This is a genomic window from Sulfitobacter sp. PR48, assembly GCF_028807335.1.
In the GTDB taxonomy this organism is placed as follows: domain Bacteria; phylum Pseudomonadota; class Alphaproteobacteria; order Rhodobacterales; family Rhodobacteraceae; genus Sulfitobacter.
Genome location: NZ_JARAMM010000002.1, coordinates 227,644 through 341,369 on the forward strand (window position 1 = coordinate 227,644; position 113,726 = coordinate 341,369).

General features: G+C 61.5%; 107 protein-coding genes and 2 tRNA genes (2 of these 109 only partly in view). 60 read left to right on the forward strand and 49 right to left on the reverse strand.

Going from position 1 to position 113,726, the window contains the following annotated elements:
* Both dmdD and PVW51_RS03820 read right to left on the reverse strand, forming a co-directional pair.
* Window positions 1–242: the start of a methylthioacryloyl-CoA hydratase gene (gene dmdD / locus PVW51_RS03815; protein WP_274573666.1), read on the reverse strand. The gene continues 568 nt to the left of window position 1, outside the view; only the first 242 of its 810 coding nucleotides appear in the window; it begins with the start codon at window positions 240–242; its stop codon lies beyond the left edge, outside the window.
* Between the two features lie 21 nt (window positions 243–263).
* Entirely contained in the window at window positions 264–2,027 is a 1,764-nt protein-coding gene (locus PVW51_RS03820) for an acyl-CoA dehydrogenase (protein WP_274573667.1), read from the reverse strand.
* A gap of 113 nt (window positions 2,028–2,140) precedes the next feature.
* Between PVW51_RS03820 and PVW51_RS03825 the strand changes: the two genes are divergently transcribed.
* Window positions 2,141–3,154 (forward strand): AraC family transcriptional regulator, encoded by a 1,014-nt coding sequence (locus PVW51_RS03825; protein ID WP_274573668.1) that lies wholly within the window; start codon window positions 2,141–2,143, stop codon window positions 3,152–3,154.
* Between the two features lie 200 nt (window positions 3,155–3,354).
* Here PVW51_RS03825 and PVW51_RS03830 read toward each other — a convergent pair whose 3' ends face one another.
* From PVW51_RS03830 to PVW51_RS03840, 3 genes are read right to left on the reverse strand one after another with little or no spacing between them, the layout of a single operon-like run.
* Entirely contained in the window at window positions 3,355–6,720 is a 3,366-nt protein-coding gene (locus PVW51_RS03830; protein WP_274573669.1) for an error-prone DNA polymerase, read from the reverse strand.
* Window positions 6,717–8,195: a Y-family DNA polymerase gene (locus PVW51_RS03835; RefSeq protein ID WP_274573670.1), complete on the reverse strand. Its 1,479-nt coding sequence runs from the start codon at window positions 8,193–8,195 to the stop codon at window positions 6,717–6,719. The genes PVW51_RS03830 and PVW51_RS03835 overlap by 4 nt, the downstream gene beginning before the upstream one ends.
* The gene (locus tag PVW51_RS03840) at window positions 8,110–8,688 is read right to left on the reverse strand and encodes an ImuA family protein (RefSeq protein WP_274573671.1); all 579 of its coding nucleotides are present in this window, start codon (window positions 8,686–8,688) and stop codon (window positions 8,110–8,112) included. The genes PVW51_RS03835 and PVW51_RS03840 overlap by 86 nt, the downstream gene beginning before the upstream one ends.
* A gap of 356 nt (window positions 8,689–9,044) precedes the next feature.
* Here PVW51_RS03840 and PVW51_RS03845 point away from each other — a divergent pair, with 356 nt between their 5' ends.
* The 6 genes from PVW51_RS03845 (at window position 9,045) to PVW51_RS03870 (ending at window position 16,790) form a co-directional block, all read left to right on the forward strand.
* Window positions 9,045–10,262 (forward strand): ABC transporter substrate-binding protein, encoded by a 1,218-nt coding sequence (locus PVW51_RS03845; protein WP_274573672.1) that lies wholly within the window; start codon window positions 9,045–9,047, stop codon window positions 10,260–10,262.
* Window positions 10,263–10,340: 78 nt separating this feature from the next.
* The gene (locus tag PVW51_RS03850; RefSeq protein WP_269362636.1) at window positions 10,341–11,225 is read left to right on the forward strand and encodes a carbohydrate ABC transporter permease; all 885 of its coding nucleotides are present in this window, start codon (window positions 10,341–10,343) and stop codon (window positions 11,223–11,225) included.
* A gap of 2 nt (window positions 11,226–11,227) precedes the next feature.
* Window positions 11,228–12,091, forward strand: coding sequence for a carbohydrate ABC transporter permease (locus PVW51_RS03855; protein ID WP_274573673.1), 864 nt, complete (start codon window positions 11,228–11,230; stop codon window positions 12,089–12,091).
* Window positions 12,092–12,094: 3 nt separating this feature from the next.
* The gene (locus PVW51_RS03860; RefSeq protein ID WP_274573675.1) at window positions 12,095–13,186 is read left to right on the forward strand and encodes an ABC transporter ATP-binding protein; all 1,092 of its coding nucleotides are present in this window, start codon (window positions 12,095–12,097) and stop codon (window positions 13,184–13,186) included.
* 29 nt (window positions 13,187–13,215) lie between these two features.
* A complete protein-coding gene (locus tag PVW51_RS03865) occupies window positions 13,216–15,681 on the forward strand; it encodes a beta-glucosidase (RefSeq protein ID WP_274573676.1) in 2,466 nt (821 codons plus the stop codon).
* 191 nt (window positions 15,682–15,872) lie between these two features.
* Entirely contained in the window at window positions 15,873–16,790 is a 918-nt protein-coding gene (locus PVW51_RS03870) for a LysR family transcriptional regulator (RefSeq protein WP_274573677.1), read from the forward strand.
* Between the two features lie 177 nt (window positions 16,791–16,967).
* Here the strand turns inward: PVW51_RS03870 and PVW51_RS03875 are convergent, their stop codons facing one another.
* From PVW51_RS03875 to PVW51_RS03900, 6 genes are all read right to left on the reverse strand, one after another.
* Window positions 16,968–18,215 carry a glycosyltransferase family 4 protein gene (locus PVW51_RS03875; RefSeq protein ID WP_274573678.1) on the reverse strand — a complete coding sequence of 416 codons (1,248 nt, stop codon included), beginning with the start codon at window positions 18,213–18,215 and terminating at the stop codon, window positions 16,968–16,970.
* Complete coding sequence (locus tag PVW51_RS03880; protein ID WP_274573679.1) at window positions 18,212–18,922, reverse strand: hypothetical protein; 711 nt, start codon at window positions 18,920–18,922, stop codon at window positions 18,212–18,214. The genes PVW51_RS03875 and PVW51_RS03880 overlap by 4 nt, the downstream gene beginning before the upstream one ends.
* A gap of 163 nt (window positions 18,923–19,085) precedes the next feature.
* Window positions 19,086–20,300: a type II secretion system F family protein gene (locus PVW51_RS03885; RefSeq protein ID WP_269362648.1), complete on the reverse strand. Its 1,215-nt coding sequence runs from the start codon at window positions 20,298–20,300 to the stop codon at window positions 19,086–19,088.
* Window positions 20,297–21,781: a GspE/PulE family protein gene (locus PVW51_RS03890; protein ID WP_269362650.1), complete on the reverse strand. Its 1,485-nt coding sequence runs from the start codon at window positions 21,779–21,781 to the stop codon at window positions 20,297–20,299. Before PVW51_RS03890 ends, PVW51_RS03885 begins: the two co-directional genes overlap by 4 nt.
* Entirely contained in the window at window positions 21,774–23,753 is a 1,980-nt protein-coding gene (gene gspD / locus PVW51_RS03895; protein WP_274573680.1) for a type II secretion system secretin GspD, read from the reverse strand. The genes PVW51_RS03890 and gspD overlap by 8 nt, the downstream gene beginning before the upstream one ends.
* Window positions 23,754–23,906: 153 nt before the next feature.
* The gene (locus PVW51_RS03900) at window positions 23,907–24,383 is read right to left on the reverse strand and encodes a type II secretion system protein N (protein ID WP_274573681.1); all 477 of its coding nucleotides are present in this window, start codon (window positions 24,381–24,383) and stop codon (window positions 23,907–23,909) included.
* Between the two features lie 121 nt (window positions 24,384–24,504).
* Between PVW51_RS03900 and PVW51_RS03905 the strand changes: the two genes are divergently transcribed.
* Entirely contained in the window at window positions 24,505–25,023 is a 519-nt protein-coding gene (locus PVW51_RS03905) for a hypothetical protein (protein WP_274573682.1), read from the forward strand.
* Window positions 25,024–25,026: 3 nt separating this feature from the next.
* On the opposite strand, the gene gspM is transcribed toward PVW51_RS03905, so the two are convergent.
* The 7 genes from gspM to gspG form a co-directional block, all read right to left on the reverse strand.
* On the reverse strand, window positions 25,027–25,518 hold the full coding sequence (gene gspM / locus PVW51_RS03910; protein ID WP_274573683.1) for a type II secretion system protein GspM: 492 nt from the start codon (window positions 25,516–25,518) through the stop codon (window positions 25,027–25,029).
* Window positions 25,515–26,696, reverse strand: a complete 1,182-nt coding sequence (gene gspL / locus PVW51_RS03915) for a type II secretion system protein GspL (RefSeq protein WP_274573684.1) — start codon at window positions 26,694–26,696, stop codon at window positions 25,515–25,517. Before gspL ends, gspM begins: the two co-directional genes overlap by 4 nt.
* An 84-nt stretch (window positions 26,697–26,780) precedes the next feature.
* Window positions 26,781–27,695, reverse strand: coding sequence for a type II secretion system minor pseudopilin GspK (gspK, locus tag PVW51_RS03920; protein WP_269362662.1), 915 nt, complete (start codon window positions 27,693–27,695; stop codon window positions 26,781–26,783).
* Window positions 27,692–28,363: a type II secretion system protein GspJ gene (locus tag PVW51_RS03925; RefSeq protein ID WP_274573685.1), complete on the reverse strand. Its 672-nt coding sequence runs from the start codon at window positions 28,361–28,363 to the stop codon at window positions 27,692–27,694. Before PVW51_RS03925 ends, gspK begins: the two co-directional genes overlap by 4 nt.
* Window positions 28,360–28,731, reverse strand: coding sequence for a type IV pilus modification PilV family protein (locus PVW51_RS03930; protein ID WP_274573686.1), 372 nt, complete (start codon window positions 28,729–28,731; stop codon window positions 28,360–28,362). Before PVW51_RS03930 ends, PVW51_RS03925 begins: the two co-directional genes overlap by 4 nt.
* The gene (locus PVW51_RS03935; protein WP_274573687.1) at window positions 28,716–29,189 is read right to left on the reverse strand and encodes a type II secretion system protein; all 474 of its coding nucleotides are present in this window, start codon (window positions 29,187–29,189) and stop codon (window positions 28,716–28,718) included. The genes PVW51_RS03930 and PVW51_RS03935 overlap by 16 nt, the downstream gene beginning before the upstream one ends.
* Window positions 29,174–29,647, reverse strand: a complete 474-nt coding sequence (gene gspG, locus PVW51_RS03940; protein ID WP_269362670.1) for a type II secretion system major pseudopilin GspG — start codon at window positions 29,645–29,647, stop codon at window positions 29,174–29,176. Before gspG ends, PVW51_RS03935 begins: the two co-directional genes overlap by 16 nt.
* A gap of 92 nt (window positions 29,648–29,739) precedes the next feature.
* On the opposite strand from gspG, the gene PVW51_RS03945 reads away from it, so the two are divergent.
* The 7 genes from PVW51_RS03945 (at window position 29,740) to PVW51_RS03975 (ending at window position 40,017) form a co-directional block, all read left to right on the forward strand.
* A complete protein-coding gene (locus PVW51_RS03945; protein ID WP_274573688.1) occupies window positions 29,740–30,510 on the forward strand; it encodes a prepilin peptidase in 771 nt (256 codons plus the stop codon).
* 165 nt (window positions 30,511–30,675) lie between these two features.
* On the forward strand, window positions 30,676–32,241 hold the full coding sequence (locus tag PVW51_RS03950) for an SEL1-like repeat protein (protein WP_274573689.1): 1,566 nt from the start codon (window positions 30,676–30,678) through the stop codon (window positions 32,239–32,241).
* A gap of 35 nt (window positions 32,242–32,276) precedes the next feature.
* Window positions 32,277–33,428, forward strand: coding sequence for a tetratricopeptide repeat protein (locus PVW51_RS03955; RefSeq protein WP_274573690.1), 1,152 nt, complete (start codon window positions 32,277–32,279; stop codon window positions 33,426–33,428).
* A 306-nt stretch (window positions 33,429–33,734) separates the two neighbouring features.
* The gene (locus tag PVW51_RS03960) at window positions 33,735–34,925 is read left to right on the forward strand and encodes a hypothetical protein (protein ID WP_274573691.1); all 1,191 of its coding nucleotides are present in this window, start codon (window positions 33,735–33,737) and stop codon (window positions 34,923–34,925) included.
* A 193-nt stretch (window positions 34,926–35,118) separates the two neighbouring features.
* Window positions 35,119–36,009 carry a glycosyltransferase family A protein gene (locus PVW51_RS03965; RefSeq protein WP_274573692.1) on the forward strand — a complete coding sequence of 297 codons (891 nt, stop codon included), beginning with the start codon at window positions 35,119–35,121 and terminating at the stop codon, window positions 36,007–36,009.
* Entirely contained in the window at window positions 36,006–36,875 is an 870-nt protein-coding gene (locus tag PVW51_RS03970) for a sulfotransferase (RefSeq protein ID WP_274573693.1), read from the forward strand. The genes PVW51_RS03965 and PVW51_RS03970 overlap by 4 nt, the downstream gene beginning before the upstream one ends.
* Before the next feature lie 43 nt (window positions 36,876–36,918).
* The gene (locus PVW51_RS03975) at window positions 36,919–40,017 is read left to right on the forward strand and encodes an FG-GAP-like repeat-containing protein (RefSeq protein ID WP_274573694.1); all 3,099 of its coding nucleotides are present in this window, start codon (window positions 36,919–36,921) and stop codon (window positions 40,015–40,017) included.
* On the opposite strand, the gene PVW51_RS03980 is transcribed toward PVW51_RS03975, so the two are convergent.
* The 9 genes from PVW51_RS03980 to PVW51_RS04020 form a co-directional block, all read right to left on the reverse strand.
* Window positions 40,014–40,784 carry a LamB/YcsF family protein gene (locus PVW51_RS03980; RefSeq protein ID WP_274573695.1) on the reverse strand — a complete coding sequence of 257 codons (771 nt, stop codon included), beginning with the start codon at window positions 40,782–40,784 and terminating at the stop codon, window positions 40,014–40,016. The two genes, PVW51_RS03975 and PVW51_RS03980, sit on opposite strands and share 4 nt — an antisense overlap.
* A 1-nt stretch (window position 40,785) precedes the next feature.
* The gene (locus PVW51_RS03985; protein ID WP_274573696.1) at window positions 40,786–41,811 is read right to left on the reverse strand and encodes a biotin-dependent carboxyltransferase family protein; all 1,026 of its coding nucleotides are present in this window, start codon (window positions 41,809–41,811) and stop codon (window positions 40,786–40,788) included.
* Window positions 41,808–42,545, reverse strand: coding sequence for a 5-oxoprolinase subunit B family protein (locus PVW51_RS03990; RefSeq protein WP_274573697.1), 738 nt, complete (start codon window positions 42,543–42,545; stop codon window positions 41,808–41,810). The genes PVW51_RS03985 and PVW51_RS03990 overlap by 4 nt, the downstream gene beginning before the upstream one ends.
* A complete protein-coding gene (locus tag PVW51_RS03995; RefSeq protein WP_274573698.1) occupies window positions 42,538–43,473 on the reverse strand; it encodes a hypothetical protein in 936 nt (311 codons plus the stop codon). The genes PVW51_RS03990 and PVW51_RS03995 overlap by 8 nt, the downstream gene beginning before the upstream one ends.
* 9 nt (window positions 43,474–43,482) lie before the next feature.
* Window positions 43,483–44,793 carry a TRAP transporter large permease gene (locus PVW51_RS04000; protein ID WP_269362689.1) on the reverse strand — a complete coding sequence of 437 codons (1,311 nt, stop codon included), beginning with the start codon at window positions 44,791–44,793 and terminating at the stop codon, window positions 43,483–43,485.
* Window positions 44,794–44,797: 4 nt separating this feature from the next.
* The gene (locus tag PVW51_RS04005) at window positions 44,798–45,322 is read right to left on the reverse strand and encodes a TRAP transporter small permease (RefSeq protein WP_269362691.1); all 525 of its coding nucleotides are present in this window, start codon (window positions 45,320–45,322) and stop codon (window positions 44,798–44,800) included.
* A gap of 64 nt (window positions 45,323–45,386) precedes the next feature.
* Window positions 45,387–46,376: a TRAP transporter substrate-binding protein gene (locus PVW51_RS04010; RefSeq protein WP_274573699.1), complete on the reverse strand. Its 990-nt coding sequence runs from the start codon at window positions 46,374–46,376 to the stop codon at window positions 45,387–45,389.
* Window positions 46,377–46,407: 31 nt separating this feature from the next.
* Window positions 46,408–47,646, reverse strand: coding sequence for an NAD(P)/FAD-dependent oxidoreductase (locus tag PVW51_RS04015; protein WP_269362693.1), 1,239 nt, complete (start codon window positions 47,644–47,646; stop codon window positions 46,408–46,410).
* Window positions 47,647–47,818: 172 nt separating this feature from the next.
* Window positions 47,819–49,420, reverse strand: a complete 1,602-nt coding sequence (locus PVW51_RS04020; protein WP_274573700.1) for a GMC family oxidoreductase — start codon at window positions 49,418–49,420, stop codon at window positions 47,819–47,821.
* 118 nt (window positions 49,421–49,538) lie between these two features.
* On the opposite strand from PVW51_RS04020, the gene PVW51_RS04025 reads away from it, so the two are divergent.
* The 4 genes from PVW51_RS04025 (at window position 49,539) to PVW51_RS04040 (ending at window position 53,792) form a co-directional block, all read left to right on the forward strand.
* On the forward strand, window positions 49,539–50,771 hold the full coding sequence (locus tag PVW51_RS04025; protein WP_274573701.1) for a TRAP transporter substrate-binding protein: 1,233 nt from the start codon (window positions 49,539–49,541) through the stop codon (window positions 50,769–50,771).
* 104 nt (window positions 50,772–50,875) lie between these two features.
* Window positions 50,876–51,574, forward strand: coding sequence for a TRAP transporter small permease (locus tag PVW51_RS04030; RefSeq protein ID WP_274573703.1), 699 nt, complete (start codon window positions 50,876–50,878; stop codon window positions 51,572–51,574).
* Window positions 51,574–52,983, forward strand: coding sequence for a TRAP transporter large permease (locus PVW51_RS04035; protein ID WP_274573704.1), 1,410 nt, complete (start codon window positions 51,574–51,576; stop codon window positions 52,981–52,983). The genes PVW51_RS04030 and PVW51_RS04035 overlap by 1 nt, the downstream gene beginning before the upstream one ends.
* 35 nt (window positions 52,984–53,018) lie before the next feature.
* Window positions 53,019–53,792 (forward strand): IclR family transcriptional regulator, encoded by a 774-nt coding sequence (locus tag PVW51_RS04040; protein WP_269362703.1) that lies wholly within the window; start codon window positions 53,019–53,021, stop codon window positions 53,790–53,792.
* Here the strand turns inward: PVW51_RS04040 and PVW51_RS04045 are convergent.
* Both PVW51_RS04045 and PVW51_RS04050 read right to left on the reverse strand, forming a co-directional pair.
* Window positions 53,772–54,998 carry a winged helix-turn-helix domain-containing protein gene (locus tag PVW51_RS04045; RefSeq protein WP_274573778.1) on the reverse strand — a complete coding sequence of 409 codons (1,227 nt, stop codon included), beginning with the start codon at window positions 54,996–54,998 and terminating at the stop codon, window positions 53,772–53,774. The genes PVW51_RS04040 and PVW51_RS04045 overlap by 21 nt on opposite strands.
* The gene (locus PVW51_RS04050) at window positions 54,995–56,029 is read right to left on the reverse strand and encodes a LacI family DNA-binding transcriptional regulator (RefSeq protein ID WP_114273807.1); all 1,035 of its coding nucleotides are present in this window, start codon (window positions 56,027–56,029) and stop codon (window positions 54,995–54,997) included. Before PVW51_RS04050 ends, PVW51_RS04045 begins: the two co-directional genes overlap by 4 nt.
* 122 nt (window positions 56,030–56,151) lie before the next feature.
* Here PVW51_RS04050 and PVW51_RS04055 point away from each other — a divergent pair.
* Window positions 56,152–56,228, forward strand: a tRNA-Arg gene (locus PVW51_RS04055).
* A gap of 104 nt (window positions 56,229–56,332) precedes the next feature.
* Here PVW51_RS04055 and PVW51_RS04060 read toward each other — a convergent pair.
* The gene (locus PVW51_RS04060; protein WP_274573705.1) at window positions 56,333–57,817 is read right to left on the reverse strand and encodes a TadE/TadG family type IV pilus assembly protein; all 1,485 of its coding nucleotides are present in this window, start codon (window positions 57,815–57,817) and stop codon (window positions 56,333–56,335) included.
* A 439-nt stretch (window positions 57,818–58,256) separates the two neighbouring features.
* Here PVW51_RS04060 and PVW51_RS04065 point away from each other — a divergent pair, with 439 nt between their 5' ends.
* Both PVW51_RS04065 and PVW51_RS04070 read left to right on the forward strand, forming a co-directional pair.
* Window positions 58,257–59,330, forward strand: a complete 1,074-nt coding sequence (locus PVW51_RS04065; protein ID WP_274573706.1) for a bifunctional transcriptional activator/DNA repair enzyme AdaA — start codon at window positions 58,257–58,259, stop codon at window positions 59,328–59,330.
* On the forward strand, window positions 59,261–60,088 hold the full coding sequence (locus PVW51_RS04070; protein ID WP_274573707.1) for an isocitrate lyase/PEP mutase family protein: 828 nt from the start codon (window positions 59,261–59,263) through the stop codon (window positions 60,086–60,088). Before PVW51_RS04065 ends, PVW51_RS04070 begins: the two co-directional genes overlap by 70 nt.
* Before the next feature lie 62 nt (window positions 60,089–60,150).
* Here PVW51_RS04070 and PVW51_RS04075 read toward each other — a convergent pair.
* The 8 genes from PVW51_RS04075 to leuC form a co-directional block, all read right to left on the reverse strand.
* Window positions 60,151–60,227: transfer RNA gene (locus PVW51_RS04075), tRNA-Pro, on the reverse strand.
* Window positions 60,228–60,247: 20 nt separating this feature from the next.
* Window positions 60,248–61,273 (reverse strand): DMT family transporter, encoded by a 1,026-nt coding sequence (locus tag PVW51_RS04080; RefSeq protein WP_274573708.1) that lies wholly within the window; start codon window positions 61,271–61,273, stop codon window positions 60,248–60,250.
* Window positions 61,274–61,391: 118 nt separating this feature from the next.
* A complete protein-coding gene (leuB, locus tag PVW51_RS04085; protein ID WP_274573709.1) occupies window positions 61,392–62,498 on the reverse strand; it encodes a 3-isopropylmalate dehydrogenase in 1,107 nt (368 codons plus the stop codon).
* 83 nt (window positions 62,499–62,581) lie between these two features.
* Window positions 62,582–63,571, reverse strand: coding sequence for an endonuclease/exonuclease/phosphatase family protein (locus PVW51_RS04090; protein ID WP_443287501.1), 990 nt, complete (start codon window positions 63,569–63,571; stop codon window positions 62,582–62,584).
* The gene (locus PVW51_RS04095; protein WP_274573710.1) at window positions 63,571–64,395 is read right to left on the reverse strand and encodes a hypothetical protein; all 825 of its coding nucleotides are present in this window, start codon (window positions 64,393–64,395) and stop codon (window positions 63,571–63,573) included. The genes PVW51_RS04090 and PVW51_RS04095 overlap by 1 nt, the downstream gene beginning before the upstream one ends.
* Before the next feature lie 303 nt (window positions 64,396–64,698).
* On the reverse strand, window positions 64,699–65,304 hold the full coding sequence (leuD, locus tag PVW51_RS04100) for a 3-isopropylmalate dehydratase small subunit (RefSeq protein WP_114273800.1): 606 nt from the start codon (window positions 65,302–65,304) through the stop codon (window positions 64,699–64,701).
* A gap of 87 nt (window positions 65,305–65,391) precedes the next feature.
* The gene (locus PVW51_RS04105; RefSeq protein WP_269366128.1) at window positions 65,392–65,913 is read right to left on the reverse strand and encodes an HdeD family acid-resistance protein; all 522 of its coding nucleotides are present in this window, start codon (window positions 65,911–65,913) and stop codon (window positions 65,392–65,394) included.
* 56 nt (window positions 65,914–65,969) lie between these two features.
* Window positions 65,970–67,376 (reverse strand): 3-isopropylmalate dehydratase large subunit, encoded by a 1,407-nt coding sequence (leuC, locus tag PVW51_RS04110; RefSeq protein ID WP_269366126.1) that lies wholly within the window; start codon window positions 67,374–67,376, stop codon window positions 65,970–65,972.
* A 290-nt stretch (window positions 67,377–67,666) separates the two neighbouring features.
* On the opposite strand from leuC, the gene PVW51_RS04115 reads away from it, so the two are divergent.
* The 4 genes from PVW51_RS04115 (at window position 67,667) to rlmH (ending at window position 70,959) form a co-directional block, all read left to right on the forward strand.
* Window positions 67,667–69,019 carry a mechanosensitive ion channel family protein gene (locus PVW51_RS04115; RefSeq protein ID WP_274573711.1) on the forward strand — a complete coding sequence of 451 codons (1,353 nt, stop codon included), beginning with the start codon at window positions 67,667–67,669 and terminating at the stop codon, window positions 69,017–69,019.
* Window positions 69,020–69,081: 62 nt separating this feature from the next.
* A complete protein-coding gene (locus tag PVW51_RS04120; protein WP_274573712.1) occupies window positions 69,082–69,867 on the forward strand; it encodes a hypothetical protein in 786 nt (261 codons plus the stop codon).
* A gap of 237 nt (window positions 69,868–70,104) precedes the next feature.
* Window positions 70,105–70,470 carry a ribosome silencing factor gene (gene rsfS, locus PVW51_RS04125; RefSeq protein WP_114274410.1) on the forward strand — a complete coding sequence of 122 codons (366 nt, stop codon included), beginning with the start codon at window positions 70,105–70,107 and terminating at the stop codon, window positions 70,468–70,470.
* A gap of 18 nt (window positions 70,471–70,488) precedes the next feature.
* Window positions 70,489–70,959, forward strand: a complete 471-nt coding sequence (gene rlmH / locus PVW51_RS04130) for a 23S rRNA (pseudouridine(1915)-N(3))-methyltransferase RlmH (RefSeq protein ID WP_269366120.1) — start codon at window positions 70,489–70,491, stop codon at window positions 70,957–70,959.
* A gap of 36 nt (window positions 70,960–70,995) precedes the next feature.
* On the opposite strand, the gene PVW51_RS04135 is transcribed toward rlmH, so the two are convergent.
* Window positions 70,996–71,349 carry a hypothetical protein gene (locus PVW51_RS04135; RefSeq protein WP_114273795.1) on the reverse strand — a complete coding sequence of 118 codons (354 nt, stop codon included), beginning with the start codon at window positions 71,347–71,349 and terminating at the stop codon, window positions 70,996–70,998.
* A gap of 43 nt (window positions 71,350–71,392) precedes the next feature.
* The gene (locus tag PVW51_RS04140; RefSeq protein WP_269366118.1) at window positions 71,393–72,085 is read right to left on the reverse strand and encodes a DUF599 domain-containing protein; all 693 of its coding nucleotides are present in this window, start codon (window positions 72,083–72,085) and stop codon (window positions 71,393–71,395) included.
* 79 nt (window positions 72,086–72,164) lie between these two features.
* On the opposite strand from PVW51_RS04140, the gene PVW51_RS04145 reads away from it, so the two are divergent.
* From PVW51_RS04145 to PVW51_RS04170, 6 genes are all read left to right on the forward strand, one after another.
* Window positions 72,165–73,613: an FAD-linked oxidase C-terminal domain-containing protein gene (locus tag PVW51_RS04145; protein ID WP_274573713.1), complete on the forward strand. Its 1,449-nt coding sequence runs from the start codon at window positions 72,165–72,167 to the stop codon at window positions 73,611–73,613.
* 76 nt (window positions 73,614–73,689) lie between these two features.
* A complete protein-coding gene (locus tag PVW51_RS04150) occupies window positions 73,690–74,799 on the forward strand; it encodes an FAD-binding protein (RefSeq protein WP_274573714.1) in 1,110 nt (369 codons plus the stop codon).
* Window positions 74,796–75,164 carry a hypothetical protein gene (locus PVW51_RS04155; protein WP_274573715.1) on the forward strand — a complete coding sequence of 123 codons (369 nt, stop codon included), beginning with the start codon at window positions 74,796–74,798 and terminating at the stop codon, window positions 75,162–75,164. Before PVW51_RS04150 ends, PVW51_RS04155 begins: the two co-directional genes overlap by 4 nt.
* Before the next feature lie 33 nt (window positions 75,165–75,197).
* Entirely contained in the window at window positions 75,198–76,592 is a 1,395-nt protein-coding gene (gene glcF, locus PVW51_RS04160) for a glycolate oxidase subunit GlcF (protein WP_274573716.1), read from the forward strand.
* 96 nt (window positions 76,593–76,688) lie between these two features.
* Entirely contained in the window at window positions 76,689–77,477 is a 789-nt protein-coding gene (locus PVW51_RS04165; RefSeq protein WP_274573780.1) for a trypsin-like serine peptidase, read from the forward strand.
* A gap of 144 nt (window positions 77,478–77,621) precedes the next feature.
* On the forward strand, window positions 77,622–78,092 hold the full coding sequence (locus PVW51_RS04170; protein ID WP_269366109.1) for an Hsp20 family protein: 471 nt from the start codon (window positions 77,622–77,624) through the stop codon (window positions 78,090–78,092).
* A 246-nt stretch (window positions 78,093–78,338) separates the two neighbouring features.
* Here the strand turns inward: PVW51_RS04170 and PVW51_RS04175 are convergent, their stop codons facing one another.
* Window positions 78,339–78,788, reverse strand: coding sequence for a hypothetical protein (locus PVW51_RS04175; protein ID WP_274573717.1), 450 nt, complete (start codon window positions 78,786–78,788; stop codon window positions 78,339–78,341).
* A gap of 275 nt (window positions 78,789–79,063) precedes the next feature.
* Between PVW51_RS04175 and PVW51_RS04180 the strand changes: the two genes are divergently transcribed.
* Window positions 79,064–79,825: a hypothetical protein gene (locus PVW51_RS04180; protein WP_274573718.1), complete on the forward strand. Its 762-nt coding sequence runs from the start codon at window positions 79,064–79,066 to the stop codon at window positions 79,823–79,825.
* Between the two features lie 74 nt (window positions 79,826–79,899).
* Here PVW51_RS04180 and PVW51_RS04185 read toward each other — a convergent pair whose 3' ends face one another.
* Entirely contained in the window at window positions 79,900–81,375 is a 1,476-nt protein-coding gene (locus PVW51_RS04185; protein ID WP_274573719.1) for an NAD-dependent succinate-semialdehyde dehydrogenase, read from the reverse strand.
* Window positions 81,376–81,472: 97 nt separating this feature from the next.
* Between PVW51_RS04185 and PVW51_RS04190 the strand changes: the two genes are divergently transcribed.
* From PVW51_RS04190 to PVW51_RS04235, 10 genes are all read left to right on the forward strand, one after another.
* Window positions 81,473–82,264, forward strand: a complete 792-nt coding sequence (locus tag PVW51_RS04190) for an alpha/beta hydrolase (RefSeq protein WP_269366103.1) — start codon at window positions 81,473–81,475, stop codon at window positions 82,262–82,264.
* 181 nt (window positions 82,265–82,445) lie between these two features.
* Complete coding sequence (locus PVW51_RS04195) at window positions 82,446–83,537, forward strand: histidine kinase dimerization/phosphoacceptor domain -containing protein (protein WP_269366101.1); 1,092 nt, start codon at window positions 82,446–82,448, stop codon at window positions 83,535–83,537.
* Window positions 83,538–83,662: 125 nt separating this feature from the next.
* Window positions 83,663–84,739 (forward strand): hypothetical protein, encoded by a 1,077-nt coding sequence (locus PVW51_RS04200; protein ID WP_269366099.1) that lies wholly within the window; start codon window positions 83,663–83,665, stop codon window positions 84,737–84,739.
* Window positions 84,714–84,974 carry a hypothetical protein gene (locus PVW51_RS04205; protein ID WP_269366097.1) on the forward strand — a complete coding sequence of 87 codons (261 nt, stop codon included), beginning with the start codon at window positions 84,714–84,716 and terminating at the stop codon, window positions 84,972–84,974. Before PVW51_RS04200 ends, PVW51_RS04205 begins: the two co-directional genes overlap by 26 nt.
* Window positions 84,967–86,094: a hypothetical protein gene (locus tag PVW51_RS04210; RefSeq protein ID WP_274573720.1), complete on the forward strand. Its 1,128-nt coding sequence runs from the start codon at window positions 84,967–84,969 to the stop codon at window positions 86,092–86,094. Before PVW51_RS04205 ends, PVW51_RS04210 begins: the two co-directional genes overlap by 8 nt.
* Before the next feature lie 53 nt (window positions 86,095–86,147).
* Window positions 86,148–88,088: an ATP-binding protein gene (locus PVW51_RS04215; RefSeq protein ID WP_274573721.1), complete on the forward strand. Its 1,941-nt coding sequence runs from the start codon at window positions 86,148–86,150 to the stop codon at window positions 88,086–88,088.
* 8 nt (window positions 88,089–88,096) lie between these two features.
* On the forward strand, window positions 88,097–88,720 hold the full coding sequence (locus tag PVW51_RS04220) for a hypothetical protein (RefSeq protein ID WP_269366091.1): 624 nt from the start codon (window positions 88,097–88,099) through the stop codon (window positions 88,718–88,720).
* Between the two features lie 66 nt (window positions 88,721–88,786).
* Window positions 88,787–90,142, forward strand: a complete 1,356-nt coding sequence (locus PVW51_RS04225) for a DUF6638 family protein (RefSeq protein WP_274573722.1) — start codon at window positions 88,787–88,789, stop codon at window positions 90,140–90,142.
* Window positions 90,143–90,409: a hypothetical protein gene (locus PVW51_RS04230; protein WP_274573723.1), complete on the forward strand. Its 267-nt coding sequence runs from the start codon at window positions 90,143–90,145 to the stop codon at window positions 90,407–90,409.
* A gap of 11 nt (window positions 90,410–90,420) precedes the next feature.
* Window positions 90,421–91,050: a DUF1523 family protein gene (locus PVW51_RS04235; RefSeq protein WP_114273776.1), complete on the forward strand. Its 630-nt coding sequence runs from the start codon at window positions 90,421–90,423 to the stop codon at window positions 91,048–91,050.
* Window positions 91,051–91,145: 95 nt separating this feature from the next.
* Here PVW51_RS04235 and PVW51_RS04240 read toward each other — a convergent pair whose 3' ends face one another.
* Window positions 91,146–92,723: a DUF5928 domain-containing protein gene (locus tag PVW51_RS04240; RefSeq protein WP_274573724.1), complete on the reverse strand. Its 1,578-nt coding sequence runs from the start codon at window positions 92,721–92,723 to the stop codon at window positions 91,146–91,148.
* Window positions 92,724–92,872: 149 nt separating this feature from the next.
* On the opposite strand from PVW51_RS04240, the gene PVW51_RS04245 reads away from it, so the two are divergent.
* The 6 genes from PVW51_RS04245 (at window position 92,873) to PVW51_RS04270 (ending at window position 97,805) form a co-directional block, all read left to right on the forward strand.
* Window positions 92,873–93,691, forward strand: a complete 819-nt coding sequence (locus tag PVW51_RS04245) for a sulfotransferase family protein (RefSeq protein ID WP_269366085.1) — start codon at window positions 92,873–92,875, stop codon at window positions 93,689–93,691.
* 34 nt (window positions 93,692–93,725) lie between these two features.
* Complete coding sequence (locus PVW51_RS04250; protein WP_274573725.1) at window positions 93,726–94,292, forward strand: DedA family protein; 567 nt, start codon at window positions 93,726–93,728, stop codon at window positions 94,290–94,292.
* 259 nt (window positions 94,293–94,551) lie between these two features.
* Entirely contained in the window at window positions 94,552–95,040 is a 489-nt protein-coding gene (smpB, locus tag PVW51_RS04255) for an SsrA-binding protein SmpB (protein ID WP_269366140.1), read from the forward strand.
* Window positions 95,033–95,680, forward strand: coding sequence for a glutathione S-transferase family protein (locus PVW51_RS04260; protein ID WP_274573726.1), 648 nt, complete (start codon window positions 95,033–95,035; stop codon window positions 95,678–95,680). Before smpB ends, PVW51_RS04260 begins: the two co-directional genes overlap by 8 nt.
* A gap of 84 nt (window positions 95,681–95,764) precedes the next feature.
* Window positions 95,765–96,619 carry a 3-mercaptopyruvate sulfurtransferase gene (sseA, locus tag PVW51_RS04265; protein ID WP_114273771.1) on the forward strand — a complete coding sequence of 285 codons (855 nt, stop codon included), beginning with the start codon at window positions 95,765–95,767 and terminating at the stop codon, window positions 96,617–96,619.
* 1 nt (window position 96,620) lies between these two features.
* Entirely contained in the window at window positions 96,621–97,805 is a 1,185-nt protein-coding gene (locus PVW51_RS04270; RefSeq protein WP_274573727.1) for an amino acid aminotransferase, read from the forward strand.
* A gap of 75 nt (window positions 97,806–97,880) precedes the next feature.
* Here PVW51_RS04270 and PVW51_RS04275 read toward each other — a convergent pair whose 3' ends face one another.
* The 3 genes from PVW51_RS04275 to PVW51_RS04285 form a co-directional block, all read right to left on the reverse strand.
* Window positions 97,881–98,063, reverse strand: coding sequence for a CsbD family protein (locus PVW51_RS04275; protein ID WP_269366078.1), 183 nt, complete (start codon window positions 98,061–98,063; stop codon window positions 97,881–97,883).
* Between the two features lie 215 nt (window positions 98,064–98,278).
* Window positions 98,279–99,586: an ammonium transporter gene (locus PVW51_RS04280; RefSeq protein ID WP_114273769.1), complete on the reverse strand. Its 1,308-nt coding sequence runs from the start codon at window positions 99,584–99,586 to the stop codon at window positions 98,279–98,281.
* A 29-nt stretch (window positions 99,587–99,615) separates the two neighbouring features.
* Window positions 99,616–99,954 (reverse strand): P-II family nitrogen regulator, encoded by a 339-nt coding sequence (locus PVW51_RS04285; protein WP_114273768.1) that lies wholly within the window; start codon window positions 99,952–99,954, stop codon window positions 99,616–99,618.
* A gap of 257 nt (window positions 99,955–100,211) precedes the next feature.
* Here PVW51_RS04285 and PVW51_RS04290 point away from each other — a divergent pair, with 257 nt between their 5' ends.
* The 8 genes from PVW51_RS04290 (at window position 100,212) to PVW51_RS04325 (ending at window position 109,463) form a co-directional block, all read left to right on the forward strand.
* A complete protein-coding gene (locus PVW51_RS04290) occupies window positions 100,212–102,455 on the forward strand; it encodes a transglycosylase domain-containing protein (protein WP_274573728.1) in 2,244 nt (747 codons plus the stop codon).
* A gap of 268 nt (window positions 102,456–102,723) precedes the next feature.
* The gene (locus PVW51_RS04295; RefSeq protein WP_274573729.1) at window positions 102,724–104,460 is read left to right on the forward strand and encodes a type I secretion system permease/ATPase; all 1,737 of its coding nucleotides are present in this window, start codon (window positions 102,724–102,726) and stop codon (window positions 104,458–104,460) included.
* The gene (locus tag PVW51_RS04300) at window positions 104,457–105,767 is read left to right on the forward strand and encodes an HlyD family type I secretion periplasmic adaptor subunit (protein WP_114273765.1); all 1,311 of its coding nucleotides are present in this window, start codon (window positions 104,457–104,459) and stop codon (window positions 105,765–105,767) included. The genes PVW51_RS04295 and PVW51_RS04300 overlap by 4 nt, the downstream gene beginning before the upstream one ends.
* A gap of 70 nt (window positions 105,768–105,837) precedes the next feature.
* Window positions 105,838–106,296, forward strand: coding sequence for a RidA family protein (locus PVW51_RS04305; protein WP_114273764.1), 459 nt, complete (start codon window positions 105,838–105,840; stop codon window positions 106,294–106,296).
* Window positions 106,293–107,054: a glycerophosphodiester phosphodiesterase family protein gene (locus PVW51_RS04310; RefSeq protein WP_274573730.1), complete on the forward strand. Its 762-nt coding sequence runs from the start codon at window positions 106,293–106,295 to the stop codon at window positions 107,052–107,054. The genes PVW51_RS04305 and PVW51_RS04310 overlap by 4 nt, the downstream gene beginning before the upstream one ends.
* A 47-nt stretch (window positions 107,055–107,101) precedes the next feature.
* Window positions 107,102–108,289 carry a GNAT family N-acetyltransferase gene (locus PVW51_RS04315; RefSeq protein WP_274573731.1) on the forward strand — a complete coding sequence of 396 codons (1,188 nt, stop codon included), beginning with the start codon at window positions 107,102–107,104 and terminating at the stop codon, window positions 108,287–108,289.
* A complete protein-coding gene (locus PVW51_RS04320) occupies window positions 108,286–108,609 on the forward strand; it encodes a 4a-hydroxytetrahydrobiopterin dehydratase (RefSeq protein WP_269366066.1) in 324 nt (107 codons plus the stop codon). Before PVW51_RS04315 ends, PVW51_RS04320 begins: the two co-directional genes overlap by 4 nt.
* On the forward strand, window positions 108,609–109,463 hold the full coding sequence (locus PVW51_RS04325; RefSeq protein WP_274573732.1) for a mechanosensitive ion channel family protein: 855 nt from the start codon (window positions 108,609–108,611) through the stop codon (window positions 109,461–109,463). The genes PVW51_RS04320 and PVW51_RS04325 overlap by 1 nt, the downstream gene beginning before the upstream one ends.
* A 78-nt stretch (window positions 109,464–109,541) precedes the next feature.
* Here PVW51_RS04325 and PVW51_RS04330 read toward each other — a convergent pair whose 3' ends face one another.
* Complete coding sequence (locus PVW51_RS04330; RefSeq protein WP_274573733.1) at window positions 109,542–110,030, reverse strand: peroxiredoxin; 489 nt, start codon at window positions 110,028–110,030, stop codon at window positions 109,542–109,544.
* 90 nt (window positions 110,031–110,120) lie between these two features.
* Between PVW51_RS04330 and PVW51_RS04335 the strand changes: the two genes are divergently transcribed.
* Both PVW51_RS04335 and rsmD read left to right on the forward strand, forming a co-directional pair.
* Window positions 110,121–111,329: an NAD(P)/FAD-dependent oxidoreductase gene (locus PVW51_RS04335; protein WP_274573734.1), complete on the forward strand. Its 1,209-nt coding sequence runs from the start codon at window positions 110,121–110,123 to the stop codon at window positions 111,327–111,329.
* The gene (rsmD, locus tag PVW51_RS04340; protein WP_274573735.1) at window positions 111,326–111,880 is read left to right on the forward strand and encodes a 16S rRNA (guanine(966)-N(2))-methyltransferase RsmD; all 555 of its coding nucleotides are present in this window, start codon (window positions 111,326–111,328) and stop codon (window positions 111,878–111,880) included. Before PVW51_RS04335 ends, rsmD begins: the two co-directional genes overlap by 4 nt.
* Before the next feature lie 2 nt (window positions 111,881–111,882).
* Here rsmD and PVW51_RS04345 read toward each other — a convergent pair whose 3' ends face one another.
* Entirely contained in the window at window positions 111,883–113,091 is a 1,209-nt protein-coding gene (locus PVW51_RS04345; RefSeq protein WP_274573736.1) for an aminotransferase-like domain-containing protein, read from the reverse strand.
* A gap of 253 nt (window positions 113,092–113,344) precedes the next feature.
* Between PVW51_RS04345 and PVW51_RS04350 the strand changes: the two genes are divergently transcribed.
* Window positions 113,345–113,524, forward strand: coding sequence for a hypothetical protein (locus tag PVW51_RS04350; protein WP_274573737.1), 180 nt, complete (start codon window positions 113,345–113,347; stop codon window positions 113,522–113,524).
* Here PVW51_RS04350 and map read toward each other — a convergent pair.
* Window positions 113,521–113,726 carry the final stretch of a type I methionyl aminopeptidase gene (map, locus tag PVW51_RS04355; protein ID WP_269366055.1) on the reverse strand. The gene runs 622 nt beyond the window's last position, so only the last 206 of its 828 coding nucleotides appear in the window; its start codon lies off the right edge, out of view; the stop codon is at window positions 113,521–113,523. The genes PVW51_RS04350 and map overlap by 4 nt on opposite strands.

A 113,726-nucleotide genomic window follows, 5' to 3' on the forward strand; every position in this document is an offset into this window, starting at 1 on the left:
TCGGCCTTCCAATGTTCGACCAGATCGAGACCGGCGCAGAAGTGATCGCCCTCTCCGGCCAGCAATACGGCCCTGACGCCCGCCATCCGCGCGCCGCTGAAGAAGCGGATCAGTTCCTCGATCGTGGCCACGTCCAGAGCGTTGCGTTTGGAAGGGCGGTTCAGCGTCACGACATACAAGCCGTTGTCACGCGCGGAAATGGCGAGGCGTTCGTAGGTATCGGGGTTCACGACATCATTCATCGGTTGGTTCCTTTTGTGGGATTAATAAGGGAAAGTCGCGTCCAGCAGGCTGGGCGCGCCCAGCAGGATGCGGGTTTGTTCGGTGGTGCATTCGGGCAGAATGTGCCGGGCAAAGAACAGGGCAGTCGCGATCTTCCGGGTCATGAACGCGCTGTCCTGTCCGGCGGCGCGCGCGGCATGCGCCGCAAGGGCGCCCTTGCCAAGCATCCAGCCCGCCGCCAATGTGCCCGACAGCATCAGGAAGGGGACAGAGCCGGCAAAGGCCCTGTCGATGTTCTTGCGGCTGTTTTCCAGCATCCAGTCCAACGCGGTTTCATATGCACTGCGCGCCTGTGCGAGGCTTGTGCCGATCGCCCGAGCCGAGGCGTCACCGCCGGCAAGCTGCGCTTCGGTTCGCGCAATCCGGCTGGCGAAAAGACGGGCTGTCGCCCCCCCGTCCCGCATCACCTTGCGCCCCAGAAGGTCATTGGCCTGAATGGCCGTGGTGCCCTCGTAAATCGGCAGAATGCGGGCGTCGCGGTAGTGCTGCGCGGCCCCTGTTTCCTCGATGAATCCCATGCCGCCGTGGATTTGCACACCCAGGGACGCGACCTCGACCGCGCGTTCCGAACAAAAGCCCTTGATCAGCGGGACCATGAATTCGGCCAGGGCGCGTGCCTCGGGGTCATCCCCATGATGCGCGACATCCAGCAGCCCCGCAGTCGCGGCCGCCATCGCCCGTCCGCCTTCGGTCAGGCTGCGCATCCGCAGGAGCATGCGGCGCACGTCCGGGTGGTCGATGATCGGGACGGCGTCTTTGCCCAGACCGTTCACCGGGCGGCTTTGTACCCGGCCCCGCGCATAGGCCAGCGCGCGCTGATAGGCCCGGTCGGAAATCGCAACGCCCTGCACCCCCACCGAAAACCGCGCCGCGTTCATCATGATGAACATGTGCTCCAGCCCGCAGTTTTCCTGGCCGATCAGAAACCCGGTGGCGTCATCGTAATCCAGCACGGCCGTCGGGCTGGCATGCACGCCCAGTTTATGTTCGATGCTCACACAGCTGACTGCGTTCTCGGCCCCCGGTGTTCCGTCCGTTTCCACCAGTTTCTGCGGCACGATGAACAGGCTCAGCCCCTTGGGCCCGGCTGGTGCATCCGGTATGCGCGCCAGCACGAGGTGAATGATGTTCTCGGTCAGATCATGGGCGCCATAGGTGATGAAAATCTTGGTGCCGGTGATGCCAAAGCTGCCATCTGCGCGCCGTACCGCCTTTGTCGTTACCCGGCCCAGATCGCTGCCTGCCTGCGGTTCGGTCAGGTTCATCGTGCCGGACCAGCGCCCTGCGATCAGCGGCCCGAGGTAGGTGGCTTTCTGTTCGTCCGAGCCGGTCAGCAACAGGGCCTCGATCGCCCCGTCGGTCAGGAGCGGGCAGAGGCCAAAGCTCATGTCGGCGGCATTCAGCATCTCGACCGCTGCCGCGCCAACCACGCGCGGCAGCCCGACGCCGCCATGTTCCACCGGGTGGATCAGCGCCTGCCAGCCCATCTCGACAAACTGCGCATAGGCCCGGGCGTGGCCTTCGGGCATGGTCACACGGCCCTTGTCAAACCGGGCGCCCAGCCTGTCCCCGACCTGGGACAAGGGCGCGACCTGTTCGGTGCAGAACCGGGCATAGCCGTCCAGCGCGGCGCCGATATCGGACAGTTCGCAATCGGAATATACATCCAGCGCGGACAGGTTTTCCCAGTGGGACAGATGTTCGATGCAAAACATCAAATCCTGCAGGGGCGGCTGATAGGGCATGACTGGCTCTCCGGCAGCGACTATGGTTTCCCGTCATCTAACCGCTGCTTTCCTTGCCAATAAGCTCATCTTTTGCCAAGTTCTTATCCGATCACGCCATTCAGGACCTCTACATGAGCAGTCATGACCCCATCTCCCTGACGACCGTTTCAGCGGGTTTCATCCAGGACTGGCTCGATGCGCTGAACGCCCGATGCACGCCGGACGCAATGACCTCCCTGCTCCAGCGCTCAGGTCTGCAAACCGGCCCGATGGCGCCCGCGCAGCGCGTTACGCTGGAAGAAATCGCCCGGCTCTATCAGCTTGCCGCGCCGGAGACCGGGGATGAAATGATGGGGCTCTGGAGCCGTCCGATCCGCCCCCGCGCCCTGCAGCATCTGTTGACCGTACAGCGTGAGGCGAGCAGCCTGGTTTCGGCTTTGTTTCGGTTCACGACGTTCTGGAACCTGCTTTTGGATGATTTCCGCCTGGAATTGCGGAGCAACCCGGAGGAGGTGGAACTGGCATTGGTCCCTTACCTGCGTGAAACTGCCCCGCAGCGATTTGGTCACATGCTGATCCTGAAACTGGCGCATGGGCTCCTGTCCTGGCTCAGTGGGTCGGAAACGGGTGTGAAAGAGGTGCGATTTGCCTTTTCCCGTCCGGATTTTGCCGCCGATTACGCGGTTGTCTTCCCCTGTCCGGTCGCGTTTGAGGCAGCGCAGACCAGCATCCTGTTCGATCCGCGCCAATTCGCGAGCCCGATCGCCCGCAGTCCCGCCGAGGCATCCGTGTTTCTTGAACGTGCGCCGCTTGACTGGATCTTCACCGGCTCGCGCGCGCATACGAACAGCCTGCGTGTCCGCGCCTTCCTTTACGGCGCGGCATGGCAGAGCTGTCAGCTTCCGGATGCGGCCCAGGCCCTGAAGATGACGCCCCGGACGCTGAACCGCCGCCTGAAAGAGGAAGGAACATCCTTTCAGAATATAAAGGACGCATTGCGCCGCGACATCGCCATCCGCGCGCTTCAGCAAGGCACGGAGAGCATCGAACAAATCGCCTTTGACACCGGCTTTTCCGCCCCTGCGAATTTCCATCGCGCCTTTCGCAAATGGACCAGCCGGACGCCCGGATCATACCGGTTGTAGGGTCGGGTCGATCTTGCGGAGGCCTAAAGCGCCCGATCTTTTATCTGAATCATCGTGACACGAATGTCCCGAGAACGCCGCAGGCGTGGCAGGGTATTCGTGTCTCAGGTTTAAGGTCGGACGCTATATCGAGACTGCGCGCTCGATAGAGAACGCCTCCATGCCGAATGTTTCTTCAATCGGGTCGAATGCTTCCGCGGTTAATGAAAGTCCCGGCTCGGGAACAGCCGCTTGGCCTGATCCCTCGGGTGCGTTGCACGTGGGGGTGGCAGGGGGCGTGGGGCGGTATCTGTTTTGGAGGTTGTCTGGCCGATGGCGCTGTCCATCGGGTGGCCGAGATCGGACAGGCGGGGCGAGAGGTCTTCGATCTGCTGGGCGATCAGATGTACGACGATGCCTTCGCGTTGCAGGTAGCCTGTCACGCGCAGCAGGCGCCCGCCCATGACGATGCGGCGGAACTGCTCATAGACCTTTGGCCAGACCACCACATTCGAGACCCCGGTTTCATCTTCGAGCGTCAGGAAAATAACGCCTGATGCCGTGCCGGGGCGCTGACGGGTGATGACAAGGCCGCAGACGCTGTAACGCCCCAGCGGCACGTTATGCAGGCTGTCATGTGTGACCAGCCCGGGAATGGTGGGGCGCAGCAATTCCATGGGATGGGCGCGCAAGGTCAGACGCATAGAGACGTAATCTTCGACAACCTCTTCACCCAGCTGCATTTGCGGCAGCACAATCGTGGGTTCGTGAATGCTCTCGCCGTCAAGGGGATCGTTGAACAAGGGCAACGGGGCCTGCCCGCGAATGGCCCGCACCTGCCAGAGTGCATCGCGTCGGGTCAGTCCCATATCGGTAAAGGCATCGGCCTCGGCCAGCCGTTCCAACACCACGGGGGCCACTCCGGCGCGCAACCAGACCGATTCAGGATCGCGGTAGCCATTGCCCCGGGCGGCCACGATCCAGCCGGCATCCTCCTCTTTGAAGCCCTTGATCTGCCGAAAACCCAGCCGCAGGGCCAGTGCCCCGTCGGCGCGGCGTTCCAGCCTGTTGTCCCAATGGCTGGCATTGACGCAGATCGGGCGGACCTCGACCCGGTGTTCGCGGACGTCGCGCACGATCTGGGCAGGCGCGTAGAAGCCCATCGGCTGTGAATTCAGCAAAGCACAGGCAAAGATCGCCGGGTAATGGCATTTCAGCCAGGCCGAGACATAGGCGAGCATCGCAAAGGCCGCCGCGTGGCTTTCGGGAAAACCGTAATCGGCAAAGCCCTCGATCTGGCCGAAACAGCGTTCGGCGATTTCGGGGCTGTAGCCGTTGGCCAGCATGCCCTTGATGAATTTATCCCGGTGTGTGCCAATCGTGCCCATCCGCTTGAACGAGGCCAGCGAGCGGCGCAGATGGTCGGCCTCTTCCGGGCTATAGCCCGCGCCGACCACGGCGATCTGCAATGCCTGCTCCTGAAACAGCGGCACGCCGAGGGTGCGGCGCGTCACGGCCTCCAGCGCGGGGCCGAAAGGCTCGGCCTTTTCAAGCCCCTGTCGCCGTTTGATATAGGGTTGCACCATGCCGCCCTGGATGGGGCCCGGGCGGACGATGGCGACCTCGATCACCAGATCATAAAAGGTCCGTGGCCGCATCCGGGGCAGGAAATTCATCTGGGCGCGGCTTTCCACCTGAAACACCCCCACCGCATCGGCCAGGCAAAGCATGTCATAGGTGGCGGTATCCTCTTGCGGAACAGCGTCGATGTTCAGGTCATGCCCCTCGTGGTCGCGCATCAGGTCGAAGGCCTTGCGGATGCAGGACAGCATCCCCAACCCCAGCACATCGACCTTGAGGATGTTCAGCGTGTCGATATCGTCCTTGTCCCATTCGATGATGGTGCGGTCCTCCATCGCCGCGTTTTCGATGGGGGCAAGCTCATCCAGCCGCCCTTTGGTAATGACGAAACCGCCCACATGCTGGGACAGGTGACGGGGAAAGCCGATGATCTCTCTGATCAGGCGGATGGTCTGGGCAAGGCGTCGGTCGGTCGGATCAAGGCCAAGCTCCTTGACCCTGTCCGGGTCGGCTCCACCATCGGACATGCCCCAGATTTGCCCGGACAGGCTTGCCGTCACATCCTGGGACAGCCCCATCACCTTGCCGACTTCGCGGATCGCGGCGCGGCTGCGGAAATGGATCACCGTGGCGCAGAGCCCGGCGCGGTGGCGGCCGTATTTTTCGTAGATCCACTGGATCACCTCCTCGCGGCGTTCATGTTCGAAATCCACGTCGATATCGGGTGGTTCGCCCCGGTGTTTGGAGATGAAACGCTCGAACACCATGGCGATCTGATCGGGGGAGACATCGGTGATGCCCAGCAGGTAGCACAGGATCGAATTGGCCGCCGAGCCGCGCCCCTGACACAGGATGCCCTGCGCGCGGGCGAACTGGACAATATCGTAAACGGTCAGGAAATAGGCCGGAAAGCCCAGTTCCTCGACCAGTTTCAATTCCTTGTCTATCAGGTCATGGACCCGCTGCGGCGCGCCTGCCGGATAGCGCCGTTTCAGCCCGTCGCGTGTCAGTCGCTCAAGTCGTGCCTGCGGGGTTTCGCCTTGGGATATCTCATCGGGGTACTCATAACTGAGTTCGCCCAGATCAAAGCTGCACCGGGTGGTGATCTCCAGCGTGCGGCGCAGGGCGGCGGGATGGTCGCGGAACACCCGCGCCATATCCGCGTACCCTTTCAACCGGCGTTCGCTGTTGGCCAGGGCGCGGGTGCCGATCCGGTCAATCGTGATATGTTCCCGCATGCAGGTCAGCACATCGGCCAATTGCCGGCGGCTGGCCCGGTGCATCAGCACATCCCCCACCGCCACCATCGGTGCCGAAGTTCCAAGTGCCAGCCGGGCGCATTCCCTCAGATAGGCCTGATCGGAGCCGTCATAGCGCGGCGCCGCCCCCAGAAAGACATGGCCGGGGAAGCGGCGCTGCATCTGCCGGATATGCGCGGCGGCGGCGTGCAGCCTGCCCTGTGGCAGCGCGATCAGGATCATGCCCGCGCAACCTTCATACAGGTCCGCCCGGTCAAGATGGCAGCCGCCTTTTTCCGCCCGCCGCTTGCCCAGGGTCAAAAGCCGCGTCAGCCGCTGATAGGCCGCCTTGTCGCGCGGCAGGGCGATCCAGTCCACCGCGCTGTCCCGCAGGACAAGGCGGCATCCGACGATCAGCTTTGGCAAATGCACGGTATCCGGCCGCGTGATCGGGCTGGGCTGCCCCACCTCCTGACGCGAGCAGTGATCGATCTGGTGCTGCGAACGGATGCGGATGTCGTTTTCCATATCCCGCCGCAGTTCTTTCAACGCCCGGTAGGCCCGCACCACCCCGGCCAGAGAATTGCGGTCCGTGATGGCGATGGCGGCCAGACCAAGCTCCGCTGCCCGGACGACCAGTTCTTCGGGATGGGACGCGCCGGTGAGGAAGGTGAAATTGGTGGTCACGCAGAGCTCGGCATAGGTGTTGCGCGGGCCAAAATCCCCCGGTGGGTTCACGGCGCGGTCATTACGCGGGATTGCTGTCATGCGAATTCCCCCTGCACGAACCAGCCGGGGTTTTGCGGCGTGTAGAACAGCCACAGCCGCCGCCCTTGCCGGGTTTCCGCATGCCAGTAGTCTCGTATTCCGCTGCGCCAGTTGTCATCGGGCAGCCACCATTCCGGGGCGATCCGTTCCGGCCCCGTCGCCCGCGCCGTGGTCAGCGACATACGCCGCCAACGGAACTGACGGGGTGGGCGCGCCCCGGTTCCGGTAATCGATTCCGGCGGAAACAGGCGCACAGGGCGCGGGCGCGGGGCCACCCACGATCCGCCCGGTTCGGACCAGGCAGCGGCGGCGATCAGGAAACTGCGCTCGGGGATATGGCTGTCGGCGGGCAGGAAACGCTGCACATTCTCCAGCCCGATCCGGGTGCCGATCCGGGTGATCAGGTCATCCAGCTGGTCCGCCCGTCCCGTAGACACATGGCTGACCTGATGCACCGGCAGCGGCTCAACCTGCACCGCCTCCAATCGTATCTGGTCGATCCCATAACCGGCATCGACCTCACCCACACCGCGCGCGAACAGCGGCAGGATGCGCGCGGCGTCACGGAGCGGGCTGGCCAGGCGTAATTCGACCGTCTGTGCCTCTTGATCGACCCGGCGCAGCGTCAGGCAGAGCACCCGCGCCCCGGCTTCCTGCGCTTTCAGCTTGGCGCAAAGCTGGTCCAGCAGGCGCGATGTGGCCGCCATCACGTCATCCGACAGGCCGATTGGCTCAGGCAGGCTCAGGCGGATCCCGTAATGGGGCGGCTCGGACAGCGGGGTGACCTGTTCCGGCTGACGGCCAAGCGCCTGATCCAGCCGCAGCAGCAGGTCCGGGCCGAAGCGCCGGGCCAGTGGGGCGCGGGCGGCGCTTTCCAGGTCACCGATCCTGCGCAGGCCCAGCCGTTGCAGACCCGTAATGGTGGCTTCTTCCAGCCGCAGCGCGGCAACGGGCAAATCCGACAAAGCCTCCAGTGGCGCCCCGGTTTCGGTCCGGCCTTCGCCGTGATGGGCCAGTGCCCAGGCCGCGCCGCGCGTATCGCCCAGCCCGATCCGCGCGGTCAGCCCGGCACGGCTCAACCGCTGGCGCATATCGGCCAACATCATCGCCTCGCTGCCGAACAGATGCGCGGAGCCGGTGATGTCCAGCACCAGGCCATCATCGCCCTCGATCCCGACCCATGGGCAATAGCGCGTGGCCCAGCGGCGCAGCACATGCAGGAAGCCCGTGTCCGCAACAGGATCGGCCGGACGGCTGAACAGACCGGGACAAAAGGCGCGCGCATCGGCAAGGGTCATCCCCCGGTACAGGCCCTGCCGCTCGGCCTCCATGTTCAGGCAATGCAGCCGTTCTGCATTTGCCTGTTTGAGTGTCAGCGCGAAGGGACCTTCAACCGGGCACGTCCGCAGAACCCGGTCGCTTGCCAGCCGGGGAAACCACATCGAGACGACGCGCCGTTGTATGCCATCGAACATGCCAGGCCCCCAATGTTCCTGATTTGTTCTTGATAGTTTCCCAGCGCATCAGAGTCGAGTCATCGGCATCGAAAACCGGGGTGCAATGCCACCGGGTTTCGGCAGCGTTGCCGCCCATGCCTTCGGGGATCAGGCACAATCCGGTGGCCTGGCCCGCCTTTGCGGCAAGCAGCAACCGTCGCCCCATGCGCAGATCAAGCGGGCGGCTGGTCTCGATAATGACCAGCGGTACCGCGCCGTCCTTAAGCGCCTCTTCCGCGATGGCGAGCGATTCGGTCTGGTCCCTGGTCTGGGCCAGCAGCAGTTTCGACGGGTCGAAGAAGACCGACAGTCCCATTGGATTGATGGCCTCTGTCTGCCAGGCCTCCCGGATCCACAGCACAGTCCCGGCCCGCGCCGCCGCAACGGCCGCAAAACTTACCGCACCCGGTCCGAACGCCTCGTGAACACGGGCATTGCGCAAGGGAAGCGGTATGTCGCTGGTCGAGGTCATGAGGTGCATCATAAAGGGTGGCGATCCGTTTAAGCCAGATCAAAGCGTTTGGTGGCCGGACCAACGGCTGCTTTGCTTGCGCGAGATGATGAACCGGGGTGAAGACCGTCTGCGGGCCGAAGGCTGGGTCTGCAACCACAAGTAGCGACAGACAGGCCGCAAACTTACGCCATTTCCCGAGTGATATTAGTTATCCAATAACACTCAAGATCGTTAAATAATTTTTCGACTATCATGTTAGCGCCTATACCAACCGCCACGTATGGACTTTGAGAGGTGTAAAGTCAGGCATGCGAAACCACAAACGGATTTGGGGCGACCGCCAGGAATAGGTCAGTCGCCGATTGGGAGGATAAATGAAGTATTTTGCTCTGGCTCTTGCCATGACCGCGACGACGGCCGTGACTGCGAACGCGCAATCTGCGGAGGTCATTCATTGGTGGACATCCGCTGCGGAGTCGGCGGGCGTTGGCGTGATTGCTGATGCCTACGGTGACACCGGCGGCGAATGGATCGACCAGGCCGTGGCCGGCAGTGACGCCGCGAAGACATCCGCGATCAGCCGGATGGTCGGTGGCAACCCGCCCGACGCGGCGCAATTCAACCTTGGCGCGGATATCGACAACCTTGTCGACAGCGCCGTCCTGGCACCGATTGATGCCGTGGCCGAAGCGAATGACTGGGCCAGCGTCATGCCCCAGGCCGTGCTGGATGCCGTGACCCGGGACGGGCACATCTACGGCGTGCCGATCCAGCTTCAGGGCACCAACTTCCTCTTCGCTTCTGCGGATGCGCTCGGCAAGGTGGGTGCCGGAATGCCGCAAACCTGGGACGAATTCTTTGAAACCGGCGACAAGCTGCGCGAAGCGGGCATCGTGCCCTTTGCCCAGGCGGGTGACCGCGACGTCTGGTTCATGAACACATTCCAGGCGGTGCTTGCATCGGTCCTCGGCACCGAGGAGTGGAGCAAGTTCACCGGACCCGATGGTGCCGAGTTCGTCCGCTCCGACGCATTCCGCCCGGTGGCAGAGATCATGGCGAAACTGCCGAGCTATGCGGATTCCGGCGTCTCGGGCCGTCAGTGGAACATCACCAATCAGATGATCCTGAACGGCGAAGCGGGCTTCTTCATCATGGGCGGCTGGGCGATTGGCGAAATCGGTGCCGCAGGCTTTACCCCCGGCAAAGAAGTGCTTTGCGGTGTCGGTCCGAACCAGGCCCCGCTGGTTGTGGCCGGGGATGTCTGGGCGATGCCCGCCAAGGGCGACGGGCTGACCGAAGCGCAGACCAAACTGGCCGAGGTCACCACCTCTGTCGAGGTTCAGGCCGAGTTCACCGCGACCATGGGCTCGCTGCCGGTACGCTCAGGCGTGGACACATCCAAGTTCAACGCCTGTGCGGCGGCGGGGGCCAAGGCGATCTCGGACGGCAATTCGGTCATGGCGCTCTTCATCAACTTCTCGCCCGAGAAGCTCGGGGCGTTGGGGTCCGAGCTGAAGGTGCTTTGGGTCAACCCCGATGCGACCGCCGACGACTACGTCGAAACCGTCGCGGGCATCCTGGAAGACTACTGATCCTGAGTCCGACCAGAAATGCGCATCGCAGGGCTTCCTGCGGCGCGCACCACCCACGCGTCAATGGAGGATCTGGCGATGGCTAAATTTTCGGGAACGCGCGCGCATGTCTATCTGGCGATGCTGCCGGTCTGGATCATCGTGCTTGTTGCACTTGTCGGCTCGACTGTCTGGACGTTCGTCATTTCCCTGACCAACTCCAAACTTCTGCCCATCTACAAATTCAATTTCTTCCACCAGTACGAACTGCTGCTGAAACTGCCGGCCTGGCAGGTGGCGGTGACCAATCTGATCGTGTTCGGCGTGCTCTTCATCGCGATCTGCCTGGTCTTCGGCTTTATCATGGCGATCATGATGGATCAACGGATCCGGGGCGAGGCGTTCTTTCGCACGGTTTTCCTTTATCCCTACGCCATGTCTTTCGTGGTCACCGGCCTGGTCTGGCAGTGGGTGCTGAACCCCGGTTTCGGCATTCAGGCCGCGGTCAGGGGCCTTGGGTTCGAGAGCTTCACCTTCGACTGGATCGTGCAGCCCGACCGGGCGATCTATATCCTTGTCCTTGCCGCCGTGTGGCAGGGCAGCGGGCTGGTCATGGCCATCCTGCTGGCGGGCCTGCGGGGCGTCGACGAGGACCTGTGGAAGGCCACGCGGATCGACGGCATCGCGAAATGGCGTGTCTATACATCCATTGTTCTGCCGATCATCGCGCCGATGGCGGCAACGGCCACCGTGCTGCTCGCTGTCTCGGTTGTGAAGGCCTATGACCTTGTTGTTGCCCTGACCGGCGGCGGTCCGGGGAATGCCACGGAAGTGCCTGCCAAGTTCGTGATGGAGAACCTGTTTGCCCGCCAGAACGTCGCCCTGGCGAATGCGGGCGCGATCATGATGCTGGTCGCCGTCATCGCGATCCTGGTTCCGATGTATTACGCGCGCCGCTACATGGCGCAGAAAGCGGAGGCATGATCATGCGTGCGAATTCTGAAAAGACATTGGCCCGCACCGGCGTCTATGCCTTTCTGGTGATCTCGGCAGCCTTCTTCCTGATGCCTTTCTACGTGATGGTCGTGACCTCGCTGAAGACGATGGATGAAATCCGCGTCACTTCGATCTTTGCCCTGCCGGACGCTCCGACGCTGGAGGCCTGGGTCACCGCATGGCAATCCGCCTGCACGGGCCTGAACTGCAATGGCCTGTCGGTCGGATTCTTCAACTCGGTCATGATCATGGTGCCCGCGACGGTGCTGTCGATCCTGCTGGGGGCGGTCACGGGCTATGCCCTGTCATTCTGGCGTCCGAAAGGCACCGAGCTGATCTTTGGCATCCTGCTTGTTGCGGCCTTCATTCCCTATCAGGTCTTCATCTACCCGCTGGTGCGGATGCTGTCACAGGTCGGGCTTTATAACAGCCTTGCCGGGATCGTGGCCATTCACGTGATCTTTGGCATGCCGATCATGGTGCTCCTGTTCCGCAACTATTATGCCGGGCTGCCCCGTGATCTGTTCAGCGCGGCCCGGGTCGATGGCGGTGGCTTCTGGGTCATCTTCATCCGGCTGATCCTGCCGCTCTCGCCGCCGATCCTGATCGTCGCGGTCATCCTGCAAAGCACACACATCTGGAACGACTTCCTGTTCGGCCTGGTGTTTGCCGGATCAGACAACCAGCCGATGACGGTCTTGCTGAACAACATCGTCAATTCGACGCAGGGCGAGAAAGCCTACAACGTGAACATGGCCGCAACCATCCTTACCGCTGCGGTTCCCCTGATAATCTATCTGGCATCCGGGCGCTGGTTTGTGCGCGGTATCGCAGCCGGCGCCGTGAAGGGATAAGACATGGCTGAAGTTTCAATCGAAAATCTCGACGTCCAATTTGGTGCCGTAAGCGTACTGAAAGACCTCAACCTGTTGATTGCAGAAGGCGAGTTTATCGTACTGCTCGGCTCCTCTGGCTGTGGCAAGTCGACCTTGCTCAACGCGATTGCGGGGCTCATCGACGTGACCGGCGGCAAGGTCCGCATCGGTGGCGAGGACAAGACCCTCGCGGAACCGAAGGATCGCGGCATCGGGATGGTCTTCCAATCCTATGCGCTTTACCCGCAGACCACGGTCGAGGGGAACCTGAGCTTTGGCCTGCGCATGGCGAAGATGCCCAAGGACGAAATCGCGCGGCGTATCGACCGCGTGTCAAAGATGCTCCAGATCGAACCCTACCTGAAGCGTCGTCCTGCGGCCTTGTCAGGCGGTCAGCGCCAGCGGGTTGCCATCGGGCGGGCGCTGGTGCGGGATGCCGATATCTACCTCTTCGACGAACCCCTGTCGAACCTCGACGCCAAGCTGCGCGCCGAACTGCGGGTGGAGCTGAAGGAATTGCACCAGACCATCGGCAAGACGATGATCTATGTGACTCATGATCAGGTCGAAGCCATGACCCTGGCGACCCGTATCGCCGTCATGCAGAACGGTGTGATCCAGCAACTTGCCTCGCCCGAGGATATCTACGAACGCCCTGCGAACCTTTTCGTGGCGGGGTTTGTCGGTTCGCCCGGCATGAACTTCTTTGACGGCAGCCTGCGCTCAGAGGCGGGCAAGACCGTCTTCGTGATCAATGACGGACCGGAAATTGACGTATCCGACTATGCCTTTGACGCGCCGGTCGGGAAGACCGTCTCTGCGGTGCTGGGCATCCGGCCAGAGCATCTGTTCGTCGATGCCGGGGACCTGCCCCTGCGCCTGCCTTTCACCGTCAAGGTATCCGAGTCGATGGGGGCCGACAGCGTGCTGTGGGGCACCACGGCAGGTCAGAAGGCGTCGGTCCGCTTTGGCAGCGAGCTGAAGCTCAATCCGCCGCGCGGCACTGAAATGGAGCTTGGTTTCTCGTCCCGCACCCTCTCGCTCTTTGATGCGGAATCCGGCGTGCGGCTTTGATCGAAGCCAAAAATTTAGAAGGAATGATGATGGATACTGCCTGGGTTGAAGACACTCTGCAAAAACTGACGCTTGAGGAAAAGGTCTCTCTCCTCGCGGGTGCCAACTTCTGGGAAACAGTCGCCATCGAACGGCTTGGTGTGCCTGCAGCGAAGGTCACCGATGGCCCGAACGGGGCGCGCGGCGGGGTGACCGAAAACGGCCCGACGGCGGCGGTCTTCCCGGCGGGGATTGCGCTGGGGTCAAGCTGGAACCCGGAGCTTGTCCGCGAGATTGCCGCGGCCCTGGCAGAGGAAACCCGGACCAAGGGCGCCAATGTGCTGCTGGCACCGACGGTCAACATGCATCGCGGGCCGCTCAATGGCCGCAACTTCGAATGTTATTCCGAAGATCCCGAACTGACGACCGAGATCGCGCTGGCCTATATCGACGGGCTGCAATCGAACGGGATCGGTGCCACGATCAAGCATTTCATCGGCAACGAGAGCGAATATCAGCGGATGACCATGTCGAGCGATATCGGCATCCGGGCGCTGCGGGAAATCTACCTGCCTCCCTTCGAGGCGGCGGTCGCGGCGGGTGTCTGGGCCGTGATGTGTTCCTACAACAAGCTCAACGGCACCTACACCAGCGCGCACAAGTGGCTGTTGAGTGACCTGCTGAAGGACGAATACGGGTTTGACGGAGTCGTGGTCTCTGACTGGACGGCAGTAAAGACCACGGCGGAGAGCATGAACGCGGGTCTGGATCTCGAAATGCCCGGACCGGCGCTTTATCGCGGGCAAAAGCTGCTCGACGCGATTGAACGCGGTGAGGTGGACGTCGATATGGTCACCGACGGGGCGCGGCGCATTCTGGGGCTGGTCGTCCGCGCGGGCGTCCGCATCAGGGAGAACGCGAAAGAGGAGAAATCGGTCGATGCGCCACATCACCGCGCGCTGATCCGGCGGGCCGTGGCCGAAGGGACCGTGCTGCTCAAGAACAATGGCATCCTGCCGCTGCAATCCGGCCAGAAGGCCAGGGTGGCCGTCATCGGGCCGAATGCCGATGTGGCGCGGATCATGGGCGGCGGCAGCGCGCGGGTGAACGCGCATTATCGCATCAGTCCGCTGGAGGGCCTGAAGGCGCGTGACGAACTGGACATCCGTTTCGAGACCGGCTGCGCGAACCATTTGCTGTTGCCGGTGGTGCAGGGGCCGATGACTTCGACCTTTTACAACAGCCCGGATTTCACCGGCCCGGTTGCGTTTGAGAAGCAGTACAACCAATCCGATGCCAAATGGTTCGGCTCCAACGAGCCGGGCGTGGACCTCAAGGTGTTCTCGGTCCGCAACACGTTCGAATTCACGCCGACCGAAAGTGGCCGCCATGAGCTGGGTCTGGCGAATGCGGGACTTGCCCGTCTCTATGTCGATGACGCGCTGGTCGTCGATGGCTGGGACGGTTGGGAGCCGACAGGGGCGACATATTACGATTTCGGTGGTGATGAGCGGATCGTGGAAGTCGACCTTGATGCCGGCAAGACCTACCGCTTCCGGGTCGATTATCAATCTACCACCGGGGTCATGGACGGCATCCAGGCCTTCCGCGTCGGCGTCCATCGGCCTTTGGGCGAAGCCGGGCTGAGGCGCGCGGAAGAGATCGCGCGCGATGCCGAAGTTGCTGTGCTCTTTGTGGGACGTACCCCGGAATGGGACAGCGAGGGGCGGGACCTGCCGGGCCTGTCGCTGCCGCGCGAGCAGGACGCATTGATTGCGCGCGTGGCTGCAGCCAACCCCAACACCGTGGTTGTGCTTCAGACCGGCGGACCGGTGGTCATGCCGTGGAAAGACGACGTGGCTGCGATCCTTGAGGCCTGGTATCCGGGGCAGGAGCTAGGGCACAGCGTTGCCGATGTCCTGATGGGCGATGCGGAGCCGGGCGGGCGCTTGCCCCAGACCTTCCCGAATGCGCTCGACGCCAATCCGACCACCGGCAACTATCCGGGCGACAACGGCCATGTCAGCTATGACGAGGGCGTTTTCATCGGGTATCGGCATTACGACGCAAAGGGTGGGGCGGGTGTCTTGTATCCGTTCGGGTTCGGCCTGTCTTACACCGACTTTGAAATCGGCGCGCCGGTGGCTTCTGCCTCCGAGATCGACGCGGGCGGCAGCGTGACGGTCACAGTTCCGGTTAAGAACACCGGGCAACGCCGCGGCAAGGCTGTCGTACAGCTTTATGTCGCTCCGCCGGAAGGGCGGGGAAGACCGGTCAAGGAGCTGCGCGGGTTCAAGGCGTTGACGCTGGACCCGGGCGCGGCCTCCGAGGCTCGGATCGCGCTGGACATGCGCGATCTGGCCTATTTCGATGTGGAGAGCAATGCGTGGAAAGCGCCGGCAGGGGATTATGCGCTGTGGGTTGGAACCTCGGCGGCGGACCTTGGCGGCAAGGTGACCCTGCGCCTGACAGAAGATTGGACCAAGGCGTGCAAGACCGCAGCCCCCGATGCCTGAGGCGTGAGGGTGCCGCGGGACCTGCTGGTCTGACCGGCCCCGCTGCGCCCTGTCGTCTCGGGGTTCAGACCCGGCGACGGGCCAATGGATAGGGATGTGGCGGGCGACAAAGCAGGCTCATGTTAGCGCTAGACTGAACTTGGTGCATACATTAAATAACTCCTGTCCAGTAATATACGGCAGGAAAACAGGTGAACGATCTCGGCCTCCTTCGGATACTGGTTGCGGTGCACGAATGCGGCTCGACAACGGGGGCCGCAGAGCGCCTGAATGTCTCTCAGCCCTCGATATCGCAAGGCTTGGGACGGTTGCGTGATATCACCGGCGACCAGATGTTCATCCGGGGGTCGCGGTCCATGACCCCGACGTCACTTGCCACCCAGCTCTATCTCGAATGCCGCAGTCCACTGAACCAGCTGGAAGGCACGTTTCGTGCGGACGAACCCTTTGACCCCAAAACCACAAGGGACCGGTTCACCATCGCGTTTTCGGATATCGGGGCGCTGACATTCCTGCCGCCACTTGTCGGCGCTCTGCAGAAACGGGCGCCTGGCATACGGATCGAGGCGACGCCACTGGAGATTACCCAGGTGGATTCTCTGCTGAAGTCCGGGCGTCTCGACTTTGCAATCGGCAAGCTGGAAACCCAGGACCCTGCATTGTCTCAGATAGACCTTATCGACCAACATTACGCGGCCATCGTCCGTCGCGATCACCCGACGATTCAGGGCGCGTTGGACGAAGAGACATTCCGAAACGCGGCCCATGCGGTTGTTTCCGATGCCGCAGGGCACTGGCAGGCCGTGAGCCATGTTGTCCACGCTGACGAACCCGCCTTTGATGTGCGCCTGACCCTGGCGCAGTTCAACGTGTTGCCCGCCACGATCAGGGAAAGCAACCTGATCGGCGTGGTGCCGCACCGCAGCGCCGTCGCCTTTTCGGAGACCTGGAACCTGCAGGTGCTCGATATCCCGATTCCTCTGCCGCGGTTCACTGTCAGACTCCTGGCGCACAAGGGCACAGGCCAGCGCCGGACCGCCTATGACTGGATGACGACCTTTATCAAGGACGTCCTTGGGTCAGGGCCGACAGAACCCGGCCAAGTGTGAGCGCATGAGCCTGGGATGGCGTGACCAGATACCTGTTGGCACCCAGATGATCACCCGTGAACGCGGGAAGCTGGCAGGGCGTGTCAAAGACCAACGGCTTTGGCGTACACGCGAACCGACACTGCGAACCCGGTGCGGCCTGCGGCGAACAGCGGGAAACCTCGTCAGGCGGGCATCTCATGAATTTTCCGAACCGGATGGTGCCGGAGCCTGTTCGAGCAATTTGTCCGTCAGGACGCGCGTGCGGTTCTCTGCGTCGGCCAGCGCCGCTTCCAGCGCGGCGATGCGGGCCTGGATTGTTGGTTCATCTGCCTTGCGGCACTCCAGATCGCCCCACATGGCGTCTATTTCCTGGGCCATGGTGGTCAGGTAGAGCCCGAATTCAGACCCGCTTCCCTGTGCCGGGCCGGTTGAACCCGCGCGCCGATACAGGCTTTCGAATGCAGTGATCGCGGGACCAATCGAGAAGCGATCGCGGATCGTATGGGTGACCTGGCGCACCTTTTCCTGGTCGAAGTCTGCCAGTTGCCGGCCCAGCCATTCGCTGTCCATGACGCTGGCCGAGGTAAAGTAACGCGGGCTGAAATTGGAAGCGGCCCAATCGTCGAGCGTATCCGGAACCACAATTGCCCCGGCAAGTTGCGGCACAACCGGGATCACCGCGCATCCGCTGGCCGCCGCTTCAATGGCCGAGCGTCCGATGGCAAATGCGATGTCGTAGTCGGGCAGGAAATACTCCGGGCGGGGGCGGGGGTTGCCATATGCATAGCCAACCTTGTCCAGCGCGATGCCATGATCCGCGCAGGCCGTTTCAAGCAGCTCCAGCTCTGCGGGGTAGAACCCTGACTGGCCATAAAGAACAGCGCGTGCCGGTCTGGCGATGGTCTTGCGCACCCGGGAGAAACGCTCCAGATCGACGAAATTGGGGATCGTGATGATACGGTCTTCGGGGATGGTGGTTTCGGTGGCCAGCCGGGGGGCCATCCGCTCCGATGTGACCACATGAAAGCGGATGCGGGGATGAACGGGGGGGCGTTCGACCCAGGGCCTTGTGCCGTGCCAGCAGTAAATCGCGGGCGTGTCCGGGAAATGCGCGAGCGCCGCCATGGTCGGCAAATGATGCTGACCGTGGATCACATCAGGTGTGAAGGGCACCTCAGCAGGTGTTTCGCAGACCGGGATACCGCTGGGCGTGACGATATTGGCCAGTTTTCCGGGGGCAGGGCAATAGATGGCAACCTCGCGTCCCCGGTTCTTGAGGGCGCGCGCGACCTCGATGGCGAAGAACTCCGAGCCGCCGTAGTTCTTCAGCTCCCGCTGCGTGATCAGAATGCGTTGGGGGGCTGGCTGAACGGTATCGGGACTATCCAAAGCACTGGCGGACCGTCGCAGCAGGCGGCGCAGGAAGCTGGGGCTGCCGGTCACGCCTTGGGGCCTTGGAGCAAGGGTTGGACGCGCGGCAGGAGCGTTGCGCAACGCCCGGCTGCGGCTGGCGTGTGGGCAGCCCAGCCTGACCGGACCGGAGGCGTCTGACGTTTTGTCAGCCAAAGGCGGTAATACGGATTATCCGGGCCGCCAAGCGGTGCCTGGTCGATATCGAATACCGCATGGTAGGCCCGCGCATTCGCAGTGCCAAAGCGGCTGTCGTCCACCGGATAGATCCGCCGACGCACCCGGCCGGCGCCGGGGTAGATTTCCCAAAGCTTCAGACCGATGACCGATCCGTAGGCGTCCAGGAGGTAGCCCGCCAGCACACCGGAATGGGTGGTGTGATTGCCGGTGATCCCCAGACCTTCGCCGCCATCCCAGCGATCACTGGGCCGTCCGCGCCGGTCCATGAAACTGGCAACCGGGGTGCCCATGGGCATGATCACATCGACGGCGCGGCAGCCGCGACGCCAGTTGGCCACGGTCCGCAGGGCATTTCCCGCAAATTTGGGCAGAACAACGCATTCCTCGCTGCCCCAGTAGGCGACATGTGCATCCAGGAAGTCCTGATAAGCCTGGTTGAATTGCGTCTCCGGCCAGCGGTGCGAGGGCGGCGGAGGCAGGGGCAGCCAATCGGGTGCATCTGACGGGTCGGCAGCAGGGAAATTGCAAATTGGTGCAGATTTGCCAGTTGCTTGGCGCATTCAGAAAAGCTCCGACGTGGAAATCAAGTGGATCAAACCAGAAGATTATACAGTCGAATCGGCAATTCAGTGAAATTCTTTTGCCGCGCGTGTTTCACGCATGGGCATTCGATCAGCTGGGCGGGCGTTACCGCAAGTGCAGGACCCGCGCCGGAACCGGGGCTCAGCCCGCCACAACGGCCTGCAGGTCGAAGATCGGCAGCAGCACGGCAAGGACAATGACCAGCACCATTGCGCCCACCAGCATCATCAAGGCCGGTTCAAGCAATGCGGCAATGCGTTTGCGTTCGGTGGAAAGGCCGTTCTCGACCAGCACCGCGCTGCGTTCTGTCATGCTGGCCAGCCTGACAGAGGCCTCCCCCGCCTGGATGAGTTGTCTTGCGACGGGCGGGATGATCGTCAGCGCGCGCAGCGCCTGCGACATCGTCTCGCCCCGCGAGATCGCCAGCGAAACCTGTGCGGCTTCCTGCTGGAACCGGGCCACATCCAAGACTTCGGAAGCGTTCTGGATGGCGACCGGCACGGTGTTCCTGCTGCTGAGAACCAGCGCCAGCGTGCGCAGATATTGCACGGCGGCGGACAGGCGCATGAAACGGCCCACCAATGGCAGGCGCAAGAACAGCTTGTCGCGCTGGGCACGGATGGCAGGCACACGCCCGGAGGCAAAGCCGAAAGCGACAAGGCAGGCCAGGCCGATCAGCAGAATGGTGAAATTGGCCTGTATCCAGTTGCTGATGCCCAGCACCACCTGCGTGATGGAGGGCAGCGGCTGGTCGGACAGCTCGTACATCGCCACGATTTCAGGTGCGACGTTGACCATGAGGATCGCACAGACCAGCAGGGCGACAGCGGCGACAAATGCAGGATAGATCAGCGCTGTCGAGATCTGTGCCTTGTCCACGCCCTGGTTTTCAAGGTGATCGGCAAGTTCGTTGAACACACCGGCGAGGTTGCCGGCCGTCTCACCGGCCCGGACGGATGCGACATAATAGGGGGCAAAGCCCGCCTGCGTCCGTCGCAATGCATCCGACAGGGTCGAGCCATCCATCAGATCCGCGCGCGCCCGCGCGGCCACCGCATCAAGGCTGGGGTGTCCGCCTTGCCGGACCGCTTCCAATGCTTCGTCCACCGGCAGTTCGGCACCCAGCAGGACAGCCATTTGCCGGGTGAACACCGCTTGAAGGTCAGGGCTCAGGGTGGTGCGTCTCTGACCGGAAAAAAGCCCCGATGTCGTCCTGTTGCGCCGTTCATTCAGCTCAGAGACGAAAAGGCCCTTTTCGGCGAGCTGGGCAGCGGCATGGGCTTCGGTATCGGCGATCACCGTGCCGGATTTGCGCTTTCCCGCTTTGGTGTACGCGACATAGGCGTAGGCTCTCACGCGACGTCCCCGACCACGCGGAGGGTCTCGGCGATGCTGGTCCGTCCCGCCGCGACTTCGATCAGGCCTTGTCCGATCAAGGTTTCCCGCCCGGTCAGTGCCAGCCTGCGCATCTCGGCTTCGCTGGCGCCGGCATCAATGGCCGCACGCAGGGCTTCACCTACTTCGATCATCTCGAAGATACCGACCCGGCCCGCATAACCGGAATTGCCGCAGGCTGTGCAGCCTTCTGCGGCGTAAATGGTTTCGGGAACCCGCAGGCCATGTCGGTTGAAATGTTCGGCCTCGGCCTCGCTTGGTGCATGGGGGCGGCGGCAGGCGCTGCACAGGCGGCGCAGCAGCCGCTGGGCAATCACGCCGCGCAGGGTGGCCGCGATCAGGAAGTCGTCCAGCCCCAGGTCGCGCAGGCGCACCACCGCGCCCACCGATCCGTTGGCGTGCAGGGAGGAAAACACGAGGTGCCCGGTCAGTGCGGCCTGTGCGGCCACGCTGGAGGTTTCGCCGTCGCGGATCTCCCCCACGAGGATCACATCCGGATCCTGCCGCAGGGTGGCGCGCAGCCCGTTGGCAAAGGTCATCCCGATCTCGGCGTTGATCTGGGACTGGGAGATGCCGGGAAGATCGTATTCGATGGGATCCTCGACAGTGACGATATTGCGCTCGTCCCGGTTGGCCAGCTTCAGCAGGGAGTAGAGTGTTGTCGTCTTGCCCGCACCTGTTGGCCCGGTGGCGAGGATCACGCCGTTCGGCAGCGCCGCCAGCCGGTGCAGCAGCGTGACCTGATCCTTGCTGAGACCCAGGTCGGACAATTCCATGAGCCCGGCAGAGCGGTCGAGAATCCGCAGAACGATCCGTTCGCCGTAGTTGCCGGGAAGCGAGCTGACGCGAGTGTCGATCTGCCGCCCGCCCAAGGACAGGGGGATGCGCCCGTCCTGCGGCAGCCGCGTTTCCGCGATGTCGAGACCGGCCATGACCTTGAGCCGCGACACCACCCGCTTTACGGGCACGTCAGAGCGGTCCATCACCGTCTTGAGAAAGCCATCAACGCGCATTCGCGCCCGCAGGCCGCCTTCATAGGGCTCGATGTGCAGGTCCGACGCACCCGCCGTCACGGCGCGGCGCAGCAATTGATTCACCAGTTGAATGACCGGAGCATCGCCGGAATCTTCCAGAAGATCGCGCTGGCGGGCCGGACCCTGACCACCGCCGCCGGTGTCTTCCAGGTCAAAGGACAACGTGTTCTGCGTGTCGGTGCTGTCGTCCTTGGATTGATAGACCCGTGCCAGCGTTGTTTCGAAACCTGCTGCATCCTGGGTGACAAGGGTCAGCGGCCCCTGCCTTGCCGCGCGCCGCTGCGCCTCGCGCAGGCCTGTCTGGGTGGCGGCCGGTCCCAGGATGATATCCGAACCATCCAGTATCACCTGCTGATCGCGGGCAAAGACGAACGGCAAACGCCGCTCTGCCGGGGCCGGATCAGTCACGTCCTCCTTTGAACCGAAGCCGGGTCGGGAGGGGGGGATAGTTTCGGTTTTGCGCAAAGTCATCGACAAATCCGGCGTCAAAGGGTTGGTTCAAATCCACGCCATCGAAGGGCAGGGTGCCACTGGGCGTCTTCGGGTACTGTCCATCATCGGGGGGTTGCAGCGCAAGGGTCGCGTTTTTCGCCTCACGGGCAATCGCTGTGGTGATCTTGCGGGCCTCGTGGTCATCCTTGACCACCCGCGGGCGCAACATGACCAGCAGCACGCGCTGGTTCTTGTTGGCGTTCTTGCCCCGGAACAGACCACCGACAAGTGGCAATTTGCTGAGCCCTGGAACCCGTTGCGACACGGACCCGGAGCCATTTTCCAGAAGCCCGCCCAACATGATCACATTGCCGTCGCGCACCAGAACGGTTGTGGACAGGGCCCGGCGTGCCGTGATCTCTCCCCCCGCTGAGGACTTGCTGTTGGTCAGGTTCGATACTTCCTGTTCGATCTCCATCCGCACGGTGCGGTCCGCATTGATCTGCGGTGTCACCTTGAGGGTCAGGCCCACATCCTGGCGTTCGATGGTCTGGAACGGGTTGTCCGGCTGGGCGGTTTCGCCAACCTGGGCGAAGGAACCGGTCACGAACGGCACGTTCTGCGCCACCACGATCTCGGCTTCCTGGTTGTTCAGGGTCATGATCGAGGGGGTGGACAAAAGGCGGGTCGAATTTGTGGAGGCGATGGCGCCGAGCAGCCCGACGATGCCCTCACCGCTGGAATTGCGCGCGCCGACGCCGAAATAGCCGCCGTTGCCCGGCGTCGGCACGGTGTTTGTGGTGTTGTTCAGAACGGAGGACACAAGGCTGGTCAGGCTGGGACGCCCGTCCAGAGTGAACTCCACGCCGCCGATGATCGCGTCGTTGAGGATTGCGCCGAATTGCGCGGACAGGTCGGCAAAGCCAATGACCGACATTTCAAAGATGACCGCTTCGACCAGCACCTGGGTGGGGCGGCGATCAAGGAAATGTACCATTTCGATGATGTCGCCCATCTGTTCGGGCGGGGCGGTGATCAGCAGGGTATTTGTCTGTGTCTCCGCAATGATCCGGACAGCCGCATCGGTTTCGGCGCGTTGTTCGTTGGTGATGGCGCGGGTCACCACATCCGCAAGACGGGTGGCATCGGCATAGTTCAATTCGACCGCGCGGGAGGCGACATTGGCGTTCTGCGTGTCCAGCCGCGAGGCAAGCGTGCGGATCTGCTGCACCAGGCTGTCAGAGCCGGAGACGATCAGCGCATTGGAACGCCGGTCGATGGAGACCGCCGCATCGTCGGGAACGATCTGCATGGACTGGATCACCTGCAGCACCTCGGCGGCATCGGCATTGCGCAGGCGTACCATTTCGATGGGCCGTTCGCGCGGGGTGTCCAGACGGCGGATCAAGGCTTCTATCCGGGCGTGGTTCTGGCCCCTGTCCGACAGGATCAGCAGGTTGGACCCCGGAACGGGGGACAGCACGGCCTCCGCGGGGAGCAGGGGGCGGATCACTTCGATGATCTCTGTCAGCGGTACATTGTTGACCTCGATCACCCGGGTCTCGAAGCCTTTGGGTGCGGTCCGTGCCGGGCCGGAGGACAATTCGCGCGCAACGTTCATCGGGACGATCCGGTCAACGCTGGATCCCTGCACGATGGTCAGCCGGTTCAGTTCAAGAACGTTCAGGAAGACGTCGTAGAGTTCCGCCGGGGTCAGCGTATCGGGGGCCAGCACGGTGACAGTGCCGCGCACATTGGGGTCCAGCACAAAGCTGCGGTTGGTTGCCTCTGACACGATCTCGACAAAGCTGCGCAGATCCGCATCGCGCAGATCCAGTTCAATCTGGGCAGCAGCCGGGGGGGCCGTGACCACAACCCAGGCGAGAGCCTGACAACATGCCATAGAAAGGGCCAGCATTGCCGCCCTCAGGGATAAAATACGTTTCATGACCGCTCTCTGCCTCAAGCCCGGTGCAGGTTCTTGATGACCGCATTCGGGGATTTGCCATGTATTGGCTTGAATCCTAGCGCATAATCGACAGCGATGCACGTCTTTCATGCGCAATCCCGCGGGATGTGGCCAATCGGTCGCGCGGCAATGTCAGCCGGGCGGTTGCTTTTCCTCGACAAATCCGAGGAGCGCCAGATCATCACCCCCGTTGTCGACCCACACACCCTGCTCGTCGATGCGCTTGACGGTCGCCCCGTTGCTGAGCGTGTCGCCCACCCGCATCAGTTGATCGCCGGTGGGATGCGACACCATCGCCCAGATCTTCTGATCCACGCGCACAACCCCTTTCAGGGCATAGCCGAGACTGTCCAGCGGGGGGCGCGGGGGCTGAGGTTCGGGCGTCGGGGCGGGTGGCTGCGGTTCGGCAGCGGGCGGCGGTTTGGGGGGCTGAAGCTCCCCGAACACGGCGGGCCAGCGCCTTGGTCTTGGCGGCTGGGCCGGTGGTTGCGGTTCGGCAACTTCGCCATCCGTGACACGGATGCCTGTGACTTCGTCGCTGGGGGTGTTCAGCGTTTCATGAAGCTTTTGACCCGCCAGCCCCGAGGCGGCGAGGGCAATCAGTGTCATTATCGCAGCTATCAGTCGCATTGTTGCACCGCTCCTGCGCGTTCGGGTCGGGATTTGTAGACGCAAATCCCGTCCTGTGGTAAAGGTAAACTTAATAAACCAATAAATAAAGAGCAGGCAAATGCAGGTATACACACACGCCCGGGCCGGGACGATTGTTCTGTGCGCCCTTCTGATCTCAAGCTGTGCCGAGAACGGCAGCCTTGGTCAAAAGTCCTTTGAAACAGAGTATTCTACTGCGCGAAACGCCTTGGAAGGCGGCGATTTTGCCAAGGCGAACCGCGTCTACAAACGTCTTGTTCCCGATGCAGGCGGGTTCGAGCCGCGTATCCGTCTGGAGCTTTCCCATGGCTATCTCCGCGCGGGTGATTTCGATGCCGCCGCGCAGGAAGCGGGCAAGCTGGCGCAGTCGCAAAATGGCGACGGACGTGCGGCAGCCCTGTCTGTGCAGGCCACCGCGGTGCATGAACTTGGCCTCAAGGCGCTGGCAAAAGGCGACAGGGAGACCGGAAAATCCTACCTTGAGCAGGCAGAGGCGGCGCTGACCGAAGTGCTGGCGACCAACCCTGATCTGGACCCCCTGGGCAGCCTGGCGGGCCGCAAGGCCAGCATCCAGTCGCGTCTCAGCGGGATGAGGTAAGGTTCAGGAGGCCGGGGTCAGGGCCAGCCTGGCGCTGACCTTGCCGGATTCCTCTGTTGTTTCGAAGCGGAAGGACGAGATGTCATAGCCCCAACTGCGGCTGTTGGCGGACATCCAGTCTGCCAAGGCGGTGAATTTGACCTGATCGAACCGCAATTCGACGACGCCCTGGTCCGCCACCGCCAACTCGCTGACAAAGGGCCGCAGACCAGCAGCGATCAGGCTTTCCTCTATGGCGCTTGATCCGATCGGTGCGGTCGCTGCCTGTTCCGGGCCCTGGGCGATCTGGTCCAGTTCGGCAGCGCGGTCCCGGACCCAGATGTTCAGCGCAACGGCCTCGGCATTTTCCGCGAGCGCAGCATCCCTGCCGTCCTTCAATGGCAGCAGAACCGCAAAAATCACAAGCAGGGGCAGGCCGACAGCAAAGAGCAGGGCCAGCAACATCCTTTCGCGCACGGACCGCTGAAGCAGAAAATCAATCAACCGTCCGCTCATTTTGCCGCCTCCGTTCCGGGGGGGCGCAGGCGGATTTCGCTGCGCACGGCGGCGGAGCCTTCGCTGACACGCGATTGCACGACAGTTACCGTCAGCCCGGCCGCGCGCAGGTCGCTGGCAAGCTGGTCGACGCTGGCGAAATCGGGCATTGTCACATCCAGAGCAACCTCTGTTGCGGATACGGTGCTGACCTGATCGGTTTCCACGCCACGGGTGCTGAGAACGCCGGCGGCTGTGGCAAAAAGGTCCAGCGCCGTTATCTTGTCCTGCCAGCCCGCTGCGCGCAGCTGACGCTCGGCCAGCACCTGGCTGACCTGAATGCGCATGTCCAGCAGCGGCCCCGTCGGGATGAATTTGTCGCGTACCAATTCACGGGTCTGGGTGTTCAGTTGGGCGGTTCGGGTTTCGATCCGCCGCGTTTCGATGACCTGAGAGGCCGACCACAGGCCTGCGGCAATCAGCGCGAAAAGCAGCGGCCAGCGCCAGGGCAGGACCTGTTTACGTAATTTGGTCCGCGCCATCTGCGGATCGCGCCGCAGATCGAATTCAATCTCGCCATGGGTAAGAACGGCAGGCACTTCCAGCCCCAGGCCCTTGGCCTCGGCGGGGGAGGCGATGAGTGGGACGTCGTGGCTGTCAGCAAGTGCTTTCAGCCCGTCCGGTGCGGTGCCAAGGCACAATATGGCACCGGGGAGGATGTCCCTGGCCTGATCAAGCTGCATTTCCAGCATCACCATTGCCAGATCAGGTTGCGCGGTGAAGCCTTCGTCAGGTCCAAGGCGCACCATCAGCATGTCGTTCCGCATCGCCATCGACCAGATGCCGGAGGCGGTCGGCAAGGACAGGTAGTCGGGCAAAACAGCGCGGCAATGTGGGCCGGCGATGGCCTTCCACTCTGCCAACAGGGCGGCGTCCGCGATCAGGACCTTCGACCATTTCTCGCTCTGCTTCGGGGGATAGATGGGCCTGATCTCGGTGGTTTCCGCCGTCAGCCCTGCGCGGTCCTGCAATTGGCGGCGGGCGACCTGCTCGCGGGCCTGCCCGCGCAGGCCAGGGGGTAGGTCCAGAGTGATGACCGGAACATCCGCGCCGCAGACAACCGCAACCTGCTGGGCACCGGGGGTAGTGCCGTCGCCGGTCAGCGCGACAAAGTCCTTGCCCGCGTCATATGTGGCCACTTCGGTCACCTGTCGTATCCCGCCCATTTCTGCGGTGCCACGATGCAGGCTCCGCGAGGATTGATCAATGGGCAGGCATCCAAGTCAGTCATATTGGCTGACCCGGAGGCGCACATGTGTCCCGCTCTGGCGGTTGAGACGGTAAAGCAATGTCATGCGTCTTGCATGTTGCCCGTCCAGTTCGGCAGCGATGTCTGTGCGGAACCATTCCGAGGACACCGTGAGGCGTGCTGGTGAAAATTCTTCCGGCAACTGCTCGCCCAGGCGATCTTCCAGCGCGTCGATGAAACCATCGACAGACAGAAAAGGCGTCCGGTCGCGGGTGTTCAGTATCTGGTACAACGTGCTTGGCGGCAGTGTCGGCATGAGGTCCACGAGCATCTCGACGGAGGCGGTGTTGATGTTCACCGGAAGCCCGCCGGGCAGAGCAGTCGCAACGGTGCGCAGGCGGTCTGTTTCCTGTGGTCTGAGGCCGGGGATCTCGCTGATCTGGTCAAACATCAGCAGGGCACCGCCAATCGGGGCGCGGGCCGGGGTCAGCGCGGCATAGGCGCGTTTGTTGTCCGGTCCGCCCGGTTGAATGAAATCCCTGATCAGATCGCCGACGCGGGGCGACAGGCTGGCCCGTTGCAGGAGCTTGTCAAAGGCGCTCTGCGCCGCGTCATGGGTTGGGTCATTCAGCCAGTTGAGGTTGAACAATGCCTGCTGATCCAGAATCCGGCCGGCGACGCGGCCCCGGTCCAGCGGAACGGCGATGTCGGTCTTTGCCCAGGCTTCATTGGCATCATCATGATTGCTGGTCATCAGGTCGGCATTCAGCATGGTGATCGCCAGCGCATCGAAGGCATCCAGATAATAGCTGAGTTGTCCGGCGGTCTGGCTGGCCTGCAAACGCGCGCGACCGCCTTCGGCCCGGGTCAGCAGGAACACCGCTGCCCCGGCAAGGGCCGCAACAATCACCAGCGCATTCACCAGCACGAAACCGGCCTGGCGGGTCATTTCAGTGTCTCGATCAAGGTGATCTCGCCCCATGTTGTGGTGACCAGCGTAACTTCGATCGCCAGCGGGATGAAGTCTGAGTAGATTTCCGCAGCCGGACCTACCCGGTCGTCGTCTTCTTCGGCGCTTGGGGCCGGTCGGTTCTGCAGCATCGGGTTGGTTGGCCCGTCGACCCAGCCCAGGCCGCTCCAGTAGCTGCGGATGCGCAGGTCTTCGACACCGGCCATTACCGTGATTTCAGGCTGCAGGGCCTGTGTGTCTGCCGGGATGAGTGTTGTCCAGACGCGCCGGAAAAGCCTGCCGTCCTCGGGCGCCAGCCGCCATTCCACGCGCTGCAGGTGATCGGACAACTCCGGCGCGCCCAGGGCAGGTTGCCCCGATACCGAAAGGGAAAAGACGCGCCCATCGGTGCTTTGCCCGACGGCCTCTGCCGACGGGCTGTCCGGGGGAAAGAACCGCATCGGCATGATCGCTGTCAGATCGTTGCGCATCAGGGCGACTGCGCGTGACAGCTCCGAGGTGCTGTCATCCAGTTCTGTCAACCGGTCCCGGATGTGCAGCATGCCGGACAGCCCCTGAAGCCCCATGACGGCAACCAGTGCAAAGATCGCCATGGCCACCACAAGTTCGATCAGGGTCATCCCGGTATCACGGCGCCGATCGGTCATGATGCGGGCTCCACCGGGAGGTAGATCACGAAAATCGCGCCGCCGCCGCGCTGTGCCCGGGCTGTCACCGTTGTCTCGGTCAGTCCGGCGGCGGTTGTCTTGGTGGTAGTAGTCAGGCTGATCGTCTGGCCGCCCATGGTGATTTCTGTTGGCAGGGCGGCGCGTTCCTCGGTCGGGAGCAGGCGCAGTTCCTCGGCCCGGTTCCGGGCCACGATCTGTGCCAGCAGCCGGTCCGCGGCACCGCCGATGGCCAGCCGCGATTGATCGGCGGCGCGCAGGGCGGCAATGCTTCCGATTGCCAGGACCAGCACGGCGACGGCCAGTTCGATCAGGGTCAGGCCCCTGTCACCCTTCAATCGCCGCCGCATTTCAGCCCCGTCCATCCGTCGCTCCGGCAGCTTCGCGATGCGCCACGGCTCCCTGAAAACAGGATGTTGAAGGCGGTTGTCTGCCCGTTCGCCAGCAGGATGATCTGGGGTTCATCCAGCCCCGGCCGCGGCTGAAGATTGGCGATGGTCACATCACTTTGCCAGCGGCGAACCGGGTCGCCGATGTCCCAGCCTTGGTCGGTTCTGCGGGCAAAGCCGAGGCCTTCCGGCGTGATGTTCAGACCCTTGCTGTTGCGTCCCTGCATCGCAAGGTCCTGAAGGGCGCGAAACTGTGTCTCGAACCAGGCGCGATCCGATGCGGCGCTGTCCGTTCCGCGGCCGGATACTGCCAGCGTTGCCCCCACCGAAAGCACCGCAAGCACCGAGATGACAACAAGCAATTCGATCAGGGTAAAGCCCCGGTCGGGCGCAGGATTGGATTTCAGTTCTGGTTCCATGATCCGATGTCGGAATCCGGACCGGTGCCGCCCGACACCCCGTCCGCACCATAGGAGAACACGTCGAAATCCCCGTGGACCCCCGGTTGCAGGTATTGATAGGGCTGGCCCCATGGGTCGATGGGCAGCCGCTCCATGTAGCCGTTTGTTGCCCAGTTCGGCGGCTGCGGATCGGTGGTTGGCGGGTTCACCAGCGCGGCCAATCCCTGTTCGGTGGTCGGATAGCGAAAATTGTCCAGACGGTAGAGGTTCACCGCACCGGAAATTGCAGCGATATCCGATTGCGCACGCGCGGCACGGGCCTGATCGGGGCGGTCAATGACACGGGGGACAATCACCAGAGCAAGAATTGACAGGATGACGACCACAACCATCAGTTCCAGCAGCGAAAAACCTGCGTCGCGTCTGGATGGTGTCCCTGCCCGGTCAATGTTTCTGCGCGAAGCAGCACGTTTCATCAAATATGTCCTTTTCAATTCAGCACATGATAGGAGGGGGGCGATATGATTGTCTATGCGATGTTGCAAAATTTGAAGGGACGGCCGGTCGGATGACAGGGGCGCAGCCGTTGCTATTGCTGGTGATCCTGCTCGGCCCGGCAATCGGGTCTTTCCTCGCCGTGCTTGTGGACAGGCTGCCGCGCGGAGAGGATACCGTTCTGCGCGCATCGGGGTGTCGCAGCTGCGGTGCGGCGCTCAAGGCTTGGCAGATGGTCCCGATCCTGTCGTTTCTGATCCAGCGCGGGCGGTGCAAAAACTGTGGTGCCGCGATACCGTCCTGGCTGCTCTATCTTGAACTGATATGCCTTGGCTTTGGTATTCTGGCTGTCCTGCGCGGCGGTGGCGCGACGGAGGTTGTCTTGTCGGCGGCTTTCCTGTGGCTTCTTGCGGTGCTGGCAACAGCAGACCTGATGTGGTTTCGGCTGTTCGATCCGCTGACGGCAGCGCTGGCGCTGGTGGCCTTTGCCATGGCGCTGGCACCGCAGGGTGTGGGTCTGGAACAGGCCGCATTGGGCGCGGCGCTGGGCGCGGGCAGTTTCGCCGCCCTGCGCTGGGGCTATTGGCTGGTGCGGCGGCGCGAAGGGCTGGGTCTGGGGGATGTAAAGCTGATGGTGGGGCTCGGGGCCTTTAGCGGGCCATACGACCTGCCGCTTCTGGTTCTGCTTGCGGCGGTCACGGCCCTGGTGGTCGCGCTGGGACAGAGGTTGGTGAACAGACAGTCGCTTGCTGCCGACCGCCCCCTGCCATTTGGCGCCGCCCTCTGTGCCGCTGCGGCGATGCTCTGGCTGACCGGACCGCAGCTGGCGCCCATGGCCTGGTGAATTGACTTCACGTTCGCGCCGGGTATGGTCGCGGTGCATTTAGAAATTTCGCCTGCAGGACCATTGCTGCGGCACCTGTCCCCTTATCCGAGCGAGCATATGATTTCATTTCAGAATTCCGCAACCCGCCTTCTTTCGGTGACCCTTTTGCTTGCGGGACTGGCTGTGCCATTGGCTGCGCAGGACAGCAGCGCCACATCCGACAGCGCGACAGATGAAGCAGCCGCGCCTGCAACCATGACAGAGGTCGAACAGGCGTGGCAACGCGGCGATTTCGTCTTTGTCCGCAGGGGGCTCAAGACCCTGGCCGAGCAGGAGGGCACAGCCCTCGCGCAATATCGCTATGGGCGGGTTCTGCTGGAGGGCACAGGCGGGCCGAGAGACGTGCAGGGCGCCGTCGGCTGGCTTGAGAAAGCGGTCGCGCAGAACAATGCGGATGCAGCCACGCTGCTGGCGCGTGTCTTGCTCAGCAGCAAGGGCGAAGGGAACGCGGAGCGCGCTGCGGAGCTGTTGTCGAACGCCGCGACACGCGGCGATGCCGAAGCGCAATATTACCTTGGGCTGCTTTTGCTGTCCGGCAAAGGGGTGGAACAGGATCTCGGCCGTGCCTTTGACTGGTTTCTCGCGGCAAGCGAGGGCGGCAACATGCACGCTCAATTCGAGCTGAGCAAAGCCTATTCCCGGGGGCAGGGCACCGAAGCAAACCCGCAGGAGGCGCTGCGCTGGCTGGAAGAAGCTGCCGGGGCCGGTTTGCCTGAAGCACAGTATTTTCTGGCCAATGCGCTGGACAATGGCGGCGGGGTGCCCGTGGACAAGCAAGCGGCGCTGGACTGGTTTCGTCGGGCCGCCGAGAACGGACAGCCGCAGGCTCAGCGCGAACTGGGAACCAAGTATCTTGCCGGGGCAGATGGTGTGACACCAGACGCGGCAGAGGCCCTGCGCTGGCTTGGTGCCGCGGCAGAGGCGGGCGACCGGTCGGCCATGCACAACCTTGGCATCGGTTATGTCAGCGGTGGTTTGTTGCCGCAGGATTACAACAAGGCGCTCAGGTGGTTCGAACAGGCGTCGGACCTGAACCTGGGCCGATCCACCTTTGCGCTCGGGCAGCTTTATGCAAACGGTACAGGAACGGAACAGGACCTGGCCAAGGCTGTGGCGCTTTATGACAAGGCGGCACAGCAGGGTGAGTTGAATGGCGCGCTGGCAATTTCGCAGATGGCCAAGGCCGGGCTGCTTGACGGTCTGATGTCGCCGCATCAGGCGGTTCCCTGGGTCATGACCGACCTGATCCAGAATGCCGATGCAGAGGCTGAGGCATGGCTCTTGGGCCAGGCGGATGCCGGGGTGCGGATCGCGCAGGTCAACCTGGGAGAATTCTATCTGCAAAAGGAAGGCAAGAAGGCTGAAGGCGTCGACCTGATCCAGCGCGCCGCCATGGCGGGAAGTGTTCCCGCACAGTTTCAGCTGGGCAATCTGTATGTAACCGGTGACGGGGTCGATCTGGATTATGTCGCGGCGCACAAGTGGCTGAACATCGCGGCCGCCAGCGGACACCCGGAAGCGGCAGAGACAAGGGCGGTTGTCGGTGACCTGATGACGCCGGATCAGATCGCCGAGGCACAGGCCGAGGCCCGCGCGTATTTCGACACGGCGCGGGCGCGCGCCCCGCAGACGGATCAGGTGGTCCGGACCTCTGATCCCGGTGCCTCCGAACCGACAGCGCGCGACTGATGGCGTTCCGTCCGGTACTTCACGCGGTCCTTGCCTTGGCACTGGTTTGTTCGGGCGGGTCGGTCTGGGCGCAGACCCTGGACAAACTACCGTTGGCCGAGTTGGAAGTGGCGGCAGAGGCCGGGCAGGCCGAAGCGCAATTCGCGCTGGGCATGCGTTACCACAGGGGCGATGGCGCTTCGGAGGATTATGCAGCGGCGGCGCGGTGGTTCGCGCTTGCTGCGGCACAGGGGCATCCGGGTGCCAGCAACCAATTGGCGCGCTACCGCTTCGAGGGGCTGGGCGGCGACAAGGATGTCGAAGAGGCCTTGCGCCTTTTCGAGAGCGCTGCGGCATCTGGTGATCCGCATCATGTCTATGATCTGGCGCGCGCCTTGGAAGTGGTCGGAGACGATATGGGCCGGGTGGCACAGCTTTATCAGCAGGCCACCGACGCCGGCCTGGATGATGCCGCTGTCAGCCTTGGTGTTCTCTACCAGGAAGGGCGTGGGGTCGCGCAGGATTATCTTCGTGCGCTTGAGCTTTACGAGGGTCCTGCGGCGCAGGGCAACGGGCGTGCGTTGAACAATCTGGGGCTTCTTTACGTGCGGGGCACCGGCGTGCCGCAGGATTATGCGCGCGCGGCAGAGTATTTTAGCGCTGCAGTCGAATTGGGGCTGCCAACCGCGATGACCAATCTGGGCGTGCTTTACGAGAATGGTTATGGGGTCGAGCTTGATGAAGAGCGGGCAAAGGCGCTGTACCGCGCCGGGGGAAGGCAGATTGAACCCGATGCAGAACAGCAATCTGCCTTGATCTATGATGCGCGGCTCAAACCGCTGGATCTGTCCGAGCAGGTGCTGAAAGATGTGCAATCCCGGGCCTCCGGCGGGGACCCGGTTGCGATGTTCCAACTGGGTTGGGTCTTGCTGCAATCGCCCGATGCGTCGTTTCAAAATCAATTCCAGGCCGCCGCCCTGTTCCGCGGGGCCGCCGAAGCCGGATATGCGCCAGCCATGGCCAATCTCGGCAGCCTTTATTTTCAGGGGAAAGGAGTGCCGCAGGACTTCGTACTAGCACAGATGTGGATCCTGCGGGCGGCGGCGGGGGGCGCGGAAGAGGCAAAAAACATGAGCGATGGCTACATCAAGCAGATGACAGCGGCGCAGATAAACGAGGCTCAGGCACGCGCCAAAGTGATTCCCTGACCTGCGCGAATTTCTACCTTAAGTAGAAGATTGACTTCGCCACTGTTCGGGGATCAGTGACAATTGGTTGAAAGCATAACAAAATGCTTCGAAACAAGACGATTTTGAGATAATGTTTGCCTGCGGCAGGCCTTGTTTGATATTTTATTAAACTAGGCAGCTGCGGTCGGTGCGATTTAGCGAATTTGTATTTCTTTCTTTTAAACGGTCGGTGCGAACAATGCGCAAAGCGGCCGAAACTGACAGCCGACCATTGCTGACAAATGATTTCGCGGCATTGACCGCATATTATGAAGGGAAATTAACATGTCTATTACTGTATCCAGAATAAGGGGTAGCACCGCGCTGGCCGCGGGTGCCCTGTTGCTGACATCCGGCATGGCGATGGCGGATATCGTTCAAGCCGACGACGTGATCATTACGCGGTCGCTTTGCGTGGGGTTCGATTGTGCCAACGGCGAGGCCTTCGGTTCCGACACGATCCGGCTCAAGGAAAACAATCTGCGGATCAAGGCGATGGATACGTCCGTTGGCGCTTTCCCGAGCGTGGACTGGCAACTGACTTTCAACGATTCCACGAACGGCGGCGCCAACAAGTTTTCCGTCGATGAAATCGACAGTGGCAGAACGCCGTTCACCATTCTGTCCGGTGCGCGTTCGAACTCGATCTTTGTGAACGGCTCGGGGAAGGTGGGCTTCGGAACTGCGACGCCCGTTGTCGATCTGCATGCCAGGAGTGGCAACACGCCGACTCTGCGTCTTGAGCAGGACACATCCAGCGGGTTTGCGGCGCAAACTTGGGACGTGGCCGGCAATGAGACGAACTTTTTCATTCGTGACGCTTCCAACGGGAGCACGTTGCCATTCCGCATCGCGCCCGGCGCTGCAACATCGTCCATCCATATTGCCGGCAACGAAAACGTAGGTATGAGCGCAGGCACAAGCCCCGAAGCATCTTTGCATGTGAAACGGTCCAGCGGTCCTGCGAACCTTTTGATCGAGGCCAACGGCGCGGGCAATGACGCGTCCTTTGCACTGGAAACCGCTGGTGCGGTCGCGGGGACATGGGAATTCCGCGCGCAGGCGGATTCCGGGCGTCTGAACATCGGTGTGGTCGGTGGCAACACACCGATCAAGGTGGACGAAGGCGCGGACAACAACCTGCTGAAGATCGGTGACAATGCCAATTCCGACGCTGTCATCGTCACAGGTCAGATCATCGTCAACGGCACACCGCTGAACGTGCCGGATTACGTCTTCGAACCCGATTACAAGCTCTTGCCGCTGGCAGAAGTCGAGGCGTTCATCGAAGCAAACGGTCACCTGCCGGGGGTTCCTTCGGCGAACAAGATCAATTCGGAACTGCGTTTCAACGTCGTGGATATGCAGCTGAAGTTGCTGGAGAAGGTCGAAGAACTGACCCTCTACACGCTTGAGCAGCAGGCGCTGATTTCAGAGCTGAAAGCGGAAGTCGAAACGCTGAAAAGCGCCAACTGATCAGGGCGAACCGCGAAGATAAAGACAAGCCGCCGCTCCGGTAACGGGGTGGCGGTTTGCGTTTCTGCTGGTGCGCATTGAGGTCGATATCTCAATGGGGTAGCTCTGTTCGGGCAGACCAGAACGCAGTTCAACCCAGGTTTTCACCTTTCACCGCCGTCTGTCGTTTGACCACAAGAGATACAGGGCACACATGAACCTTTCCCCCATGAAACTGTCCATTGTCGTGATCATGCACAACATGCGGCGGGAGGCGGCGCGCACGCTGTATTCCCTTAGTCTTGCACATCAGATCGGGGTGAAGCCCGACGACTACGAAGTGATCGTGATTGACAATGGCTCTTCCGCGCCGCTGGACAAGGCCGACGTGACCCGCTTCGGGCCGCAGTTTCAATACCATTTCCACAAAACAGCCAGCAAGTCCCCCGTTGACGCGATCAACCTGGGTGCGCAGATGGCCAAGGGAGAGGTGTTGGCACTGATCGTGGATGGCGCACGCATGGCAACACCCGGCATTTTGCATCACACCCTGTCGGCTTTCACCGCATATCCCGAGGCGGTTGTCTGTGCGCTGTCGTGGCATCTGGGGCCGGATGTGCAACCCAAATCGACGCAGGAGGGGTACAATCAAACGGTCGAAGACGCCTTGCTGGAACAGGCAGCCTGGCGCGGGGACGGGTATCGCCTGTTTGACATATCCACGATAGCGCCCTCGTCCGGCACCGGTTTCTTTGGCGATTTCCCGGTGGAGTGCAGCTGGATCGCCCTTTCCCGGGACAGGTTCCTCGACTTGGGCGGCTTCGATCCGGCGTTCCAGTCACCGGGGGGCGGGTTCTGTAACCATGACTTCCGCAACCGGGTGCTGCAACAGCCCGGAGTCGTGCCGGTCAAACTGCTGGGTGAAGGCGTCTTTCATCAGGTGCACGGCGGGATCGCAACCAATGCACCGCCCAGGCAACGTCCGTTGCAGGCCTTTCACGAGGAATACACAGAATTGCGCGGCGCACGCTTTGTCCCCGTGCCGGTACCAAATCCGATCTATGTCGGGGGTATGCCCGCCGCAGCGATGCCGTTTCTTAAATGAACGTCCCGACCGGACCCATCACGGCGATCGGGGGGCTGGGTGGCAGTGGCACCCGGGTCGTCGCCGCAATGTTGCGGCAGGCAGGTGTGTTTATCGGCGAGGATCTGAACGGTCCGTTGGACAATCTGTGGTTCACTGTCCTTTTCAAACGTCGCAACTGGACGGACAAACCGCCGCCCGCGTCGCAGATCGTGACCGCGATCAGGCTGTTCCGGCAGGCGATGACACTCGGCCTTGCTGCAGGATTGTCGGGGTCGGATCAGGCGCTGATCGAGACGCTGCAACGGGACCTGCTGCCAGACGGGACATGGGACAGCGGGGCCAAGATCGCGCAGGCGCGGAATCTGCTGCAAAGCGGTGCATCGCCGGTCGCCATGGGCGGGCCATGGGGATGGAAAGAACCGAACACCCATGTCTTCCTGCCATATCTGGATCAGCTGCTGCCGGACTTTCGCTACATCCACATTGTCCGGGACGGGCTGGATATGGCTTTCAGCGGCAACACCTGGCAGGCGCAGAACTGGGGTCATATCCTTGGCCTTTCGCCTGAACCCGATGTGCCGCTGCCCGTACATCAGCTGCGCTACTGGCTGGCCGCGAACCGGCGCGCGCTGACCTATGGCCAGACACGGATGCAGGGCCGCTTCATGGTCATCCGATACGAGGATTTCTGCACCGACCCGATGCGCTATTGGCATCTGATCAAGGCGTTGTCCGGCGGCAATGCGGATTCGATGCCGCCCCCGGATCTGGTGCGTCCGACCACCATCGGACGTGCTGGCACAAACGATCTGTCGGTCATTCCCACCGATCTGCGGCGGGAGGTAGCGGACTTTCAATTGGATTTGGCGAATGCGCGAGATTGAGGTATCTTGCGCACATTGGATTTTTTGAAAATTGAGTTTCACAATGACAGATACATCCGCGCCGACAGGTCCCCACACGCTACGACTTGTCCTGAGTGTTCTGATTGTTGCCGTTCTTGCCTATCTGTTCTGGACCGGATCGCGCTATCCGGCGCTGGACGAAAAGGCGATGATGTCGGGTGCAATCCAGCTTGAAGATTCACTGAGTTTCGAGGCCAAGTTCCCGATCACGGCGGATATGACTCTGCCCCAACGGATTTTCTGGTCCACGCTGAACTGGATCAATACCAACAAGAAGGGCATGACCTTTGGCGTCCTGTTTGCCGCGGCCTTCCTGACGATGATCCCCTATCTGCGACGGCGCAGCTTCAAGGGCGGGTTTGCCAATTCATTTCTGGGCATGGTGATCGGCGCGCCACTGGGCGTTTGTGTGAACTGTGCCGCCCCGATTGCAAAGGGCATGTATTCTGCGGGTCTGCGGGCGGAAACTACCCTCTCCGCGATGATCGCATCACCGACGCTCAACATTGTGGTGCTGACGATGGCGTTTTCGATCCTGCCGTTCTTCATGGCGGTGACAAAGATCGCGTTGAGCCTGCTGGTGATCCTGGTCATCGTGCCGTTGATCTGCCGCACTCTGGCACGGAATGAACTGCCGCAGGACGAGGTCGTTTGCGCGATGAGCCCAGGTGGTGGACTGATGGCGGGAAAGCGGCTGGGCAACAGCCCGGTGGGGGCTGTGGTGAACGTGGCCAAGGAGTATCTGCAGAACCTGTGGTACATCCTCAAGCTGACGGTTCCCCTGATGCTGCTGGCCGGTTTCCTGGGAACGGTGGTCGCCGTGTTGCTGCCGCAGGACATGATTACCGGCCTGTCGTTCTCGTTTCTCGCCCTGATCGCCATTGCGCTGGTCGGGTTGTTCCTGCCGGTGCCGATCGCCTTTGACGTGGTGGTCACGGGGGCATTGCTGAGCGCGGGGCTGTCACATGGATACGTGATGGGGCTGCTGTTCACGCTGGGCACCTTTTCGGTCTATTCCTTCTTTATCGTCTGGCAGGCCATCGGGTTGCGGGCGGCTGGCATGCTGGCCGCCGCGGTCGGCGTGCTGGGGATCATCGCCGGTCTTGGCGCGCAAATCTATTATGACAGGCAATCGGAACGGGCCCTGGACATTCTGTTGCAGGGCAATGCCGCCCCGGTCAACGCGCCGCTCTTTATGGCTGCGGAGGCAGCGGGGACCGATCCCTGGCAGGTCACCAGCGAAGATGCGGACCGGATCACCTTGGCTGCCCAGCCGCTGGCACCGCTTTCGGACTCCGCCGAGACAGGTTTCACCCGGATGGAGGCGCGCACGATTGGCATCGACAAACCTGTCGAGTTTTCCTTTCGCGACATGTGGCCACCGTTCTGGGAAGGCCGGTCGGTTTCTTCGGGGGATATTGACCGTGACGGCGACCTTGACCTCGCCATCGCCTCCACCGAGGTGGGCCTGTACCTTTACCTGAATGACGGGAAAGGGCAGTTCACGCGGCAGAAGATCGACATGGGGCCGCTGGCCGATATGGCTGTGTTTCAGTCGGCTCTGGTGGATATCGACAATGATGGCTGGCTTGATCTCTTCCTCGGCACCTATCGTCAGGGCAATTACATCTGGCGGAATGAAGATGGGCAGTTCAGCGCGGACAGCCTGCGCCCGGTGCAGGGCCGGGATACGGATATACTGGCTCTCTCGCTCAGCTTTGCCGATGCGGACCGCGATGGCGATCTTGATGTTGCACTGGGGAACTGGGCCGCTGGCTGGTATCGCCGCATTCCGGGTGAGGAATCGCGCAACCGGGTGATCTGGAACGATGACGGCGCGCTTTCGGGAAAGCAATTTACCGATCTTCCGGGATTGCCGGGCGAGACGCTGAGCATCCTGTGGACCGATCTTGACAGTGACGGGGCCACTGATCTGGTGGTCGGCAACGATTTCGACATTCCTGATTATTTCTATCGTGGTGACGGCGCTGGCGGACTGTCGATGATCGACCACGCCTCGGGGTTGATCCCGCATACAACCACCACAACCATGGCGGTAAAGACGGCGGACCTGTCCAACGACGGCACACCGGAGATCTACCTTGCGCAGATCGCGGGCCGGTCGTCGGGCGTGTCCAGAAAGCTGAAGATGCAGTCGCTGGACCAATATTGCGACGGCATCGCCGATCCCCAGGCCAAGGCCACCTGCGCCAGGAACATGGAGATCAAGACCTGGTACAAGTCCGGCAACAACTTTGACCCGACCTACGCCAGCCGGTGCCAGGAACTGGAAGGACGTTACAAGGACGAATGCCGCGCCATGCTGGTCAAGGACCTTGCGATCCAGAAGGAAGACCCCGGTATTTGCACGCTGATCCCCGTGGGGCAGACCATTCCCCGCGCCTATTGCGATACGCATTTCATGCCGGTGCGTCAGCCAAAGCCGGAGGAAATCGCCCTGACCCATCCGCAAATCCTGCGGTCCAACGTGCTGCTGTCCTGGGTGGAAAATGCTTATTCCGATCAGGCTGCAGAGGTTGGCCTTGATGTCGGCGGCTGGAGCTGGGACACCAAGATCTTTGATTTCGACAATGACGGCTGGCAGGACGTGTACATCGTGAACGGCACCTGGGTGCCCAACGAAGTGTCACCGTCCAACTTGTTTTTCCACAATCAGGGGAACGGCACCTTCAAGGAAGCCTCAGGGCCCTTCGGGCTGGAAGATTACCTGATGACAGCCGCCGCGACCCAGTTCGACATGGACAATGACGGCGATCTTGACCTGCTGACCCACCCCGTCAACGGCCCGCTGGTCGTATTCCGCAACAACAGCCAGACCCGGGGCATCGTGTTCGAACTGGCGGATATGGCGGGCAACCGTGACGGCATCGGTGCCGTGCTGCGCCTGACGGATGCAAACGGGCTGACCCAGATGCGCGAGGTGCAGATGGGCGGCGGGTTCATGTCTTTCGATGCGCCGCGCGTGCATTTCGGGTTGGGTGAAACTGGCCGCGCGACAAAGCTGTCGCTGCGCTGGGCAGATGGCACCGAAACCACCATCGAAGGCCAGCTTGACGCAGGTAATATCTACCGGATCAGCCGCACCGCCGGCAACGGTTAAGCTCTGTGCCCCTTGAATTGCGCCAGGGATATGCCTGCGGCTTCCAGCTCTGACCGGACAGCGGCGGCGATCTGAACCGCCTCGGCGGTATCGCCGTGCAGACAGATCGTGTCGATCCGCGTCGGGATATGCTTGCCGCTTTCCGTGATGATCGCCCCTGCGCGCACCATCTCGACCATCCGTTTGCCTGCGAGGGCGGCATCGTGGATCACGGCACCGGGCAGGGAACGATCCACCAGAGTGGCGTTGTCGTTGTAGGCGCGATCCGCGAAGATCTCTCCGGCCCAGGCGCAGCCAAGCGCCTCTGCCGCGCTCTGTTGCGCCGTGGCAGAGAGCACCATGACGATGAGGTCGGGGGCCACGCTCAGCGCGGCTTCGTAAAGATCGCGGGCGAGACCTTCATCTTCTGAGGCCATGTTGGCCAGGGCGCCATGCAGCTTGAGATGGCGAACCTCAGCGCCCAGGCTGCGGGCCATTCCGACACTTGCGGCAACCTGGTAGCGGATCTGGTTCTGCAAGGTGGCGCGTGGCACCGACATGCGGTTGCGGCCAAACCCGGCGATGTCCATGAACCCCGGATGCGCGCCGATGCCGACCCCGTTGTCATGGGCAATGCGCATGGTCGCGGCCATCACATCGGCATCCCCGGCGTGACCGCCACAGGCGATATTGGCAGAGGTGACGATATCCAGCAGGGCCGCATCGTCACCCATCTTCCAGGCACCATAGCTTTCGCCCATGTCGGCGTTCAGATCGACGGATGGCATGTCATGTTCCCTCTTCAAATGGGTTTGCATTGGCAGATACGGCGCCGCCAATCAGTTGATAGGACAGCAGATCGCGCATTTCAGCAGGATTGCGGACCAATGGATAGCGTTTGCCGGGCAGGGCAGTCAGTTCGGCGGCGGCACGCTTTTCGATGGCGATGGCTTCTTCCAGCGACACGAAGGCGAACCGGATTGCGGCACCTGCCGGGGCCTGGGCGATGCGGGGCAGATCGGCTGGCAGCACGGTGGCAATGCGCGGATAGCCTCCGGTTGTCTGGCTTTCGCACATCAGCACGAAGGGCGCACCGTCACCGGTGATCTGGATATCCCCCTGCACGATCACTTCCGAGACGATGCTGAGCTGACCGTCAGAAAAGAACCCCTCACCGTCGCTGTCCATCCGGACACCCTGCCGGTTTGCGCGCGGATCGCGCCTGAACGTCGTCCGGGTGAAACGCGCGCGGGTATCGGCGCTGAAATGAACGGTCTGCATGCTTTCCACCACATGTACCGTACCGCCGTCGAAGCGGTTGTCGCGTGGCAGCGCCATGCCGGTCTCCGACCCCTTGTCAGGCCCGATGGCCAGCGTGTCGCCGGATTTCAGTGCCGCCCCCAGACCGGCGCTCAGGTGGCTGGACCGCGACCCCATCAGTTCCGGCGTGGCAAGCCCGCCGCCGATATGCAGGTAGCCATAGGTGCCGCCCGTCGCCCCGCCGATGGTCAGCTTGGCACCGGCGGGCAAAAGGTGGCTGGCATTCCAGACAATCGCGGCCCCGTCGATATTGGCGGTCATCGCCGCCCCGGTCAGCGCGATGCGCAGGTCGGTGTCGCTGGTGAACGTGCCGCCTGCGCCGATCATCTCGATCGCGGCCCCCGCCGGCTGGCGGAGCAGGGCAGCCCCTTCGTGCAGGGCGATGGGGTCGGCGGCGCCGCCCCTGGTCAGCCCCTGCGCGCGGTATCCCGTGCGACCGAAATCCTGAATGCTCAGCGCCGGACCGGCCTGCACAACGGTCAGTGTCGCGCTCATGCCAGGACCTCCCTGCTTGCGCCGCCATCGCCGGATTGGTCCTTGCTGCGGATCTTCTCCAGCTCGGCGGGCTCAATAGCGGGAAAACAAAGCTCGTCCCCCGGTGAGAGGGCAAAGGCATGCTCGCTTTCAGGGCGGAAGGTGCGGAACGCGGTCTGTCCGATATGGCGCCATCCGGTGGGGGAGGCATTGGTGAACAGGACCAGCTGCCGGATCGCGATGATCAGCGCCCCGGCGGGGACCGACTTTGACAAGGCCTGCTGGCGGGGGATGTTCCAGGTCTCGCTCAGCTCGCCCAGGTAGGGCTGGCCGGGGGCGAAACCGATGGTCAGCACCCGCACACGCGCGCCCGAGATCTGGCGGATCGCCTCGTCCGGGTCGACACCGGCGACTTCGGCGGCTTCTTCAAGCTGCGGCGCAAGTTCGGTGCCGTAGACGGTGGGAATGTGCCAAAGGGTCCGGCCCGGTGGCAGGTCCGCCCTGTACCAGTCGCGGCTGGTCAGCAGATCGCGCAGGCGTTCCGTCATTTCCTCTGCCGGGGTCACGGCAAGGTTCACCTGCAGAAAGGTGGAGACAAGGGAGGTGCTTGTCTCGGTCACCTCTGGCCAATCCGCGTCCTCGATTGCCGCGCGCAGGGCGAGTGCGGCGCGGTTGGCGGGTTCGGTCATCGCTTCGGCGAAGGTGACAAGGATCCCGGACAGCCCGACGCGGCGGATTTGCGGCCAGTCAGTCATCGCAGAGCATCTTTCGGTAGAGGCGGGGCAACAGGATCGGTGTGAGATACATCGGCACCTGCCAGCAACCCACGAAGACCAGCAGCGGGGCCAGCACATCGGCCGGGAGCGCCACGAGGAACAGCGCGATGTTGCGGGTGCCTGCGCCAATGGCCAAAGGCCCAGCGACGGCTCGCAGGCGGGTGTGTCGCAGGGTCAGCAGCACCGCGATCTGCAAGCCATAGCTGGTTGCGAAGGCCAGCAGCATCCACAGGGCGACCAGCCCCGGTGTCGTGCGCAGCGCCGGGTTGAGCGCGGCCATCAGCCCGATGACGATGATCGAAAACGCCAGGGTGGATGCGCCATCCATCGCCTTGATCTGGGAGGGTGTCGGCGCGCGGAGCAGCCAATGTCTGAGCGCGAAGCCCAGACCGGTTGAGACGATGATTACCAGGAGCAACCGAAATGACGAGGCGAGGACGGCCTGTGCCGGGCCGAGCTGCGGTATCAGCGCGAGGATGGGCAGGACGGTCAGCGGAAAGGCTGCCGTGCCCAGGACGAGGATCTGCATCGTCCGTCCCGCGTCCTGCTCCATCATCAAGGCCAGGTTCGGTGACCCCGATATGGCAGGAGCCGCGCAGGTCAGCACCAGCGCAAGCGCGCCGGGTGTATTGTGCAATCCGAAGGGAACGAGACAGGCGTAAAGCGCCAGCGGCAGGGCCAATTGCAGCAGGGCAATCGCGCCCAGCCCCCAGCGCAGATCCCGCACCGCGCCCAGGGCCGCGCGCCGTCCGATGCGCAGCGCGGTCAGCAGCAGGAGCAGCGCCACCATCTCGGCCAGCCAGGGATAAAGCGCGCGGGCGAGCCCCGGCAGCAGCAGCCCCGCCGCAAGCCCGGCGATCAGGCAGGCGCGGGCATGGGTTGCCACCAGATGAAGAAACCGGATCAAGGCTAGTCCTCATGACGGCCCCTGGCGCAGGTTGTCAGGCAGCCAGGTGGCGATGTCGGGGAAGAAGATGAGGACAAAGACCATCACCACCATGATCGCGAACATCGGCAGGGCGGCCCTGGTGATGTATCCCATTTCGTGATCGGTCATGCCTTGCAGGACGAACAGGTTGAACCCGATGGGCGGTGTGATCTGTGCCATCTCGACCACGACCACGACGAAGATGCCGAACCAGATCAGGTCGATGCCCGCGCCGCGCACCATCGGCTCCACCACCGCCATGGTGAGCACGACCGAAGAGATCCCGTCAAGGAACATGCCCAGCACGATGTAGAACACCAGCAGCGCCATCAGCAGCTGGAACCGGGTCAGCTCCATCGCCGCGATGCCGTCGGCCAGGGCGCGGGGCAGGCCGGTAAAGCCCATCGACAGCTTCAGAAAGGCCGCCCCCGCGAGGATCAGCGCGATCATGGCAGAGGTGCGCATCGCCCCCATCAGGCTTTCGCGGAAGCTGTCCCAGTTGAGCGACCCCTGGAACAGCGCCAGCACCAGGGCACCGATGACCCCGATTGCCGCCGCCTCGGTCGCGGTGGCAAAGCCGAGGTACATCGACCCGATCACGACGGTGATCAGCGCAAAGACCGGCAGCAGGAACCGCGAATTGGCCAGCTTCTGCGCGAAGGTCATGGAGGGTTCGGCGTTGGGTTTCCAGTCCTTTGACGTCAGCGCCGTGAAAGCGACATAGGCCATGAACATCAGGGCGAGGATGAGGCCGGGAAAGACGCCGGCGAAGAACAGCTTGGTGATGCTTTCGTTCACCGTCACCCCATAGACGATCAGGGCGAGAGACGGCGGGATCATCAGGCCCAGCGTGGCCGCCCCGGCCAGCGTGCCGATGATCATCTTTTCGGGATAATTCCGGCTGCGCAACTCAGGGATCGACATCTTGCCCACGGTCGTCAGCGTCGCGGCCGATGACCCCGAAACGGCGGCAAAGACGGTACAGCCGACGATATTGGTATGGACCAGTCCGCCGGGCAGGCGTGCGAGCCAGGGGGCGAGACCCTTGAACATGTCCTCGGACAGGCGCGTTCGGTACAGGATTTCACCCATCCAGATGAACAGGGGCAGGGCGGTCAGTGTCCAGGAACTGGACGAGGCCCAGATCGTGGTGATCATCGTGTCGCCGACGGGGCGCGTGGTGAAAAGCTCCATCCCGACCCAGGCGACACCCATGAGGGCCAGACCGACCCAGACGCCGGTGCCCAGCAGGAAGAACAGGACAAAGAGGAAAAGCGTGATGGCGTAGACTTCGGTCATGGCATCATTCTCCGAAGCTTTGATCGACAAGGTCGCGGCTGAGGCGGTGATTGCCCCGAAAGACGACATGCAGCAGGTTGTCGGTCAGCGCGATGGCAAGGATCGCGCCACCGATGACCATGACCGACTGCGGCATCCAAAGCAGGGTGGCGTCCTGATCCTGGCTGACCTCCTTGAACTTCCACGACCAGTAGACGAACCAATAGGCGTAATAGGTGAAATACCAGGCTATCGCCGCCGCAAGGCCGAAGCACCAGATTTCCAGCAGGCGTTTCGGCCCTTTTGAAAGCGTGTTCAACAGGATCGAAACGCGAATGTGCGCGCCGCGGTTCAGCGCATTGGCGAAGGCAAGGAAACTGGCACCGGCCATCGCATATCCGGCATAGCTGGCGGCGCCCGGAAAGACGGCACCGGTCCATCGCGCGACCATCTGCGCCACGATCAGCAGCAGAATTGCCACAAGGCAAAGAGCAGCCACAGCCCCCGCCGCAACGTAAAGTCCATCCAGCGTTCTGCGCAGTGCTGTCATCTGACCCGCCTCCTTGTGCGAACAGGAAAGGCGGCCCGTTGAAGGGCCGCCCGAGGTGTCGTGATCAGTTCATGGATTTGTAGGTATCGACCAGCGTCTTGCCGTCTTCACCGGCCGCTTCCAGCCATTCGTTGGTCATGGTTTCACCAATCTCGCGCAGGCCCGACATCAGCTCTTCGCTGGCGGGTTGCACGATCATGCCGCCCTCTTTCAGACCATCATAGGTGAACTGGGTGTAGTCCTTGGACTTCTGCAGGCCGCGCGCTTCGGCTTCGGAAGCGCAGTTGTTGATCACTTCCTTGTTGGCGTCCGAAACACCCGACCAGACATCCGCGTTCACCATGACGTAGTTGCGCGGCAGCCAGGCGTCTACTTCGTAGAAGTGTGTCAGGCTTTCCCAGACCTTCTGGTCATAGCCCGTCGCGCCCGAGGAAATCATCGATTCCGCCACGCCGGTTGCAAAGGCCTGGCTGACCTCGGCGGCTTCGATGGTCACGGGGGCCATGCCCGTCAACTCAGCCAGACGCGCGGTGGTGTTGTTGTAGGACCGGAACTTGACGCCCGCCATATCGTCCACGCTGTTCACTTCTTTCTTGAAGTAAAGACCCTGCGGCGGCCACGGCACGTTGTAGAGCAGGTGCAGTCCCTGCTCCTCCAGCAGTGCTTCGATCCCGGGCTTGGCAGCCTCCCACAGTTTGCCACTGTCATCAAAAGAGGGGGCGAGGAACGGGATGCTGTCAAAGCCGAACAGCGCGTTTTCGTTCTGGTGGCCGGACAGCAGCCGCTCGCCGATCTGGACCTGGCCGGTCTGGATCGCGCGTTTGATGTCGGCGCCGGCAAAGAGCGCACCGCCGGGGTGAACGGTGATTTCGATCTCGCCGCCTGTGCCGTCGGTCACGCATTTGGCGAACTCGACGCCGTTTTCGGAGTGGAAGTTTGATGCCGAATAGGCCATCGGCATGTCCCATTTCTCTGCTGAGAAAGCGGGCAGGGCGGTGCCGAGTGTCAGGGCGGCTGTTGCCGCTGTTGCCATCAGTTTCTGTGTGCGTTTCATTTTTTCGTCTCCCGGTTGGTTTTTAATGGCGCTATTTGAAGCGCTGAGGATGGTAGGGGGCAAGGTCGGTGTTGACCGGTTGCCCTGCGATCAATCCGGCGACCAGTCGGCCCGTTTTTGGACCACCCGTCAACCCGATGTGATGATGCCCGAAGGCGGTAAAGACCCGGCTTTGTCCAATCTCGCCGATCAGGGGCAGGCTGTCGCTGGGGGCGGGTCTGTGCCCCAGCCATTCGATTTCACCGGTGGCGCTGAGCCCGGGAAAGGCGCGCTGGACCTGGCGGCGCAGCAGGTCAAGCGGCGCGCGCGAGGGTCCGGCCTCCAGCCCGCCAAATTCCAGGATACCGGCGCAGCGCAGACCTTGTTCCATGGGGGTCGCCACGAATTTCCCGCTGGCAATCATCGTAGGCTGACGGGGTCCGCCTGTCGCGCCCTCAAAGACCACATGATAGCCGCGTTCGCTTTCCAGGGGCACTTTCAGCCCCAGCTTGGCCATCATCGGTTTCGACCAGACGCCGGTTGCCAGCACAGCGGCGTCGCAAGGAATGGTGCCCGTGCTGGTTTGCACGCCGGTGATCTTCCCATCCGTCAGGTCAAAATCCGTGACCTCGGCTTGCATGATCTTGCCGCCACGATCCGCCAGGGCTTTGGCCAGCGCCTGAACATAGCCGCCCGGGCTGCGGATGAAACCGTGGTCTTTCATCACCGCCAGACAGGTGATGTCCGGGCCCAGGGCGGGGTCATATTCCTGCACCGCCGGCCCTTCGATCAATTCGGGTACGAAACCGGCTTCTTTGCGCAGCTCCCATGCGTATTTGTCCGCCGCGAATGCGGCGCGGTCGCTGTAGGCAAAGCAGTAATCACTGTCGGTCACCCAGTCGCCAAGACCCAGTTCGCCACAGAGGCTCTTGTGCTGTTCGACGCTGTCGCCGACGATCGGGGTCAGTGCCTTGGCGATCCGTCGGGTGTCGGTATCGTTGGCATTCGCCATGTAGCGACGCAGCCATGGCAGCAGCCGGGGCAGGTATGACCACCGCAGGAACAGCGGGAAATTGTTGTTGAGCAGCATCATCGGGGCCTTGTGCAGCAGGCCGGGCGCGGTGACAGGCACCATGGAGCATGACGCCAGCACCCCCGCGTTGCCATGAGATGTGCCGGTGCCGGGCAGGCCCCGGTCGATGACCGTCACCTCAACACCTGCCCGGCGCAGCCAGATCGCGGTCGATATACCAACAATGCCTGCGCCGATCACGACGATTTGGCGGCTCATTTGGCGGGCTTTCGGGTCATGAATGTCGTGCCTTTGATTCTCTCGGAGCATCATTACACGAATTCACAAAACATCAACAAAATGTTTGTAAAATGTCATCGTTGGACCAGCCGAGGCATCCTCATGTCGGTATCCGATGTGATTGCGGAGTGGGCAAGGAGGGTTTTGACGGTCAGCCGCGTGCGTCTTGCAGGATCATGTCGCTGGCCTTTTCACCGATCATGATCGCAGGTGCATTGGTGTTGCCGGAAACGATTTCCGGCATGATGGAGCAATCCGCAACGCGAAGCCCCGCGATGCCGTGGACCCGCAGGCGCGCGTCGACCACCGCGTCCTTGCCATCGCCCATCTTGCAGGTGCCGGTGGGGTGGTAGATCGACGCGCTGTTGCTGCGCGCCCAGTCGAGGGTGGCATCGTAATCGTCCATCGGCAGGCTGGCGTCGGGCCGGTATTCCTGTGAAATCTTGCTGGTCAGGGGGGCATGGCGTGCAATGCGCCTGGCGATGTTGACGCCTTCCACGACTGTCCGGCAATCGGTGTCCGTGCTCAGATAATTCGGAATGATCCGGGGATAGTCACGTGGTCTGGCGGAGTTCAGCCTGATCTCGCCCCTGCTTTCCGGGCGCAGCTGGCAGACCGACATGGTGAAGGCCGAGAACCTGTCGGCCCCCTTGCCGGGGTTCTCTGCTGACAGGGGCTGAACATGGAATTGAATATCGGGGGTTTCCAGATCCTCGCGGGTCTTGAGAAAGCCGGTCGCGAGGCTGGCTGCCATCGTCATCGGCCCAGCCCGGAACATCAGATACTTCAACCCGATGCGCGCCTGCCCCGTCAATGTGCTGACCTCATCGTTCAGGGTCGGCTCATTACATTTGTAGACCAGCCGCGCTTGCAGGTGATCCTGCAGGTTCTTGCCCACGCCGGGCAGGTCATGGGCCACCGTGAGCCCGTGTTCGGAAAGCTGATCCGCCTCGCCGATACCGGAGAGCATCAGCAGCTGGGGCGAATTGATGGCCCCGCCCGAAAGAACGATTTCGCGGTTGGCGGTTACGGTTTGGGACCTGCCGGCGCGGTCGGTATAGCGCACTGCGGTGGCGCGGCGTCCGTCCAGCAGGATGCGGTCCACCTGCGCATGGGTGACAATCCGCAGGTTCGGCCGCTTCTTGACCGGGTTCAGGTAAGCAACCGCGCTCGAACAGCGCCGCCCGTTCTGTGATGTCAGTTGAAAAAAGCCGACACCCTCCTGGGTCGCGCCGTTGTAGTCGGGGTTGAATGGATAGCCTGCCGCCTGTGCCGCCGCGACCCAGGCGTCGGTGATCGGGCGCTGGATGCGCATGTTGGAGACCGACAGCGGCCCCTTGTCCCCGTGAAAGGCATCGGCACCGCGTTCATTGTTCTCGGCCCGCTTGAACAGCGGCAGAACGTCGTCCCACCCCCAGCCCGTGTTGCCCATCTGACGCCAGCGGTCATAGTCCTGCGGTTGTCCACGGACGTAGAGCAATCCGTTGAGCGAGGAAGAGCCACCCAGCACCTTGCCGCGCGGCCATTCGATGGACCGCCCGTTGAGGCCTGGATCGGGTTCGGTCTTGTAGCACCAGTCAACGGAGGGATTGTGGATCGTCTTGAAGTAGCCGACCGGGATGTGGATCCAGGGATTGAGATCACGCCCGCCCGCTTCGAGCAGGATCACGGAGTTCTTCGGGTCCGCGCTAAGACGATTGGCCAGCACACATCCGGCTGAACCCGCCCCGATCACAATATAGTCCGCTTTCATGCCACTGCTCCTCCGCACGGTGAAGAAATTTGTATACAGATGCGCGTTTCCATACTAGTGTTTTTTGAAACAAAAAGTCTCAATAATTGACAATAGCACTTGAATGGGAGGAACCAAAATGAGTGTTCAGGAGAAATTGAAAGGCATTTCCCGTCGTGATTTGTTCAGGTTGGCTGGGCAGTACGGCATGTCGTCGACCCTGCTTGCGGCGGGTACTTTCGGCGGCGCGATGAGCCTCGGCAATCTCGCGAAAGCTGCCGAATCGACATATGAAAAGCGGTTCGCGAAAGAGCCCAAGGTCACGTTCAAGTTCGGCGCCTCCGGGTTCAACGCCCGCAACCTGCTGATCGAACGTGCCGGTTGTCTGGAATTCGCCCGCGATCTGGAAAGCCGGACGGATGGGGAGATCCGGGTCGAATTCATCGGTGACAACCAGATCTGCGGCCAGACCTCCTGTGTGGAGAAGGCGCAGCAGGGCATCGTGGACATCTACGCTGCCTCGACACAGAACTCTGCCGGTGGCGCGCCTTATCTCAACGTGCTGGACTATGCCTATATGTTCCCGTCACGCGCGGCGCAGTACCATTTCCTGTATAGCCCGGAGTCGGTCAAGCTGCTGCGCGATCCCTATGAGAAGCGCCACGGGCTGAAGTTCCTGTTCAGCCATTGCGAGCTGCGCGGCATCCAGATGGGGCTGGGCTGGCAGGACAAGCCCGCCATCACCAAACTGGAGGAAATGTTCGGCACCAAGAACCGCGTGACCGGAACCCAGCTGGGCCGCATCGCGATGCAGGCGCTGAACCTCAACCCGGTGCCGGTGGCCTGGGAAGAGACACTTGACGGTCTCAAGCAGGGGCTGATCGACGGGGCGGAGACATGGGCCTCGGCCGTGGCCTATGCCAATATGTCGCCCGTGGTGTCGCAGTCGGTCGACCTCAAGTTTTTCTGCGGAACGGAGCATACCGCCATGTCCGTCGCGGCCTTCGACAGCCTGGATGGTGCGCTGCAGGACGCGGTGATGGAATCGGCCTATCTGACGCAGGTTCACGTGCAGGCCGCGAACGAGGCCGCGCTGGTCAAGACCGTCGGTTTCTCTGACCCGCAGCTGCCCGGCACGATCTTTGCCGAGAACAACGTGCGCAACGTCTTCCTGCCCGACGATCAGATCAAGATGGCCGAGGAAATGTGTTCGCCCCAGTATCAGCCACAGCTTTGGGAAGAATGGCGGGAGCGTCTGAACGGTTGGGCCGGTGGTCTGGATACCTATCAGGAAATCTATGACATTGCCCGTCAGATCCCCGTCGATACACTACCCGAAAACGTGGAGCCGCGGCGCTGGTGGAAAGCCTGAACCCGGCCGACACGTAACGAAGGGACCGGCCCCACAGGGGCCGGTTTGATACCACCACGCCATCGGGAGGGATGGCGCAATATATTTTCCGGGGAGGAAGGCAGATGTCCATCTGGGCGGACGCAACCACGATCATCACCTCAACCCTGAGCGGCGACATAGATTATTCAAGCGTACAGGCCTATCGGTCGGAAGCGGCCTGGTGGGTGTTTGGCACCATGACGGTACTGGGTGGCATCCTGGTCTACTACATGTACCGGGCGGTTCCCTTTCTTGACCGGCACCTGGAACGGACCATCGTGGTCTGGACCTATATCGTCATTGCCCTGATCATTTTTGTCGGGGTGATCCAGCGCTTTGCTGCGGACATCTGGTGGATCCCGCAGGCCTGGCACGGGCAGGTGGCCTGGTCCACCACGGTCCCGCCGCTGCTGTTCATGGTGATGGCCTGGTTCGGCTGCGCGTTCAACGTGCGCTTGCGGACCCATCTCAGCTTTGCCGAATTCCGCACCAACATGCCGCCAAAGCTGCAGATCCTGACGCTGATCCTGGATGCGGTGTTGTGGATGGGCTTTTGCATCATCGTCGTCACCACGACCGCGCGGGTCACCGTCAACAGCTATAACAACTTCCAGATCGTGCTGGGGACCGACAACCTGATGCAATGGATGTTCCTGATCACGGTGCCCGTGGCCTTTGTCCTGATGGCCGGCCGGGTGATCGAGAACCTGCTGGAGGATCTGCGCAATTATCGCGAGGGCCGGCCGCTGATCCAGCAAGCTGTCATCGGGGGGGATGTCTGATGACCGACGGGACCTGGATCACATTGATTTCGCTGGGTGTCACGCTGTTGTTCATGCTGGGCACGCCGGTTCTGCTGGTCATCTTCTACTGGGTTGTCGGCTGTTCCTTTGTCATGGGGCTGACGCTGGATAACACCGGTGCGGAACTGCTGAACGTCTTCAACAAGGGTTTTGCCCTGTTGGCGATGCCGCTGTTCATCCTGACGGGGGACCTGATCAACAAATCGGGGATTGCCCGGCGGTTGTCGGATTTCGCCTATGCCTGTCTGGGCTGGATGCGCGGCGGGCTTGCCATGGCCTCCATCGGGGCCTGCGGGCTTTTCGCCGCGATTTCCGGGTCGAACTCCGCCACCACGGCGACCATCGGGTCCATGCTGCATCCCGAAATGGTCAAGGGTGGCTATGACGAGCGGTTTTCCGCAGCGACAGCGGCGGCAGGCGGCACGGTTGGCATCATCATCCCGCCATCGATCATCTTTATCGTCTACGGGTTCCTGATGAACCTGCCGATTTCTGATCTGTTCATCGCGGGCATTGTGCCCGGCACCCTGATGGTCCTGGCAATGATGGCGGCATGTTTCATCATATGCACCGTGAACAAATGGGGGTTTCTGATCGCGCTGAGCCCGTGGCGCGTCTTCAAGACTGCCGTTGGTGCCTGGCTGGGTTTCTTTGCCATCGGTCTGGTGCTTTGGGGCATCTACACCGGCAAGTTCTCTCCGACCGAGGCGGCAGGGGTCACGGTGGGTTTCTGCATCATCGTCGGGGTGCTGTCCTGGCCCCTGAACAAGCTGATGGGCAGCAAGGCCGACACCCCGGTGGAGGAGAAATCGCTCGTCTCCATGGTGGTTGTCGAAGGGTTCACACCGCTTGATATCCCCGCCATCGTGGTGCGGTCGGCACAGATCACCGGCATCCTTGCACCGCTGATCGCCGTCAGCGTGGTAATGCAGCAGATCCTGTCGCTGCTGGGCGCGCAATCGGTGATCTCGGGCTTCGTGACGGGCATGGGCGGCTATTACCCCGTGCTGTTCACGGCGATGGCCATCGTCTTTGTCGCGGGCATGATCCTGGAATCCCTGCCGGTGACGATCATTCTTGCCCCTATTCTCGCACCTATCGCCCATTCCGTGGGTGTCGATCCGATCCAGTTTGCGGTGATCTTCCTTGTTGGTGCCTCCATCGGGTTTATCACGCCACCCTACGGGTTGAACCTCTACGTCGCTTCCGGTGTGACAGGTGTGCCCTATTTCCGCTTGCTGCGTTACGCGACGATGTATCTTGGATCGCTTGTTGCAGTGTGGATCGCAGTCGCGTATTTCCCCTCTCTATCGAAAACGCTGCTGTCCGGCGGTTACCTGTACGAGCATCTTCCGATCTGGTTCGGGGCTCTTACCTTCTGGAACTGATCGGTGTGCGGCATAACCCGGACGGATGAAGCGCAATGGATGATGTCGGCGAACGCGAAAAGGCGATACCGACCAATTTGCGCCTGCTGCTCTTGCTGGAAGAGATCGCCCGTGTCGGGGCACCGATGACGCCGACCGCCGCGAACGAAGTGCTGGGACTGCCGAAACCCACGGTGCACCGGCTGTTCCACAGGCTTGAGCAGGAGGGGTTCCTTCAGCGCGACATTGACGGGCGGTCCTATTCCGCGGGGCAGCGGCTGCGCAAGCTTTCGGTCAATGTCCTGTCTTCCAGCCGGTTGCGGACCGTGCGGCTGGCGGTGCTGAACGCGCTGACCGAAGACGTTGGCGAAACCTGCAACGTCGCGATGCCGGACCGGGACGGGATGGTCTATCTCGACCGGGTCGAGACGAAATGGCCACTGCGCATCCAACTGCCTGTCGGCACCACGGTTCCCTTTCATTGTACCGCCAGCGGCAAGATGTACCTGTCTACCCTGCCGCCACGGATGTTGGGCAAATACCTGTCGTCAGCAGCGCTGGAACCGCAGACATCAAGAACACTCACCGATCCCGACGCCCTGCATCGCGCCATCGAAGAGGTGCGCAAGCGTGACTATTCCACCGATGATGAGGAGTTCATGGAAGGCATGGTCGCTGTCGCCGTTCCGATCTGGGACGATCAGCGGCGGCTGATGTCCACACTTTCCATCCACGCCCCGACGCAGCGTGTCAGCATCGGAGACCTGGAGGCGCATCTGGATCGGCTCAGATCCGCTGCCGCCGATCTGTCAGAGATAGTTCTGCGCTGAGGGGCGCAGCCAGCCGTCCTCAAAAGCGACCTCGCTGACACCGGCAAGCTTGCACAGTTTTTCCAGCTCAGCATCGAAGGCGCGTTGCCGTCCGCTGCCCCAGCGTGTCCTGCCCTCTGGCCACAGCGCGCGGACGCGCAAGACATCCTCGTCGCGAAAGGCCTTCATGTCGACACGGCCAACGATGCGGTCGCCTTCGAGAATGGGAAAAACATAGTAGCCAAAGGTGCGCTTCGCTTCCGGTACAAAAACCTCGATCCGGTAGTTGAACCCGAACAGCCGTTCTGCACGATTGCGGTCCCGCAGGGCCGGATCAAAGGGGCTGAGCACCCGCAAACGGCTCGTGGGCTCCTTGTCGCCTGCCGGATCCTGATCAAGGCCTGGCCGCGCATAGGCGAGTTTGACGGACCCGTCCGCACCGGTGACCTGCACCTGTTCCAGCGCGCCTGCCGCCAGCGCCTCTGCGCACCAGTCGCGGGCCTCTGCCGGGGTGACATGATCCCAGAAGGCGGCGATCTCGGTATGGGTGGCAAACCCCAGCCGTGCCAGCGCCTGATCGCAGCACCAGTCGATCGTGGCCGCGACATCGGGGCAATTCGCGGGGTCGTGCAGATGCTGCTCGATCACCCGCTCCGTCAGGTCATAGCGTTTCTTGAACCCGTCGCGCCCGACCACACAAAGCGCGCCAGAGCGCCACAGATACTCCAGCGCAGTCTTGGAAGGGTGCCAGTCCCACCAGCCGCCGGATCCGCGTGTTTCATCCTTTCCGACATCGGATGAACACAGCGGCCCCTCGGCTGCGATCTGCTCCAACACGTTCTGAAAGCGTTTCTCAAACCCGTCACGCCGCCAGTTGCGCCACCGCGCGCGCAGTTTTTCGGCGTCGCGCTGGCGCCTGAGATTCCACTGCGGATAGAAATCCATCGGAATGACAGCCGCATCATGTGTCCAGTGTTCGAACAGCGCCCTGTCACGCTCGTACAGGTTCTTGAGCGCCTTCGGCCGGTATCGTTGCCTGCGCGAAAACAGGATCAGGTCATGCGCGCGGGCCACGGTGTTGATGCTGTCCAGCTGCACAAAGCCAAGGTCATGGATCAGCCCGTGCAGTGCCGCGCCCCTTGCTTCGCCGACAGGGGGGTCGGACAGGCGGTGCCGGTCAAGGAATATCCGCCGCGCCTGGCCATTGCCCAGGGTCAGCATGGTCAGCGGCGATGGCGGCGCAGGGTGTCCCCGTAGGACAGGGTCGGCGTCATGGTCACCTGCGTCGGCACATCCGGGTCCGGAGTCTCGGAGGTGTAGTTCAGAACGATCTTTGCCGCCGCCTGGCCAATCTCGCTCCGGCAGGCATCCATCGTCGCCAGTTGCCGTGGCAGCCCCTGCAACAGCTCGACACCGTTGAAACCGGCCAGGCCGATCTGGCCCGGGATGTCGATTTTCTGATCAATCAGATACAACAGGCCGCCTGCGCCGATCATGTCGTTGGAGTAATACAGGAAATCCAGATCCGGAGAGCGTTCCAGCATCTCCTGCGTCATTTCCCGACCCTTGGCCAGCGCGGACCCCCCGGAATAGAACGCGCGATCCTCGATCTCCACACCCGCCTTGGCCAGTGCTTCCGTGAAGCCTTCGAACCGTTTGCGCGCGCGGTGGTCCAGCGGCATCTTGGTCCCCATGAAGCCGATATGCTCATATCCTTCCTTGAGGATCGCATTGGCCATTTCGCGCCCCGCCCGGCGATGCGAGATACCCACCATCGCGTCAACGGGCCGGCCGTCAGTGTCCATGATCTCAACCACGGGAATGCCCGCATTCTTGAGCATGGCGCGGGTCGCGTCAGAATGTTCCAGCCCGGCGATGATCACCCCCGACGGCCGCCACGACAGCATTTCGTAAAGCACCCGCTCCTCTTTTTCGGGCAGGTAGTCCGTTACGCCGACCACGGGCTGCAGCGGCGTGTCCTCAAGGACCTGATTGATGCCATTCAGAACTTCGGGAAAAACCATGTTTGACAGCGACGGGATGATGACCGCCACCAGGTTCACCCGTTGAGAGGCCAGCGACCCAGCAATCTGATTTGGCACGTATCCCAGCTCCTTTGCCGCCGCCAGCACCCGGTTGCGTGTGGCTTCCGATACATCCCCCCTCTTGCGCAGAACTCTGCTCACGGTCATTTCCGAGACGCCACAGGCCTCGGATACATCGCGGAGGGTAAGCGGCCGTTTGGAAGATGTGGTCAAATTTTCATTCCTGATTACTCAACAACCAGTTAGCGCGAAGCATGGGCAACGATCAAGCGCAGGCTTTGTTTTCGTTTCTGCCGATGACAAGCCCGCCGCACTGCGCTAGACCCTTCCCCGGCGGTCCCGTGGCTCAACTGGATAGAGCAGCCCCCTCCTAAGGGGCAGGTTGCAGGTTCGAATCCTGCCGGGATCACCAGTTCGGTACAGATTTATTCAACTCGGTCGCGTGGTTCGAGCGGACAGTTCTGATCACTGCCCACCCGATGGCATTCGGCGGCGGGAGGCGTGTCCGGGAAACCGCTATTGGGTCAGCCGCAGCTGCCGGATCTGATAGGCGATGGCCTCGAAGACATCCGCGATGCTGTCGCCGTCCGCCTTGAAAAAGTGAGACGGGGAGGAAGCGCAATCGCGCATCTGCTGTTCCGGAGTACCCGGTGCCTCGAAGGCAATCGTATAGACGATGATCGGGCGCGGGCTCCGGCTTTTGGCGAGGTCACATTGCTGAAAGAAGCTGTCGACGTTGGTGCCCGCTGAGGTGATCGTTTCGCGTTCGTTGTGGCGGCCCCTTTGCAACTCGCGGACCGGGTTTTCAACGTCCATCGTGTCGATGGGGCGCACCTGTTCGGTGATCTGGCCGTCCGTCATCAGGATGATGTACTTTTGCGTTGTGCTGTCATCATAGGATGCCGGCCGCCCGATGAATTCGGGTGCGGCAAGACCTGCATTTGCCAGTGCGGTCACATCGTCCTGCGACGAAGGGTCAAGCATGGAGACGGCCCATTTCATCGCGTAATGTGTGCCGGTGCCGTCATGCATCCGCATGTTGTTGATCAGATTTTTCAGGCCGGCGCGATCATTGCTGAGGTATTGGATTGAGGTCTGATCCTGCGGGCACCAGCCCCAGTCCATCACGTCGCCGGCAATGTCCCAGTTCATGAAATGCGGCGTCTGCGGGTAAAGCATACCCGATGGCAGTTCTGCCGAGGAAAAACCGCCGGTCCCGATGTCCAGGCAGGAAGAGACGTTGGGATAGACGTAACGCGTGTTCTGATCCGACCCGACACCGCCGATGGCATCTTGTGGCAGTTCACCATGGCTGAGGTGCTCCGGGATGCCACCGTCGGCCTCGTCCATGGCCATTGCGGGATAGCGTTCGCCGTTCAGGCGGTCGAACATGAAAGGGCCGGGGTTTGTCTGGCCCGCATAGGGAACTAGGGTGACGGAGGTTTTCTGGGCATTGGCATCATCCAGCACAATGTCGAGGAAATCCGCTGCGGCAGGCCGAAGATCATTCATGCGGTTGGAGAAACGCATCGACCCGGAGATATCAAGGACCAGCGAAATCTCCACATTCGGCACACGGTCTTCGGCGGTGGCAAGGGCAGGGACATTCAGCGTTTCGACGCCGAAGTAATCCATGAACTGTGTGGTCATGGTGGTGGAGGCACCCACGGTCACGGTGCGAAAGCTGAGCCCCTCGCTGACCTCGACGTTCGACATGAAGTCCCGGATGCCGGATTTTGTGAAGTAGTCCGCCACCACATCTTCGGGGGCGAGGCGCTGGTTCAGCGCGGTCGCGGCAAGTACGGCGCGGTCCGCAGTGGCCTGAAGGCGGCTGCGGTCCATCTCGTGACGCATCACGTCGACGGAAATGCCGCAGATCATCAGCATGCACAGAACCATGAAACAGGCAAAGATCGTAATGGATCCATCTTCGCTGCGGCCAAAACCGCGGATGGATGCTTTCAGTCTACGCATGTCGGGTGGCGTTGATCTTGTTGCCATTGTCGTGAACCTCTCAAATGTGCCCCCATTTGATCAGCGCCGCTTCGGAGTGCGGCCTTGGTCTGGTCAATATTTCGCCTCAATCCTCCTCAAAAGATAGGCAGGTTTTCTCTAAAAATAGGGTAACTCTCCACCGCCGGGAGCCAATCTGGCCAGAGTCCCGGCACTGGGCAGCGAGCGGCGACAATGCCACAATTGGCTGGCTTCCGCATGCCATGCATTTGCCGGGATTTGGCCCGATTGTCCGTGCCAAAAGCGAGGGGATTGCGGGTCAACGACAGGTGATTCTTGCCAGAAAGCTGCCGGTCCGGCGCGGATTCCAGGGGGATTTACGGCTGATATGGCGTGATTTCCGCAATGTTTTGCCGGTGCTCAGAACGCTATAATAGACGCCTGATTTCCGGCGGCGCGGAGCCTGCAAGGGTGGTATATTCTAGGGATGCTTTTTGACCTTCCAGATCACAGCACGCTTTACCAGGCGTTATTGGCCCGCAACGCGGCCTATGACGGGCAAGCCTATGTCGGCGTGTCCACGACAGGTGTGTTTTGCCGCCTGACCTGTCCTGCGCGCAAGCCAAAGCCTGAGAATTGCACCTTCTATCCGTCGGTCGGCGCCTGCCTGGAAGCAGGCTTTCGCGCTTGCAAACGATGTCACCCGCTGCAGCCGATGGCCTCTGCCGATCCGTCGATCACCGCGCTTCTGGCGGCATTGGACGAGCGGCCGACATATCGCTGGTCGGAACACGACATTGAACGCATGGGGTTCGATCTTTCGACGGTCAGAAGAAGTTTCAAACGCCAGTTCGGCATGACGTTTCTAGAGATGGCGCGACAGCGGCGATTGCGGGATGGATTTGAGACGATTGCCGGAGGCGGGCAGGTCATTGATGCGCAATTGGATGCAGGTTTCGACTCTCCCAGTGCATTCCGTGCGTCCTTTTCCAGGCTTCTGGGGCGCGCGCCCGGCAGGCTGGACAGCACGCCGCTTCTTTTTGCCGATTGGGTCGAAACGCCGCTGGGCAACATGATTTCGGTTTGCAGCACGTCCCGGCTGCATCTACTGGAGTTTCTGGATCGCAAGGCATTGAAAACAGAGCTTGGCAAACTGGATGCCTTTGCCAAGGGCAAGATCGGTATCGGGAAAACCGGCCCCGGCGCGCAGATCAAAAGCGAACTGGAGGCCTTTTTTGACGGAACCTCCGCGCGGTTCTCGACCCCTCTGGCTTTCGGGGGCTCTGCTTTTGCCCGAAGTGTCTGGGCCGAATTGGTGCAGATCCCACCCGGCGTGACCCGCAGCTATTCCGAGATCGCCAATCGGATCGGGCGGCCCTCGGCGACCCGCGCCGTTGCGCGTGCAAATGGCGCGAATCAGATTGCGCTAGCCGTACCTTGTCATAGGGATCTTGGTGCGGATGGATCACTGACGGGATATGGCGGCGGGCTTTGGCGCAAACAAAAACTTCTCGAAATCGAACGACACTTCAAAACAACCTCAAAGGACATCGCAGAATGAAGGATCATGCAGCAAAGAGTGCTCAGTTCAGGACAATGCACGTAAAGGGCGATCCGCTGGTCCTCTATAACATCTGGGACGCCGGCGGTGCGCGGACGGTGGAGAGGGCGGGTGCAAAGGCAATCGCAACCGGCAGTTGGTCGATGGCGGCAGCGCATGGATTTGCAGATGGGGAAACCATCCCGCTGGACCTGGTCGCCCAGCTGGTTGAACGTATTGCAGTCTCGGTCGATCTTCCGCTCACGGTAGATTTTGAAAGCGGCTATGCCACTGCACCAGACGAAGTTGCAGAAAATGTGCGCCGGATCATTCGGGCAGGTGCCATCGGGATCAATTTCGAAGATCAGATCGTGCAGGGCGATGGGCTTTTTTCCATTCAGGATCAGGTGCAGCGGATCAAGGCCATCCGCAGTGCCGCCGAGCAGGAAGGCGTCGATCTGTTCATCAACGCGCGGACGGATCTTTTTCTGGCCTCTGACCCATCCGAGCACGAAGGTCTGGTCGACGAAGCCATCAGGCGCGAAGCCGCATACAAGGATGCAGGTGCCAATGGGTTCTTTGTCCCGGGGCTTGACGCCACACGGCTCATCAAAAGAATCGTGGATGCCGTGAGCCTGCCCGTGAACGTCATGATGATGGGGAATCTGACCTCAATCCGGGACGTTGCGCAAACCGGTGTTTCCCGGGTCAGCTATGGCCCCGGGCCATACCGCAGCGCGCAGTCTGATCTGAAGGCACGCTTTGAGGCTCTGCAATGACGGCTGACTGTTCAGGTGATGAACCTGCGAAGAACCGGTCTTAACCGATCGGTTCTTATTATTGGTCGGGCTGAGAGGATTCGAACCTCCGACCCCCTGCTCCCGAAGCAGGTGCGCTACCAGGCTGCGCTACAGCCCGACCGATGCGCGCCACATAGCTTAGTGGCGCTGCCTTGGCAATTGTTCTCTTACACTTGCGACAGTCTTGCGTGCGATCAGGCTGAGGCGGGGCATGCCGCCCATTTCCGGCCTGCGGCTGAGATTGTTCAGCACGGGCAGATGTTCTGATGTGCCGCCGCCTGCTTCGCGCAGAACGATATAGCCGCCGCTGGCAATGATGATCCCCGCTCCGATGAATGTCGTCAGGTCCGAAGTTTCCGCAAAGAACAGCCAGCCAAACAGCGTGGCCCAGAGGATTTGGCTGTACTGCATCGGGGCAACGATGGCTGCATCGGCAAGGGTATAGGCACGGATCATCAGGCTCATCGCGGAGACGGCAAGCAGGGCGATGAGCAGCACAAGGCCGAGATCGGCAAGCGGCATCGGAACATAGACAAACGGCAGGATGCACAGCATCACACCAAAATTGGCCAGCAGCGGATAAAGCAGCAGGACCTCTCGCCGCTCCCGCGCGCCGATCTTGCGCATCACGACAGCCGCAAGGGCGCTGCCAAAGGCGGATACCAAGGCGGCCAGATGGCCAAGGCCCAATTCGGCCGACCCCGGCCGCAGCACCACCAGCACCCCGATCAGGCCGGCAAGGACAGCGAGCCAGCGGTGCACACGCACGACCTCTCCGAGCAGGGGGACGGACAGGACCGTGATGATCAATGGCGAGGCAAAGAGAATTGCATAGGTCTCGGCCAGGGGCAGGACGGCAAAGGCGTAAAAAGCGCAGAAACCGCCGATCACGACGGCAGCGGTGCGCACCCCCGCCCAGAACGGATCGCGCGGGCGCAGGTTCTCTGCCTTCGTGTCACTGACCAGCATCAGCGTCACCATCGGAAAGCTCAGCAGCACCACAAAGAAAACGATCTGGAATGGCGAATAGGTGCTGCCAAGCGATTTGATCGCCGCATCGTGGCTGGCATAGAGCGCAAATGCCAGCAGCCCCATCAGCACGCCCCTAAGGGTGGTGCTGCGGACCTGCTGGTGATTTTCACTGGTCACGGTCGCCTCGGGCATGTCGCCGAGTTAGTATTGCCAGGGTGCAGCGTAAAGGGCCGACTGGGCAATTCGTCGGCTTGCGCAGAATATTTGGTCGGCCTGCGCAAGCGCTGTGCATCGCGTTAAGCCACAGCCGTCACAGGCTGGCGTCCAGTGCCGCCAGGATCACATCACCCATTTCGGTGGTGGAAATCGGTGTGCCGCCGTCGGGACCCATCAGGTCAGCGGTGCGCGCGCCATCGGCCAGAACCTTTTCGACCGCCTGTTCGAGCCGCGTCGCCTCGTCCCCCTGGTCAAAGGAATAGCGCAGCGCCATGGCGAAGCTGAGGATGCAGGCAATCGGGTTCGCCTTGCCCTGGCCCGCGATGTCAGGGGCGGAGCCGTGAACGGGTTCATAGAGGGCCTTGGGCCGGCCATCGGCATTCGGCGCGCCAAGCGAGGCGGAGGGCAGCATGCCCAGCGACCCGGTCAGCATCGCGGCGCAATCGGACAGGATGTCGCCGAATAGGTTGTCGGTCACGATCACGTCGAACTGCTTGGGCGCGCGGACAAGCTGCATCGCGCCGTTGTCGGCGTACATGTGGCTCAACTCGACATCCGGATAATCCGCGTCGCGCACGCGCTGAACGACTTCACGCCAGAGCACGCCCGATTCCATCACGTTGGCCTTCTCCATCGAGCAGACCTTGTTGCCGCGGCGGCGGGCCAGTTCGAAGGCCGAGCGGGCCACGCGTTCGATTTCGGATTCGGTGTAGCGCTGGGTGTTGATGCCGACGCGTTCGTTGCCTTCCTCGAAGATGCCGCGCGGTTCCCCGAAATAGACGCCCGATGTCAGCTCGCGCACGATCATGATGTCGAGCCCGGCGACCACGTCCTTTTTCAGCGAGGAGAAATCAGCCAGCGCATCAAAGCATTGTGCCGGGCGCAGGTTTGAGAACAGGTCCATCTCCTTGCGCAGGCGCAACAGGCCACGCTCGGGTTTCAGGCTGAAATCGAGGTTGTCGTATTTCGGACCACCCACGGCGCCAAGAAGGACGGCGTCTGCCGCCAGCGCCCTGGCCATCGTATCGTCATGCAGCGGGGTGCCATGTTTGTCATATGCAGCGCCGCCGACCAGATCATGTTCGACATCGAAGGCAAGATCGCGTTTGGCGCCGAACCAGTCGATCACGCGGGTGACCTGCTCCATGACTTCCGGTCCGATGCCGTCACCAGCGAGGATTAACAGGGTGGGATTTGCCATGGGATGCTCCTGAAAGATCATGTTTCAGGCGGCGTAGCCTGCCCGGCGCGGCGGGTCAAGTTGGGCTTGGCAGCTGGCCGGTATCAGGTCCCCAATTCGACCCAAACAAGCTGATGGCGGCTTGCCTCCGGATGGGGCGCGGTGATCCCTGATCCGATGACGGTCCAATCGGCGGAGGGCAGGACGTAGTCCACCCGCAGCGGCCCGGTTTGCGGCCAGTTCACACTGGCCTGTTCCGGCAAAGGGTCTTGCAGACGTGCGTCGCCCAGCAAGCGGCGTATGGCGATGTTGCGGCCATCCCCCCGGTTCGGATCAAGGTTCGCATCGCCGGTCAGGATAAACCGTGCAACAGGCGGGGGGCCGAATTGACCATCAAGGTACTGCCGCCAGAATTCCGTTTCATCGTGGTTGCGCCTGCCATTGCGGTCTTCCGGCCCGTCAAAGACCGGGGGCGCGGCGTGATAGGTGAGAATGTGAATGGGCCCCAGGGCGGGATGCGAAATGGGCACCACCCAATGCCCGTTGCTGGACAGGCGCTGGATCGCCAATGCCTCGGCGCTGGGGAAAGGCGCCTGCCGCGTTCCGGGCAAAAGCGCACCCGGCAGTTCGCGCCAGAGCAGGGTCGAATAATCCTGCACCTCTGATTGTCTGATCGGAAAGCGGGACAGTATCGCCATGGCTCCCTGGCCAAAGAAATGTCCGAAACCCTGGGCATCACCCGGCCCGCCAACTCTGCTGTCGCCATCCAGGTCCAGGTCTGTCATCAGACCTGCATTGGGCGGGCCTGCGTATCGGTAGGGATAGGTCAGGCCGCGCGCCCTGATCTGCGCGGCAAGGGCCTCCAGAGTGCGCCCTTCCAGGTCATAATCCACGCCCTGAAGAACCAGGACATCGGCGCGGGCGGTGACCAGCACGTCGACCACGGCGACGACCTGCGGATCGTCACCCTTCAGAATGTCCCGCAGCAGGAGGCCAGGGCCCTCGCGCGCAAGTTCGGTGTTGTAGGTGGCAATCCGGATGCTCTCGGCCGAAGCTGCCGAGACGCTGCAGATCAGGCAGAGGAAAAGGGCAATCAGGCAGTCTGGAATGGGGTATCCGCGTCGGCGTAGGTGCGGCGACGCTTGTCTTCGATCATGTCGGCGACCTTGCCCATTGCAAGGCCACGCATGATCATGCTGGCAGGCAGAAAGGCCCATGCGCTGATTGTCCAGATCAGGGTTTGCGGATTTTGCAATGTGATCGGGTCTATCAGGTCGGACGCCGCCTTGACCAGAGCGGGGATGATAAAGGGCAGCAGGAAACCCAGTGCGATATTCACGCGGGCATCGCGTTGCAGGCGGTATACAACATCGCCCCCGACCGTCGGGTCGAACAGGGGAAGGTTAACCCATACGTTGAAAATACCTTTGCGGGCGGGCCAGTTCATCACGCGGACAAGGATCAGGAAGGCGGTCATTGCCACCAGCGAAATCAGATAGGCGAGCCCGGCTGAGGTCCGCACGGAGGCAACCAGTTCGGGGTTGGCGGATTCGGGCAGCATCAGGACCACAAGGCGCACCGGCGAATAGGGAAAGTCGACGGCATTGCCGATGATTGTCCCGACGGAGGTCAAGGCGCCGGTCAGCAGGGTCGGCTCGGTCGCGCCCCGCAAGATCATGCTCAGCAGCAGCACCGTCACGAAGAGCGAGGCAAAGCGCAGCCGGTTGAAAGGCGGTGCATCGCGGAATTCCATGATGCTGGGAAAGTTGGAGTTGTATTCGACGAAGGTCAGGAAGGCGGCCAGCAGTGCAACGAGAACGGAGATCTGTGTGGAATCGGCAGCCACGCCCGGAAGCACAAGCGCTGGCAGCAATACCAACAGGGCCACAAAGAGACCACGCGCCGCAGCGCCTGTCATCCGTCCGATCACTAGTTTTCCCTTCCAAACTGGCCAGCCGCGGTGCATTGCCGCGTACTTGTCCCAACTTGCTGCCCCCGGGGTTTGGGGGCCTGCCTCATTATCGCCCAATTTGTGCCTTCTTTCGTCTCAATCCTCAAGACTATTGATGAACAGAACTTAAACCTTGGGGCTTTTTGAGGGCAGGGGTGGTGCCTTCTTGCATCTATTTTCGGGCGGGAAAATGGCGCGATCCATATCTTGTGGGCGAAATGGTATCGCCCACAAGTGCTTTGAAATCTCTGCTGAAATATTCAGCGTCTGTCAGACCCAGGGCCGGCTTTGCGCGACGGCTGTTTCGAAACTGTCGATGGCGGCGGCCTTTTCCATGGTCAGGCCGATGTCGTCGAGGCCGTTCATCAGGCAGTGTTTCTTGAAGGAGTCGAGCTCGAAGGAAAAGGTCTCGCCGTCAGATGTTGTGACGGTTTGCGCTTCGAGGTCGATGGTCATGCGCGCATTTGCGCCCTTCTCTGCGTCCTTCATCAGGACATCGACCTGTTCCTGCGGCAGGGCGATGGGCAGAATGCCGTTCTTGAAGCAGTTGTTGTAGAAGATATCGGCATAGGAAGGGGCAATCACGCAGCGGATGCCAAAATCCTTGATCGCCCAGGGCGCATGTTCACGCGACGATCCGCAACCGAAGTTGTCGCCGGCCACAAGGATTTCCGCATCGCGGTATTGCGGTTTGTTCAGGACGAAATCCGGGATCTCATTGCCGTTGTCGTCGTAACGCATCTCGTCGAACAGGTTCACCCCAAGGCCGGAGCGCTTGATGGTTTTCAGAAACTGCTTGGGGATGATCATGTCGGTGTCGATATTGATCATGGGCATTGGTGCCGCAATGCCGGTGAGGGTGTCAAACTTGTCCATTGAAATGAACTCCTGTTTCAGGGCCACGCAGAGAGGGGGCCAGATAGTTGGATGCACCTGTCAGAGGTGCTTTTGATGTGATGGCTTTCATGGCTGCCGGTTGCGCAGGACAAGGCCGACGGCGGCAAAACCGACGCCGTCCATGACCAGTTGAATGCCCAGCAGAAGCCCCAGCAGTTGCGTCGCCAGCGACTGGAAGTCGGAAAAGATCACGACCCCCACAAGAAGCGAGGCAGCGCCGGACAGCAGGAGCGGCACATAAGAAGGCGTGTCCCGGCCTGCCCGAGTTGCCCAGATGATCCGCGCGATGCCGGAGATGACAAAACCCGCGCCGACGACGATGGCCAGGGAAATCGTGCCCTCCAGCGGGTTGGCCAGCAGCCAGACACCGACCACAAGTGTGATCAGGGCGATGATCCAGTTCAGCGCACCGTCAAAGCCTGTCCCGGTCTTGAACAGCAACCAAAGCTGCAGGATGCCGCCCAGCAGGAAAAAGATACCGACCAGGGTGGTGACCGCGATCGAAGCGGCGAGCGGATTCGCGATGGCAAGAATGCCACCGATGATCAGCACGACGCCCATGAGGACAAGTGTAAGCCAGGGTTTCATAGCATTTCTTCCTTCAGATGTCCGGTGTGCCAGCCGGGGTTCGGCTGGCACCGGTGTTACATCATGGTCCGAACATCGGTCAGCTTGCCGGTGATCGCCGCCGCCGCTGCCATGGCGGGTGACATCAGGTGGGTGCGTCCTCCCCGGCCCTGACGGCCCTCGAAGTTGCGGTTCGAGGTGGCCGCGCAGCGTTCACCGGGTGACAGCTGATCGGGGTTCATCGCCAGGCACATGGAGCAGCCGGCCAGACGCCATTCGAACCCGGCCTCCTTGAAGATATCGGCAAGGCCTTCTTCCTCGGCCTGGGCGCGGACAAGGCCCGAACCGGGGACGATCATGGCGCGCAGGCCTTCCTTGATCTTCCTGCCCTTGAGGATCGCAGCGGCGGCGCGCAGGTCCTCGATCCGGCCGTTGGTGCAGGATCCGATAAAGACGGTGTCGATTTCCACTTCGGACAGCGGTGTGCCGGCGGTCAGCCCCATGTAGTCGAGCGAGCGCTGAGCCGCCCCGACCTTGCCGCCCTTGAAATCGGATGCGGCGGGAACATTGGCGGTGATGGGCAGCACGTCTTCGGGGGAGGTGCCCCAGGTCACGACCGGCGCGATGTCCTCGCCCTTGAGCGTGATCACCTTGTCCCAATGGGCATCGTCGTCGGAATAGAGGGTTTTCCACCAGTCCATCGCGGCTTCCCACTGCGCGCCTTTCGGTGCGTGGGGGCGGCCCTTGCAATATTCAAAGGTCTTTTCATCCGGTGCGATCAGGCCCGCGCGTGCGCCGCCTTCGATTGCCATGTTGCAGACCGTCATGCGCCCTTCCATCGACAGATCGCGAATGGCCTCGCCGCAGTATTCGATGACATAGCCGGTGCCGCCTGCCGTGCCGGTTGCGCCGATGACGGACAGGGTGATGTCCTTGGCGGTGACGCCGGGGCTCAGCTTGCCGGTGATCTCGACCTTCATGTTCTTGGATTTCTTCTGGATCAGCGTCTGGGTGGCCAGCACGTGCTCCACCTCTGACGTGCCGATGCCATGGGCCAGCGCGCCGAAAGCGCCGTGGGTCGCCGTATGGCTGTCACCGCAGACGACGGTCATGCCGGGCAGGGTCCAGCCCTGTTCCGGGCCGACGATATGCACGATGCCCTGACGCACATCGGTCACCGGATAGTAATGCAGGCCGAATTCCTTTGCATTGGTGTCAAGCGCTGCCACCTGGATACGGCTGTCTTCGGTCATCGTCTCGGCATTGGCGCGATCCAGGGTGGTCGGCACGTTGTGGTCCGGCACCGCGATTGTCTTTTCCGGCGCGCGGACAGTGCGACCGGTCATGCGCAGCCCTTCAAAGGCCTGCGGGCTTGTCACCTCGTGGACAAGGTGACGGTCGATGTAGAGCAGACAGGTGCCATCCTCGGCCTCGTGGGCCACGTGGGCATCCCAGATTTTGTCGTAAAGCGTTTTGGGGGACATGGGTCCTCTCCCGTATTGGTGGTGTGGAACAGGCGAAAGGGCCGCGCGGTTGCGCGGCGGGCAGGCTTATAGGCGTGCCAGCACCGTATGCGTGGCACCGAAAAAGCGTTCGCGCAGGCGTGCGCGATCAGTTTGATCAAAGACCTGTATCATGAGGATGAGATAAGGCACCGCGCAGATTCCCGCAAGGTGCCTCTTGATGCAGGCCGGTGCCGCCGGAAAGGACCCCCGCCGTTGCGGGGATTGGGGTAATGTGCAAGCATGAAACCGGTACGGTAGCGAGGCAAGACATGGATCAACCCACAGACCCGTTTGCACATTTCCTGGGTTCGCTTGAGAGCGTCTGGATCAACGCGGTGGGATTTGTTTCGGGGGTGATCCAGCCGGGATGGCGGCAGAACCAGGTGCTGATCGTGCTGGGGCTGGCGCTGGTTGCTTGGGTCCTGCACCGGTTCAGCGATCGGGCCGTCCGCAATTGGGTGCGGTCACGGCAGGGCTGGGCAAAGTGGCAACTGCGGGTGATCGTGCAGGTGCGCCGCAGGCTGGGCCTGATCTGGTTCTCGCTGATGGCCTATATGGTCTACACGGTGATGCAGAACGTCACCTGGCCATCGCGGTCCTATCTGATCGGTCTGGCGGCAACCCTGGCGATTGTCTGGGTCGGCATCGCCTTTGCAGCGCAGCTGGTGCGCAACCGGCCGCTGCGCCGCATCGTGACCTGGGCCTTGTGGATCTACGCGACGCTCTATTTCCTCAACATTTCGGACGATGTGGCGGCGTTCCTGGACGGTCTTGCCATCGAAGTCGGTGATTTCCGCCTGTCCGTCCTGACCCTGATCACCGCGCTGGTGGTGATCGGCGCGCTCTTCACGGTTGCACGGCTGGTCAGTCAGGCGACCGCCAGCACAATCAGAAAGAACGAGGAAATAAGCCCTTCGATGCAGGTGCTTGCGGTGAAGGGCATCCAGCTTGCCCTTTATGGCTTTGCATTCTTCATGGGGGTCAAGGCGGTCGGCATCGACCTGACCGGGCTTGCGGTGCTGTCGGGTGCCATCGGTGTCGGCCTTGGTTTCGGTCTGCAAAAGGTGGTGTCGAACCTTGTCTCGGGCGTCATCATCCTGATCGACAAGTCGATCAAGCCAGGCGACGTGATCTCACTGGGAGAGACATTCGGCTGGATCCAGACTTTGGGCGCGCGCTATGCGTCGGTCGTTACACGGGATGGCAAGGAATACCTGATCCCGAATGAGGACCTGATCACCGGGCAGGTGGTCAACTGGTCCCATTCGAATGATTTCGTGCGTTTGGACATCTATTTCGGCACGGCCTATGGCGATGACCCCCATGTGGTCCGCAAACTGGCGATCGAGGCTGCCTCGGGTGTGGAAAGGGTGCTCAGCTTCAAGGCGCCGGTTTGTCACATCGTCGGCTTTGGCGACAGTTCGGTCGATTACATCCTGCGTTTCTGGATCAAGGACCCCACCGGCGGGCTGACCAATATTCGCGGCAATGTCTATCTGGCGCTTTGGGATGCATTCAAGGAAAACAACATTTCCATCCCCTTCCCGCAGCGCGAGGTCCTGATGCTGGAAGACAGCAAGCTGGCGCTGTCGCGCAACGTCCGGAACCCGGTACAGGATTGACTTGCTTTGCGCCGGTACAGGGGTAATTTTCCTGAAACGCCACGGTGCCCGGGGGAAATTCCATGACAGAACGCGGTCCGGTTGTTCTGATTCTGGGGTCCGGTCCAAATGTCGTGCAGGCTGCCGGTTGGCACAGATCCCTTTTCGATCACATCGTGGTGATCAACAACGCCTGGCAGGTCCGGCCGGACTGGGACGCCCTGGTGTTTCCCGAGGATTTTCCGGCTCACCGTATGCCGCCACGGGTTGGCCCGGACCAGACCCTGGTCGATGCCAGCGCCTTTGTGCCCGCGCAGAACCGCTATGGCGGTTTCGTTTTTGCCGGCGCGACGATGGCTTTTACAACGGCCTATTGGGCGCTGGCTGAATACCGGCCCGGCGTTATGGCATTCATGGGCTGTGACATGGTTTATCCCGATCAGGGGCCAACGCATTTTTACGGGGCCGGTGCCGCCGATCCGCTGCGGGCCGACATATCGCTGCGCGATCTCGGGGCGAAGTCGGCACGTCTATCGGTCCTGGCGGCCTTGCAGGGTTGCGCCTGCGTGAACCTGTCCGGCGATGTGTCCCGTCTGATGTTTCCACGATGTGATGCGGCTGACCTGCACGAGGTGACAGAAGCGGGCGCGGTCGACCGGCACATGGTCGGCACCCTGCTGGCGCGGGAACGCGCCTTGGGATATGCAACGCCTGACGGACGCCATGACGCCTTGCAGGAAAGGGCCGATCTGGAAGCGCTGGATGCGCTGGACAGGGATTGGCAGGGCCTTTCCGGACCTGCAACGGGGCGCGCGCAATCAGGCGGCAGAACAGCGTTTCCAACTGGTCAATCTCCTCCAGCGGTGTGAGTGGTTTCGAGCAGGAAGTCCGCGGCCTGTTGAAAGATATTGGTGCCGGAGAAAGCGGCATCATCAGCCGGGAAGGCCGGTAAATGCCGACAAATCCCGGTTGTCATTGAATTGTCACCCCTGGATTGCTAATTTGGGGTTACCCAGCATCGGGGGAAACGGTGCATTGAAAAGGAGGACAATGTCCTGTCAACCCAAGCCAACGCAGCTTTGGCTGCGAACCCTCAGGCGGCTGTCATGACGGCCACTGCTGATATGGCCACAAGCGATGCTGTGCTGGCTGCTGTTCTCAACTCTCTTCAAGACGACAAGGCCGAAGACATCGTGCAGATTGATCTGCGCGGGAAGACGGCAATTGGCGACTACATGGTCATCTGCTCCGGCCGGTCCACACGGCAGGTCTCGGCGATTGCCGAAAAGCTCGCGCAGAATATCAAGGATGAATTCGGTGTAACGCCGAAAATGGAAGGCAAGGACATCGGAGACTGGGTTCTGATCGACACCGGCGATGTCATCGTACATGTTTTCCGTCCCGAAGTGCGCGACTTCTACCAACTGGAGAAGATGTGGATGGCGGGCGGTGAGGCCGCAGTTCAGAACTGATCCGCCCGGACCGGCGCGATGCGCGTTCATATCTGTGCCGTCGGGCGCCTGCGCAAAGGTCCCGAAAAGGATCTGGTTGATGACTACCTGACCCGGTTCGACCGGACGGGCAGGGGGCTGAGCCTTGGCCCGGCCCAGGTGATCGAAGTGGATGACCGCAAGGGCGGCGGCATGTCCGCCGAGGCGGCCCTGCTGGAAAAGGCGCTGCCAAAGGGGGCAACCCTGTGCGTTCTGGATGAACGCGGCACCGTTGAGACTTCTCCGAAATTTGCAAAACGTCTGGCGGGCTGGCGCGATGGCGGGGTCGGTGATCTTGCCTTTGTCATCGGGGGCGCCGACGGGATAGACCCCGCCCTGCGCGCAAAGGCGCATCACGGGCTGTCATTCGGCAAGATGGTCTGGCCGCATATGCTGGTACGGGTGATGCTGGCCGAACAATTGTACCGTGCCGCATCCATCCTGTCCGGCGGGCCGTATCACCGCAGCTGACGGGCAGGCAGCCTGAGGCGGTGGCCGTGTCAGACCTTAACGCAGCTTGATGCGTTTGATATCGGGTGACCAGCCGTTCACCGTATCGCGCGCCTGAATGCCGATTTCGGTCACCCCCTCGGGGATGCTGACCCCTGAAAGGGACCGGGTGAAGGGCTGCTCATTCACATGGGGGTGGGCCAGATTGCGCAGGCCCAGTTCCTTGCCGTCGCCATCCACGATGCGCCAGCCATCGGCATAATCGTCCCAGCCGGTATCTGTGTGCTTGATGGTCACATCAAAGTTCCAGGTATCGCCGGTTTTCTTGATGTTGACGTTCTGAATGACCGGCGGGTCCGCCAGCGCGGGTGTCGTGGCAAGAGCTATGGCCAGTATGGATCGCTTGAACATGGGACTCACCTTGGGAGGATTGGAACGTATATATTTACCATATCTACTTTTCCAAGAGTATCCCCCGGGAACGGGAGGCAAACTCCCGTCGCCAGATCACAAATAGTGTCACAAATGCACCAGCGATCAACATCAGGGCGCCCCCCAGCCAGGCCACGCTGGCCAGCCCGAAATAGATCGAGCGCAACCCCCGGTTGAAGCTGCGCGCGGCAAAGATGTTTATTTCAGCGGCCTTGTGGGCCATCCGGGGCGCTTTGGGGTCGGTGGCGTCATTGGGCACCGCCGCCATCAGGACGGAACAATATCCGAAGAGCCGGTTTGACCAGATGAACTTCAGAAAGGCGTTCGCCAGGAAGAAGACCACAAGCAGCAGTTTGATTTCCCAGACAAAGACGGGCTGATGCGCAAATGTCAGATCCTTTGCCACGCTGGCAAGACGTTCGGCATTGCCAATCAGCGCGAGTGTCCCGCCAATGGCGATCACGCAGGTGGAGGCAAGGAAAGACGAACCCTGCCTCAGTGTGCTGATGGTCTGCGCATCGAAAATGCGGGGCTGGCGGGTGATCATCTGGCGCATCCATTCGCGACGATAATCTGCCATCAGGACCGATACCGAAGGCCGGTGGGCGGCCGGGTTCTCGATCCGCCATCCAAGAGACAGCCAGAGAAGGATGATGATTACCACGGCTGAAAAATCCAGCGGGTCAAACAGGGCAAGGCGGTCGATCCAATTCATGGGTTGTTCATACGCGACTGGAATACTATTGCCATAGCGGTAAATTGGTCATATTATTTTACCAAATTGGAGTAGTGCGATGGAAATGCCGATCCCGGATGCTTCGGTCCTTGCTCGCAAGGCACGTATCGTCGCGCGTTTGCGTGACGTATTGCCGGGGGATGCGGTGATCGACGATCCGCGGGAGACGCGGGCCTATGAATGCGACGCGCTGACCGCCTACAGATGCGCGCCGATGGTGGCGGTGCTGCCCGCCACCACGGCGGAAGTCTCTGCTGTTCTGCGGATCTGCCATGCCGAAGGGGTGCCGGTAGTGCCGCGCGGGTCGGGGACATCGCTGGCAGGGGGTGCTTTGCCAACCGCGGATTGCGTGATCCTCGGTGTGGCCAGGATGAATGCGGTGATCGAAACCGATTACGTCAACAGGCTGATACGGGTGCAGACGGGACGCACCAATCTCAGCGTGACGGGTGCGGTCGAGGCGGATGGATTTTTCTATGCGCCCGACCCGTCCAGCCAGCTGGCCTGTGCCATCGCCGGGAACATCGCGATGAATTCGGGCGGGGCACATTGCCTGAAATACGGCGTGACAACCAACAATCTGATGGGGGTCACCATGGTGATGATGGATGGCGAGATTGTTGAAATCGGTGGCGGACATCTCGATGCCGGGGGTCTTGACCTGTTGGGGCTGATCTGCGGATCGGAAGGCCAGCTTGGTGTCGTGACCGAGGCGACGCTGCGGATCCTGCCCAAGCCGGAGGGCGCGCGGCCTGTCCTGATGGGATTTGACGACAATGAGGTGGCAGGGGCCTGTGTGTCGGACATCATCAAGGCGGGTGTGCTGCCGGTGGCGATCGAATTCATGGACCGCCCCTGCATCGAGGCGACGGAGGCTTTTGCAAAGGCGGGATACCCGATGTGCGAGGCATTGCTGATCGTCGAGGTTGAGGGATCAGATGCCGAGATCGACCATCAACTTTCGCTGATCAAGGAGATTGCACTGCGTCATGACCCGGTAGAGCTGCGCGAAAGCAAATCGGCGGAGGAATCGGCCAAGATCTGGCTGGGCCGCAAGTCTGCCTTTGGCGCGATGGGGCAGATCAATGATTACATGTGCCTTGACGGGACAATTCCGGTCTCTTCCCTGCCGATGGTCCTGCGCCGGATCGGTGAGATGAGCGCGGAATACGGCCTGAAGGTCGGCAACGTCTTTCATGCGGGCGATGGGAACATGCATCCGCTGATCCTGTTCGATGCGAACAAGCCCGGCGATCTGGAGCTGTGCGAGGCCTTCGGGGCAGAAATTCTCAAGCTGTGTGTCGAGGTGGGGGGCTGCCTGACCGGAGAGCATGGCGTGGGGATCGAGAAGCGGGACCTCATGCATGTTCAGTATACGCCGGAGGATCTGGAGGCGCAGATGGCGGTGAAAGATGTGTTTGACCCGGCGTGGCTGTTGAACCCGGCCAAGGTGTTCCCGCTGAATGCCTCGGAACGGCGGCGGGCGGCGATGCTGGCGGCTGAGTGATGTCGCCGGGTGACTGCGGCAATGCATTGGGGGCGCTGCCCCCAAACCCCCGGGAATATTTAAGGCCAAAAAGAAAATGAATCTCAGTTCGGAAAAAGAAGTCAGCGCAGCAATTGCCGGGGCCAGGGGCCCTCTGTCGGTTTGTGGTGGCGGTACGCGTGGTCTGGCCGGCGCGGGCGAGGTCCTGAGCGTGGCGGGGCTCTCTGGGATCACGCTTTACGAACCGGGTGCGCTTACCATGGTGGCGCGGGCCGGAACACCTGTCGCGGAGATCGAACAGGCCCTCGCCAGGGAAAACCAGCGGCTGGCATTCGAACCGATGGACCACAGGGGGCTTCTGGCCACGAAAGGCGAACCCACCATCGGCGGGATATTCGCGGCAAATGTCGGGGGGCCGCGGCGCCTTGCCGTGGGGGCGGCGCGGGATTTCCTGCTGGGGGTTCGATTTGTCGACGGTCAGGGTGTGGTCATCAAGAATGGCGGGCGGGTGATGAAGAATGTCACGGGCTATGATCTGGTCAAGCTGATGGCAGGGTCATGTGGCACGCTGGGGGTTCTGACGGAGGTGTCGATGAAGGTTCTGCCCCGACCCGAGACGGAGGCAACTCTTGTACTGTCCGGTCTGGACGATATGCGTGCCGTCGCGGCGCTGTGTCGCGCGATGGGCAGCCCCTTTGAGATCACCGGCGCGGCACATGATCCGGGCGCCGGGGAAAGCTATCTGCGGCTTGAGGGGTTTGAAGATTCGGTTGCCTACCGGCTGCGGCGGTTGAAGGACCTGTTGGCCAGCGCCGATGCGCATGTGCTGCAATCCGATGCCTCGGCGCGGAAATGGGCCGCATTGCGGGATGTCGAGGCGTTTCACGGCGTTTCGGGCGATGTCTGGCGGGTGTCGTGCAAGCCCTCGGAAGGGCCGGAACTGGCGGCAAGATCGGGTGCCCAGGCGCATTTTTTCGACTGGTCCGGCGGGTTGATCTGGCTGCGGGTGCCGACGGGCCATGACCTGCGCGGTCGGCTGGGGGCGTTTGACGGCCACGCGACCCTGATCCGGGCCGACGCGGCGACCAAGGCGCGGTTGGGCCGATTCCAGCCGGAATTGCCCGGCGTGGCGCGGTTGGCCGCGGGATTGCGCGCGCGGTTCGACCCGAAGGGTATCTTCAATCCGGGATTGATGGAGGCTGTATGACAGTTCTGATCGGTATCTTTGCGATCTTCTTTGTCGGGGGGCCGCTGACCTTCCGGGCATTGACCCGACCTGCCCCGTCGCGTGATGCGCTGCAGGCACTTATTGTCTTTGCCGGAGTCTTTGCCCTGTTCGGGCTTGGGCTGCGCATTGGCTTTGCGGGGCTATGGGGGCACGAGGTGATGCTGACGGTGGGGGGCATTCTGGCGCTGTGGTTCGCCTGGATCGGTGTGCTGGCCCTTGGCGCACAGGCTTTCCGGCGGGCGGAACCGGGGCTGTACATGCGCCGCTGGACCGGCATTCTGGGGGCGGGCGGGACCACGGTGCCCTGGTTCGGTCTGGCTTCCGCCCAGTTGCTGGTCGGATGAACCCGTCGTCAGATCAAAGTTAGCGGAGCCATCATGCAGACCACCTTTACCCCCGCCCAGCTGAAGGATCCCGACGTTGCGCGCAGCAACGAGATCTTGCGGTCTTGCGTGCATTGCGGGTTCTGTACCGCCACCTGCCCGACCTATCAGATACTGGGAGACGAGCTGGACAGTCCCAGGGGGCGGATTTACCTGATCAAGGACATGCTGGAAAACGAACGGGTGCCGGATGCCAAGACGGTCAAGCACATCGACCGTTGCCTGTCCTGTCTGGCTTGCATGACGACATGCCCGTCAGGGGTTCACTACATGCATCTGGTGGATCATGCCCGCAGTTATATCGAGCAGAACTACAAGCGGCCCTTTGGCGATCGGGCCCTGCGCTGGATGCTGGCACGTATCCTGCCCCACCCGATGCGGTTTCGCATGGCCTTGCTGGGCGCAAAGATCGGCCGCCCCTTTGCCCGGCTGATGCCGGATGCCCGGCTGCGGGCGATGCTGGAAATGGCGCCCAGGGTCATCCCGCCGGTCAGCCGCAATGATGACCCGCAGACGTTCCCTGCCAAGGGGAGGCGCAGGATGCGGGTGGCGCTGATGACGGGCTGCGCCCAGAAGGCGCTGAACACCGATATCAACGATGCCACGATCCGGCTGTTGACCCGCATGGGTTGCGAGGTTGTCGTGGTTCGGGGGGCGGGATGTTGCGGAGCCCTGACCCATCACATGGGAAAGACTGACGAAAGCCATCGTTCCGCGGCGCGCAACATTCGTGCCTGGACCGCCGAGATGGACGGCGCGGGGCTGGACGCCATCGTGATCAACACCTCGGGCTGCGGCACGACGGTCAAGGATTATGGCCATATGTTCCGGAATGATCCCCTGGCAGGAGATGCCGCGCGGGTTTCCGCAATTGCCAGGGATGTTTCCGAAGTTCTGGTCGACCTGTCCGATGCGTTTGCGGCTGATGGGGAAAGCCCGGGTTCCGACGATCACCTGGCAGGGGCGGATGCAGGGCGCGGTGATCCTAACCGCCCCGCAGCGGGGCTGACAGTGGCCTATCACGCGGCCTGTTCGCTGCAGCACGGCCAGCAGATCAAGAGCCACCCGAAAGATCTGCTGAAGGCTGCCGGGTTCACCGTGGTGGAGCCTGCGGATCCGCACCTGTGCTGCGGCTCCGCAGGGACGTACAACCTGATGCAGCCGGAAATTTCAAAGCAACTGAAAACCCGGAAAATCCGGACGCTGGAGGCGCGGCAACCCGATGTGATCGCGGCGGGCAACATCGGCTGCATGATGCAGATCGGATCTGCGGCCTCTGTCCCGGTGGTGCACACGGTGGAATTGCTGGACTGGGCCTCAGGCGGGCCGGTGCCGCTCGCCCTGAGCGGAAAATTGTCGGACGAGGCGGAAATTCCCCGGCTGCGTTAAGGGGGCTGCCCAATTTTTGCCGCAAGTTGTCCATAACAAGGCACGAGTGGCTTGGCTTAGGGGATATTCGTGCGGCGTTTACTGGCATTTACTTTGATGGTGGTTGTCACCGCAACGGCGGTTGTAGCGCAGGATGCCCGGCTCAAGCGTCTGGATTCCGGTGATGATGCCGCCGCATGGGAGGCCGTGGGGCGGCTGGATATCGCCGGAAGCGGATTTTGCACCGGCACGCTGATCGCCCCCCGTCTTGTGCTTACCGCGGCGCATTGCCTGTTCGACCGCGAGACGAAACAGCGTGTGGATCACAGCAAGGTGCGCTTTCTTGCCGGGTGGCGAAACGGCCGCGCAGGGGCCTACCGGGACATCCGCAGGGCGGTGGTGCACCCCGATTACATTTATGACGATGTCGTCTCCTCCGATCGGGTGCGCAATGACCTGGCGCTGCTGGAGTTGCAGCGGCCCATCAACAACACGACGATCAAGCCTTTCGGCACTGCCGCACGCCCCAGACCGGGGGATTCCGTTGGTGTGGTCAGCTATGCCAAAGACCGGTCCGAAGCCCCCTCGCTGCAAGAGCTCTGCAAGGTGATCGCGCAGCAGGAGGGCGTTCTGGTGACCTCCTGCTCGGTCGATTTCGGATCAAGCGGCGCGCCGATCTTCTCGCTGGAAAACGGCGAGGCCCATGTCGTCTCCGTGGTCTCGGCCAAGGCAGAGGTCGAGGGGGAAACGGTTTCTCTCGGTACGGCGCTGTCCACGCCACTGGCACTGTTGCAGGCGGAACTGGTCGCCGGAAAAGGTGTGTTCCCGGTCAGTGGCAGCGGCAGCAAGAGCATCCTGGCCGGGCAACGTGGCACGGATACGGGCGCGAAGTTCGTGCGCCCCTGATCTGTCAGCGGGGTCTTGAAACCCCGATATGGTATTCCCACATCTTCGATATCAGGACGCCTCTGCAGGGTCCTGACAACAAGGCCGGACCTGTCCAATGGTGGAAGGTCCATATCGTTAATCGCTCGAAGATGAGGATGACACATGCGTACTTATGATTTTGCACCGCTTTACCGTTCCAGCGTTGGCTTTGACCAGATCGCCAACATGATGGACCGCGTGTTGAGCAATGATGGGGCAACCCCCAGCTACCCCCCTTACAACATCGAGAAACTCGACGACGACAGCTATCGCATTTCGATTGCGGTGGCAGGTTTTGCCGACGCTGACCTGAGCGTCGAGGTCCGTGAAAAGGCACTGATCGTGTCTGCGCGCAAAGCGGACGCGGATGAAGAAAAGACCTATCTGCATCGCGGTATCGCGACACGGGCATTCGAACGCCGGTTCCATCTGGCGGATCACGTCCAGGTGACGGGTGCCGCGCATGCCAACGGGATGCTGCACATCGAACTGCAGCGCCAGGTTCCCGAGGCACTGAAGCCCCGGCAGATCCAGATCGCATCGGATACCAAGGTGCTGGACAAGGATGTCGTCGACGCGAAATCCGTCAACTGAGGCGGCCGGTTCACGCTGGTCAGCCCCAAGGGGCGGATCACGGTCTGAACCTCACTCAAGACGGACCGGGCCCGGAGCAGAGATGCTCCGGGTTTTTTGATGAGCGGCGCTCAGGCAATCGTTAGTTCCGAATGTGGTCGATGATCATCCGCCGGTGTCCACCCTGAAAAAAAGGGGGCCGGATCTGCCGTAGCAGAACCGACCCCCGGGACAGCCGAGGCAGTCTTGGGTTCAAACCGGGAGAAATCAGTTTGTCTGCGTCTCGGTGCCCGTCCCTGCGCCATTGCCCAGCTGCTGCTGGACTGCGGCGGCGAATTCCTGTTCGGTGACTTCCAGTTCGAGCTGGCCTTCGGCATTCAGCTGGTCGGCACTCTGGATCGACACGCGGCCGCCTTCGACATCATATGAATCACCCAGGGCGATCTCATAGCGGTTCATGCCGTCTTCCAAAGCGGTCACTGTCTCGATCTTGCCGATCACCGCATCGTCTGACGTCACCGCGACAGCCGTACCGTTTTCGATCGCCTCGGTCGTGGCGCTGTTGATCTCGGCGGTGGCTGCGGGTGCAATTTCGGTTGTCGGCTGTTCAGGTGTCGGCGAGGTTGCCGGTGCTTCCTGCGCCATCAGCGGCATGGAGAATGCTGCCGCGAGAGCTGTCGATCCGACGAGGGTCCGGGTGATTTTCGAGAAGGTCATAGGTTTTCCTTTCTGTCTGTTAAGGCGAGAGACCGGCAGGCATCCTGCCCACCGGTTGTGGTGCCAACCCGGATATGGGCAGGGGGTTTCCCGCCTGCCACCGCGTCGGCGGCAGCTTGCGCAGATCGCAGGATGTCGGCGGCAGACCGCTTCTTGCGCCCCGGCGCGGGAGTGGTAAGGGGCTTGCAATCGCAGTGCGGTTTCCCGGTGGCGACGGTTACGGAATATTAGGGCGCAACTGCCAGTCTGCCCCGGTCCCCCAGGCCGGAGCCGTGATGCGTGTCGTTTCCCCAATTCTGCTGGCAGTGCTGTGCGCATCGGTTCCATGCAACATCCTCCGCGCCGAAAGCGGATCGTTGTTTTCGCAAGGGAACTGGGGCGGCGCGCGGGGCGGGTTGATTGCAACGCCTGCCCTTTCGCGTGACAGCAAGGAGACCCCCAGCCTGTTCGTGGGCCGTGCCGCGGCCGGCCTGTTCGCGGAAAGACCCGCCCATGAACCTGCCTTCGACACTGCGTCGCCGGTGCTGGTGCAGGGCTCGGATGTTGCGCGGCTGCGGGCGCTGATCGGTGCGGCGGAATCGCGGCGCGATGGCTATGAGGCCGTCCAGCATGGGGCGCGCGTCAAAACGCCGAAACCCCCGACACAGATGACATTGGCCGAAATTTTCCGCTGGATCGAGGAAACACCGGGCCAGCCGCATGCCATCGGCAGGTACCAGTTCATCCCCGCAACCTTGCGCCGGGTTGTGGCAAAGCTTGGGATCGCCCCGAATGCTAGGTTCAGCCCCGCTGTTCAGGACCGTCTGGCAGATGTCCTGTTGGCGGAGGCGGGTCTGCATGAATTCCGCGCGGGCAGGCTGGGGCGCGTGGCCTTCATGAACAATCTTGCAAAGATCTGGGCCGGTTTGCCCAATGCCACCGGCAAGTCGCATTATCACGGATATGCAGGCAACCGGGCGTCGATCACATGGGCCCGGTTCGATGCGGAGATGGCGAGGATTGATCCGGCGGTGATTGCTGGCCATGGGGTTGAGTAACGGACGCCCCCCTCACCCTAACCCTCTCCCCCGTGGGGGAGAGGGGATTTGTTTCGCCCGTGGCAACCGGGCAGTCAGACGGACATGCAGATGTATTTCATTTCGAGGTAGTCTTCGATCCCGTGGTGGCTGCCTTCGCGGCCCAGGCCGGATTGCTTGACGCCGCCGAAGGGGGCAACCTCGGTGGAGATGATCCCGGTGTTCACGCCGACGATGCCGTATTCCAGCGCCTCGGCCACCTTGTAGACGCGGCTCAGGTCCTTGGCATAGAAGTAGGAGGCGAGGCCGAAGATCGTGTCATTGGCCATTGCGATCACATCATCTTCGTTTTCGAACTTGAACAGCGGGGCGAGGGGGCCGAATGTCTCTTCCTTGGAGACTTTCATATCCTGGGTCACGCCGGTGATGATGGTCGGCGCGAGGAAGTTGCCTGCGAGCTTTTCTTCTGTCGATCCCAGAACGATCCGGGCGCCCTTGGAAACGGCATCCTCCACATGTTCCCTGACCTTTTCGCTGGCGTCACCGTTGATCAGCGGTCCCAGTTCGACGCCCTCCGCGAAGCCATCGCCGACCTTCATCTTGCTGACGCGGTCCTTCAGTTTGGCAGCGAAAGCGTCATAGACGCCTGCCTGGACATAGATGCGGTTGGCGCAGACGCAGGTCTGGCCGTTGTTGCGGAACTTGCACAGGATCGCGCCTTCGACCGCGGCGTCGAGATCGGCGTCGTCAAAGACGATGAAGGGGGCGTTGCCGCCCAGTTCCATGGAACATTTCATGACCTGATCGGCGGCCTGGCGCAGCAGGATGCGCCCGACTTCGGTGGAGCCGGTGAAGGTCAGTTTGCGCACGGCTGGGTTTTCGCAGAATTCCTTGCCCACGGCAGAAGAAGACGAGGAGGGCACCACGTTGAACACCCCGGCAGGGATGCCGGCTCGTTCGGCCAGGACACCCATGACGATGGCCGACAGCGGTGTTTCCGCAGCGGGACGGGCGACGAAGGCGCAGCCTGCGGCCAGTGCGGGGGCAGCCTTGCGGGTGATCATCGCATTGGGGAAGTTCCAGGGTGTGATCGAGGCCGCAACCCCGATGGGCTGCTTGATCACCGTGATGCGTTTGTCGCGCTGATGACCGGGAATGGTTTCGCCGTAGATGCGTTTGGCTTCTTCGCCGAAGAATTCGATGAAAGACGCGCCATAGGCGATTTCGCCCTTGGCTTCGGCCAGCGGCTTGCCCTGTTCGGCGGTCAGGATCGTGCCAAGATCGTCCTGGTTCTCCATCATCAGGTCGAACCATTTGCGCAATACGTTGGCGCGTTCCTTGCCGGTCCAGGCGGCCCATTCCTTTTGCGCCTTTTCGGCCTGTGCGATGGCACCTGCGACCTGCGCGCGGCTCAGGTCCGCTACCTTGGCGATCACATCGCCGCGGGCGGGGTTGGTTACGTCAAATGTGCCATCCTCGCCATCCACCCATTTGCCACCGATATAGGCGCGGGTTTCCAGGAGGCCGGGATCCTTGAGCATGGATTTCAGATCGGTTTTTGCGTCTGTCATTTGGTTGTCTCCGCTTTTGTTTGTGGAACCCAAAGCAACATTGGCTATGATTGTCCAGTTCCCGTTTGGTTTCGGGGCACTATCCAGAGGACGACTTATGACGCAGTTTGACGATGCCTATGACAATTCCGGCCATATCGAGGGCGCTGAAACATACCCTCCGAAGTGGGAAAAAGCAGCTGCTGCTTTTCGCCAGGAGCTGGGGGCGCGGGCGCAAATCGGGGTGTCATATGGCCCTTCTGACAGGCAGGTCTTTGATTTCTTTCAGCCCGAAGGCGTGTCGCGCGGGACCGTGATTTTTGTTCATGGCGGTTACTGGAAGGCATTCGACAGCAGCTATTGGTCCCATCTGGCTGCGGGGCCACTGTCGCGCGGCTGGGCTGTCGCCATGCCGTCCTATGATCTGTGCCCCGACGTGCGCATCGGTGAAATCACCACCCAGATTGCCGCCGCCGTTACCGAGATTTCCAGGCGGACATTCGGCACATTGTCGCTTGCGGGACATTCGGCGGGCGGGCATCTGGTGTCGCGGATGACCGATCCGCTGGTGCTGCCGTCCGAGGTGCGCGACCGGATCGCGAATATTGCCCCGATTTCCGCCGTTGCCGACCTTGCACCGCTGATGCAGACATCGATGAACGACATTCTGGGGATCGACGCGGCAGAGGCACAGGCGGAAAGCCCGGTCAACATGAGCCCGCCGCATGGCGTCAATGTGACCGTCTGGGTCGGTGCGGATGAACGGCCCGCCTTTCTTGAACAGTCCGAACAGCTCTCGCGGGTCTGGGGTGCACGGCAGGTCGTTGTCGAGGGCAAGCATCATTTTGACGTGATCGATGCCTTGGCCGATCCCGAAAGCGACATGGTCCGGGCTGTGCTGGGCGGCTGAACCCTGCCCTGGCCGGTCAGGTTGCGGACCCTGCGCAGGTTGCGCCCGAAGGAGGGGTCCTGCCTGCCCGGAGGTAAGCGCCCGATCAACCTTGACCCGGCAGATCAGTTCAACAATACCGATGTGAAATTCACGTTCGGGCCAATTCGTCAGGATGCGGCGCGGCAATGAAAGAGCCTGGATGCAAGACAAGCTGATTGACGATGAAGAGATCCGCCTTGCGCTCCTGCGCGGATACAACATCCTGGACACGGCGCCCGAGGAAGGCTTCGATGAAATCGCACGACTTGCGGGCGAGATATGCGGGACACCCATCGCATTGGTGTCGCTGGTCGAAAAGGATCGTCAGTGGTTCAAGGCGGTTCAGGGTCTGGATGTGACGGAAACCCCCATCCAGATGAGCATTTGTGCGCATGCCATCCAGTCCGGCGATTATCTGGAGGTTCAGGACACAACCAATGACCCGCGCACGGCTGCAAATCCGCTTGTCACAGGCGATGAGCAGATCAGGTTTTATGCGGGAGCTTTGCTGACATCGGCCGATGGCGTGGCGTTGGGCACATTATGTGTTCTGGACCGCGTGCCGAGGGTGCTGACAGAAATGCAGCGCACCACGCTGAAGATCCTGGCAAAGCAGGTGATGCGTCACCTTGAACTGCGCGAAGCCTTGGGTGCTGCGGAGATGCTGCGCCGCGAGGTCGATCACAGGGTCAAGAACTCCCTTCAGGCGCTGGAGGCGCTGATCCGCATCCAGACGCGTTCGGTCAAGACAAACGAGGCGCGCGAGGCGCTGGAGGCTGTACAGGGACGGCTGGCCATGGTCAGCAACCTGCATGAGGCGCTGTATCTGTCCGATGCGGGTGCCATGGTAAATCTGAGCGGCTTTCTTGACCGGGTGGTTCAGACGGCGTCGGCGCAGATGCCGCAGGGCATCCATGTGCGCCATGAGGTGGAACCCTGCAAGCTCCAGTCCCGGGCTGCCTCAGCGGTCGGAATGATCGTGAACGAGGCCATCGCGAATGCTGCGAAATATGCCTTCGAGGGGCGTGACAAGGGGGCTTTCGACATCACCGGCAAGATTGAAGGCGAAAGCTATGTGCTGATCTGTGCCGACGATGGCGGGCCGCCTGCTGCGGGGGGCGTTCAAACTATTGTCGGAACCGGCCTGGGGATGCGCATCATGCAGGCGGCAGCACAGCAGCTGGGGGGCGAGTTGACCTCGCATTCCGGTGAAAAAGGGCATGTTGTGACCCTGCGCTGGCCACTGACCTGACTCAATGCCCTCTTTTCAAGGGCATGGGCTTTTGCCACACTCTGTTTAAATTGCGGGTGTGGGTGATGTAAATTGCCATAACATTACCTACATGTACTTTAACTTATTGGAAAGCGGAGACTTTAATGTCGAATTTGGATGCACAGGTCAAGGAATCCCAGGCGCAGGTCGCACAGGCGCAATCCAAGATAGCAGAGCTGACCAGCCGGATCGAAACAGCGCGGGCCAAGCTGAAGACGGGTGACGATGCGATGATCGACATCGAGAACGCGTCTCTGGAAGATGTCCACGCCCATACCGATGTGATGAACGCGAACATCGCCGAACTGATCATGGGCCTGGACGATGTCACCGCCGGGTTCAGCCGCGATTTCGACGAGATGCGCAACAAGACGGGGATGGAAACCTTCATCGGTATCTTCTCCCGCGCAAAGGCGGACAGCATGCGGCAGGAACGGGTGCGCTCTGCCTCGATCGACGACAAGTTGCAGGATCTGATCAGCAAATCCGACGTGATCGTCCAGTTGCTGGAGGGGCAGTTGGCGATGCTGGAAGAGCAGAAGGTCAAGGTCGAGAGCAATCTGAGCGAGACGCTGGATGAACGCGAGCTGACGGTGGGAGAGCTGGAAACCATCCGTGCCGATATCGGCGGCATGGACCCGGACATCATCAAGCTGGAAAACGCCATCGCGTCAGAAGCGGATGCCGCGAAACGTACCAAGCTGGAAACCGAGCTGGCCGAGGCCAACGCGAAGTACAACGCGCTGGTGCAGGAGGAGCAGGTCAAGCTGGCCAAGTCCCAGACGCTGGAGCGCTATATCGAGAAGGGCAAGACCTGGATCGACTCCCTGCAGAACCAGGCGGCGACGCAGATGGTGCTGATCAACAAACTGCAGACGGACACAAAGCAGCGCGTGGTGCTCTATGACGCGCTGACCAAATCGCTGAAAACCGCGCAACAGCAGGATGTGGCGCACCGCATCAACGAGATCGGTGTGAAGACGGACCAGGAGGCGCAATCGGCCATGGCCGGGATCGGCGCCGCCACCAACGCCCGCATGGCCGAGATGATGGAGAAACACGAGGATCACATGGTGTTCGCGCGTGAAGTTCTTGAGGCCAAGGCCAAGGCGGATGAGCGTTTCGCACGGCGGTTTGCCGCGATCATCGAGAAACATGACAGCAATCAGTATGGCGGCTGAAAAGGAATACAGGAACAGGCATTCGGGAAACTTGCTTTCCGACCGAGGCAGGCGCGACTTGTTGATTGGTATTTCGCTTGTTGGCCTTCCGCCCCTTCTGGTGGTTGTCTTCAATATCGGCATTGGAGCCAATTTCTATGCCCTGGGGTTGTTGATTGCCGTGTTCCTTATCATCCGGACGTGTAGCCGGGAGTTAAACTGGCTCATTCTGAAAAGACGCTTTTTTGATGGCTGATCTTACGCTTTCGCAAGACCACGTCGGCATCACCGACACCTTCGCGTCGCGCCGCTACTTCGCCAAGTTCGAAGGCATCATGCAGCATATGTTGCATGTGGCCGGAGTGATGGAGGCCGAAGGGGCGCTGGACCAGGATGAAATCGACATTCTCACCCGCTATGCCGCCAAGCTGACCCATAGTTTCCGTGCGCTCAGCTACAAGTATCTGTTGGTGGGGCGCGAGACGGGCCGCTTCTTTGGTTCGTTGACCATGGACAACCGCGACAGCGGCTTTCCGGTGACGGCGGAAATCATGACCATGGCCAATGACGCGCAGCAGGCCGCCAAACACCTGGAAAACATGCCGACTGAAGCTCGGCTGAAGGATGAGATGGTGCAGACCATTCTCGGCGACCGGAAAATTCCCACCAAGCTGCAATTCGCCCTGTCCCAGCGGATGTATTATGCGGAACTGGCGCGGGGTGATCTGTTCTGGGTGCAGAATGATCCGCAGGCGGCCTGGCTGGGCAATGTGAGCGAGGGGCGCAGACGGTTCCGCCTGCACTGGGCCACTTACGATTCAGAGGTCAACCTGCCGGTCATCTACCTGATGGAACTGGAAGATTCCGGCCGGATCGGTCTGCCCAAGGACGAACGACGCTGGCCGGAGGTGCAGGCCCATTTGAGCGCGCAGGCGCTGGGCGGGCTGAAACTGCTGACCATCGCGCGCGGCTTTGATCAGGACTTTGACGATCTGCACCCCAAACGGATGCGCCGGTTCCATCTGGGGCCGATGTACAGCCACGCCTACACCCGGCAGGCGGGCCCCCTGCGCGAGGTTCTGGCAGAGGCGAATGCGCCTGCGGGCCAGGACTGGGCGCTGGTCTGGACCGAGGAAGAACTGGTGAGCGACCGGGTGATCGAAGAGAAATCGGGCTGGTTCTCGACGGTCGAGCGGGAAGTCTTCGCGCTTGATCCCTTCGGCGTGCAAGGGCCGGACCTGGGCGCGACGCGGACGGAGCGCAGCATCATCCTGCCCCAGCGGCCCTATCAGGTGCTCGAGGAAAAACGCCCCCCCGGCTTTGCCTCGGTGCGGAAATATGTGGTCAGCCCGAAAGGACGTGTTCTTCGATATTAGCGACGTCGTGCCGGAAGAGTGTATTTATTGAACAATGAAAATGAGTTTGAGATATGAGCCAGACATCTGACGCGATGGAGCTTCGGGAAGAGGATATTGCAAAGCACGTGAGCGTGGCACTCTCCCTGCTGGAGGGGTTCGACCACGCGCCGCGCATCGGCAAGGCCGCGGATGAGGTGCCCCAGTCAGAGCGGTCGCCGGGCATCGGCACGCGGCGGCGGTTCCGCAGCACGACGCCGGGTCTGGCCACGCGGCGGACCACGCCCAGCGGTGCGGTGCAGCTTCTGGCGCGGATCGAAGGGGCGGATGATGGTGACACGCTGGTCACGCCGTTGCAGGCCACCGTGATGCACGCCCTGCGCCGCGCCACAGCCATCGCGCTGGCCGTGGCCGAGAATGTGGCGGAGCAATCCGGGCTGGGCGATCTGAAACGCGCGAACCTGGAAGGGTCTCTGCCTGCCGCGCGCAAGTCCGAGTTTTCCGAACTGTTGGCAGCGGAAGCGCTGGTGACGCTTCATGTCTTCGGCAATGCCACCGCCTATCTGCTGTCGTCGCATCTGTCCGAAACGACGGTCGAGGTCGGCGATGTGGATGAGGTGCTGACAGACAACGGCCAGACCGCCCTGCATGGCGCGCTGTGGGAGCTGGATCAGGACATCGCGGCGCATGCGCAGGACGATGCGCGGCTGGTGGCCACGGTCAGCGCCTTTGCCGAGGCGCTGATGGAGAAGGTCGCCCTGCGCGCCCAGACCGCCCCGCGCCTTGAGGGGTTCAGGGGCGCGTCCTGGCGGGTCGAGGCGGATGATTTCACAATTGCCGGGTTCAGCCCCGCGTCCAGGGCGAAGTCCACCAAGCTGACGATGACCTTCAAGAAGCCGAACGAGGTCGTGGGCAACCACATCGCCAAATATCAGGCGATGAAACTGGCCAAGATGCTGATGGCCTATGATTTCGACCGCCGCCTGAACCCTTTTGCCGATCTGGGCGGGTTCATCTTTACCTTCATGGGTGACGGCGCGCCGGGGACAGGCAAGACCACGCTGATCCAGATGATGGCGGGGCTGATCAGCGAATATTGCGGCAACGCGGGCTATCCGTTCCGATACCAGAACCTGAGCACGGACAACATCGACAGCTATCAGGGCAAATCGGGCCAGAACGCCAAGGCCTTTATCAACAACATCATCGACCCCAGCGTGATCGGCTTTGGCACGATTGATGACATCGATCAGCTGGCTGGCAAGCGTGGCGACCGGCAGTCGAGTGCGGGGCAGCTGGAGATCACGGCGGTGCTGATGGAAAGCTTCGCGGGGGCCAATACGGTTGTGCGGGGCAATTGCACCTTTGGCATGTTCTCCAACTACCCTGAGAACGTGGACGACGCCCTGCGCCAGCGCGCCGGGGCGCGGTTCCTTGTGGACGGGCCGCAGACGCGGGAGGATTACGTCGACATCCTGTATCTGCTGATGGGCAGGAACCACGACATCCCGCTGGGCGATCACAAGGCCTTCGAGGCGCAGGCGATCAAGAAGGCGGTGGCGGCCTCGTTTGAATCCCATTCCAGGCCCCATGAGGCGGGGTTGCTGCGCGTCTATGAAGCGGTGCGCGGGGAGATCGGGGAGCTGGACACGATCAACAAGCTGGGCACCTACCTGAAGGGCATTCAGGAGGCGGACGCGCGGTTCACGGGTCGTGCGATCAAGAACATCACGGATGCGGTGAAGGTCCGCGCGATGGACTTTGAATTGCCCGACGAATGGATGGAGAACCCCGATCTGTTCCTGTTCAAGGGGTATGATGAGAAGAAGGCGATGATCGAGGACATGCGCCAGCCGATCACGGTGGAGATGGTGATACAGGAGATCAACCGCTACGCCGACAGCGAATTCCGCTATGCCGACAAGTCGGACGAGGTGGCGATTGAGAATGCCGTGCGGGAGATGGGGCGGATGGAAGAGGCGAAGAAGCGGTATTTGGGGGGTAGGGAAGGGTGAGCGCATCTGTGAACATATCAGATGCTGTAACCGCTCTGGCAACACTCCTAATTGCTTGCGCAGCATGGGGTGCAACCATTGCGGCTTGGAAAGGCCTTGGTACTTGGCAGGATCAGGCCAAATGGCAAGCTGATCGCGACCTTGCAAGGCGAATCCTAGTTAGTGTCTACAACTATCGAAATTCTCTCTACTCCGTACGTCATCCTGCCATGCCACATGCTGAAATGGAGCTTGATCCTAAGCCAGAAATTGAACTCACAGCTTCTCAACGTCGAAGTCAGGGCGTGGTTCAAGCCTACGCTCGCAGATGGGAAAAGCATCGAACCTCGCGCGTCGAATTAGATACACTACTAATCGAAGCGGACGCATTATGGGGTAAAGAACTGTCCGAAATAGTAAAATCGATCAAATCGCTCGAACATGAACTCTATATTTACATCGTTAACTATCTCGACGCGAACTACCGAGAGGACCAAGAACTGGCGGCTGAGTATCAAAAGATACTCAAGAAGAAGAGGGACATACTTTATGATTCACTCGATGATGAGAAAGACGAGTTCCGAAAAGACTTCTTGAATGCCCTTGAACCGGTTGAGCATTTCTTGGCGAACAAACTAGGCCGAGCGAAATGAATATCTCTGGGTCAATTGAATCCTGCATTAATTGGAGGCTGCAGTGCCTTCTTGTGATCGTTTAATATGAACCGCCTCATCAAACACGGCCTCATGTTCGGCAACCTCTTCCACGTGGATTCCCCCGCGCTGGTCGACCGATACAACCGCGCGCTCGAACACCTCACGGGCAAGCGCACCACCCAAACCGATTTCCACGTCGATATCTCGGGCTATTCCCCCGAAGTGGGTGACGAGCTGGGCGATCACCTCTATCTCAACCATGCGGGCGTGAACCGGCAGTTCATCCTGCTGACCATGGAGCAGCGAACAGCGCCTTTGCTCAACATGAAATTCTCCACCTCGCGCGGCATTCTGCAACAGTTCATCGCCGAGAATGAGGCGCAGTTGTTTGCGCTGACCGCCCGTGACGCGGTGGCGGGAGAGTTGGTGAACAGCGTCTATGACGTCTCAACCCCCGCGCGGCTGTTCGACATAAGACGGGTGAAGGTCGAGGCCGATACCACCGCAGGCACGGTGCGCGACGCGGAAAAGCTGGGGCAGATGGTCGAGCGGTTCAAGACCGAGAAAGACGGCTGGTACGACGATGTGCTGATCGCGCAGATGATCGAACTGGCGGGCAAGACCGGGGATGTGGTGCGCAACCCGGTCAGGCTGCGCCAGATGTCCTTTGACCAGCGGAATTTCTGGACGGCGCATTTCGGCGGTCTCTACCTGTTCCAGGATCTGGATCATCCGGCGGTCGTGGCTCCTTCTGGCAAGGATCATCTGGGCGATCTGCCGATCAAATATGTCTTTGACGCCGACGACCGGAACCAGCTTGCCAAGTTTTTCGAATACAACGGCCTGACCGAAACGATTGTCGAGGCGCGGGGCATCAACTCGGCGGCGATCCTGCGGCAGAAGATGGATTTCATCCTGATCGACGCGGTGGCGGATGAGGGCGGCGACCTGACCGGGGCCACGCGCGCCGATATGCGGCGTCTGGCGCGGGAGCATGTGGACAAGCTGCCGGAGGAGTTCCACGCGCTGGGCGCGCTGGTGAACTGGGCCGAGAACGGCGGCAACTGGCCGCGGATATCCTCGGACCATCCGGCCTATTTCTATACCCTGCGGGCGAGCGATACCAAGGACGCGGCGCTGGTGAACATGCTGCTGGCCGAACTGGCCCCCAAGGACGCGCGGCAGATGTTCATCTGCCACAAGGAATTGTTCTATCAGACCTATGCCCGCTGGCCGGATGCGAAGAAGGCCTATGTTGCCGATTTCCTCGTGGCCGAGTATCAGATGGACAAGGCGGGTGCGCGGGCGGCGCTTTTCGGCCATGATGCGCCGATGGAAGAGCCTGCCCCCCGCAAGCCCGATCCGGTGTCCGACATGATCGCCCGTGTCGGCCCCTGGGGCGCGGTGAGGGAGAGATAGATGTTTGCACTGGCGCGTCTTTTGGTGATCGGCTTTGTCGTTCTGACGATCATCTATGTCTGTCTGTCGTTCTATTCGCGCAGCGTGCGGCGGTCGAAGCTGCGCAAGAAGTGGTACGAGGGCAAACAGCTGGTGGACCGCGACACCTTTGTGCAGCGCGGGCTTGAACGCTATGACGGGTCGATCCGGCGCAAGCTGATCCTGGGCGTCTATATCGTACCCGTCGTCGTTGTCGGCGTGGTCATTTACCTGACGAATTTTTCCTGAGAGGGGCCAACATGGCGATTATCAAGTGGGTTTTCTGGATCACCATCTGGGTGCTGGTGGCGGCCTTCTTCCACTACACACTGCCGCAGGTCGATATCGTCCGGGTCACCGATACCTATGAAAAGCGTGTCGATCCGGGTGAGAACTCGATCTTCTGGGCACAGGCGGATATCGGAACGGACGGGACGCTGGCGAACCGGGATGTGTTCTTCATCCAGACGCGGCGCGCCAAGGGTGACGTCATGGTCTATCGCAACGAGGATACAGGCTGGGGCTGGCCGCCCTATTTCAAGTTCGACACTTCGAACCTGCAGGCAGAGGCGGCGGATGCCAAATCGACCGAGGCGGCGCCGGAATGGTATGCGATCAAACACTACGGCTGGCGCAACGAGTTCCTGACGGTGTTTCCCAACGCCATATCGCTGCGCAAGGTCGAGGGGCCCGACGCTTCCAAGGGCATCCCCTGGCTGAACATCATCATTCTCACGCTTTTCTTTGCCATCGTCTATGCCATCTGGGTGCGCTGGCGGCGGTTCCGGCGGGCGCGGATCGACCCGACGCTTGAGGCGCTTGAGGATGATCTGGCGGAGAAACGGCAGGGTATGTCGCGGTGGATCGGGAGCTGGCGGGCAAAGAAGTGACCGCGCTGTTGTGATCCGGGTGCTCCGGTGAGGGGGCGGTTTGCCCTTTCGCTCCCCCAAGCGGCGGTTTACCGGCAAAAGAACGATGATCTGCGTCAGTCTGCGAACAGATAGTCCGTCTTGGCGATTTCGCGGGCCTTGTCCTTGGAGATGTTCAGGAATTTCTCAAGGTTTTCGGCGTTGAGCTCGGGATCGGCAGCCTCGCGGATGCGAATGTGGTTCTCGAACTGGGCGTCGCGGATGCGGTCGCTTTCGTGCACCATGTCGTTGCGGATCGTCGGCAACAGGCGTTCCAGCGTGTCCTGCGATGTCTGTTCCCCGGCAAGGCCCACGCGCATCGCGTGACCGATCAGGTAGTTGTCCGTGAATTGGCATTCGATTTCGAGGATGCGGGTGATGGAGCGATCCGAGGCGAAGTCGTTCAGAAGCTCGATGTTGCCAGGGTCCATGCAGACAATCATGCGGTCGGTTTCGAAATAGTCGAACAGCATCCGCATCAAGGCCCGCCGGTGGCGGTGACGTTTTTCCAGCGTGTTCTGGATGCCGCCCAGATCGGGCAGGGTCGTATCTTCTTCGTTGAAGAGGTACTCGATCGCGGGAACGTTGGTGACCTGCCGGATGCGGTCCAGGACCCTTTTGGCGACATGCCATTTCTTGCAGACAACGATCAGCAGTTCCCGTTCGCGTCCCAGCGTGCTTTCGGTTTCCCAGAAACGGGTGGCAAAGCGGCGGCCGATCCGGCCCCGGCCTGACAGGAACTTGAACAGGCCGCGGCCTTCGTTGCTGATCTGGAACTGGACGCCCTCGGCGGCGTAGAGCAGCCCGAGCCTGCGTTTCAGGTCCTGCGCCTCGGGGCTGATCTTGCGGGCGAAAAGGTAATCCTGGCTGAGCAACAGCTCGTAATGGTCATTGTAGAAATTGACCGGCATCCCGTAATCCGTGAACATCAGGAAGGTCAGGGTGCGGCAGCGGATCTCGACCTCGGGCACCAGGTGGCGGACCAGCGTCTGAAAGAAGGTTTCATCGGGAATCCAGGTGGACCGGAAGAAACGGACGACATCGCGGCGCTTTTTCACAAAATCCAGCAGCCATTCAACGGTGCGGCGGCGCAGGCACCACCACTGGCTGCCAATCATGATCTGCAGATCGGCGGGGATGTTGCGGGTCAGCCCCAGTTTCTTCTGGATCTCGTACATCCAGTAGAACCGCTTTTTCTGGGTCCGTTCATTGAACCAATGCCGGTAGATCAGACGTTCCTCTTTCCAGCCGGTCTTGATCCAGTCGCTTTCGAAGTAGTCGAAGCTTTCGATGAAATCGGCATCGTTGTCGTCAAGGAACTGGTGGGTGTATTCCGCCGACTTGATCGCCATGCAATCGCCGGAAAGCATGTAGAAATGCGTTGCGCGGGGAAACGCCTCAACGGCGGAGGTCAGGGCACTGAGTGTTGCCTGCACAAGGGACCATTCGCCCCAGCCGCATTTCACACGTTTCTTCGCGAAGATCACGTTCGGGTTATTGTCCAACGCCGCGCGGATCTGCTGGTAATGCTCGGGCTTTGCCCGGGAGTCGAAGTGGATCGACATATAGTCGCCGGCCGTCGTCAACCGCTCTGCCTGCCGGATGATCGCCAGCGGGTCCTTGTGACAAAGCAGTATGTAAGCGATTTTGGCCACGGCTGAAACGAACTGCCTCTTTACCTTGTATTGTTTACCTAGATAATGATGAAGCAACATTGAATAAACCGCATTTATTTGCTTTTTTGCGGCAACTCAGAACTGTTGCTAAAAACAGTCATGACAGAACGAGTGAGAGGCAGTCGGCTATGGGGTTTCCCGGAACATGGATGACGGAAAGCGAAAGCGTGGTCTATCGGGTGGTGCCCAAGTGCGCCTGTTCGACAATCGGGCAGATCATGTACTACTCCGACCACGGCGAATTCTTCGACGGTGACATCCATGATGCACAGTCCGGGTTGCACAAATGGGCGCTGGATGCCTCGCAACTTCCGATCACCGAGAACGTCAAGGGCCACAAGTCCTACGCCTTTACCTGCGTGCGCAATCCCTACACGCGGATCCTGAGCTCGTTCTTCGACAAGATCTGCGGCATCCAGCGCAACGGCAAACGCTATCGCGGCAACCTGGTCCCCCTGCTGATCCAGAAGTATGGCATCGAAGTCGGCGGCGATGACGGCAAGCAGGAGTTCGACCAGATTGCCAGTTTCCGCAGGTTCCTGTTGTTCGCCCGCGATACCATCCGGTGGCGGCGGCCGATGGACCCCGACATTCACTGGTCGGCCATGTCCGGCCATGTCAGCACCTTCATCGTGAACGGTGGGCGCTATGACAAGATTTTCTGGACCGAGGCATTCAACGACGGGATGCAGGACGTGCTGGACGCGATTGAGACATCCCATCAGGTCCGCCTTGCGGATATCCCGCGGTTCAACGAGAGCGAGGGGCACGGCCCCAAACGGGCCCATCCGGTCGAAGATTATTTCGACGATCTGTCGATGCACCTGATGCGTGAAATCTACAAACGCGACTTCGAATTGTTCAAATATGATTTCGAGAATCCGGGCAACAAGATGCCGGTGGGCGAAATCGACCTGGACGAAGTGCACGCCAAACTGGGCGATTGAGGGCCATGGCAGTCCCTGGCCATAGGGTGATGCCGTGAGCCTGGAAAGCCTTGTCAGCACCTATGGCGTGCCGGCTCTGTTCCTTGGATGTGGGATCGAAGGGGAATCCGTTGCGATCATGGGCGGCGCGCTGGTGCACCGGCATGTCCTGCCGTTTTTCCCGGTACTGCTTGCCATCGGGTCAGGTGCCTGGATTGCAGATACATTGTTTTTCTGGCTCGGGCGGCGTTTCCGGTCTCACCCGTTTGTGCAGCGTCAACTTGCGGGAAGCCGGATTGCGGCCCTGCTGGGCAAGGTCCGAAGCCAGCCCGGCCGGTTTGCCGCGTCCTTTCGCTTTATACCCGGCATGCGGATATTGGTTCCCTTGGCGCTGGCCCAGACAGAGATCACCTATCGCCGATATGGAGCGATCACCGCTGTTTCATCTGCGATCTGGGCTTTGTTCTACATCCTGGTCGGGCATCTTGTGGGCGCGGTTCTGGCGCGGGTGCTGGGCCATATCCACCATATTCCCGTCATTGTCTGGGGTGGCGGCATGGCTGCCACGCTTTCGCTGCTGCTGGCCGTGCATCACCTGCGCCGCTCTCAGAAGCGCGGGTAACAGGCGCTTCATGCGCGTTTGAATGCGCCGCCAGGACACGCCGCGCGGCGGCGGTGGCGCTCCCCTTGGTGGAGGGGGGAATCATATCCGCCGCGTGATAGCTGCCGTCACTTGCTGCGGAAGTTTGGCGGAAATCCGGGGAACTCTCCCCGAAGTTGTAAGCAATGCTGCTCGTGCTTTCCGTATTAAGGACAAAGCAACTGCGAAAGCGCGGTGCCGAACCTTGCGCTGGCTTTGGGTGCGCTCTACATCTGCCTGCATGTCACAGGTCAAATCCGCCACGAAATCTGATCCCAATTACAAGGTGATCGCCGAAAACCGCCGGGCGCGGTATGATTACGCTATCGAAGAAGATATCGAATGCGGCATTATCCTGGAGGGGTCAGAGGTGAAATCCCTTCGGCAGGGCGGCGCGAACATCGCGGAAAGCTATGCGGCTGTGGAAGAGGGCGAGCTGTGGTTGGTCAACTCCTATGTGGCGCCCTATGCGCAGGCAAAGACGTTTCAGCATGAAGAAAGGCGGCGGCGCAAGTTGCTCGTCTCGCGCAAGCAGATGGCGGATTTGTGGAATGCCACCCAGCGCAAGGGGATGACCCTGGTGCCGCTGGTGATGTATTTCAACCATCGTGGCATGGCAAAGCTGAAGATCGGCGTCGCCAAGGGCAAGAAGAATCACGACAAACGCGAGACCTCGGCGAAACGTGACTGGTCGCGGCAAAAGGCGCGTCTGCTCAAAGATCATGGCTGACGGTTTCACGCTGATCGGGTTCAGGCATTCGGTCTACACGCGGATTGTCCGGGTTGCCCTGATCGAAATGCGCCTGCAGGCCAGCTATGTCGAGGTGGACCCGTTTTCCGATCCCTCCGCGCTGGATCGTTTCACCCCACTGGCCCGCGTGCCGGTTCTGCGCCACGGTGATTTCACGCTGACCGAGACAGCGGCGATCCTGCGCTATCTGGCGCGGGTCAGTGGCGCCATGCACCTGCTGCCCGACGACTCACAGGCGCTCGCACGGATGGATCAGGTCTTTGGCATTGTGGATACCAGCCTGTACTGGCCGCTTGTCCGGCAGGTGTTTTCCAACGGCTTCTACGCACCGCTGATGAATGAACCCTTTGATGCCGATCAGGTCGCCGCCGGTATCAAAGCGGGCAGGCCCGGCCTGAAACTTCTCGATACCATCGCGGCGGAGGGGCTGGTGCTGAACGGCATGGATCTGACCCTTGCCGATCTGCATCTGGCCCCGGTCATGGATTACCTGACGCGGGTTGCTGTGGGGGCGGAGCTCCTGGCAGAGTATCCCGACCTTTCGGCGTGGTGGTCCGGAAAGTCGGGCAGCCCGTTGTTGCAGGAAACGGACCCGTTTCCCGGCGAGGAACGCCCGTAATCACTCCGCAACCGGGGCGCGCTCTTGCCAGTTTGCATCAGCGCGGCTAGGCAAGAATGGAGCCATTTTCTAGAAGGACTGCCCATGGTTGATGATCCCAAGACGCTCGTGTCCACCGCATGGTTGGCCAAGCACCTCAAGGACCCGGACCTGCGGTTGCTGGATGCATCATGGTACTTGCCGGATGCGGGCCGTGACGCGAAGGCCGAGTATGACGCCGGTCATATTCCAGGCGCCCGGTTTTTCGACATTGACGAAATTTCGGATGGGCGTTCGGACCTGCCGCATATGGCGCCGCCGGTGGAAAAATTCATGTCGCGGATGCGCGCGATGGGCGTGGGCGACGGGCATCAGGTTGTGGTCTATGACGGGGCCGGTCTGCTCTCTGCAGCGCGGGTCTGGTGGCTGTTCCGCCTGATGGGTCAGGAAAATGTCGCGGTGCTGGACGGCGGATTGCCCAAATGGGTGGCCGAGGGGCACCCGACGGAAGACATGCCGCCGATTCCGCGTGATCGCCATATGACGGTCCGCCTGCAGAACCAGCTTGTCCGGGATGTGACGCAGGTGGCCCAGGCTTCCAAGCTGGGGGAGCCGCAGATCGTCGATGCGCGGGCACCCGCCCGGTTCCGTGGCGATGCGCCCGAACCACGCGAAGGGCTGCGCGCGGGCCATATTCCGGGGTCGCGCAACGTGCATTACGAGACCCTGTTGAACGATGACAAGACCATGAAGGATCCCGACGCCCTGCGCGCGGTTTTCGAAGCCGCAGGTGTCGATCCCGCGAAACCGGTCATCACGACCTGCGGGTCGGGTGTCACGGCCGCAATCCTGGCGCTGGCGCTTGAGCGGATGGGGCAGACCTCGTGGTCACTTTATGATGGATCATGGGCGGAATGGGGGATGTTCCCCACCGTGCCGATCGCTACCGGAGACGCATAAGATGTTCGAAACCCTACAAAGTCAGCCCGCGGACAAGATCCTTGCCCTGATGCAGATGTACCGCGACGACCCCCGGGACACCAAGATCGACCTTGGTGTCGGCGTCTACAAGGACGCGACTGGCCTCACCCCCGTGATGCGGGCCGTAAAGGCGGCAGAACAGCAGATTTGGCAGTCGCAGGACAGCAAGGTCTACACCGGGCTTATCGGTGATCCGGCCTTTTCCGATGCGATGATCGAACTGGTGCTGGCGGGGGCCGTTCCGCGCGACACCGTGGCTGCGGCGGCGACACCGGGCGGCACCGGTGCGGTGCGTCAGGCGTTCGAGCTGATCCAGATGGCCCGCCCCGATGCACGGGTGTTCGTGTCGGATCCGACCTGGCCCAACCACCTGTCGATCCTGAAGTATCTTGGCATGGAGGTGGTGAACTACCGCTACTTCGACGATGAGTCGCGCGGGGTCGATTTCGACGGCATGATCGCGGATCTGAGCAAGGCGCATGCGGGCGATGTGATCCTGTTGCACGGCTGCTGTCACAACCCGACAGGGGCGAACCTGAACGCCAGTGAATGGGATGCCGTCATCAAGGTGTTGCAGGAAACCGGCGCCACGCCGATGATCGACATCGCCTATCAGGGCTTTGGCGACGGGCTGGCAGAAGATGCCGCCGCGACCCGCAAGATCGTGGCAGCAGTGCCGGAATGCCTGATCGCCGCCAGTTGTTCAAAGAACTTCGGGATCTACCGGGAACGGACAGGTCTTCTGATGGCCATTGCTGCCGACCCGGCGGCGCGCAAGCTCAATCAGGATACTTTGGCGTTCCTCAACCGCCAGAACTACAGCTTCCCGCCGGACCACGGGGCGCGGATCGTGACGACGATTCTGAACGACGCTGCGCTGCGGGAGGACTGGATGCAGGAGCTGGAAGACGTGCGCGGCACCATGCTGAACCTGCGGACCCAGCTTGCCGGTGAATTGCAGCGTCTGTCGGGATCTGATCGTTTCGGTTTCCTCGCGCAGCACCGGGGAATGTTTTCGCGCCTTGGCACGACGCCTGAAAAGGTCGAGGAGCTGCGCGCCAAACACGGGGTCTATATGGTGAGCGACAGCCGGATGAATATTGCCGGCCTGAACCAGCAGACCATTCCGATCCTTGCCCGGGCGATTATCGACGTCGGTATCTGAGCAGGACACCAAAGGGGCCCGCGCTGATCTTTCGGCGCGGGCCCCCGGATGTTTCAATCCCGGATGTCGTCGGGATCAGATCTTGTTGCCAAATGCGCCTTTGACCGCGCCCTTGGCCTTTTGTGCCTCGCCCTTGATCTTCTGGGCTTCGCCCTCGACCCTCAGCTTGTCATTTCCAGTCACTTTGCCCGCCGCAGATTTTGCGGCGCCAATGGCTTTGTTGGCGTTGCCCTTGGCCTTGTCTGCAATCTCACCCATGGTCTGATCCTCTCGGGGTAGGTCAGGTGCGGCGCGCGGTGATCGCGTGTCCGGTCTGATCTATGTGGAAACCCGGCAGGGGTGGTTGCGGTTCCCGATGAGTGATCTTGATAAAGGCGGGTCGGCCAGATCTGGCTGATGGCCAATCGGGGCGGGCGGCATAAAAAAACCCGGCCTCGAAAGGCCGGGTTCGCTGCCACAGGGTTTGAGGGGGATCAGCCCTTGGAGAACTCCGGATAGGCTTCCATGCCCAATTCGGTGGTATCCAGACCCTGAATTTCCGCTTCTTCGCTCACCCGGATGCCCATCACGGCTTTGAGGATGCTGAAGACGATGAAGCTTGAGATGAAGACAAAGGCGCCGATGGCGACAAAGCCGATGATCTGCGTCACGAAGGATGTCCCGTCGGTATAGACCGGCACCACCAATGTGCCCCAGAAGCCCGCGACCAGGTGAACCGGGATCGCGCCGACCACATCGTCGATCTTGAGCTTGTCAAGGAAGGGCACGGCGAAGACCACGATGACACCGCCCACAGCGCCAATCCACAGCGCGCCAAAGAGCGTCGGGTCAAGCGGGCCAGCGGTGATGGAGACCAGACCGGCAAGTGCGCCGTTCAGCACCATCGTCAGGTCGACCTTGCGGTACAGGACCTGTGTCAGGATCAGCGCCGCGACGGCACCGGCGGCTGCCGCCATGTTGGTGTTTGCAAAGATCTGTGCAACCGCATCGACATCTTCCAGCGTGCCCATGGCGAGCTGGGATGCACCGTTGAAGCCGAACCAGCCCATCCACAGGATGAACGTACCCAGCGTCGCCAGCGGAAGGCTGGAACCCGGCATCGGCACCACACGACCGTCCTTGGCATATTTGCCGATGCGTGGCCCCAGGATGATGACACCGGCCAGGGCAGCAAAACCACCTGCGGCGTGCACCAGTGTGGATCCCGCAAAGTCAGAGAAGCCCATCGCGGAAAGGAAACCGCCGCCCCACTGCCAGGATGCCTCGATCGGGTAGATCAGGCCGGTCAGCACGACAACGAAGATCAGGAAGGGCCAGAGCTTCACCCGTTCGGCCAATGTACCCGAAACGATGGAAGCGGTGGTGGCGCAGAACATCAACTGAAAGAAGAAGTCGGAGGCGTTGGAATAGCCGCCTGCGTCGATGTCCGTCTTGATGTCCTTGGGGGCGATCGTGCCAAGCACGCCGTCCATCATCCAGTTGCCGTCGCCGGGATACATCACGTTATAGCCGATCAGCCAGTACATGATTGCGGCGATGCCGAAGAGGCCCATGTTCTTGGTCAGCTGGGTGGTGACGTTCTTGGACCGGACCAGCCCGGCTTCGAGCATGGCAAAGCCTGCGGCCATCCAGAACACCAGAAAGCCGCCGATCAGGAACAGCAGCGTGTTGAAGATGAATGTTGTCTGGGCGAGTGATGCAAATTCCGCATCCTGTGCCGCCCCCAGCGTGGGCACCAACGCAATCGCGGTGGCCAGCGGGATATATTTGAGTTTGTTCATTTCGGGTTTCCTCAGATCTAGGGGAAGGTTCAGATGGCGTCTTCGCCGGTTTCGCCGGTGCGCACGCGAACGGCCTGTTCGACGTCGAGCACGAAGATCTTGCCGTCACCGATCTTGCCGGTCTGGGCTGTCTTGGAGATCACTTCGACCAGCTGGTCCGCGACGTTGTCGGCGACGACAAGCTCCAGTTTGACTTTGGGCACGAAGTTCACGACGTATTCGGCGCCGCGATAAATCTCGGTATGACCTGACTGGGCGCCAAAACCCTTGATCTCGGTCACCATCAGCCCGCGGACACCCGCTTCGGTCAGCGCTTCGCGCACTTCCTCGAGCTTGAATGGTTTGATAGTAGCAATGATGAGTTTCACCTTCTGAGTCCCTCTTCCGGTTGGCAGGTTCGACCTGCGTGATGCCCCCGCAGAAAACAGGGTATTGAGCCTGTGGTGAAAGGTTTGACGCAGGTTTATGCGCAGAAAATCGCCGCTTCCTGCATGGAAAATGTGCAGAAATAGGAATCTGCACAAAAAATAATCAAATAAATGATGGGCTTTCCGGCCGGATGCGCTAAACAATCCTGCATTTGCAGCGTAAGGTGCAGAAAAAGACAGGCGAGCAGGCCAGATTCATGAGTGATTCATCAAAGCGCAAACGCCCGTTGGTGGCGGACAAGCGCTATCCGTCCAAAAGCAAGGCTGCTGCGAAACAGCCTGCCAGGAAACCGGTTGCGAAGAAGGCTCCGGTGCGGCGCAAACCCGCCCGTACCAAAAAGCCCCGTCGCGGCGGGATCATCGGTCTGCTGTCGGCGCTGGTGTCATGGATATTGCGGCTGATCTGGAAGATCGTCTGGCGGGTGACGGCGGTTGCCGTTCTGTGCCTCGCGCTGGCCGTGGGCTATTTCTATACCACATTGCCGCCGCTGGAGGCGCTGCTGGATGGCCGTGCGCGCGGCTCTGTCACCTTGCTGGACCGCAACGGCGATGTCTTTGCCTGGCGCGGCGACCAGTTTGGCGGTGTGGTCACTGCCGACAGCGTGTCAAAACACCTCAAGAATGCTGTTGTCGCGACCGAGGACAAGCGGTTCTACCGCCATTTCGGGATCAGCCCGCGCGGCATCGCCTCTGCCGTGCGCATCAACCTGAGCGAGGGGCGCGGGCCGCTTTCCGGGCACGGTGGTTCGACCATCACCCAGCAGACTGCCAAGCTGATCTGCCTGGGAGAGCCCTTTGACCCCTCGACCGGCCAGACCGAGAAGGAATACGAGGCCGGGTGCCGCGCAGGCAACCTGCAGCGCAAGGCCAAGGAAGCGCTCTATGCCATGGCGATGGAGGTCAAGTATTCCAAGAACGATATCCTCTCCATCTACCTGAACCGTGCCTACATGGGCGGTGGCGCCTATGGGGCCGAGGCCGCCGCGCAGCGGTTCTTTGGCAAGTCGGCAGCGGCGGTCAATCCGTCCGAGGCTGCAATGCTGGCCGGGCTACTGACCTCGCCTTCCGTCCTGTCGCCTACAAACAACCTCGACCGGGCGCAGAACCGGGCGGCAACGGTGATCCGGCTGATGCGTGAGCAGGGGTATCTGTCGGCCGAGGAGGCCGAAATGGCCATGGCAAACCCCGCCGAATTGTCCGAAGCGGCAGAAGCCCGCGCGGGTGGCTATTTCGCGGATTGGGTCATGTCGACGGGGCCGGAGTTTTTTACCCGCAACACGACCGAGGACGTGATCATTCGCACCACCCTGGATCAACGCATCCAGAAGGCCGCCGAGGACGGGCTGAAGTGGGTTTTCGAGAACAAGGTCCGCGAGGGATCGACGGCGCAGGCCGCGGTCATCATCATGTCGGCGGACGGTGCCGTGCGCGCCATGGTGGGCGGGCGCAAGACCAAGGTGGCGGGGGCATTCAACCGTGCGACCCAGGCCCTGCGGCAGACCGGCTCCGCCTTCAAGCCTTTTGTATATGCTGCTGCGCTTGATCTGGGGTATTCGCCTAATGACATCGTTGTGGACGAACCGTTTTGCATGAACATCCCCGGGTCGGGCCAGTGGTGCCCCAGGAACTATACCAACCGTTTTCTCGGCCCGGTGACGCTGACCCATGCCTTGAAGGATTCATTGAACATTCCTGCGGTAAAAATCTCGGAAAGCGTCGGGCGCGATCTGGTCAGCCGGGTGGCCGACCAATTCGGGATCAAGAATGACCTTGCCGCCGGTCCGGCGCTCGCCCTGGGGGCTTCGGAAAGCACATTGATCGAGATGACCGGCGCCTATGCTGGCATTCTCAACGGCGGTTCCTCCGTCACGCCCTACGGGCTGGTGGATCTGCGCCTGATGGGCGACAACGATCCACTGATGGGGACCGGCGGGGGTATCGGCGAACGGGTCATCCAGGAAGAAGCGGCACGCCAGCTGGTCTATATGATGGAGAAGGTGATTTCGGACGGCACCGGAAAGCGGGCGCAGTTCGGCGGGCGGGAGCTGGCCGGCAAGACCGGGACAACCTCGGCGGCCAAGGATGCCTGGTTCATCGGATTTTCGGCAGATTATGTGGCCGGGGTCTGGATGGGCTATGATGACAACACCCCGCTCAAGGGGGTGACCGGTGGTGGCCTGCCCACCGACATCTGGCGCGAGGCAATGAGCCGCGCGCATGAAGGGGTCGAACTGAAAGGGCTGCCGATGTCGCCCCCCGTCGCGCCCAGTGGTTTGGGTGAGGGTGATCCAATGCTGGCCTCTGACCCGATTCCGGTTGATGACAATCGCGGCAATCAGGGCACCGGCAACATTATTGACCAGGTCCTTCAGGACATCTTTGGCGGCGGCAGCACCGGATCGGGCAGTTCCTCCCCCCCGCCCAGCCCCTCGGACAGGTGACCCTCCAGTTCCGGTGAGGGTCACCACAAGTCGCTTGATTTCTGTTCCGTCTGGCACTCTGCCGACCAGGCGGGTTGGCGCGGTGCGCCGGATGTGAACGGGCCACAGTTGCCGGACTTGCGGATTCTTGGAATGGAAATTCGCTGTTAAACTGGCTATGCCATGACTGGTCGGGCCTTTTGGGGCATTGTCGGGTCGATCTGCGGCGTCTGTCGCTGTCTGTCCTGACACCGGAGATTTTAGACAGCCTTTGGGCAGGAAGGCGCAGATGCGTGATGAAATAACTCAACGTGGCCTTGCCGAACTACGCGCTGTGCGCAAGCGCAGTCGCGCGCTTTACTGGACGGTGGCGTTGTTCAGCCTGTTTGCAAATTTGCTGATGCTGACAGGCCCCATGTACATGTTGCAGGTCTATGACCGGGTGCTGGGCTCCGGCTCCGAAGAGACGCTGATTGCCCTGTCGATCCTGGTGGTCTTTCTCTACGGGGTGATGGGGGTTCTGGACCACACCCGGGGCCGCATCATGGCGCGGGTGGGCGCGCGGTTTCAGGATGCCTTGGACCGTCGCGTCTTTGACGCGGTTGTGCGCAAATCGGCGATTGCGCCGGATACCCGGACCAATGCCAACCTGGCCGATCTGGAAGCTGTGCAGCGGCTGCTGACCTCACCGGTGCTGATGGCGTTCTTCGACATGCCGTGGACGCCGATCTTTTTCGCCGCGATCTTTATTTTCCACCCGATGCTGGGCTGGCTTGCCGTCTGCGGCGCGGGGGTTCTTATTGCGATTACATTCGCCAACCAGATCCTGTCCCGCAATTCGCAGGCAAAGGCGGGGATGGCCGGGCAGACCGCGGGTTCAATCGCGGATCAGATCCGGACAGAGGCCGAAATGGTGCAGGCCATGGGGATGCGCGATGCGGCCTTTGACCGTTGGCAAAAGGCCCGGGGCGAGGCGCTGGAAAGCCAGATCAGGGCGACGGATGTCGGCGGCACCTTTTCGTCAATGACCAAGACGCTGCGCCTGTTCCTGCAATCGGCCATGCTGGGGCTGGGTGCCTATCTGGTGTTGCAGGGTGAAATGACACCGGGGGCGATGATCGCCGGGTCCATCCTGCTGGGCCGTGCCCTGGCACCGGTGGAAATGGCGCTGAATCAATGGCCGGTCGTACAACGGGGCCGCGACGGCTGGCAGAGCCTTGCGACCTTGCTGGGGGCCGTGTCGCCCGAGCCGCTGCGCACAGCGCTGCCGAAACCGGCGGCCAAGCTGGTGGCCAAGAACCTGACCGTTGTCCCGCCGGGAGAGCGCCAGGCCTCGCTCAAGTCGATTAACTTCAACGTTGAACCGGGGCAGGCCGTCGGGGTGATCGGCCCTTCCGGGGCAGGGAAGACCACCCTGGCGCGCACCCTGACCGGCGTCTGGCCGCCTGCTGGCGGATATGTGCGGCTCGATGGTGCGGCGCTGGATCACTATGGGGCCGAAGTGCTGGGCCGACATATCGGCTACCTGCCGCAGCGGGTCCAATTGTTCGACGGCACGATTGCGGAAAACATCGCACGCCTGTCGCCGCAGCCCGACGATGCAAAGGTCATCGAAGCGGCCAAGAAGGCGGCAGCGCATGAGATGATCCTCGAACTGCCCAAAGGGTATGATACCCAAGTCAGCGCCGGGCAGATCCGGCTGTCGGGCGGTCAGATGCAGCGGATCGGGCTGGCCCGCGCGCTTTACGACAATCCGGTGATCCTTGTCCTGGACGAACCGAATTCCAACCTCGACAATGTCGGCTCGCAAGCGCTGAACCATGCGATCCGGTCGATGAAGGCCGATGGCCGTTCTGTTCTCATCATGGCGCACCGCCCGGCGGCGATCCAGGAATGTGACACATTGCTGGTGCTGGATGGTGGCATGCGCATGGCCTTCGGGCCCAAGGATGAGGTGCTGGCAGGCATGGTCAAGAACGCGAAGGCGATCCAATCGGCCCCGGCGGACGCAGGAGGTGTCACATGACCCCGCAACCGACAAGAAGGTGGTCCGCGACCGGGCCTGTTGTCATTGGCCTTCTCGGCCTGTTGGTGCTGGTCGGCGGGTTTGGCACCTGGGCGATGATGACCCAGATCGCCGGTGCGGTGGTCGCATCGGGGCGCATCGAAGTGGAGCGGAACCGGCAGATCGTGCAGCATGAAAACGGCGGTGTCGTTGCCGAAATCCGCGTGGTCGAAGGCGATGCGGTGGTCGCAGGGGATATTTTGCTGCAGCTGGACGGCCAGCAGATCGGGTCGCAGCTGGCGATCGTCGAAGGGCAATTGTACGAATTAATGGCCCGCCGTGGCCGTTTCGAGGCCGAGCGAGACGAAGCCGAAGAAATCGTTTACGAAAAGGAACTGATCGCGACCGGCGCAAGGGATCCCGAAATTGCGGAACTGATGGAGGGGCAGCAAAATCTCTTCGTCGCCCGCCGCGCCTCTGTCGCGCGGGAGATCGAGCAATTGGGCAAGCGCCGCAATCAGATCGGCGCGCAGATCAACGGCGTCACCGCGCAGGAAGACGCGCTTGCCCAGCAGCTTGGGCTGATTGAACAGGAGCTTTCGAACCAGCAGTCCTTGCTGGATCGCGGATTGGCGCAGGCCTCGACCGTGCTGAACCTGCAAAGGGAAAAGGCGCGGTTGACCGGGCAAATCGGTGAACTGGCTGCCAGCCGGGCACAATCCGAGGAACGGATCACCGAGATCGAGATCGAGATCCTGAAACTGGGCACCGCAGGTCGGGAAGAGGCCATCACCCGCCTGCGTGATCTGCGGTATCGGGAGCTTGAGCTGATCCAGCAACGCCGCGCCCTGCAAAACGAGATCGAGCGCCTGTCGATCCGCGCGCCGGTCTCCGGCATCATCTACGGGCTTCAGGTGCAGACTCCCCGGTCGGTTGTGCGGGCGGCGGAACCACTGATGTTCCTGGTGCCGCAGGACCGGCCGCTGGTGATCGCGGCGCGGGTTCTGCCGATCCACATCGACCAGATCGTTGTCGGCCAGCAGGTCAACCTGCGCATGTCGGCGCTGGACCAGCGCACGACGCCGGAACTGGTGGGCCAGGTCATGCAGATTTCGGCAGATGCGATAGAGGACGAGGCCACGGGCCAATCCTATTTCCGTGCGGAAATTGCCCTGAACCCCGGCGAGATGGACAAGCTGCCGGAGGGGACGATCCTGTTGCCCGGCATGCCGGTGGAAGCTTTCATCCGCACCGGCGAGCGGTCCCCCATGGCTTATCTTGTCAAACCGGTTGCCGATTATTTCGCCCGCGCGTTTCGCGAAAGTTGATCGCGGGGCTTTCGGATTCCGCGCTGCGGCGCTAGTTTCTGCGTAAGCAATATTCGCGAAAGGACGATCCATGAGTTTTGCAGACCAGCTGTCGGCACTGGGCGTGACCCTGCCCGATGCGCCCGCCCCGGCGGCAAACTATGTGCCTTACGTGCAGGTTGGGAATATCCTTTACGTCTCCGGCCAGATTTCCAATGGGCCGGATGGTTTTATCCTTGGAAAGCTGGGCGCCGACATGACTGTCGAGCAGGGGGCAGATGCGGCAAAATCCTGTGCCATCAGCCTGCTCGCCCAGGTCAAGGCGGCCTGCGGTGGCGATATCGAGCGGTTGGTTCGGGTCATCAAGCTGACCGGTTTTGTCAATTCCACCGAAGATTTCACCGATCAGCCCAAGGTCATCAATGGCGCCTCCGACTTTCTGGTTGCGGCGCTGGGGGACGCGGGGCGGCATGCCCGTTCCGCGGTTTCGGCGCCTTCGCTGCCGTTGGGCGTTGCGGTCGAAATCGAAGGCATCTTCGAAATCAAATGACCCTGCCGCGCGCATTCCACTCTACCCCTATCGCACACAGGGGCCTTCACGATGTGAACGCCGGGCTGCCTGAAAACAGCCGGGCATCCATCCGCGCGGCCATTGCGGCGGGTTACGGGATCGAAATTGACCTGCAGTTGAGCGCGGATCATGCGGCAATGGTCTTTCATGACTATGCGCTGGACCGTCTGTCGGTGGCGTCAGGGGCCCTGCGGTTGCGCAAGGCCGAAGAACTGGCACAGATCCAGTTGAAAGGCGGCGACGAGGGGATACCGCCCCTGCGGGAAATCCTTGATCTGGTGGCGGGGCAGGTGCCGCTCCTGATCGAACTGAAAGATCAGGATGGCGGTATGGGCCAGGACATCGGGCCATTGGAAGCGGCGGCGGCCGAGGGCCTAGCAGGCTATGTCGGCCCGGTTGCAGTGATGTCCTTCAATCCGCATTCGGTGGCGCGAATGGCTGAACTGCTGCCCGAGGTGCCCCGTGGCATCGTGACCAGCGCCTACCGGTATGAAGACTGGCCATTGCCGCGCGCCACCTGCGATACGCTGCGCGAAGTGCCGGATTTCGACCGGGTCGGCGCGTCATTCATCAGCCATGAGGTCGACGATCTCGCACGTCCCCGCGTGGCAGAGATCAAGGCGAAGGGCGCGATGATCTGCTGCTGGACGATTCGCGATGCGGCGCAGGAGGCATGGGCGCGCAGGGTCGCGGATAATATCACCTTTGAAGGGTATTCACCGGCCATTCCCGCTTGATCCGGCGCGTGCCCGGACCAGATTAAAGGGCAGGCAGGGCAATAGGCATGAGCGCACAAGAGATTGAAATCAGGGTGGTTCCCCACCTGTCCGAGATCGGGCAGGCCGATTGGGATGCCTGCGCCTGCCCCGAAACCGGCGATGGCGGCGCGCCATACGACCCCTTCACGACCTACCGTTTCCTGTCTGCGCTGGAGGAAAGCGGCAGTGTCGGCGCCGGTACGGGATGGCAGCCCCAGTATCTGGCGGCCTCCGTGGCAGGGCAGGTCATCGCGGTTGCGCCGCTTTATGCGAAATCCCATTCGCAGGGCGAATACATTTTTGATCACAACTGGGCCCATGCCTATGAGCAGGCGGGTGGCCGGTATTATCCCAAGTTGCAGATCGCCGTGCCGCATACCCCCGCGACGGGCCGCCGGTTTCTCACCCGACCGGGGTTCGAAGAGATGGGGCTGGCGGCCCTGGTGCAGGGGGCGGTGCAACTGACGGAAAACAATGGCCTGTCTTCGCTGCATGTCACCTTTTGCACCGGCAATGAGGTTGCCAGGGCAGAGGCGTTGGGCATGATGGTGCGCAAATCGCAGCAATTCCACTGGCGCAACGAGGGTTATGCGGATTTCGACGACTTCCTCGCGGGGCTCAACTCCCGCAAGCGCAAGAACCTGCGCAAGGAACGCGCGCAGGCACAGGGGTTCGGCGGCACGATCCGGACCTTTGCCGGTGACGACCTGCGGCCAGAACACTGGGACGCGTTCTGGCAGTTCTACCAGGACACGGGGGCGCGCAAATGGGGTTCACCTTACCTGACGCGCCGGTTCTTCGATCTGGCCCAGGAAACCCTGCGCGACGACATGGTACTGGTGCTGGCAGAGCGCGAGGGACGATGGGTCGCCGGAGCGCTGAACTTTGTCGGACGGCATGCGCTTTACGGGCGCTATTGGGGGTGTATCGAACATCATCCCTGCCTGCACTTCGAACTGTGCTATTATCAGGCGATGGATATCGCCATCGCGCGCGGTCTGAAAACCGTCGAGGCGGGGGCACAGGGCGAACACAAACTGGCGCGCGGCTATCTGCCGACCCCGACCTGGTCCCTGCACTGGATGCGCGATGCGGGTTTCGCCCGCGCGGTCGAGAACTATCTACAGGCCGAACGGGAAGCGGTGGATCATGAAATTGAAGTGCTGACCGAATACGGCCCGTTCAAACACGTTCAGATAGAGGAACAGCAATGACCGAGAAACTCAGTGAAGAGACACGCCACACCGTGCTGCAACCCTTGTTCGACAGTGGCTGGGAGGTGACCGAAGGCCGCGATGCCATCCGCAAGACATTTGTCTTTCAGAACTTCGTGGAGGCATTCGGTTGGATGACGCGGGTGGCCATCTGGGCCGAAAAATGGGATCACCACCCCGAATGGGACAATGTGTACAAGACCGTGAATGTAACGCTGACCACACATGACGTGGACAGCCTGACCACGCTGGACGCGAAACTGGCCCGCAAGATGGATGGATTATACGGGATCGAAAAGGACCGAGTGGACAGGGACTGATGGATAAAGAGTTGAATAATTTTCTGAATACCGAGATCTGGAATGGCAAATCGCTTGCCGATCTCTTGACGCTAGAGTTTCTGGCAAGCACCGCAGGCTCTATCCTGGGTGCGATTGCCATTCTGCTGGCGGGCTGGATTATCTCCAGTTGGTTGCAACGCCGGGTCCAGAACCTGGGCAAGAGGAACCGGCACCTGGACGAGATGCTGTTCGATTTTCTGGCGTCCATCGTGCGCTATGTGGTCCTGGGTTTCGCGGTCCTGTTCGTGCTTAATACCTTCGGGGTGCAGACCACTTCGGTTGTTGCGCTCATTGGTGCCGCCGGTCTGGCGATCGGCCTGGCGCTGCAGGGGACGCTGTCCAATGTTGCCGCCGGTGTCATGCTGATCCTGTTTCGCCCGATCAAGATCGGTGATTTTGTGGAGGTCGCCGGAAAGATGGGGACGGTCAAGCAGATCAACCTGAACTTCACAGAGCTTGCCGATCTGTCGAATGTCCATGTCATCGTGCCGAATTCACAGGTCTGGGGCAATGTGATCGACAATTATTCGGTCAATCCGACCCGGCGCGCCGAATGGACTTTCGGGGTGGGCTATGGTGCGAATCTCAAGGATGCTGAAACCATCATTCGCGACACCATCATGGCGGATGCACGGGCAAAGACCGAACCCGCCCCTTTCGTTCAGGTCACGAACCTGGGCGACAGTTCCGTCGATTTCCTGGTGCGGGTCTGGTGCGATGCCGGGGATTATTTCGGGTTCAGGGCCGATATGACCCGTCAGGTCAAAGAGGCGCTGGATGCCGGTGGCGTCGATATTCCGTTCCCGACGCGGACATTGTACCAGGCAAGCTGAACAGCGCTTGCCGGGAAAAGGCCGGGCCCCTCGATCAGAGGCCCGGCCTTTCAAGTTTAAGGCGGGGCGCTTTGGTTCTTACATGCTGGCCAGCAGGCCCTCGCCGCCCGACACGTCGCAGACACCAGAGTTTTCCTCGGGCTGGAACAGGGTGACCTTGCCGTTTTCGACCAGCATCGCATAACGCTTGGACCGTGCGACCAGCCCGGCGGGCGGCGCGTCGAAATCCATGCCGATGGCCTTGGTGAATTCCGACGTGGCATCGGCCAGCATGGTGATCCCGGCTTCGGTCGCGCCGGTCGCCTCACCCCAGGCTTTCATCACAAAGGGGTCATTGCAGGAAATGCAGATGATCTCATCCACGCCTTTGGCGTCGAACTGGTCCTTGGTGCGCACAAAGCTGGGCACATGGGCGGAATGGCATGTGGGCGTGAAGGCACCGGGTACAGCGAAGATCACCACCTTGCGCCCCGCGACCTTGTCGGACATCTTTACCGGCGCCGGCCCTTCCGCACCCATCTGGACAAGGGTTGCGTCGGGCAGTGCGTCGCCTGTTGAAATTGTCATTGGCTGGGCCTTTCGTGTGATTGTGTTTATTCCTCGCAACCATATAGGTTTCCCCAATCGGCGCGACCAGAATAATCGGAAGGAATGACCATGGGACATGTGATAGTTGTGGGGGCGGGGCAAGCTGGTTCGTCCTGCGTTGCCAAGCTGCGCAATGGCGGGTTTGACGGTGAGGTGACCCTGATCGGCGCAGAGCCGGTGCCGCCCTACCAGCGCCCGCCCCTCAGCAAGGCCTATCTGATGGGCGACATGTCCCTTGAGCGTCTGTTCCTGCGGCCCGAAGCATTCTATGCCGACAACCGCGTTACGTTGCGCATGGGAACCGAGATTAAAAGCGTCGACACCGCGGCGCGCACCGTGACCCTGTCCGGTGAAACGCTGTCATATGACGAATTGGTGCTGACCACCGGGTCCACCCCCAACAGGCTGCCAGCAGCGATCGGGGGCAATCTGGAGGGCGTCTTTGTCGTGCGTGATCTGGCGGATGTGGACGCGATGGCCCCCCGGTTCAAGCAGGGTGCGAAGGTTCTGATTGTCGGCGGTGGCTATATCGGGCTGGAGGCGGCATCGGTTGCCGCCAAGCTCGGGCTTGAGGTGGTTCTGGTGGAAATGGCCGACCGGATCTTGCAGCGGGTGGCGGCGCCTGAAACCTCCGATTTCTTTCGCGCGCTGCATCGCGGGCATGGTGTGGACATCCGCGAAGGCGTCGGGCTGGACAGATTGCTGGGCGAGGGTGCCGTGAGTGGCGCGCGGTTGACCGACGGCACCGAGATTGCGGCCGATTTTGTGATCGTTGGCGTCGGCATCCGGCCGGGCGTGGCGCTGGCGGAGGCTGCGGGCATCGAAATCGACAATGGCATCAAGGTAGATGCGCAGGGCCGCACCTCGGCCCCGCATGTCTGGGCGGCGGGTGATTGCACGTCTTTCCCCTACCGTGGCGGGCGCATTCGCCTGGAATCGGTTCCGAATGCCATCGACCAGGCAGAGGTGGTGGCAGAGAACATCATGGGTGCGGGCAAGGACTATGTTGCCAAACCGTGGTTCTGGTCTGATCAATATGATGTAAAACTCCAGATTGCGGGCCTGAATACCGGCTATGACCGGGTGGTGACCCGGCGTGTGGACGCAGATTCGGTCGGGTTCTGGTATTACCGGGGGGAGGAGCTGGTTGCGGTGGATGCGATGAACGATCCGCGCGGCTACATGGTGGGCAAGCGCCTGATCGAAGCAGGAAGATCGCCTGATCCCATGGCCATCGCCGACCCGGCAACCGACCTGAAGGCATTGCTAAAGGCGTGAGGATCATCGCGGGCAGATTTCGCGGCACCGCATTGACGGCTCTGGGCAAGGGGGACGCGGCGGCGCATCTGCGGCCGACGTCGGATCGGGTGCGTGAGAGCCTGTTTTCCATGCTGACCCACCGCGATGTGATTGCGGGCGCGCATGTGCTTGACCTGTTTGCAGGGACCGGCGCGCTGGGGCTGGAGGCGCTTTCCCGCGGTGCGCAGGAGGTTTGTTTTGTCGAGAATGGCCGCGTGGGCCAGCGGTTGATATCCCAGAACATCCAGAAGCTGAGGGTTGCGGAGGAGGTGAAACTCATGCGCGACGACGCGACCCGGCTTGGGGCCTGGCCCAACGCACCCTTCGATCTGGTGTTTCTTGACCCGCCTTATGGCAAGGGGATGGGCGAACTGGCTCTGACCGCTGCCCACGCGGGGGGATGGCTGGCCGCTGAGGCCACCATCGTCTGGGAAGAAAGCGCACCGATGATTGCCCCGAATGGCTTTGCGCCGCTGGACAATCGCCGGTTCGGGGATACCCATGTGACGCTTTTGCGCCACGCGGGATAGGGTCAGGCGGCGCGGATCGCTGCCGCCAGTCGTTTGATGCCTTCGCTGATCTTTGCATCGTCCGCCAGGGAGAAGGCCAGCCGCAGGGTGTTCGCCCCGGACCTGTCGGCAAAGAAGGCCTGACCGGGCACAAAGGCCACGCGCTGGGTTTCCAGCGAAACACGCAACAGGTCGGCGCCGTCCATGTGTTTTGGCAGCGTGATCCAGACGAACATGCCGCCTTCCGGTTTGGTCCATGTCACGCCATCGGGCATATGGGTTTCCAGCGCCGCCAGCATCGCATCACGTCGCGCGGCGTAGGTCCGGCGCAGCTTGGCGGTGTGATCGGCAAAGACACTGCGCGCGACGGTATTGATCGCCATCTGGTTGATGGTCGAGGAATGCAGGTCGGCGGCTTGCTTCATCAGAACAAGGCGGCTGATGACATCGGCAGCACCGCAAACCCAGCCGACCCGCAGTCCCGGTGCCAGGGATTTGGAAAAGCTGCCACAATAGAGTGTCCGGCAGTCTTCGATGGTTCCCTTGCGGGCAACTTCCAATGCCAGCATCGGCGGGATCGGATCACCATCGTAGCGCAGCACCTGATAGGCGGCGTCTTCGATCACCGCGATGTCCATCTCGTCCGCAAGGTCAAGGATGCTCTGGCGCGCGGCAAGGTCCAGCGTTTCACCGGTCGGGTTGGCAAAATCGACGGAGGCATAGGCGAACTTCACCCGTCCGCCCTGCGCGCTGGCTGCCTCGGCATAATCCGATGCGGACCGGTTCCCACGCGGGATCAGGCGGTCGTAATTGGGTTCATAGGCGTTGAACGCCCCCAGCGCACCAAGGTAGGTCGGCCAACCGATCAGCGCGGTGTCACCGGGCGACAGCATCAGCTTGCCCAGGTAGTCCAGCGCCTGTTGCGAGCCGGATGTGATCAGCACGTTGTCGCGGGTACAGGGCACGCCCAGCGCCTCCATCTGGGTGACGATCCAGTCACGCAGGGGCGCGTATCCTTCGGAAACCGAATACTGCAGGGCGGCGCTGGCGTTTTCAGGGGACAGGGCATCGGCCAGGGCCGATTTGAAGGCTTCGGTCGGAAACAGCGCCGGGTCGGGAATACCGCCGGCAAAAGAGATGATGTCGGGCTGATCCAGCAGTTTGAGCAACTCGCGGATTTCGCTGGCCTTCATGCGGTCCATGCGCGTCGCGAAAATATCGTGCCAATCCATGATGGGTCCCTCCCTTTTTGGGGACGTAACCACGAAACCAAATCTATGGCAATAGTTCTTACCTAAATGGCGGGATAGTTGCCGGGCCCGGGGGTTGGGCGCAGACGGGTCAGCGTTCGGATTTTCCTGGGTGCGTCCGGGTAAATCAGGGGCGGTTCGGACAAATGGACAGTTTGGCCCAAAACCCCGCCAGCAGGCAAAAGCTGCAAAGGCTCCGCTTCCGTGCTATTTTCCCCGCATGATGGATTTGACATTGCCACGCTGGGCCCTGCCCTTGTTTCAGACAAGGGCCAATGACCGCACCGCGCCTGTCCGCACTCCGGCGGGCCCCGCGATCTTCATCACCGATGCGATCACACCTGTCGCGGGGGAGACCCTGCTCAGCCTGCTGATGAAGCAGATGGCAGAAGCGGAAGACAACCCGGAGGGTTAGCCGCCATATGTCGGATGAAACATGTTCGATGGCGACAGGGTAAAGATCTCGACCCCATCTTCCGTCACGCCGACAGAATGCTCAAACTGTGCGGACAGGGATTTGTCCCGTGTCACGGCTGTCCAGTCGTCGGACAGGGTCTTGGTCTCGGCCCGGCCCAGATTCACCATGGGTTCGATGGTAAAGAACATGCCCGGTTCAA

Excerpts from the sequence above, each read along its gene's own strand:
- PVW51_RS03820 (WP_274573667.1), bottom strand. The coding sequence starts at position 2,027 with ATGCCCTATCAGCCGCCCCTGCAGGATTTGATGTTTTGCATCGAACAT.
- PVW51_RS03825 (WP_274573668.1), top strand. The coding sequence starts at position 2,141 with ATGAGCAGTCATGACCCCATCTCCCTGACGACCGTTTCAGCGGGTTTC.
- PVW51_RS03830 (WP_274573669.1), bottom strand. The coding sequence starts at position 6,720 with ATGACAGCAATCCCGCGTAATGACCGCGCCGTGAACCCACCGGGGGAT.
- PVW51_RS03835 (WP_274573670.1), bottom strand. The coding sequence starts at position 8,195 with ATGTTCGATGGCATACAACGGCGCGTCGTCTCGATGTGGTTTCCCCGG.
- PVW51_RS03840 (WP_274573671.1), bottom strand. The coding sequence starts at position 8,688 with ATGACCTCGACCAGCGACATACCGCTTCCCTTGCGCAATGCCCGTGTT.
- PVW51_RS03845 (WP_274573672.1), top strand. The coding sequence starts at position 9,045 with ATGAAGTATTTTGCTCTGGCTCTTGCCATGACCGCGACGACGGCCGTG.
- PVW51_RS03850 (WP_269362636.1), top strand. The coding sequence starts at position 10,341 with ATGGCTAAATTTTCGGGAACGCGCGCGCATGTCTATCTGGCGATGCTG.
- PVW51_RS03855 (WP_274573673.1), top strand. The coding sequence starts at position 11,228 with ATGCGTGCGAATTCTGAAAAGACATTGGCCCGCACCGGCGTCTATGCC.
- PVW51_RS03860 (WP_274573675.1), top strand. The coding sequence starts at position 12,095 with ATGGCTGAAGTTTCAATCGAAAATCTCGACGTCCAATTTGGTGCCGTA.
- PVW51_RS03865 (WP_274573676.1), top strand. The coding sequence starts at position 13,216 with ATGGATACTGCCTGGGTTGAAGACACTCTGCAAAAACTGACGCTTGAG.
- PVW51_RS03880 (WP_274573679.1), bottom strand. The coding sequence starts at position 18,922 with ATGCGCCAAGCAACTGGCAAATCTGCACCAATTTGCAATTTCCCTGCT.
- gspD (WP_274573680.1), bottom strand. The coding sequence starts at position 23,753 with ATGAAACGTATTTTATCCCTGAGGGCGGCAATGCTGGCCCTTTCTATG.
- PVW51_RS03900 (WP_274573681.1), bottom strand. The coding sequence starts at position 24,383 with ATGACACTGATTGCCCTCGCCGCCTCGGGGCTGGCGGGTCAAAAGCTT.
- PVW51_RS03905 (WP_274573682.1), top strand. The coding sequence starts at position 24,505 with ATGCAGGTATACACACACGCCCGGGCCGGGACGATTGTTCTGTGCGCC.
- gspM (WP_274573683.1), bottom strand. The coding sequence starts at position 25,518 with ATGAGCGGACGGTTGATTGATTTTCTGCTTCAGCGGTCCGTGCGCGAA.
- gspK (WP_269362662.1), bottom strand. The coding sequence starts at position 27,695 with ATGACCCGCCAGGCCGGTTTCGTGCTGGTGAATGCGCTGGTGATTGTT.
- PVW51_RS03925 (WP_274573685.1), bottom strand. The coding sequence starts at position 28,363 with ATGACCGATCGGCGCCGTGATACCGGGATGACCCTGATCGAACTTGTG.
- PVW51_RS03930 (WP_274573686.1), bottom strand. The coding sequence starts at position 28,731 with ATGCGGCGGCGATTGAAGGGTGACAGGGGCCTGACCCTGATCGAACTG.
- PVW51_RS03935 (WP_274573687.1), bottom strand. The coding sequence starts at position 29,189 with ATGGAACCAGAACTGAAATCCAATCCTGCGCCCGACCGGGGCTTTACC.
- gspG (WP_269362670.1), bottom strand. The coding sequence starts at position 29,647 with ATGAAACGTGCTGCTTCGCGCAGAAACATTGACCGGGCAGGGACACCA.
- PVW51_RS03945 (WP_274573688.1), top strand. The coding sequence starts at position 29,740 with ATGACAGGGGCGCAGCCGTTGCTATTGCTGGTGATCCTGCTCGGCCCG.
- PVW51_RS03960 (WP_274573691.1), top strand. The coding sequence starts at position 33,735 with ATGTCTATTACTGTATCCAGAATAAGGGGTAGCACCGCGCTGGCCGCG.
- PVW51_RS03965 (WP_274573692.1), top strand. The coding sequence starts at position 35,119 with ATGAACCTTTCCCCCATGAAACTGTCCATTGTCGTGATCATGCACAAC.
- PVW51_RS03970 (WP_274573693.1), top strand. The coding sequence starts at position 36,006 with ATGAACGTCCCGACCGGACCCATCACGGCGATCGGGGGGCTGGGTGGC.
- PVW51_RS03975 (WP_274573694.1), top strand. The coding sequence starts at position 36,919 with ATGACAGATACATCCGCGCCGACAGGTCCCCACACGCTACGACTTGTC.
- PVW51_RS03980 (WP_274573695.1), bottom strand. The coding sequence starts at position 40,784 with ATGCCATCCGTCGATCTGAACGCCGACATGGGCGAAAGCTATGGTGCC.
- PVW51_RS03985 (WP_274573696.1), bottom strand. The coding sequence starts at position 41,811 with ATGAGCGCGACACTGACCGTTGTGCAGGCCGGTCCGGCGCTGAGCATT.
- PVW51_RS03990 (WP_274573697.1), bottom strand. The coding sequence starts at position 42,545 with ATGACTGACTGGCCGCAAATCCGCCGCGTCGGGCTGTCCGGGATCCTT.
- PVW51_RS04000 (WP_269362689.1), bottom strand. The coding sequence starts at position 44,793 with ATGACCGAAGTCTACGCCATCACGCTTTTCCTCTTTGTCCTGTTCTTC.
- PVW51_RS04005 (WP_269362691.1), bottom strand. The coding sequence starts at position 45,322 with ATGACAGCACTGCGCAGAACGCTGGATGGACTTTACGTTGCGGCGGGG.
- PVW51_RS04010 (WP_274573699.1), bottom strand. The coding sequence starts at position 46,376 with ATGAAACGCACACAGAAACTGATGGCAACAGCGGCAACAGCCGCCCTG.
- PVW51_RS04015 (WP_269362693.1), bottom strand. The coding sequence starts at position 47,646 with ATGAGCCGCCAAATCGTCGTGATCGGCGCAGGCATTGTTGGTATATCG.
- PVW51_RS04020 (WP_274573700.1), bottom strand. The coding sequence starts at position 49,420 with ATGAAAGCGGACTATATTGTGATCGGGGCGGGTTCAGCCGGATGTGTG.
- PVW51_RS04025 (WP_274573701.1), top strand. The coding sequence starts at position 49,539 with ATGAGTGTTCAGGAGAAATTGAAAGGCATTTCCCGTCGTGATTTGTTC.
- PVW51_RS04030 (WP_274573703.1), top strand. The coding sequence starts at position 50,876 with ATGTCCATCTGGGCGGACGCAACCACGATCATCACCTCAACCCTGAGC.
- PVW51_RS04035 (WP_274573704.1), top strand. The coding sequence starts at position 51,574 with ATGACCGACGGGACCTGGATCACATTGATTTCGCTGGGTGTCACGCTG.
- PVW51_RS04040 (WP_269362703.1), top strand. The coding sequence starts at position 53,019 with ATGGATGATGTCGGCGAACGCGAAAAGGCGATACCGACCAATTTGCGC.
- PVW51_RS04060 (WP_274573705.1), bottom strand. The coding sequence starts at position 57,817 with ATGGCAACAAGATCAACGCCACCCGACATGCGTAGACTGAAAGCATCC.
- PVW51_RS04065 (WP_274573706.1), top strand. The coding sequence starts at position 58,257 with ATGCTTTTTGACCTTCCAGATCACAGCACGCTTTACCAGGCGTTATTG.
- PVW51_RS04080 (WP_274573708.1), bottom strand. The coding sequence starts at position 61,273 with ATGCCCGAGGCGACCGTGACCAGTGAAAATCACCAGCAGGTCCGCAGC.
- leuB (WP_274573709.1), bottom strand. The coding sequence starts at position 62,498 with ATGGCAAATCCCACCCTGTTAATCCTCGCTGGTGACGGCATCGGACCG.
- PVW51_RS04095 (WP_274573710.1), bottom strand. The coding sequence starts at position 64,395 with ATGACAGGCGCTGCGGCGCGTGGTCTCTTTGTGGCCCTGTTGGTATTG.
- leuD (WP_114273800.1), bottom strand. The coding sequence starts at position 65,304 with ATGGACAAGTTTGACACCCTCACCGGCATTGCGGCACCAATGCCCATG.
- PVW51_RS04105 (WP_269366128.1), bottom strand. The coding sequence starts at position 65,913 with ATGAAACCCTGGCTTACACTTGTCCTCATGGGCGTCGTGCTGATCATC.
- leuC (WP_269366126.1), bottom strand. The coding sequence starts at position 67,376 with ATGTCCCCCAAAACGCTTTACGACAAAATCTGGGATGCCCACGTGGCC.
- PVW51_RS04115 (WP_274573711.1), top strand. The coding sequence starts at position 67,667 with ATGGATCAACCCACAGACCCGTTTGCACATTTCCTGGGTTCGCTTGAG.
- PVW51_RS04120 (WP_274573712.1), top strand. The coding sequence starts at position 69,082 with ATGACAGAACGCGGTCCGGTTGTTCTGATTCTGGGGTCCGGTCCAAAT.
- rsfS (WP_114274410.1), top strand. The coding sequence starts at position 70,105 with ATGACGGCCACTGCTGATATGGCCACAAGCGATGCTGTGCTGGCTGCT.
- rlmH (WP_269366120.1), top strand. The coding sequence starts at position 70,489 with ATGCGCGTTCATATCTGTGCCGTCGGGCGCCTGCGCAAAGGTCCCGAA.
- PVW51_RS04135 (WP_114273795.1), bottom strand. The coding sequence starts at position 71,349 with ATGTTCAAGCGATCCATACTGGCCATAGCTCTTGCCACGACACCCGCG.
- PVW51_RS04140 (WP_269366118.1), bottom strand. The coding sequence starts at position 72,085 with ATGAATTGGATCGACCGCCTTGCCCTGTTTGACCCGCTGGATTTTTCA.
- PVW51_RS04145 (WP_274573713.1), top strand. The coding sequence starts at position 72,165 with ATGGAAATGCCGATCCCGGATGCTTCGGTCCTTGCTCGCAAGGCACGT.
- PVW51_RS04150 (WP_274573714.1), top strand. The coding sequence starts at position 73,690 with ATGAATCTCAGTTCGGAAAAAGAAGTCAGCGCAGCAATTGCCGGGGCC.
- PVW51_RS04155 (WP_274573715.1), top strand. The coding sequence starts at position 74,796 with ATGACAGTTCTGATCGGTATCTTTGCGATCTTCTTTGTCGGGGGGCCG.
- glcF (WP_274573716.1), top strand. The coding sequence starts at position 75,198 with ATGCAGACCACCTTTACCCCCGCCCAGCTGAAGGATCCCGACGTTGCG.
- PVW51_RS04165 (WP_274573780.1), top strand. The coding sequence starts at position 76,689 with ATGGTGGTTGTCACCGCAACGGCGGTTGTAGCGCAGGATGCCCGGCTC.
- PVW51_RS04170 (WP_269366109.1), top strand. The coding sequence starts at position 77,622 with ATGCGTACTTATGATTTTGCACCGCTTTACCGTTCCAGCGTTGGCTTT.
- PVW51_RS04175 (WP_274573717.1), bottom strand. The coding sequence starts at position 78,788 with ATGACCTTCTCGAAAATCACCCGGACCCTCGTCGGATCGACAGCTCTC.
- PVW51_RS04180 (WP_274573718.1), top strand. The coding sequence starts at position 79,064 with ATGCGTGTCGTTTCCCCAATTCTGCTGGCAGTGCTGTGCGCATCGGTT.
- PVW51_RS04185 (WP_274573719.1), bottom strand. The coding sequence starts at position 81,375 with ATGACAGACGCAAAAACCGATCTGAAATCCATGCTCAAGGATCCCGGC.
- PVW51_RS04190 (WP_269366103.1), top strand. The coding sequence starts at position 81,473 with ATGACGCAGTTTGACGATGCCTATGACAATTCCGGCCATATCGAGGGC.
- PVW51_RS04195 (WP_269366101.1), top strand. The coding sequence starts at position 82,446 with ATGCAAGACAAGCTGATTGACGATGAAGAGATCCGCCTTGCGCTCCTG.
- PVW51_RS04200 (WP_269366099.1), top strand. The coding sequence starts at position 83,663 with ATGTCGAATTTGGATGCACAGGTCAAGGAATCCCAGGCGCAGGTCGCA.
- PVW51_RS04205 (WP_269366097.1), top strand. The coding sequence starts at position 84,714 with ATGACAGCAATCAGTATGGCGGCTGAAAAGGAATACAGGAACAGGCAT.
- PVW51_RS04210 (WP_274573720.1), top strand. The coding sequence starts at position 84,967 with ATGGCTGATCTTACGCTTTCGCAAGACCACGTCGGCATCACCGACACC.
- PVW51_RS04215 (WP_274573721.1), top strand. The coding sequence starts at position 86,148 with ATGAGCCAGACATCTGACGCGATGGAGCTTCGGGAAGAGGATATTGCA.
- PVW51_RS04225 (WP_274573722.1), top strand. The coding sequence starts at position 88,787 with ATGAACCGCCTCATCAAACACGGCCTCATGTTCGGCAACCTCTTCCAC.
- PVW51_RS04230 (WP_274573723.1), top strand. The coding sequence starts at position 90,143 with ATGTTTGCACTGGCGCGTCTTTTGGTGATCGGCTTTGTCGTTCTGACG.
- PVW51_RS04235 (WP_114273776.1), top strand. The coding sequence starts at position 90,421 with ATGGCGATTATCAAGTGGGTTTTCTGGATCACCATCTGGGTGCTGGTG.
- PVW51_RS04245 (WP_269366085.1), top strand. The coding sequence starts at position 92,873 with ATGGGGTTTCCCGGAACATGGATGACGGAAAGCGAAAGCGTGGTCTAT.
- smpB (WP_269366140.1), top strand. The coding sequence starts at position 94,552 with ATGTCACAGGTCAAATCCGCCACGAAATCTGATCCCAATTACAAGGTG.
- PVW51_RS04260 (WP_274573726.1), top strand. The coding sequence starts at position 95,033 with ATGGCTGACGGTTTCACGCTGATCGGGTTCAGGCATTCGGTCTACACG.
- sseA (WP_114273771.1), top strand. The coding sequence starts at position 95,765 with ATGGTTGATGATCCCAAGACGCTCGTGTCCACCGCATGGTTGGCCAAG.
- PVW51_RS04270 (WP_274573727.1), top strand. The coding sequence starts at position 96,621 with ATGTTCGAAACCCTACAAAGTCAGCCCGCGGACAAGATCCTTGCCCTG.
- PVW51_RS04275 (WP_269366078.1), bottom strand. The coding sequence starts at position 98,063 with ATGGGTGAGATTGCAGACAAGGCCAAGGGCAACGCCAACAAAGCCATT.
- PVW51_RS04280 (WP_114273769.1), bottom strand. The coding sequence starts at position 99,586 with ATGAACAAACTCAAATATATCCCGCTGGCCACCGCGATTGCGTTGGTG.
- PVW51_RS04290 (WP_274573728.1), top strand. The coding sequence starts at position 100,212 with ATGAGTGATTCATCAAAGCGCAAACGCCCGTTGGTGGCGGACAAGCGC.
- PVW51_RS04295 (WP_274573729.1), top strand. The coding sequence starts at position 102,724 with ATGCGTGATGAAATAACTCAACGTGGCCTTGCCGAACTACGCGCTGTG.
- PVW51_RS04300 (WP_114273765.1), top strand. The coding sequence starts at position 104,457 with ATGACCCCGCAACCGACAAGAAGGTGGTCCGCGACCGGGCCTGTTGTC.
- PVW51_RS04305 (WP_114273764.1), top strand. The coding sequence starts at position 105,838 with ATGAGTTTTGCAGACCAGCTGTCGGCACTGGGCGTGACCCTGCCCGAT.
- PVW51_RS04310 (WP_274573730.1), top strand. The coding sequence starts at position 106,293 with ATGACCCTGCCGCGCGCATTCCACTCTACCCCTATCGCACACAGGGGC.
- PVW51_RS04315 (WP_274573731.1), top strand. The coding sequence starts at position 107,102 with ATGAGCGCACAAGAGATTGAAATCAGGGTGGTTCCCCACCTGTCCGAG.
- PVW51_RS04320 (WP_269366066.1), top strand. The coding sequence starts at position 108,286 with ATGACCGAGAAACTCAGTGAAGAGACACGCCACACCGTGCTGCAACCC.
- PVW51_RS04325 (WP_274573732.1), top strand. The coding sequence starts at position 108,609 with ATGGATAAAGAGTTGAATAATTTTCTGAATACCGAGATCTGGAATGGC.
- PVW51_RS04330 (WP_274573733.1), bottom strand. The coding sequence starts at position 110,030 with ATGACAATTTCAACAGGCGACGCACTGCCCGACGCAACCCTTGTCCAG.
- PVW51_RS04335 (WP_274573734.1), top strand. The coding sequence starts at position 110,121 with ATGGGACATGTGATAGTTGTGGGGGCGGGGCAAGCTGGTTCGTCCTGC.
- PVW51_RS04345 (WP_274573736.1), bottom strand. The coding sequence starts at position 113,091 with ATGGATTGGCACGATATTTTCGCGACGCGCATGGACCGCATGAAGGCC.